Annotated in this window: 108 protein-coding genes and 1 pseudogene (2 of these 109 cut by a window edge); 34 read left to right on the forward strand and 75 right to left on the reverse strand. The window is 73.1% G+C overall.

Features of this window, described 5'->3' with window-relative positions; translation table 11 throughout:
- On the reverse strand, positions 1–591 hold the 5' portion of the coding sequence (locus O7605_RS00855) for an ABC transporter ATP-binding protein (protein ID WP_269737449.1). The gene continues 1,278 nt to the left of window position 1, outside the view; 591 of the gene's 1,869 nt are visible here — the first part of the coding sequence; its start codon is at positions 589–591; its stop codon lies beyond the left edge, outside the window.
- Between the two features lie 158 nt (positions 592–749).
- Here O7605_RS00855 and O7605_RS00860 point away from each other — a divergent pair, with 158 nt between their 5' ends.
- The 3 genes from O7605_RS00860 to O7605_RS00870 all read left to right on the forward strand — a co-directional run bounded on the left by O7605_RS00860 (position 750) and on the right by O7605_RS00870 (position 4,402).
- Positions 750–1,379 (forward strand): TIGR03085 family metal-binding protein, encoded by a 630-nt coding sequence (locus tag O7605_RS00860; protein WP_269737450.1) that lies wholly within the window; start codon positions 750–752, stop codon positions 1,377–1,379.
- Between the two features lie 123 nt (positions 1,380–1,502).
- Positions 1,503–2,441, forward strand: a complete 939-nt coding sequence (locus O7605_RS00865; protein WP_269737451.1) for a terpene synthase family protein — start codon at positions 1,503–1,505, stop codon at positions 2,439–2,441.
- A 140-nt stretch (positions 2,442–2,581) separates the two neighbouring features.
- The gene (locus O7605_RS00870) at positions 2,582–4,402 is read left to right on the forward strand and encodes an AMP-dependent synthetase/ligase (RefSeq protein ID WP_269737452.1); all 1,821 of its coding nucleotides are present in this window, start codon (positions 2,582–2,584) and stop codon (positions 4,400–4,402) included.
- A gap of 83 nt (positions 4,403–4,485) precedes the next feature.
- Here O7605_RS00870 and yczR read toward each other — a convergent pair whose 3' ends face one another.
- The gene (gene yczR, locus O7605_RS00875) at positions 4,486–5,943 is read right to left on the reverse strand and encodes a MocR-like transcription factor YczR (protein WP_269737453.1); all 1,458 of its coding nucleotides are present in this window, start codon (positions 5,941–5,943) and stop codon (positions 4,486–4,488) included.
- A gap of 58 nt (positions 5,944–6,001) precedes the next feature.
- On the opposite strand from yczR, the gene yczE reads away from it, so the two are divergent.
- Both yczE and O7605_RS00885 read left to right on the forward strand, forming a co-directional pair.
- Positions 6,002–6,655 carry a membrane protein YczE gene (gene yczE, locus O7605_RS00880; protein ID WP_269737454.1) on the forward strand — a complete coding sequence of 218 codons (654 nt, stop codon included), beginning with the start codon at positions 6,002–6,004 and terminating at the stop codon, positions 6,653–6,655.
- Between the two features lie 143 nt (positions 6,656–6,798).
- Positions 6,799–7,260: a hypothetical protein gene (locus tag O7605_RS00885; RefSeq protein WP_269737455.1), complete on the forward strand. Its 462-nt coding sequence runs from the start codon at positions 6,799–6,801 to the stop codon at positions 7,258–7,260.
- 65 nt (positions 7,261–7,325) lie between these two features.
- Here O7605_RS00885 and hisF read toward each other — a convergent pair whose 3' ends face one another.
- Genes hisF through hisD form a run of 9 tightly spaced genes read right to left on the reverse strand, consistent with a single transcriptional unit; the run spans position 7,326 to position 14,223 of the window.
- Entirely contained in the window at positions 7,326–8,093 is a 768-nt protein-coding gene (gene hisF, locus O7605_RS00890; protein ID WP_269737456.1) for an imidazole glycerol phosphate synthase subunit HisF, read from the reverse strand.
- 56 nt (positions 8,094–8,149) lie between these two features.
- A complete protein-coding gene (locus O7605_RS00895; protein ID WP_269737457.1) occupies positions 8,150–9,148 on the reverse strand; it encodes an NADP-dependent oxidoreductase in 999 nt (332 codons plus the stop codon).
- A 54-nt stretch (positions 9,149–9,202) separates the two neighbouring features.
- The gene (priA, locus tag O7605_RS00900; protein WP_269737458.1) at positions 9,203–9,928 is read right to left on the reverse strand and encodes a bifunctional 1-(5-phosphoribosyl)-5-((5-phosphoribosylamino)methylideneamino)imidazole-4-carboxamide isomerase/phosphoribosylanthranilate isomerase PriA; all 726 of its coding nucleotides are present in this window, start codon (positions 9,926–9,928) and stop codon (positions 9,203–9,205) included.
- Positions 9,929–9,950: 22 nt separating this feature from the next.
- A complete protein-coding gene (locus tag O7605_RS00905) occupies positions 9,951–10,271 on the reverse strand; it encodes a hypothetical protein (RefSeq protein WP_164449172.1) in 321 nt (106 codons plus the stop codon).
- Positions 10,272–10,301: 30 nt separating this feature from the next.
- Positions 10,302–10,973: an imidazole glycerol phosphate synthase subunit HisH gene (gene hisH / locus O7605_RS00910; RefSeq protein WP_269737459.1), complete on the reverse strand. Its 672-nt coding sequence runs from the start codon at positions 10,971–10,973 to the stop codon at positions 10,302–10,304.
- A complete protein-coding gene (locus O7605_RS00915; protein WP_443083855.1) occupies positions 10,970–11,143 on the reverse strand; it encodes a hypothetical protein in 174 nt (57 codons plus the stop codon). The genes hisH and O7605_RS00915 overlap by 4 nt, the downstream gene beginning before the upstream one ends.
- A 34-nt stretch (positions 11,144–11,177) precedes the next feature.
- Positions 11,178–11,789, reverse strand: coding sequence for an imidazoleglycerol-phosphate dehydratase HisB (gene hisB, locus O7605_RS00920; protein ID WP_269737461.1), 612 nt, complete (start codon positions 11,787–11,789; stop codon positions 11,178–11,180).
- Positions 11,786–12,907, reverse strand: a complete 1,122-nt coding sequence (locus O7605_RS00925; RefSeq protein ID WP_269737462.1) for a histidinol-phosphate transaminase — start codon at positions 12,905–12,907, stop codon at positions 11,786–11,788. Before O7605_RS00925 ends, hisB begins: the two co-directional genes overlap by 4 nt.
- On the reverse strand, positions 12,904–14,223 hold the full coding sequence (gene hisD, locus O7605_RS00930) for a histidinol dehydrogenase (RefSeq protein WP_269737463.1): 1,320 nt from the start codon (positions 14,221–14,223) through the stop codon (positions 12,904–12,906). The genes O7605_RS00925 and hisD overlap by 4 nt, the downstream gene beginning before the upstream one ends.
- A gap of 107 nt (positions 14,224–14,330) precedes the next feature.
- Between hisD and O7605_RS00935 the strand changes: the two genes are divergently transcribed.
- Positions 14,331–15,026, forward strand: coding sequence for an LON peptidase substrate-binding domain-containing protein (locus O7605_RS00935; RefSeq protein WP_269737464.1), 696 nt, complete (start codon positions 14,331–14,333; stop codon positions 15,024–15,026).
- Here the strand turns inward: O7605_RS00935 and O7605_RS00940 are convergent.
- The 24 genes from O7605_RS00940 to mraZ all read right to left on the reverse strand — a co-directional run bounded on the left by O7605_RS00940 (position 14,938) and on the right by mraZ (position 40,104).
- Positions 14,938–15,933, reverse strand: coding sequence for a DUF2567 domain-containing protein (locus O7605_RS00940; protein ID WP_332317101.1), 996 nt, complete (start codon positions 15,931–15,933; stop codon positions 14,938–14,940). The two genes, O7605_RS00935 and O7605_RS00940, sit on opposite strands and share 89 nt — an antisense overlap.
- An 82-nt stretch (positions 15,934–16,015) precedes the next feature.
- The gene (locus tag O7605_RS00945) at positions 16,016–17,440 is read right to left on the reverse strand and encodes a MinD/ParA family ATP-binding protein (RefSeq protein WP_269737465.1); all 1,425 of its coding nucleotides are present in this window, start codon (positions 17,438–17,440) and stop codon (positions 16,016–16,018) included.
- A 96-nt stretch (positions 17,441–17,536) separates the two neighbouring features.
- Positions 17,537–18,595, reverse strand: coding sequence for a hypothetical protein (locus O7605_RS00950; protein ID WP_269737466.1), 1,059 nt, complete (start codon positions 18,593–18,595; stop codon positions 17,537–17,539).
- 41 nt (positions 18,596–18,636) lie between these two features.
- Entirely contained in the window at positions 18,637–19,581 is a 945-nt protein-coding gene (locus O7605_RS00955) for an RluA family pseudouridine synthase (RefSeq protein WP_269737467.1), read from the reverse strand.
- Positions 19,578–20,258 carry a signal peptidase II gene (gene lspA / locus O7605_RS00960; protein WP_269737468.1) on the reverse strand — a complete coding sequence of 227 codons (681 nt, stop codon included), beginning with the start codon at positions 20,256–20,258 and terminating at the stop codon, positions 19,578–19,580. Before lspA ends, O7605_RS00955 begins: the two co-directional genes overlap by 4 nt.
- Positions 20,259–20,325: 67 nt before the next feature.
- Positions 20,326–20,745 (reverse strand): TraR/DksA family transcriptional regulator, encoded by a 420-nt coding sequence (locus O7605_RS00965; RefSeq protein ID WP_164449180.1) that lies wholly within the window; start codon positions 20,743–20,745, stop codon positions 20,326–20,328.
- A 231-nt stretch (positions 20,746–20,976) separates the two neighbouring features.
- Positions 20,977–21,282, reverse strand: a complete 306-nt coding sequence (locus tag O7605_RS00970; RefSeq protein ID WP_269737469.1) for a DUF167 domain-containing protein — start codon at positions 21,280–21,282, stop codon at positions 20,977–20,979.
- 10 nt (positions 21,283–21,292) lie between these two features.
- Positions 21,293–21,865: a hypothetical protein gene (locus O7605_RS00975; protein ID WP_269737470.1), complete on the reverse strand. Its 573-nt coding sequence runs from the start codon at positions 21,863–21,865 to the stop codon at positions 21,293–21,295.
- 74 nt (positions 21,866–21,939) lie between these two features.
- Positions 21,940–22,743 carry a DivIVA domain-containing protein gene (locus O7605_RS00980; RefSeq protein WP_093401139.1) on the reverse strand — a complete coding sequence of 268 codons (804 nt, stop codon included), beginning with the start codon at positions 22,741–22,743 and terminating at the stop codon, positions 21,940–21,942.
- A 44-nt stretch (positions 22,744–22,787) separates the two neighbouring features.
- Positions 22,788–23,093 carry a YggT family protein gene (locus O7605_RS00985; protein WP_093401140.1) on the reverse strand — a complete coding sequence of 102 codons (306 nt, stop codon included), beginning with the start codon at positions 23,091–23,093 and terminating at the stop codon, positions 22,788–22,790.
- A 29-nt stretch (positions 23,094–23,122) separates the two neighbouring features.
- Entirely contained in the window at positions 23,123–23,809 is a 687-nt protein-coding gene (locus O7605_RS00990; protein ID WP_164449183.1) for a cell division protein SepF, read from the reverse strand.
- A 193-nt stretch (positions 23,810–24,002) separates the two neighbouring features.
- Positions 24,003–24,752, reverse strand: a complete 750-nt coding sequence (locus O7605_RS00995; protein ID WP_269737471.1) for a YggS family pyridoxal phosphate-dependent enzyme — start codon at positions 24,750–24,752, stop codon at positions 24,003–24,005.
- 9 nt (positions 24,753–24,761) lie between these two features.
- Positions 24,762–25,877, reverse strand: a complete 1,116-nt coding sequence (gene ftsZ, locus O7605_RS01000) for a cell division protein FtsZ (RefSeq protein ID WP_164449185.1) — start codon at positions 25,875–25,877, stop codon at positions 24,762–24,764.
- 240 nt (positions 25,878–26,117) lie between these two features.
- Positions 26,118–26,897 (reverse strand): cell division protein FtsQ/DivIB, encoded by a 780-nt coding sequence (locus O7605_RS01005; RefSeq protein WP_269738656.1) that lies wholly within the window; start codon positions 26,895–26,897, stop codon positions 26,118–26,120.
- A 32-nt stretch (positions 26,898–26,929) separates the two neighbouring features.
- Positions 26,930–28,462 (reverse strand): UDP-N-acetylmuramate--L-alanine ligase, encoded by a 1,533-nt coding sequence (gene murC, locus O7605_RS01010; RefSeq protein WP_269737472.1) that lies wholly within the window; start codon positions 28,460–28,462, stop codon positions 26,930–26,932.
- Entirely contained in the window at positions 28,459–29,565 is a 1,107-nt protein-coding gene (murG, locus tag O7605_RS01015; protein WP_269737473.1) for an undecaprenyldiphospho-muramoylpentapeptide beta-N-acetylglucosaminyltransferase, read from the reverse strand. The genes murC and murG overlap by 4 nt, the downstream gene beginning before the upstream one ends.
- Positions 29,565–30,974 (reverse strand): FtsW/RodA/SpoVE family cell cycle protein, encoded by a 1,410-nt coding sequence (locus tag O7605_RS01020; RefSeq protein ID WP_269738657.1) that lies wholly within the window; start codon positions 30,972–30,974, stop codon positions 29,565–29,567. The genes murG and O7605_RS01020 overlap by 1 nt, the downstream gene beginning before the upstream one ends.
- 384 nt (positions 30,975–31,358) lie before the next feature.
- Positions 31,359–32,492 (reverse strand): phospho-N-acetylmuramoyl-pentapeptide-transferase, encoded by a 1,134-nt coding sequence (gene mraY / locus O7605_RS01025; RefSeq protein WP_099844714.1) that lies wholly within the window; start codon positions 32,490–32,492, stop codon positions 31,359–31,361.
- Entirely contained in the window at positions 32,489–33,916 is a 1,428-nt protein-coding gene (locus O7605_RS01030; RefSeq protein WP_269737474.1) for a UDP-N-acetylmuramoyl-tripeptide--D-alanyl-D-alanine ligase, read from the reverse strand. Before O7605_RS01030 ends, mraY begins: the two co-directional genes overlap by 4 nt.
- Positions 33,913–35,403, reverse strand: coding sequence for a UDP-N-acetylmuramoyl-L-alanyl-D-glutamate--2,6-diaminopimelate ligase (locus O7605_RS01035; RefSeq protein ID WP_269738658.1), 1,491 nt, complete (start codon positions 35,401–35,403; stop codon positions 33,913–33,915). Before O7605_RS01035 ends, O7605_RS01030 begins: the two co-directional genes overlap by 4 nt.
- A 112-nt stretch (positions 35,404–35,515) precedes the next feature.
- Positions 35,516–37,750 (reverse strand): peptidoglycan D,D-transpeptidase FtsI family protein, encoded by a 2,235-nt coding sequence (locus O7605_RS01040; protein WP_269737475.1) that lies wholly within the window; start codon positions 37,748–37,750, stop codon positions 35,516–35,518.
- A gap of 3 nt (positions 37,751–37,753) precedes the next feature.
- Positions 37,754–38,359, reverse strand: a complete 606-nt coding sequence (locus O7605_RS01045; protein WP_269737476.1) for a septum formation initiator family protein — start codon at positions 38,357–38,359, stop codon at positions 37,754–37,756.
- Positions 38,356–39,462 (reverse strand): 16S rRNA (cytosine(1402)-N(4))-methyltransferase RsmH, encoded by a 1,107-nt coding sequence (gene rsmH, locus O7605_RS01050; RefSeq protein ID WP_269737477.1) that lies wholly within the window; start codon positions 39,460–39,462, stop codon positions 38,356–38,358. Before rsmH ends, O7605_RS01045 begins: the two co-directional genes overlap by 4 nt.
- Before the next feature lie 210 nt (positions 39,463–39,672).
- Positions 39,673–40,104, reverse strand: coding sequence for a division/cell wall cluster transcriptional repressor MraZ (gene mraZ, locus O7605_RS01055; RefSeq protein WP_210830718.1), 432 nt, complete (start codon positions 40,102–40,104; stop codon positions 39,673–39,675).
- Positions 40,105–40,459: 355 nt separating this feature from the next.
- Here mraZ and O7605_RS01060 point away from each other — a divergent pair, with 355 nt between their 5' ends.
- Genes O7605_RS01060 through O7605_RS01070 form a run of 3 tightly spaced genes read left to right on the forward strand, consistent with a single transcriptional unit; the run spans position 40,460 to position 43,189 of the window.
- Positions 40,460–41,707 carry a MurT ligase domain-containing protein gene (locus O7605_RS01060; RefSeq protein WP_269738659.1) on the forward strand — a complete coding sequence of 416 codons (1,248 nt, stop codon included), beginning with the start codon at positions 40,460–40,462 and terminating at the stop codon, positions 41,705–41,707.
- A complete protein-coding gene (locus tag O7605_RS01065; protein WP_164449191.1) occupies positions 41,697–42,416 on the forward strand; it encodes a type 1 glutamine amidotransferase in 720 nt (239 codons plus the stop codon). The genes O7605_RS01060 and O7605_RS01065 overlap by 11 nt, the downstream gene beginning before the upstream one ends.
- Entirely contained in the window at positions 42,413–43,189 is a 777-nt protein-coding gene (locus tag O7605_RS01070; protein WP_332317102.1) for a TVP38/TMEM64 family protein, read from the forward strand. The genes O7605_RS01065 and O7605_RS01070 overlap by 4 nt, the downstream gene beginning before the upstream one ends.
- A 171-nt stretch (positions 43,190–43,360) precedes the next feature.
- Here O7605_RS01070 and O7605_RS01075 read toward each other — a convergent pair whose 3' ends face one another.
- The 3 genes from O7605_RS01075 to O7605_RS01085 form a co-directional block, all read right to left on the reverse strand.
- Positions 43,361–44,242: a transposase family protein gene (locus O7605_RS01075; RefSeq protein ID WP_269737478.1), complete on the reverse strand. Its 882-nt coding sequence runs from the start codon at positions 44,240–44,242 to the stop codon at positions 43,361–43,363.
- A 278-nt stretch (positions 44,243–44,520) separates the two neighbouring features.
- Positions 44,521–45,174 carry a response regulator gene (locus O7605_RS01080; protein ID WP_269737479.1) on the reverse strand — a complete coding sequence of 218 codons (654 nt, stop codon included), beginning with the start codon at positions 45,172–45,174 and terminating at the stop codon, positions 44,521–44,523.
- Positions 45,171–46,484: a sensor histidine kinase gene (locus O7605_RS01085; RefSeq protein WP_269737480.1), complete on the reverse strand. Its 1,314-nt coding sequence runs from the start codon at positions 46,482–46,484 to the stop codon at positions 45,171–45,173. The genes O7605_RS01080 and O7605_RS01085 overlap by 4 nt, the downstream gene beginning before the upstream one ends.
- Before the next feature lie 132 nt (positions 46,485–46,616).
- Between O7605_RS01085 and O7605_RS01090 the strand changes: the two genes are divergently transcribed.
- Together O7605_RS01090 and O7605_RS01095 are read left to right on the forward strand one after the other, a co-directional pair.
- A complete protein-coding gene (locus O7605_RS01090) occupies positions 46,617–47,528 on the forward strand; it encodes an ABC transporter ATP-binding protein (protein ID WP_269737481.1) in 912 nt (303 codons plus the stop codon).
- Positions 47,525–48,367, forward strand: a complete 843-nt coding sequence (locus O7605_RS01095; RefSeq protein WP_269737482.1) for an ABC transporter permease — start codon at positions 47,525–47,527, stop codon at positions 48,365–48,367. The genes O7605_RS01090 and O7605_RS01095 overlap by 4 nt, the downstream gene beginning before the upstream one ends.
- Positions 48,368–48,470: 103 nt before the next feature.
- Here the strand turns inward: O7605_RS01095 and leuS are convergent, their stop codons facing one another.
- From leuS to mbhE, 7 genes are all read right to left on the reverse strand, one after another.
- Entirely contained in the window at positions 48,471–51,302 is a 2,832-nt protein-coding gene (leuS, locus tag O7605_RS01100) for a leucine--tRNA ligase (RefSeq protein ID WP_269737483.1), read from the reverse strand.
- A gap of 231 nt (positions 51,303–51,533) precedes the next feature.
- Positions 51,534–51,896 carry a monovalent cation/H(+) antiporter subunit G gene (gene mnhG / locus O7605_RS01105; RefSeq protein WP_269737484.1) on the reverse strand — a complete coding sequence of 121 codons (363 nt, stop codon included), beginning with the start codon at positions 51,894–51,896 and terminating at the stop codon, positions 51,534–51,536.
- Positions 51,893–52,150, reverse strand: coding sequence for a monovalent cation/H+ antiporter complex subunit F (locus O7605_RS01110; RefSeq protein WP_269738660.1), 258 nt, complete (start codon positions 52,148–52,150; stop codon positions 51,893–51,895). The genes mnhG and O7605_RS01110 overlap by 4 nt, the downstream gene beginning before the upstream one ends.
- A gap of 2 nt (positions 52,151–52,152) precedes the next feature.
- Positions 52,153–52,569: a Na+/H+ antiporter subunit E gene (locus tag O7605_RS01115; protein WP_269737485.1), complete on the reverse strand. Its 417-nt coding sequence runs from the start codon at positions 52,567–52,569 to the stop codon at positions 52,153–52,155.
- Complete coding sequence (locus tag O7605_RS01120; protein ID WP_269737486.1) at positions 52,566–54,029, reverse strand: proton-conducting transporter transmembrane domain-containing protein; 1,464 nt, start codon at positions 54,027–54,029, stop codon at positions 52,566–52,568. Before O7605_RS01120 ends, O7605_RS01115 begins: the two co-directional genes overlap by 4 nt.
- Entirely contained in the window at positions 54,026–54,415 is a 390-nt protein-coding gene (locus O7605_RS01125) for a sodium:proton antiporter (RefSeq protein ID WP_269737487.1), read from the reverse strand. The genes O7605_RS01120 and O7605_RS01125 overlap by 4 nt, the downstream gene beginning before the upstream one ends.
- On the reverse strand, positions 54,412–57,165 hold the full coding sequence (gene mbhE, locus O7605_RS01130) for a hydrogen gas-evolving membrane-bound hydrogenase subunit E (protein WP_269737488.1): 2,754 nt from the start codon (positions 57,163–57,165) through the stop codon (positions 54,412–54,414). Before mbhE ends, O7605_RS01125 begins: the two co-directional genes overlap by 4 nt.
- Before the next feature lie 255 nt (positions 57,166–57,420).
- On the opposite strand from mbhE, the gene O7605_RS01135 reads away from it, so the two are divergent.
- From O7605_RS01135 to O7605_RS01145, 3 genes are read left to right on the forward strand one after another with little or no spacing between them, the layout of a single operon-like run.
- Positions 57,421–58,473 (forward strand): AAA family ATPase, encoded by a 1,053-nt coding sequence (locus tag O7605_RS01135; protein WP_164449198.1) that lies wholly within the window; start codon positions 57,421–57,423, stop codon positions 58,471–58,473.
- Position 58,474: 1 nt separating this feature from the next.
- Positions 58,475–59,773, forward strand: coding sequence for a DUF58 domain-containing protein (locus tag O7605_RS01140; protein ID WP_269737489.1), 1,299 nt, complete (start codon positions 58,475–58,477; stop codon positions 59,771–59,773).
- A gap of 16 nt (positions 59,774–59,789) precedes the next feature.
- Complete coding sequence (locus O7605_RS01145) at positions 59,790–62,261, forward strand: transglutaminase TgpA family protein (protein WP_269737490.1); 2,472 nt, start codon at positions 59,790–59,792, stop codon at positions 62,259–62,261.
- 336 nt (positions 62,262–62,597) lie between these two features.
- Here O7605_RS01145 and O7605_RS01150 read toward each other — a convergent pair whose 3' ends face one another.
- The 8 genes from O7605_RS01150 to O7605_RS01185 form a co-directional block, all read right to left on the reverse strand.
- The gene (locus tag O7605_RS01150; RefSeq protein WP_099850992.1) at positions 62,598–62,993 is read right to left on the reverse strand and encodes a DUF3040 domain-containing protein; all 396 of its coding nucleotides are present in this window, start codon (positions 62,991–62,993) and stop codon (positions 62,598–62,600) included.
- 115 nt (positions 62,994–63,108) lie between these two features.
- The gene (locus tag O7605_RS01155; RefSeq protein WP_269737491.1) at positions 63,109–64,368 is read right to left on the reverse strand and encodes a DNA polymerase IV; all 1,260 of its coding nucleotides are present in this window, start codon (positions 64,366–64,368) and stop codon (positions 63,109–63,111) included.
- Positions 64,369–64,406: 38 nt separating this feature from the next.
- Positions 64,407–65,579 carry an alkaline phosphatase family protein gene (locus tag O7605_RS01160; RefSeq protein ID WP_269737492.1) on the reverse strand — a complete coding sequence of 391 codons (1,173 nt, stop codon included), beginning with the start codon at positions 65,577–65,579 and terminating at the stop codon, positions 64,407–64,409.
- A complete protein-coding gene (locus O7605_RS01165; protein WP_269738661.1) occupies positions 65,576–66,340 on the reverse strand; it encodes a methyltransferase domain-containing protein in 765 nt (254 codons plus the stop codon). Before O7605_RS01165 ends, O7605_RS01160 begins: the two co-directional genes overlap by 4 nt.
- Positions 66,341–66,376: 36 nt before the next feature.
- The gene (locus tag O7605_RS01170; RefSeq protein ID WP_269737493.1) at positions 66,377–69,775 is read right to left on the reverse strand and encodes an error-prone DNA polymerase; all 3,399 of its coding nucleotides are present in this window, start codon (positions 69,773–69,775) and stop codon (positions 66,377–66,379) included.
- 87 nt (positions 69,776–69,862) lie between these two features.
- Positions 69,863–71,578, reverse strand: a complete 1,716-nt coding sequence (locus tag O7605_RS01175; RefSeq protein ID WP_269737494.1) for a DNA polymerase Y family protein — start codon at positions 71,576–71,578, stop codon at positions 69,863–69,865.
- Complete coding sequence (locus O7605_RS01180) at positions 71,571–72,296, reverse strand: hypothetical protein (protein WP_269737495.1); 726 nt, start codon at positions 72,294–72,296, stop codon at positions 71,571–71,573. Before O7605_RS01180 ends, O7605_RS01175 begins: the two co-directional genes overlap by 8 nt.
- Positions 72,297–72,423: 127 nt before the next feature.
- On the reverse strand, positions 72,424–72,873 hold the full coding sequence (locus O7605_RS01185; RefSeq protein WP_164449204.1) for an SAV_6107 family HEPN domain-containing protein: 450 nt from the start codon (positions 72,871–72,873) through the stop codon (positions 72,424–72,426).
- A gap of 572 nt (positions 72,874–73,445) precedes the next feature.
- On the opposite strand from O7605_RS01185, the gene O7605_RS01190 reads away from it, so the two are divergent.
- Genes O7605_RS01190 through O7605_RS01215 form a run of 6 tightly spaced genes read left to right on the forward strand, consistent with a single transcriptional unit; the run spans position 73,446 to position 78,728 of the window.
- The gene (locus O7605_RS01190) at positions 73,446–73,934 is read left to right on the forward strand and encodes a YbaK/EbsC family protein (protein ID WP_269738662.1); all 489 of its coding nucleotides are present in this window, start codon (positions 73,446–73,448) and stop codon (positions 73,932–73,934) included.
- Positions 73,931–74,674, forward strand: coding sequence for a monooxygenase (locus O7605_RS01195; RefSeq protein WP_269737496.1), 744 nt, complete (start codon positions 73,931–73,933; stop codon positions 74,672–74,674). The genes O7605_RS01190 and O7605_RS01195 overlap by 4 nt, the downstream gene beginning before the upstream one ends.
- Complete coding sequence (locus O7605_RS01200) at positions 74,671–75,261, forward strand: GNAT family N-acetyltransferase (protein WP_269737497.1); 591 nt, start codon at positions 74,671–74,673, stop codon at positions 75,259–75,261. The genes O7605_RS01195 and O7605_RS01200 overlap by 4 nt, the downstream gene beginning before the upstream one ends.
- Positions 75,258–76,097, forward strand: coding sequence for a carotenoid biosynthesis protein (locus tag O7605_RS01205; RefSeq protein ID WP_269737498.1), 840 nt, complete (start codon positions 75,258–75,260; stop codon positions 76,095–76,097). The genes O7605_RS01200 and O7605_RS01205 overlap by 4 nt, the downstream gene beginning before the upstream one ends.
- Positions 76,094–77,221, forward strand: coding sequence for a glycosyltransferase (locus O7605_RS01210; protein ID WP_269737499.1), 1,128 nt, complete (start codon positions 76,094–76,096; stop codon positions 77,219–77,221). Before O7605_RS01205 ends, O7605_RS01210 begins: the two co-directional genes overlap by 4 nt.
- A gap of 19 nt (positions 77,222–77,240) precedes the next feature.
- On the forward strand, positions 77,241–78,728 hold the full coding sequence (locus O7605_RS01215) for a phytoene desaturase family protein (protein ID WP_269737500.1): 1,488 nt from the start codon (positions 77,241–77,243) through the stop codon (positions 78,726–78,728).
- Between the two features lies 1 nt (position 78,729).
- Here the strand turns inward: O7605_RS01215 and O7605_RS01220 are convergent, their stop codons facing one another.
- Together O7605_RS01220 and metF are read right to left on the reverse strand one after the other, a co-directional pair.
- Entirely contained in the window at positions 78,730–79,419 is a 690-nt protein-coding gene (locus O7605_RS01220; protein WP_269737501.1) for a CDP-alcohol phosphatidyltransferase family protein, read from the reverse strand.
- A 43-nt stretch (positions 79,420–79,462) separates the two neighbouring features.
- Entirely contained in the window at positions 79,463–80,380 is a 918-nt protein-coding gene (metF, locus tag O7605_RS01225; RefSeq protein ID WP_269737502.1) for a methylenetetrahydrofolate reductase [NAD(P)H], read from the reverse strand.
- A gap of 329 nt (positions 80,381–80,709) precedes the next feature.
- On the opposite strand from metF, the gene O7605_RS01230 reads away from it, so the two are divergent.
- Both O7605_RS01230 and O7605_RS01235 read left to right on the forward strand, forming a co-directional pair.
- On the forward strand, positions 80,710–81,066 hold the full coding sequence (locus tag O7605_RS01230) for a helix-turn-helix domain-containing protein (RefSeq protein ID WP_269737503.1): 357 nt from the start codon (positions 80,710–80,712) through the stop codon (positions 81,064–81,066).
- Between the two features lie 9 nt (positions 81,067–81,075).
- On the forward strand, positions 81,076–82,158 hold the full coding sequence (locus tag O7605_RS01235) for a polyprenyl synthetase family protein (RefSeq protein WP_269737504.1): 1,083 nt from the start codon (positions 81,076–81,078) through the stop codon (positions 82,156–82,158).
- 63 nt (positions 82,159–82,221) lie between these two features.
- Here O7605_RS01235 and O7605_RS01240 read toward each other — a convergent pair whose 3' ends face one another.
- The gene (locus O7605_RS01240) at positions 82,222–82,605 is read right to left on the reverse strand and encodes an Rv2175c family DNA-binding protein (protein ID WP_269737505.1); all 384 of its coding nucleotides are present in this window, start codon (positions 82,603–82,605) and stop codon (positions 82,222–82,224) included.
- Between the two features lie 165 nt (positions 82,606–82,770).
- On the opposite strand from O7605_RS01240, the gene pknB reads away from it, so the two are divergent.
- Both pknB and O7605_RS01250 read left to right on the forward strand, forming a co-directional pair.
- On the forward strand, positions 82,771–84,759 hold the full coding sequence (gene pknB / locus O7605_RS01245; protein WP_269737506.1) for a Stk1 family PASTA domain-containing Ser/Thr kinase: 1,989 nt from the start codon (positions 82,771–82,773) through the stop codon (positions 84,757–84,759).
- Positions 84,759–85,622: pseudogene (locus O7605_RS01250) on the forward strand (deoxyribonuclease IV); the annotation flags it as partial. The gene pknB and the pseudogene O7605_RS01250, both read left to right, overlap by 1 nt.
- Positions 85,623–85,723: 101 nt before the next feature.
- On the opposite strand, the gene O7605_RS01255 reads toward O7605_RS01250, so the two are convergent.
- The 4 genes from O7605_RS01255 to O7605_RS01270 all read right to left on the reverse strand — a co-directional run bounded on the left by O7605_RS01255 (position 85,724) and on the right by O7605_RS01270 (position 90,548).
- Entirely contained in the window at positions 85,724–86,752 is a 1,029-nt protein-coding gene (locus O7605_RS01255) for a threonine aldolase family protein (RefSeq protein ID WP_269737507.1), read from the reverse strand.
- Positions 86,753–86,790: 38 nt separating this feature from the next.
- The gene (locus O7605_RS01260) at positions 86,791–88,197 is read right to left on the reverse strand and encodes a class II 3-deoxy-7-phosphoheptulonate synthase (protein WP_269737508.1); all 1,407 of its coding nucleotides are present in this window, start codon (positions 88,195–88,197) and stop codon (positions 86,791–86,793) included.
- An 87-nt stretch (positions 88,198–88,284) separates the two neighbouring features.
- Complete coding sequence (locus O7605_RS01265; protein ID WP_269737509.1) at positions 88,285–88,767, reverse strand: hypothetical protein; 483 nt, start codon at positions 88,765–88,767, stop codon at positions 88,285–88,287.
- A gap of 155 nt (positions 88,768–88,922) precedes the next feature.
- Positions 88,923–90,548 (reverse strand): glycosyl hydrolase family 18 protein, encoded by a 1,626-nt coding sequence (locus O7605_RS01270; protein ID WP_269737510.1) that lies wholly within the window; start codon positions 90,546–90,548, stop codon positions 88,923–88,925.
- A gap of 203 nt (positions 90,549–90,751) precedes the next feature.
- Between O7605_RS01270 and O7605_RS01275 the strand changes: the two genes are divergently transcribed.
- Both O7605_RS01275 and O7605_RS01280 read left to right on the forward strand, forming a co-directional pair.
- Entirely contained in the window at positions 90,752–91,240 is a 489-nt protein-coding gene (locus tag O7605_RS01275) for a glutathione peroxidase (RefSeq protein WP_269737511.1), read from the forward strand.
- Positions 91,241–91,396: 156 nt separating this feature from the next.
- Complete coding sequence (locus O7605_RS01280) at positions 91,397–92,068, forward strand: NADPH-dependent F420 reductase (protein ID WP_269738663.1); 672 nt, start codon at positions 91,397–91,399, stop codon at positions 92,066–92,068.
- A 17-nt stretch (positions 92,069–92,085) separates the two neighbouring features.
- On the opposite strand, the gene O7605_RS01285 is transcribed toward O7605_RS01280, so the two are convergent.
- The 7 genes from O7605_RS01285 to O7605_RS01315 all read right to left on the reverse strand — a co-directional run bounded on the left by O7605_RS01285 (position 92,086) and on the right by O7605_RS01315 (position 96,946).
- The gene (locus O7605_RS01285) at positions 92,086–92,652 is read right to left on the reverse strand and encodes a GNAT family N-acetyltransferase (RefSeq protein WP_269737512.1); all 567 of its coding nucleotides are present in this window, start codon (positions 92,650–92,652) and stop codon (positions 92,086–92,088) included.
- Positions 92,652–93,128 (reverse strand): GNAT family N-acetyltransferase, encoded by a 477-nt coding sequence (locus O7605_RS01290; protein ID WP_269737513.1) that lies wholly within the window; start codon positions 93,126–93,128, stop codon positions 92,652–92,654. Before O7605_RS01290 ends, O7605_RS01285 begins: the two co-directional genes overlap by 1 nt.
- Before the next feature lie 153 nt (positions 93,129–93,281).
- Positions 93,282–93,632: a DUF2203 domain-containing protein gene (locus O7605_RS01295; RefSeq protein ID WP_164449354.1), complete on the reverse strand. Its 351-nt coding sequence runs from the start codon at positions 93,630–93,632 to the stop codon at positions 93,282–93,284.
- 154 nt (positions 93,633–93,786) lie between these two features.
- Positions 93,787–94,605 carry a pyrroline-5-carboxylate reductase gene (gene proC, locus O7605_RS01300; protein WP_269737514.1) on the reverse strand — a complete coding sequence of 273 codons (819 nt, stop codon included), beginning with the start codon at positions 94,603–94,605 and terminating at the stop codon, positions 93,787–93,789.
- Positions 94,606–94,674: 69 nt separating this feature from the next.
- A complete protein-coding gene (locus O7605_RS01305) occupies positions 94,675–95,703 on the reverse strand; it encodes a 6-phosphofructokinase (RefSeq protein ID WP_093401195.1) in 1,029 nt (342 codons plus the stop codon).
- Positions 95,704–95,859: 156 nt separating this feature from the next.
- On the reverse strand, positions 95,860–96,342 hold the full coding sequence (locus O7605_RS01310) for a pyridoxamine 5'-phosphate oxidase family protein (RefSeq protein WP_269737515.1): 483 nt from the start codon (positions 96,340–96,342) through the stop codon (positions 95,860–95,862).
- A gap of 106 nt (positions 96,343–96,448) precedes the next feature.
- Positions 96,449–96,946 (reverse strand): polyadenylate-specific 3'-exoribonuclease AS, encoded by a 498-nt coding sequence (locus O7605_RS01315; RefSeq protein WP_269737516.1) that lies wholly within the window; start codon positions 96,944–96,946, stop codon positions 96,449–96,451.
- 263 nt (positions 96,947–97,209) lie between these two features.
- On the opposite strand from O7605_RS01315, the gene O7605_RS01320 reads away from it, so the two are divergent.
- Positions 97,210–97,902 (forward strand): Crp/Fnr family transcriptional regulator, encoded by a 693-nt coding sequence (locus O7605_RS01320; protein ID WP_164449224.1) that lies wholly within the window; start codon positions 97,210–97,212, stop codon positions 97,900–97,902.
- A gap of 80 nt (positions 97,903–97,982) precedes the next feature.
- On the opposite strand, the gene O7605_RS01325 is transcribed toward O7605_RS01320, so the two are convergent.
- A complete protein-coding gene (locus tag O7605_RS01325) occupies positions 97,983–98,180 on the reverse strand; it encodes a hypothetical protein (RefSeq protein WP_269737517.1) in 198 nt (65 codons plus the stop codon).
- 125 nt (positions 98,181–98,305) lie between these two features.
- Here O7605_RS01325 and O7605_RS01330 point away from each other — a divergent pair, with 125 nt between their 5' ends.
- Positions 98,306–101,923 carry an ATP-binding protein gene (locus O7605_RS01330; RefSeq protein WP_269737518.1) on the forward strand — a complete coding sequence of 1,206 codons (3,618 nt, stop codon included), beginning with the start codon at positions 98,306–98,308 and terminating at the stop codon, positions 101,921–101,923.
- Positions 101,924–101,966: 43 nt separating this feature from the next.
- Here O7605_RS01330 and O7605_RS01335 read toward each other — a convergent pair whose 3' ends face one another.
- Positions 101,967–102,677, reverse strand: coding sequence for a lysophospholipid acyltransferase family protein (locus O7605_RS01335; protein WP_269737519.1), 711 nt, complete (start codon positions 102,675–102,677; stop codon positions 101,967–101,969).
- A 284-nt stretch (positions 102,678–102,961) separates the two neighbouring features.
- Between O7605_RS01335 and O7605_RS01340 the strand changes: the two genes are divergently transcribed.
- Positions 102,962–103,807, forward strand: a complete 846-nt coding sequence (locus O7605_RS01340) for a DUF308 domain-containing protein (RefSeq protein WP_269737520.1) — start codon at positions 102,962–102,964, stop codon at positions 103,805–103,807.
- A gap of 175 nt (positions 103,808–103,982) precedes the next feature.
- Positions 103,983–105,398, forward strand: coding sequence for an alpha,alpha-trehalose-phosphate synthase (UDP-forming) (locus O7605_RS01345; RefSeq protein ID WP_269737521.1), 1,416 nt, complete (start codon positions 103,983–103,985; stop codon positions 105,396–105,398).
- Between the two features lie 31 nt (positions 105,399–105,429).
- On the opposite strand, the gene O7605_RS01350 is transcribed toward O7605_RS01345, so the two are convergent.
- From O7605_RS01350 to O7605_RS01375, 6 genes are all read right to left on the reverse strand, one after another.
- Complete coding sequence (locus O7605_RS01350; RefSeq protein ID WP_443083890.1) at positions 105,430–106,233, reverse strand: alpha/beta hydrolase; 804 nt, start codon at positions 106,231–106,233, stop codon at positions 105,430–105,432.
- An 11-nt stretch (positions 106,234–106,244) separates the two neighbouring features.
- Complete coding sequence (locus tag O7605_RS01355; protein ID WP_269737523.1) at positions 106,245–107,651, reverse strand: flavin-containing monooxygenase; 1,407 nt, start codon at positions 107,649–107,651, stop codon at positions 106,245–106,247.
- Between the two features lie 92 nt (positions 107,652–107,743).
- Complete coding sequence (locus tag O7605_RS01360) at positions 107,744–108,469, reverse strand: endonuclease/exonuclease/phosphatase family protein (RefSeq protein WP_443083856.1); 726 nt, start codon at positions 108,467–108,469, stop codon at positions 107,744–107,746.
- Between the two features lie 2 nt (positions 108,470–108,471).
- Positions 108,472–109,419: an ROK family glucokinase gene (locus O7605_RS01365; RefSeq protein ID WP_269738665.1), complete on the reverse strand. Its 948-nt coding sequence runs from the start codon at positions 109,417–109,419 to the stop codon at positions 108,472–108,474.
- A 69-nt stretch (positions 109,420–109,488) separates the two neighbouring features.
- The gene (locus O7605_RS01370) at positions 109,489–110,193 is read right to left on the reverse strand and encodes a hypothetical protein (protein WP_269737524.1); all 705 of its coding nucleotides are present in this window, start codon (positions 110,191–110,193) and stop codon (positions 109,489–109,491) included.
- A 40-nt stretch (positions 110,194–110,233) separates the two neighbouring features.
- Positions 110,234–110,689 (reverse strand): SRPBCC family protein, encoded by a 456-nt coding sequence (locus O7605_RS01375; RefSeq protein ID WP_269737525.1) that lies wholly within the window; start codon positions 110,687–110,689, stop codon positions 110,234–110,236.
- A 145-nt stretch (positions 110,690–110,834) separates the two neighbouring features.
- On the opposite strand from O7605_RS01375, the gene O7605_RS01380 reads away from it, so the two are divergent.
- The 4 genes from O7605_RS01380 to O7605_RS01395 all read left to right on the forward strand — a co-directional run.
- Positions 110,835–112,634: an AMP-dependent synthetase/ligase gene (locus O7605_RS01380; protein WP_269737526.1), complete on the forward strand. Its 1,800-nt coding sequence runs from the start codon at positions 110,835–110,837 to the stop codon at positions 112,632–112,634.
- A gap of 14 nt (positions 112,635–112,648) precedes the next feature.
- Positions 112,649–114,343: a GAF domain-containing sensor histidine kinase gene (locus O7605_RS01385; protein WP_269737527.1), complete on the forward strand. Its 1,695-nt coding sequence runs from the start codon at positions 112,649–112,651 to the stop codon at positions 114,341–114,343.
- A gap of 7 nt (positions 114,344–114,350) precedes the next feature.
- A complete protein-coding gene (locus tag O7605_RS01390; RefSeq protein WP_007072219.1) occupies positions 114,351–115,019 on the forward strand; it encodes a response regulator transcription factor in 669 nt (222 codons plus the stop codon).
- A 162-nt stretch (positions 115,020–115,181) separates the two neighbouring features.
- Positions 115,182–115,343 carry the 5' end (the start) of an SAM-dependent methyltransferase gene (locus O7605_RS01395; protein WP_269738666.1) on the forward strand. The gene runs 648 nt beyond the window's last position, so 162 of the gene's 810 nt are visible here — the first part of the coding sequence; the start codon lies at positions 115,182–115,184; its stop codon lies beyond the right edge, outside the window.

Here is a 115,343-nt window from a genome sequence, read left to right on the forward strand (position 1 = left end):
CGGGGCCATCCGACGGGAGTACGCCACGTTGAGCGCGAACAGGGCCGGAAAGACGGCCAGCCCGACCAGCGCCAGTGCCCAGTCGACGGCGAACAGCGACGTCACCGCACCGACCAGCATCACGAGCGTGCCCACCGCGAAGGGCAGCGGCGCGATCGGTTGCCAGGCGGCCTCGACATCGGAGTTGGCGTTGGACAGCAACGTGCCGGTCGCGTTGCGGTGGTGCCAGGACAGCGGCAGTTCCAGGTAGCGGCGGGTGACCCGGCGACGGTAGGCGGCCTGCAGGCGGAACTGCATGTAGCCGGCGCCCAGTCGGCGACCGAAGATGCCGACCACCCGCAGCACGCTCAGCCCGAGCAGCGCCGCGGCGGCCAGCGCCAGCGCGCCCACCGCCACCGAACCGGTCTGCACGGCCGGCACCACCACGTCACCGACGACCGCGCCGACCACGAACGCGCTGGCGACCACCATCAGGCCGAACAGCACGCTGCCGGACACGGCGACCGCGAAGATCCTCGGTTGTTCCCGGATGGCCCGCCCGAGGACGCTCAGCCCGCGACCGAGCACGTCCCGACTAGTCCCGCTCGCCACATTCTCCCCCGCCGTAAGCCGCCACAATCATCTCTCATCCTTACCGCTGCGCGTCGGGTACGCCGACCCGAGGAGATATGTCCGACGTCACCCCACGGCCGGATCGACAGCGCCCGCTCGACACGCGACCCCCGCCGCCTCGGCCTACGATCACTGTCATGTCGCGGTACGCCCGATCGGAGCGCGAGGCGCTCGCCGAGCTGATGTCCACCCTGGGCCCGGACGCCCCGACCCTCAACGAGGGCTGGACGACCCGTGACCTCGCCGCGCATCTGGTGGTGCGGGAACGTCGGCCGGACGCCGCGGCGGGAATCGTCGTCCCGCCACTCGGCGGCCACGCCGAACGGGTGCGACGCCGGGTCGCCGCGCTCGACTGGACCGAGCTGCTCGGCCAGGTGCGGCACCCGCCGGTGTGGAGCCCGGTGAGCAACCCGCTCACCGACGAGCTGACGAACACGTTGGAGTTCTTCATCCACCACGAGGACGTCCGTCGGGCCCGGGCGGGCTGGCAGCCGCGCGACCTGCCGGTGGGGTTGGAGCGGGCGTTGTGGCGACGGCTGTCGGCGCTCGGCCGGCTGGCCCTGCGCCGCTTCCCCGCCCAGGTGCTGGTGCAGGCCCCCGGCCACGGCGAGGTGGCCACCGGCCGGGGCGGCGAACCGCTGCGGCTGGTCGGCACGCCCGGTGAGCTGGCCCTGTTCCTGTCCGGCCGGCAGCGTGCGGCGCGGGTGCAGCTCGACGGGCCCCCGGCCCTGGCCGATCGGCTCCGCACCGCCAGCCTGGGCTTCTAACGCTCTGTGCGGAACCGGTCACGACAATTTCCGAAACGTTACTTGACGCATCGACCGACCACCATCGGTGCTCCCGTACGCTGGCCCGCGCCGCCTCGTGGGGGGGTGGCGACAGGGAGCGCGATGCGAAGCTTTGTGGTCTCGGCCCTGCGAGAGCCTCCGTTCACCGGCGTCCGGCACGGCGAAACCGAGCGCGTGGCCCGGGAGAGCGCGGACTGGGCGCAGCAGCTGGGCCTGATCAGTAACGGCCAGCGGCTGCACCGGGCGGATGCCGCCGGGCTCGCCGGACGGGCCTGCCCGCAGGCCCCGCCGGAGCGCCTGCGGCTGCTGACCGACCTGATCTCCTGGCTGTTCGTGATGGACGACGCCTGCGACGAGGACGGGCTCGGCGCCGAGCCCACCCGACTCGCGCCGACCGTGGCCGCGCTGCTGGACGTGCTGGACCGCCAGGGCGCGCCGGGTCCGACGCCGCCCGGAGCAGCCGGGACGCTGGCGCTCGGGCTGACCGATTTGTGCCAACGGGTACGCGGCCACCGGCGCCCGGCCGTGCTGCTGCGGTTCGTCGCCGGGATGCGCGAGTACCTGCTCGCGCTGCTGTGGGAGGCGGCGAACCGGGAGCACGAGCGGGTTCCGCCGGTCGACGAGTACGTCCAGATGCGCCGACACACCGGCGCCGTGTACCCCAGCCTCACCCTGACCGACCTGGCCCTGGACGGCTTTCCACCGGCCGCCCGCCGGGCCGACCCCGGCTGGGCCACCCTGGAGATGCTCGCCGCCGACCTGATCTGCTGGTGCAACGACGTCTTCTCCTACGCCAAGGAGCACCACGGCGGGCCGGACGCGCACAACCTGATCACGGTGCTGACCAGGGAGACCGGTGACGAGTCGACGGCGCTGCGAGCCGCCGCCGACCGGTTCAACGACCGGCTCGGCGCGTACCTGGCGGCCGAGACCGACCTGTTGGCCCACCACGGCGACGCGGTGCGCCCGGCGCTGGACAGCCGGCGGAACTGGATCCGGGCCACCTACGACTGGTCACGCGCGGCGGCGCGCTACGCGTGAGACGAGGGTTCCATCTGCCGGGAACGGACTGGTGGATGATCGTCAGGGCTAGCCGACGCCCGGTGCCAGGCAATACCCTTCGGTAACGAACACCGACCGTGACGACCGTCACGCCTCCACCCCCGAAGGCGGCTACAGCGATGGCTCTCGATGTACCGTACACCTCAATTCCTGACATGTTCCTCAAGCGCGTGGCGGCGTCCCCCGACCGCCACGCCTTTGCCCACCCCGGCCCGGACGGACCGGTCTGGCTGACCTGGGCACAGGTCTCGCAGCGGGCCAAGGCGGTCGCCGCCGGCCTGCACGGCCTGGGCGTCGGTCAGGAGGACCGGGTCGCGATCCTGGCGAACACCCGGATCGAGTGGGTGATCGCCGACTTCGGCATCATGTGCGCCAGCGGTGCCACGACCACGGTCTACCCGACCACCGAGCCCGAGGACGCGACCTACATCGTCTCCGACTCCGGCTCCAGCGTGCTGTTCGCGGAGAACCCGGACCAGGCGGCCAAGATCGCCGGAGCGCAGCTGCCCGCGCTGACCCACGTGGTCCTCTTCGACGGCGCCCCCGACCCGTCCGCGGCCGTGCCCCAGCTGACCCTGGCGCAACTGGAGGAGCAGGGGGCCCAGCGGCTCGCCGAGGACCCGGAGCTGATCGAGCGCCTGGTCGCCGGCATCGGCCCGGATCACCTGGCCACCCTGATCTACACCTCCGGCACCACCGGCCGACCCAAGGGTGTCGAGCTGCTGCACGGCGGCTGGTGCTGGGAGGGCGTGGCGCAGGAGGCGGTCGGGCTGCTCCGCGAGGACGACCTGCAGTACCTCTGGCTGCCGCTGTCCCACTCGTTCGGCAAGACGCTGCTCTGCGGCGCCACGCACGTCGGCCTGCCCACGTACGTGGACGGTCGGGTCGACAAGCTCGTCGAACTGCTCTCGGTGGTCCGCCCGACGCTGATGTGTGGCGCGCCCCGGGTCTTCGAGAAGGTCTACAACAAGTCGGTCACGACCGCGCAGGACGCCGGTGGGGCGAAGGCCAAGATCTTCGCGTGGGCGGTCGGCGTCGGCAAGGAGAAGGTCGCCCTGGAGCAGGCCGGCAAGCCGGTGCCGGGTGGGCTGAAGCTCAAGTACACGCTGGCGGAGAAGCTGGTCTTCAGCAAGCTCCAGGCCCGTCTCGGTGGTCGGATCCGGGTGCTGGTCTCCGGTGCCGCCCCGCTGAGCCCGGAGATCGCCACCTTCTTCGCCGCGGCGAACCTGCCCATCTCGGAGGGCTACGGTCTGACCGAGACCAGCGCCGGCAACTTCGTCAACCCGCCCGACGGGTTGCGGATCGGCACCGTCGGCAAGGCGATGGGCGACCTCGAGTGCCGCATCGACACCGACGGCGAGATCCTGATCAAGGGCCGACCGGTGATGCGGGGCTACCACAACCTGCCCGAGGAGACCGCCGCCGCCTTCACCGAGGACGGCTTCTTCCGTACCGGCGACATCGGCAGCCTCGACGACGACGGTTACCTGCGCATCACCGACCGCAAGAAGGACCTGGTCAAGACCTCCGGCGGCAAGTACGTCGCGCCGTCGCACATCGAGGGCATGTTCAAGGCCACCTGCCCGTACACCTCGCAGGCCGTGGTGATCGGTCAGGCCCGCAACTACTGCACCATGCTGGTGACGCTGGACCCGGACGCCATCACCGGCTGGGCGGCCGGCACCCCGCTGGAAGGTCGCCCGTACGCCGAGATCGTGGCCTCCCCCGAGGCCCAGGCCATGGTGGAGGAGTACGTCGCCCAGCTCAACCAGAAGCTGAACCGCTGGGAGACCATCAAGAAGGTCACCATCCTGCCGCGCGATCTGACCATCGAGGACGGCGAGATCACCCCGTCGCTGAAGATCAAGCGTCGGGGCGTGGAGAGCAACTTCTCCGACGAGATCGACAAGATGTACGCCGGCACCGTCGCCGAGATCTGACGACCCCACCGCGTCGGCCCCGCACTCGTCCCTCCCCGGGGTGCGGGGCCGATCCGTGTCGCGCCACGACCGGCGGCGAGGGTTCAGGCGATGACGCTCGGCTCCGACCAGCGGGTCTGCCCCGCCCGGTCCAGGTCGTAACGGACCGCCGCGATCCGCCCGACCGCCTCGACCAGGTCGGTGGCCGGCAGGGTGAACGGCAGCCGCAGGAAGCGCTCCAGCGTCCCGTCGAGGCCGAAGCGCGGGCCGGGCGCGAGGCGTACGCCAACCTCCTCGGCGGCCCGCGCCAGCGCGCTGGAGATCGGCCCGTCCAACTCGGCCCAGAGCGTCACCCCGCCGCGCGGCACGGTGACCCGCCACTCCGGCAGCCGGCTGGCCAGCGCGCCGAGCAACGCGTCACGCTGCACGGCCAGCTGCGCCCGCCGGGCGGCCACGATGTCCGGCGCGACCTTCAGCAGGTGCACCGCGACCAACTGGTCCAGCACGGGGCTGGACATGTCGACACCCACCCGCGCCGCGGCCAGCCGCTGCACCTGCGGCGCCGAGGTCCGGATCCAGCCGATCCGCAGCCCGCCCCAGAACGGCTTGCTCATGCCACCGACGCTCACCACCCGGGAGTGCCGGTCGAAGCTCGCGGTCGGCGGTGGCAGGTCGGTCCCGTCCAGCGGCAGGTCCACGAACGACTCGTCGATCACCAGGTCGGTGCCGACCTGGTGCGCGGTGGCCACCAGCCGTTCCCGTAGCTCGGCCGGCATCAGGTGCCCGGTCGGGTTCTGGAAGTCGGGGATCAGGTAACCGACGCGGGGTCGCACCTGCCGCAACGTGCCCAGCAGCAGGTCCGCGTCCCAGCCGTCGGCGTCGGTGGCCAGGCCGTACGTGGTGATCCGGGCCCGCCGGGCGGCCAGGGCCGCCAGCGCGTTCGGGTAGCTCGGCGACTCCACCAGGACCCCGCCGCCCGGCGCGAGCACCAACCGCAGCACCAGGTCCAGGGCGTGCTGCGTGCCGTTGGTGACCATGATCTGGTCGGGTGAGGTGGGCAGCCCCCGTTCGGTGTACCGCTGGGCGACCGCCTCCCGCAGCTCGATGATCCCGATCGGGTGGTACCCGGCGCCGTTGAGGTAGTGGGGCAGATCCTCGGCCGCCGCCCGGGCCGCCGGCAGCAGCTCGGGCGGGGCGGACAACGCCGCCACACCGAGGTCGAGCATGTCCCGGTCGTCCAGTGGGATCCACAGTCCGTTCGGTGCCACCCGGTGCGTACCGGGCAGCATCGTCCAGCTTCCGGCCCCCCGCCGGCTGGCCAGGTGTCCGCTGTCGCGCAGCTCGCGGTACGCGGCCGTGACGGTGGTACGGCTGACCCGCAGCGCCTCGGCCAGGTCCCGTTCGGCGGGCAGCCGCACGCCGAGGGGGAGCCGACCGTCGGCGAGCAGGCCGCGCACCGCGCCGGCCAACGCGGCATAGTCGGGGCTGCGTCGTCGACCCGGCAGGGCGTGCCACTGCCCGAGCAGGCGAGCCAATTGGACCCCACGCACCTGACTCACCATGGCCACTCCCCCGATATTGGCTCTATCGCAACGCCAATTGGCACCTAGAGTGGCATGCGTGGCAATGATTGGCAACCTCCGGCACCGGCCGGCACGACGGCTGACGCACCTGTTCGTCGGGCTCGTCATCTACGGCTTCAGCATGGCGCTGATGATCCGCTCCGGGCTCGGCCTGAACCCGTGGGACGTCTTCCACCAGGGGCTGTCCCGACTGACCGGCCTGAGCATGGGCACGGTGGTCATCGCGGTGGGCGCGCTGGTGCTGCTGGCCTGGATCCCGCTGCGCCAGCGCCCCGGCCTCGGCACCTTCGCCAACGTGGTGGTGATCGGCCTGGCGGTCGACGCGACCCTGGCCCTGCTACCCCCGGGGGGACCACTCGCGCTGCGGATCGTCCTGCTGATCGCCGGGATCGTGGGCAACGGCGCGGCCACCGCGCTCTACCTCGGCGCCCGACTCGGACCCGGCCCCCGGGACGGGTTGATGACCGGCCTGGTCGCCCGCCGTCCCGGCCGTTCGCTACGCCTGGTCCGCACCATCATCGAGGTCGGCGTGCTGGCCGTGGGCGCCGTGCTCGGCGGTACGGTCGGCATCGGCACCGTCGCCTACGCGCTGACCATCGGACCACTGGCCCAGCTGTTCCTGCCCCTGTTCGACGTCGCCGAACCGGAACCACCGAGGGTGGAACGGATCGAGCCGGCCCCGGCCACCTGACGAACACCCAGCGCCACGGACCCATACCGGATCGAGTCGATTCCGTCCACCCGCATCGACTGTCGGCAATCATGATGCCACTCACGGTCGCAGTGCGGCGGTCGGTGTTTTCCTGAAGCCGGGTCGCCCGGCAGAATCTCCGCATGGGGGACAACGCCTGGCGTCGTACCGACGCATGGATCTTCGTCTCGCTGGTGATCGCCAGCGGCGCCGGACGCCACCGACGGTCCACGACCACCCGCCGCCCCGAGGGAGTACGCCTGGCCGACGTGCTCTCCACGGCCGACCACCTCGACCGGAGCATCCCCGAACGGCACGACATCGAGGAGGCGATCCGCCGGTTGCTCGGTGCCGGGCTGGTCGACGTCTCCGACGGCTGGTTCCGGATCACCCCCGACGGCGAACACCTGTGGCGCTCCCGGCCCAGCGCCGGGCTGGCCACCACCGTCGACACGGTGCAGGGGGTGCTCAGCCGCCGGCACGCGCCGGGCACCGCGGACTGGCACCTCGACGAGCGGGAGCACGCCGCCGCCGTACAGGAATATCTGGTGCGCTCGATCCCGGCGCCCCGGCGCTCCCCCGAGGGACACTCCGGCCGCGGCTGACCGCCACGCCGTCGTCCGCCGCACGGCCGGGACGCGACCTGCCGGCAGCAGCGTCCCCGACGGTGTCAGCGCACCGGGTGGCCGGCGCCGCGCAGCACGTCCTTGACCTCCGCCACGGTCAGCTCCCCGAAGTGGAACACGCTGGCGGCCAGCACCGCGTCGGCGCCGGCGCCGATGGCCGGCGGGAAGTGCGCCGCCGCACCGGCGCCCCCGCTGGCCACCACCGGAACGTCGACGACCCGGCGTACCGCGCCGATGAGTTCCAGGTCGAAACCGGCCTTGGTGCCGTCGGCGTCCATCGAGTTGAGCAGGATCTCGCCCGCGCCCAACTCGGCGCCACGACGCGCCCACTGCACGGCGTCCAGCCCGGTGCCGCGCCGCCCGCCGTGGGTGGTCACCTCGAAGCCGCTTGCGGTGGTGCCCACCGCTGCCCGCCGCACGTCGAGCGAGAGCACCAGCACCTGCCGACCGAACCGCTCCGCGATCTCCGCGAGCAGTTCCGGACGCGCGATCGCCGCCGTGTTCACGCCGATCTTGTCGGCCCCCGCGCGCAGCAGGGTGTCCACGTCCGCCACCGTCCGCACCCCACCGCCGACGGTCAGCGGAATGAAGACCGACTCAGCGGTACGGCGGACCACGTCGAGCATGGTGCCCCGGTCACTGGACGAGGCGGTGACGTCGAGGAAGGTCAACTCGTCGGCACCCGCACGGTCGTACGCGGCGGCCAGCTCGACGGGGTCACCCGCGTCCCGCAGGTCGACGAAGTTGACGCCCTTGACCACCCGTCCCGCGTCCACGTCGAGACAGGGGATCACCCGTACCGCCACCGTCATGCGACGAGCCTATCGCCGCCCGGTACCCCACTCGATTCGACCGTGCACGCCGCCGGTCACAGCCGCACCAGCATCTTGCCGAGGTTCTCCCCCCGCAGCAGGCCGAGGAAGGCCGCCGGGGCGTTCTCCAGGCCGTCGACGATCGTCTCGTCGTAGGCGAGCGCGCCCTCGCGCAGCCACCCGGCGACCTCTCGCACGAACTGCTCCCGCAGGTGGCCGTGATCACTGACCAGGAAACCGCGCAGGGTCAGCCGCTTGCCGATCACCTGGGCCAGGTTGCGCGGAGCGGCCGGCGCCTCGGTGTCGTTGTACTGCGCGATCATGCCGCAGATCGCCGCCCGACCGTGCAGGTTCATCGACGAGATGGCCGCCTCCAGGTGCTCGCCACCGACGTTGTCGAAGTAGACGTCGACACCGTCGGGAGCGGCGGCCCGCAGCAGGTCGCGTACCGGGCCGTCGTGGTAGTCGAACGCGGCGTCGAAGCCGAGCGCCCGCAGCCGCTCGACCTTCGCCGCCGACCCGGCGCTGCCGACCACCCGACCCGCGCCGCGGAGCCGGGCGATCTGGCCGACCACGCTGCCCACCGCACCGGCCGCCCCGGAGACGAAGACCGTCTCACCCGGACGCATCGCGGCCACCTCCAGCAGCCCGGCGTACGCGGTCAGCCCGGTCATCCCGAGCACACCGAGGTAGGCGGTCACCGGCGCCAGATCCGGGTCGACCTTCCGGGCGGTCTTCGCCTCGACCAGCGCGTAGTCCCGCCAGCCGAGGCCGTGCAGCACCGTGTCGCCCGGGGCGAACCCGTCGGCGGAACCGCTCACCACCTCGCCGACCGCCCCGCCGTCGAGCGGCGCGTCCAGGGCGAACGGCGGCACGTAGGACCGCACGTCGTTCATCCGCCCGCGCATGTACGGGTCCACCGACATGTACCGGTTGCGCACCAGCAACTGCCCCGGACCGGGGGTGGGGATCTCGGCGGCGACGAGCCGGAAATTGTCCTCGGTGGGCCAGCCTTGCGGGCGGGCGGCCAACTGGATCTCACGGTTGGTGGGCACGGGAGCGTCCTTCCTCTGCGGGTCGGGCGGCGGCGCGGCCGGGCCGGATCCGGATCACGGGTTCGCGAGGACCGCCAGGGCCTCCGCCACGGTGAACGCCTCCGCGTAGAGCGCCTTGCCGGCGATGACCCCCTCCACGCCGACCGGTTCCAGGGTGGCCAGGGCCCGCAGGTCGTCCAGGGTGGAGACGCCGCCGGAGGCGATCACCGGGGCGTCGGTACGGGCGCACACCTCGCGCAGCAGGTCCAGGTTCGGTCCGCGCATGGTGCCGTCCTTGGTGATGTCGGTGACCACGTAGCGGGAGGCACCGGCCTTGTCGAGCCGCTCCAGCACCTCGTACAGGTCGCCGCCGTCGCGGGTCCAGCCCCGGGCCGCCAGGGTCCGGCCGCGCACGTCCAGCCCGATCGCCACCCGGTCGCCGTACTCCGCGCAGACCCGGTCGCACCACTGCGGGTCCTCCAGCGCGGCGGTGCCGATGTTCACCCGCTCGGCACCGGTGGCCAGCGCGGCGCGCAACGAGGCGTCGTCCCGGATGCCACCGGACAGTTCCACCCGTACGTCGAGACGGCGCACCACCTCGGCGAGCAGGTCGGCGTTGCTGCCCCGGCCGAACGCGGCGTCGAGATCGACCAGGTGGATCCACTCGGCACCGTCACGCTGCCACGCCAACGCGGCCTCCAGCGGGTCGCCGTAGGTGGTCTCGCTGCCCGCGGCGCCCTGCACGAGCCGGACGGCCTGGCCGTCGGCGACGTCCACGGCGGGCAACAGGGTGAGGCTCATGTGTCGGGTCCCTCTCGCATGGTCAACGGCGGTCCAGGGCGATCACCACGATCACCGGCAGGACGAGCAACAGCAGCAGGATCAGCCCGACCCGCAGCGCCAGGTCGGGCACGAACACCCAGATCAGGGTGATCGCGGCCAGGGTGAGCGCCACGATGGCGGCCCGCTCACCCTGGGAGTATCGGGGCAGCCGACCGGTGCGGCCACGACGCACCGTCGGCACCACCCGGCGGACCAGCGCCCGACGGCGTGCCCGGCGGGCGGCGGCGCGCTCCCGCAGCACCCGCTGCCGGGCCGCCTCCGCCTCCCGGGCCGCCCGGCGCTGGGCCCGTTCCCGGCTCACCGTGGCCCCCGGCGGGCGGCACCGGCCAACTCAGTCACCGGCGGGCACGGTGGCCAGCCAGTTGCGCAGCAACGCGGCACCGGTGTCGGCGGACTTCTCGGGGTGGAACTGGGCGGCCGACAGCGCACCGCGTTCCACCGCCGCGACGAAGTCACAGTCGTGGTGCGCCGTGGTCACCCGCGCGCCCGACGCGGTCAGCGCGGCCGGGTCGGCGACGGCGTACGAGTGGACGAAGTAGAACCGGCTGTCGGCGGGCAGGCCAGCGAAGAGCACCGAGCCGACCGGCGCCTGCACGGTGTTCCAGCCCATGTGCGGCAGCCGGGCGGCGGCGAGCCGGGTGACCGTGCCCGGCAGCAGGCCCAGTCCCTTGGTCACCACCCCGTGTTCGTCGCCGGACTCGAAGAGGATCTGCATGCCCACGCAGATGCCCAGTACCGGGCGGCCGGCGGCGACCCGCCCGGCGATCACCGGCCCGGCGCCGATCGCCTCGATGCCGGCCACGCACGCGGCGAAGGCGCCGACCCCGGGCACCACCAGGCCGTCGGCGTCGGCGGCGGCGGCGAGATCACCGGTGACCAGCACGTCGGCCCCGGCCGCGGCCAGGGCGCGCTCGGCGGAGCGCAGGTTGCCCGAGCCGTAGTCGAGAACCACGATCCGACGCCGTCCGCGTGGGGCCGTACCGCCCTCGGGCCGGCCGGTCATGACCCGTCCCCCGGCAGCAGCCAGAGCACACCCGCGGCGGTGGCCAGCACCGCCAGCAGCGCGGTGACGATCACCGCGCCGCGCGGCGCCCCCTGCCGGTGCAGGGACAGCGCCCCACCGACCAGCACCCCGGCCAGGATCAGCAGCAACGTGGGCAGGATGCCGCTCACCGGCGACACCCCCGCCGCACCGAACCCGCGCCGGTCACAACGCCCCCTTGGTGCTGGGAATCGCCCCGCCCGCCGTCGGGTCCACCGCGGTGGCCTCACGCAGCGCCCGGGACACCGCCTTGAACTGCGCCTCTACCACGTGGTGGGCGTCCGGGTGCCCGCCGGGGCGGGCCGCCCGCAACACGTCCACGTGCAGCGTGATCCGGGCCGCCTGACCGAAGGACTCCCAGATGTGCCGGGTCATGCTGGTCGGGTACACCGGGCCGATGTAGGGCGCCAGCGGCGGCTCGTCGTGCACCACGTACGGGCGTCCGGAGAGGTCGACGGCCGCCCGGACCAGCACCTCGTCCATCGGCACGGTGGCCGAGCCGTAGCGCCGGATGCCCGCCTTGTCGCCGAGCGCCTGGTCGAACGCGGCGCCGAGGGCCAGCGCGGTGTCCTCCATCGTGTGGTGCGCGTCGATCTCCAGGTCACCCACGGTGCGCACGGTCAGGTCGAAGCCACCGTGCCGGGCGATCTGGTGCAACATGTGGTCGTAGAAACCGACCCCGGTGCTGATCTCGGCCACTCCGGTGCCGTCGAGATCGATCTCGACCAGGACCTTGGTCTCCTTGGTGATCCGCTCCACCCGGGCGGTCCGGCTCATGATGTGCCTTTCGTCGGTAGCGGCTGCGGGGCGATCAACCCCTCGCGCTGGATATCGTGCACGGCGGCGAGGAAGGCGTCGGTCTCGGCCCGGGTGCCGGCGGTGACCCGCAGCCAGCCGGGCAGGCCCACGTCACGCACCAGCACGCCGCGCGCCAGCAGCGCCCGCCAGGCCACCGACTGGTCGCCGCCGACCTCGTACAACACGAAGTTGGCGTCGCTGTCGGCCACCCGCAGGCCACGACGGCGCAGCTCGGCGACGATGCGGTCCCGCTGCTCGGAGATCTCGGCGACCGTGCCGAGCAGGGCTTCACGGTGGGCCAACGCGGCCCGCGCGGCGGCCTGGGTGAGCGCGGAGAGGTGGTACGGCAGCCGGACCAGCTGCACCGCGGCCACCACCGCCGGATCGGCGGCCAGGTAGCCCAGCCGGCCACCGGCGAAGCCGAACGCCTTGCTCATCGTCCGGGTGACCACCAGCCGGGGATGACCGGGCAACACCGCGAGGGCGCTGACCGTGCCCGGCCGGGCGAACTCCGCGTACGCCTCATCGACCACCACCATCCCCGGGGCGACGTCGAGCACCGCACGGATCACCGTCGGGTCGAGCGCGGTGCCGGTGGGGTTGTTCGGCGAGCAGAGGAAGACCACGTCCGGGCGGTGCTCGCGGACCTGCGCGACCGCCTCGTCGGCGGTCAACCCGAAGTCGACCCCCCGGCGGGCCGGCACCCACCGGGTGCCCGTGCCGAGCGCCAGCAGCGGATGCATCGAGTACGCCGGGGTGAACCCGAGCGCACTGCGCCCCGGTCCGCCGAACGCCTGGAGCAGCTGCTGCTGGACCTCGTTGGAGCCGTTGGCCGCCCACACCCCGTCGGCGGTGAGCCCGTGGCCGAGATATTCGGCCAGGTCGGCACGCAACGCCAGCGCGTCCCGGTCGGGGTAACGGTTGAGATCGCGCAGCTCCGCGGTGAGGGCCTTGCCGATCGCCTCGGCCACCGCCTCCGGCACCGGGTGGGAGTTCTCGTTGGTGTTCAGCCGCACCGGCACGTCGAGCTGCGGCGCACCGTACGGCGACCGTCCCCGCAGGTCGTCACGGATCGGCAGGTCGTCCAGCCCGGTCATCCGGCGGCCCCGAACCGGGCGGTGACCGCCTGGCCGTGCGCCGGCAGGTCCTCGACGTTCGCCAGCGTCACCACGTGCCCGGCGACCTCCCGCAGCGCCTGCTCAGTGTACTCCACCACGTGCACGCCGCGCAGGAACGACTGCACCGACAGCCCGGACGAGTGCCGGGCGCAACCCCCGGTGGGCAGCACGTGGTTGGAGCCGGCGCAGTAGTCGCCCAGCGACACCGGCGAGTACGCGCCCACGAAGATCGCCCCGGCATTGCGTACCCGCATCGCCCACTGGCGGGCGTCGGCGGTCTGGATCTCCAGGTGCTCCGCCGCGTACGCGTCGACCACCCGCAACCCCGCCGCCAGGTCGTCGACGAGCACCACGCCGCTCTGCTCGCCGCCCAACGCGGTGCCGACCCGCTCGGCGTGCTTGGTCGCCGGCACCAGCCGGGCCAACTCCCGGTCCACCGCGTCGGCCAGCGCGAGCGACGGGGTGACCAGCACACTCGCCGCGAGGGGGTCGTGCTCGGCCTGGCTGATCAGGTCAGCGGCGACGTGCACCGGGTCGGCGGTGTCGTCGGCCAGGATCGCGATCTCGGTCGGCCCGGCCTCCGCGTCGATGCCGACCACCCCGCGCAGCAGCCGCTTCGCGGCGGTGACCCAGATGTTTCCCGGTCCGGTGATCATGTCCACCGGAGCGCAGTGCGCGCTGCCGGCGGCGTCGACGGCGCAGCCGTACGCCAGCATCGCCACGGCCTGGGCCCCACCGACCGCGTACACCTCGTCGACGCCGAGCAGCGCGCAGGCGGCGAGCACCCGTGGGTCGGGCAGGCCACCGTTGTCCTGCTGCGGCGGGCTGGCCACCACCAGCGACCGGACGCCGGCCGCCTGGGCGGGCACCACGTTCATCACCACGGTCGACGGGTACATCGCCAGCCCACCGGGAACGTAGAGGCCGACCCGGTCGACCGGGAGCCACCGCTCGGTGACCGTGCCGCCGGGCACGACCTGGGTGGTGTGGTCGACCCGTCGCTGATCCGCGTGCACCCGCCGGGCCCGGGCGATCGACTCCAGCAGCGCCGCCCGGACCTGGTCGTCAAGCGTGCCCTCCGCCGCCGCGATGGCCTCCGCCGGCACCCGCAGCACCTCCGGAGCCACCCCGTCGAACCGCTCGCTGGCCTCGCGGACCGCCGAGTAGCCATGCTCGCGCACCGCCGCGACGATCGGACGGATGCGCTCGACCGCCACGGAGACGTCGAGCTGGGCGCGAGGCAGCAGGTGGCGCGGGTCACGCGCACCACCGCGCAGGTCGATCCGGTTCAACACGCCTGCGAGTCTAGGCGGCCGTCCGCCGGGCCGACCGGCGCCGCCCGCTGTCCGGGACGGTGAGCCGGGACACGCCACCGCCCGCCGATCGGGCTAGGCTTGATCACGTGACCGAACGGCTACCGGTGTTCCCGCTCGCCACGGTGCTCTTTCCAGGGCTGGTACTGCCGCTGCACATCTTCGAGGAGCGTTACCGCGCGCTGGTCCGGCACCTGGTCGCGCTGCCCGACGGGGCACCACGCGAGTTCGGGGTGGTCGCCATCCGCAGCGGCTGGGAGGTCGCCTCCGCTGCCGGTCAGGAGATGTCCGGCGACGTCACCCTGCACGAGGTGGGCTGCACGGCCGAGCTGCGGCAGGTCACCGAGTTGGCGGACGGGGGCTTCGACATCGTCACCGTCGGGCGGCGACGGTTCCGGGTGGGCGAGGTCGACCGGAACTCCGCGCCCTACCTGACCGCCGAGGTGCAGTGGTTGCCCGAGCCGGACGGTCCGGACGAGGCCGCCGACCTGCTGGCGGCCCGGGTGATCGCCGTCTTCCGGCAGTACCTGGGCCTGATCCGGGCCGAGGCCGGGCAGCTGACCGAGCAGCTGCCCGAGGACCCGACGGTGCTGTCCCACCTGGTCGCCGCCACCGCGGCGTTGACGGTGACGGACCGCCAGCGGCTGCTCGCCATCGACGACACGGCGGCCCGGCTGCGTGCCGAGCTGCACCTGCTCAACCGCGAGGCGGCCCTGCTTCGCCAGGTGCGGGCGGTTCCGGTGCCGCTGGCGGAACTGGCCTCGCCGCCGCCGGCCCCGAACTGACCCCGTCCTCGCGCCCCGCCGGCCCGGAACCGGCGTCTTCTCCCGGTCCCGCCGGCGCGGAACCGGCGTCTCCCGCCGGCCCTGCGGGCACCGGCGCGGGCGCGGTGAGCCAGGTCACGTCCGGCTCCGGCTCCGGCCGCAGTGACGGCCACCGCGACCAGCCGGCGAGCAGGGTGTACGTCACCGCGGCGGCGAACGCCGGCAGCAGCACGTTGCCGTAGGGCAGCGGCAACACCCCGAGGAACAGCTCGATCCCGCCGGCCCGCAGGTCGGCCGGCTTGCTGAAGCGGGTGCCCTCCGGGGCGGTGTCCAGCAGCCGCTGGTAGCCGGCCAGACCGACCCGACGCCCCACCTGCCAGGCGACCAACGCGGCGGCGAGCGCACCGACCGCCGCGACGACCAGCCCGACCGGTCCCCGGTTCCGGCGCAGCAGGAACCACACGGCGAGCGCGGTGAGCACCCCGAAGGCCAACCCGAGCAGACTGAACCACCCGTCGGCGGCGATCGGCTGCTCCGGCTGCGCCAGGCCGTAGACTGCGCCGTCGCCGCTCCGGACGACCGGGGTGGCCGGCGCGACCGCCGCCCAGATCCACCCCAGCGGGGCCCCCAGCAGACCCAGCACCAACACCGTCGCCGCACCGACCGCCATCGTGCGGCCGAACCCGGCCGACCGTCCGGCGGTCGACCCGGTGGCCTCGGCGGACGACACGGCGGCCCCCGCCGCCGCGTCGATTGGCGACGCGACGCCCTCGGCGGCCGGCCCGGTGGCCGTCGGCCCGGTGTCCGACCCGGTGGGTGGCCCGACGGCGTCCGTCGCCGGCCGGCTGGTCGTCGGCTCGGTCGGCGACGGCGGGACGGCAGCCGGCGGCCGTGCGGGCGGTTCGGCGGCGGGGGTGCTCGGGCTCACCCGATGATCCTCGCAGCTACCGTCGTCGGTCGTACACCGTGTCGCGGCAGCAGCTCGCCGTGAGCCGCCCGGCACGCACCGGTCACCGGCCGAACGGCTCCAGCATCGCCGAGGCCGCCCGCAGCCAGGCCTGCCGGGTCTCGCCTTGGAGCTGGTGGTACTCGATCGACGAGCCGGTCTCCAGCGCCGGGTCGTACGGCACCACGGTCACCGCCCTGGTCCGGGTGGCGAAGTGCTTCTCCAGGTCGCTCTGCAACGGCAACCGGCCCGGGGTGGGGCAGGAGATCAGCGTGACGGCGTTGTCGGCCAGCTCGCCCATCCCCTCCTCGTGCAGCAGGTCGAGCATCCAGTCGGCGCTGAACGCCGCGTCCTCGCGGGGCACCGTGGTGACCACCAGCTGATCGGCCGCCTGCATGACGGTGCGCCAGTTCGGGCTCTCCACGTTGTTGCCGGTGTCCACACAGATCACGTCGTGGGTGCGACGCAGCAGCTCCAGCACCCGCTTGACGGTGAACTGGTCCAGTCGTTGGGCGAACCGGGGGCTCTCCTCACCGGCGAGCACGTCGTACGACCCGTCGGAGGCGTGCCGCAGGTAGTCGTCGAGGATCTCCAGCAGCTCGGCGCCCTCCCGGATCTCGATCTGGACGAGATCGGCGACCAGGTGTCGGATGGTGCGGGCATGCCGGGCGCTGCCGGCGCGCAGGCCGAGGGTGCCGCGTAGCTCGTTGTCGTCCCAGGCCAGCACACCACGGCCGCGTACGCTGCCGACGGTGGCCGCGGCCAGCACGGTGGCCGTGGTCTTGTGCACCCCGCCCTTCGGGTTGGCGAAGGCGATCACCCGGGGCGTGCCCAGGTCGCGACGGAGCACGGCGGCGGCCCGTTCGAGGTCGCTGCCGGCGCTCTGCGCCCGCCATTCGATCCGCCCGGGACGGCCGGCCACCGTCGCCGGTGGCGCCACGGCCGGCGGCGGGGCCACTGGTGCCACCGCCGGCAACTGTGCCGCCCGCGGCGGCGGGCTCGGCGGCGCCACGGCCGGCGGCGCCACCGCCGCCGAGTGCGGCTGGTAGCCACCGTTGTCCAGCAGGGCGTAGCGGGACTCCACCGGTGGCCCCGCGTGCCGGTAGCCGTTGTCCAACAGGGTGTACCGCGACTCGACCGGCTCCGGCCGGCGCGGCTCCGGCACCGCCGGGTACGGCGGCGGCCCCGGCTGCCCCCGGTACGGCTGGGCGGGAAGCGCCGGGTCGACCCGATAGGCCGGTTCGGCGCGGTACGCCGGCTCCTCGCCGTAGGACCGGTCCGCCGGCTGCCCGACGGCCGGTGCCCGGCCCGCGTAGCCGCTGCCCGGCCCCCGCCGCGGCAACGGCTCAGGCGACGGTGCCGGCTCCTCACCCCGCCGCTCGGCCGGCGGCTCCGCGCCGCGACCGCCGAGGCGGGCTCGGTCGAGCAGCGCCCGCCACCGCGGTGCCGGTTCGGCGGGCCGTCCCCAACCGGTCTCGCTGCCCTCCACGGATCGCCTCCCCAGCGCTTCGGTCTCCGTCTGACAGGCTACGAACGAAAGCCTACTGAGGCCACACCGGGCGGCACCCGGATCTGTCGACAACCGTCACGGTGTCGGCTCCGGATCACCCGTGTCGGCGGTGTCTGCCGAGGTGGACGGCGTCCCTGCCGACGCCCTGGGTGCCGGCGGGGGTGGCGACGGCGACGGTGACGAATCCGTCACCCGCGGCGGTGCCGGCGAGCGGTCCGCCACCGTCGGCTCGGCCACGGTCGGCACCGGCACGGACGGACCGCCGGTGGTGGTGGTGACCCCGGTGGGGGTGGCGACCGGGGTGGCGCTCGGGATCGGTTCCGGTGTGGCCGTCCGGTCGACCGGCGGCCGCACGACGTCCCGCTGCTCGGGCAGCGGTGGAGTGAACACCGTCCGTTCCAACCGCCGGACCTCGGGCGCGGGATCCACCACCCGCACCCCGGACCGGGCCGCCACACCCCGCAGCTTCGCCGGCTCGGCGCGTACCACCAGGGCGTAGAGGCAGGCGCACTCGGCCCGGAACGCGGCCGCCTCCGCCGCCGCGACCTGGGCACCGCTGAGGTACAGGCCGCGCAGTTCGCGTTCGGTCGGTCCACCACCGCCCAGCGCGGTGGCCCGGGCGCGGTAGTCGGCCGCCTCCCGCTCCTTGCGCTCGGCAAGCTTGATCATCCCGGCGGTCACGTCCTCCGGCACCCGCTGTGCCGGGATGCGGACGATCTCGGTCTGCCGCTGCGGCAGCGGCACGCGTCCGAACACCACCGCGACCCCCACGTCACCGACCACCGCGGCGAGCCGGTCCGGGGTGAGGTACTCGGTGAGCGAGACCAGGGCGTACGTGCCGTCACCGAGCGAGCCGGCCAACGCGGCCAGGTCGGCCGCCGCAGTCGCCTCGTAACGGGGGATCGAGTCACCCTCGACCACGCCCACCCGGGTCACCTCGCCGACCGTGCGGTCCGGCACCGGCGGACCACCGGTGGCCAGCACGGCCGTGGCCAGCACCGCGGTGCACGACAACATCGCCACCCACCCGAGCAGCGGCGTGTGGCCCGGGCCGTTACCCAGCCGGGTCACCGTGGCGGCGAGGCGGGGCAGCAGTCGCTGGTCCAACTTCCGCAGCAGATCGCCGGCGCGCACGGGCGGTCCCCTCGTCAGTCGGTCGGAACGGGCGGGACGCGTCAGTCGCGGAGGAGTTCCAACGCGCGTCCCAGATCGTCAGGGTAGTCGCTGACGAAGCGGACCTCGTCCCCCGTACGGGGGTGCTCGAAGCTCAACTCTCTGGCGTGCAACCACTGCCGGTCCAGTCCGAGCCGGGCGGCGAGTGTCGGATCGGCTCCGTACGTGAGGTCACCCACGCACGGATGCCGCAGCGTCGAGAAGTGCACCCGGATCTGGTGGGTCCGGCCGGTCTCCAGCCGCACGTCGACCAGGCTCGCGGACGGAAAAGCCTCGATCGTGTCGTAGTGGGTGACACTCGGTTTGCCACCGGAGACCACCGCCCAGCGGTAGTCGTGGTGCGGATGCCGGTCGATCGGCGCGTCGACGGTGCCGCGCAGCGGGTCCAGGTGCCCCTGCACCACCGCGTGGTAGCGCTTCTCCACCTCGCGGTACTTGAAGGCGCGTTTCAGCACGCTGTACGCCTGCTCGCTCTTGGCCACCACCATGACGCCGGTGGTGCCGACGTCGAGGCGGTGCACGACGCCCTGACGCTCGGCGGCACCGCTGGTGGCGATCGTGTGCCCGATGGCGGCGAGCCCGCCGATCACGGTCGGGCCGGTCCAGCCGGGGCTGGGGTGCGCGGCCACGCCGACCGGCTTGTCCACCACCACGATGTCGTCGTCGGCGTACACCACCCGCAGGCCGGGCACCGCCCGGGGCACCACCACCGGTGCGGTGGCCGGTGCGGGCAGCGTCACCTCCAGCCAGGAACCCGCCCGCACCTTGTGCGAGTTGGGACGTACCGCGCCGTCCACGAGTGCCTCTCCGGCGTCGACGAGCGCGGCGGCGGCGGTGCGGGACAGCCCGAACAACCGGGCGACGGCCTGGTCCAGTCGCATCCCGTCAAGTCCGTCGGGTACCGGCAGGCTGCGCTGGTCGCCACCGGCGGCGTAGGTGGCCGTCACGCCCGCTCCCGCCGTCCGCCGTCGGTGTCGCCCTGGTCCCCGGCCGCGGCGGGCTGCCGGGCGGTGGTGTCCTCGCCCGTCGGTGTGTCGGCCCGGTCGGTGCCACCCGCTCTGTCGTCGGCCTGCGCCCGGGTGCCGTCACGCTGGCGGCCGGTGAACTCCAGCCCGACGGCGAGCAGCACGCCGCAGACCAGGGCGCTGTCGGCGACGTTGAAGATCGGGAACACCCGGCCGTACGGGTCGAAGACGCTGAACATGTCGACCACGTGTCCGACGAACCAGCCCGGGGCCCGGAAGATCCGGTCGATCAGATTGCCGACGACCCCGCCGACCACCAGACCCAGCGCGACCGCCCAGGGAACCGAGCGCAGCGTCCGCGCCATCCAGGCGATCCAGGCCAGCACCCCGATCGCGATGATCGGGAAGATGAAGGTGTAGTCCTTGCCGAGACTCCACGCGGCCCCGCTGTTGCGGGTCAGCGACAGGTAGAGAGCCCCGCCGAGCAGCCGCACCGGCTCGCGGTCGCCGAGTTCCTGGAGCGACAGGTGCTTGGTCAGCAGGTCGACGGCCACCGCGAACACCGCGAGCGAGAGCAGGATCGTGACGGACCGGCGCCGCGATCTCGTGGCTCTGCCCGACCCGTCGATGCCGGATCCCGCTTGCGGTGCTGCGCTCATCTGCTCCCCATCGGCTGTCGCGGCGGTGCGGTCGCACCGCCGCGGGCGGACGCCGGGGAGCGTGCCGTCAGCGCCGCTCCTCCAGCTGCTTGCAGGTCACGCAGAGGGTGGCGGACGGGAACGCGGCCAGCCGCTCCACCGGGATGGGGTTGCCGCATCGCTCGCACCAGCCGTAGCCACCCTCGTCGAGGCGCTCGAGAGCGCGCTCGACCTGCGTGATCCGTTCCAGGATGCTGTTGGCGAGGGAGATCTCCTGCTCCCGCTCGAACGTCTTGGTCCCGGTGTCGGCCTGGTCGTCCCCGGCCGAGTCGGTGAGGCGGTCGCGCTGCAGCTCGGTGATCTCGCTCAGCGTCTGATCGTACTCGGCACGCAGTTCCTCGTGCCGGGCCGCCAACGCGGCTCGGATCTTCTCGGTCTCCGCGGCGCTGCGGGTGGACTTCGCCGCCGGCTTGCGGCCTGCGGTCCTGGTGTCGGCTGGCTTGGCCATCGTCGCTCCCTCGGCCACGGAGCCGCGGTGAGTCCGCGACGCCTCGACAGGGGCCGCCAGCATCGGCCGCCCCAGGTACAAAACGGGCGCGCGGCGACGGGGCCGCGCACTCCGGAGGTTGGCAAGGATACGGAACGTAAAGGCGTCCGACAACGTGCCGCACCGCAACGCCCGATCCGCCCCGGCAACTGCCAATTCGGGGCAAAGGGAACGCTAGCAGATGACCGCCACTCACCCGGCCGGTTCCGGGCCGTCGCGCAGCTGGCTCAGCCGCTCGATCAGATCCGGCCCGGTCGGCGTGACCAGGAAGAGCTTGTCTCTGCTCGCCGCGCCGGCGCGCAGCGACACGGTGGCCGGCCGGATGCCGAGCGCGGCGGCCAACGCGCGCCGGGCCGCCTCGGTGGCCCGGCCGTCAGCCGCCGGGGGATGCACCGCGATCACCAGAGCGGGCCCGTGCGGACCGTCGAATCGGCCGCCCACCCGGGCCCGGGAGACGCCCGGCTTCACCCGCACGGCAATGGTGAGCGCGTCGTCCATCAGACCCGGCTCAGCGGCGTTCGGAATCCGCCAGCAACACCGCGTCCGGCGTGCAGTGGGCGCAGGGGGTGAAGCCGAGTTCGACGGCCTCCGCGACGGGCAGCGGCTCGTGCTCCCGGCCGACCAGGTGCGGGCACTCGACGAGGTGGTACCGCGGCCGACCGTCGACGACCCGCACCTCGTCCACCAGACGGGCGATGCGAGCCGCCTGCGCAGCGCTGGTCTCCTCGGCCGCTGGTTCGTCGTCGTACCCGTCGGCGACGCGCGACCGCTCGCGTGGCTCGGTCACCGGCGAGCCGGGTGGTTGCCGCCACCCGGCATCGCCGGTGTCCACGTCTGCCGAGGTCTGCTGGGTCGGAATGCTCGGCTCCCGGCCGTCACCGTCGAGACGCGCCGAGCCAGCCGGCGTGCCGCTGGGAACCGTGGCCCGGCCGGCCGCCTGGCGGGCGCCGGCGACGAGTGCCACGGCGGCCAGCAGGCTGGCCCCGATCGACACGACGAGCAGCAGGCTGGAGCCACCGGCCAGGCCGAAGACCAGCAGCACCACCGCGACGAGGATGAGCGCGAGACTGATGACTATCATGGCTCACCCTCGCCGTGTCGTACCGATGAGGCGGGCCAGGTGATCGCCGCGCCGGCGGCAGTCACCGACCCGGTTCAGCGACCGGCCTCGAGCGCGCCGGAGCGACCCCCGCCGTACGACCCGGCGAGACCGGCCGCAGCCAGCCCGTTGCCGGCGGCCCGGGCACCCTCGCCGCGGGTCATCTCGGCCTCCAGGCCCTGACCACGACCGTCGAGGTCACGCAGCTGGCTCTCCAGGTACGCCTTGAGCCGGGTGCGGTACTCCCGCTCGAACTGCTTGAGCTCCTCGATGTGCTTCTGCAACGCGGTGCGCTTGGCGTCCAGGCCGCCCATGGCCTCCTGGTGCCGCTGCCGGGCGTCGCGCTCCAGCGCGTCGGCCTTGGCGCGGGCCTCGCGGGTGACCTCCTCGGCCTTGGAGCGGGCCTCGGAGAGCAGCTGGTCGGCCTCGCGGCGCGCGTCGGAGACGTGGTCGTCGGCGGTGCGCTGGGCCATCATGAGCACCCGCAGCGCCTGCTGCTCGCCGTCCGGGCCGGCCACGGCGCCGCCGACACCGACGGAGCGGACCTGCTCCAGCTCGGCCTGCATGGCGCGGGCGGCCTGCTCGGCTGCGGCCTTGTCGCGCTGCACCCGGTCGAGCTGGGCCTTGACGTCGTTCAGCTCGGCCGCCAGGCGGGCGTCGCCGCCGGGGCCGGCCGGGGCACCGCCCCGTCCCCCGCGCTCCACCTGGGCGCGCAGTTCGTTGTTCTCCTCGATCAGACGGGCGAGTTCGCGCTCGACCTCATCCAGGAAGGCGTCGACCTCCTCCTCGTCGTAGCCCCGCTTGCCGATCGGCGGCTTCTTGAAGGCGACGTTGTGGACGTCGGCCGGGGTCAGCGGCATCGAAACTCCTCGGGTCAGTTGCGGCCGCGATAGCGCGTCGGTCATCAGGCGGTCCTGATGATCGCCGGCTCTAACACAAACCTCATCAGCACGAACAGGATAACCAGGAGCACAAGGGAGGCCAGGTCGATGCTCACGGTACCAATTCGCAGCGGAGGGATCACACGCCTCAACGCCCGGAGTGGGGGATCAGTGACGCTCCACACGGATTCCAGTCCGGCTGACGCTCCCCGACCGGGCTGCCAGCGGCGGCCGTACTGCAACACCGCGCTCAGTACGAAACGGGCCAGAAGAACGATCAGGAAGACATACGTGGTCAGGTAGAGGACCTGTAGCAAGATCGACAACACGGCAGGCGGCGTCCCTCGGGTCGGGCGGGTCAACTCAGGCTGAAGAACCCGCCCTCAGCGATCTTGGCCTTGTCCTCCGCGGTGACCTGGACATTGGCCGGTGAGAGCAGGAACACCCGGTTGGTCACGCGCTCGATCGTACCGCGCAGCCCGAACGCCAACCCGGCGGCGAAGTCCACCAGACGGCGGGCATCCGCCTCATCCATCTCGGTGAGGTTGATGATCACAGGCACCCCGTCGCGGAAGTGTTCGCCGATCGTGCGCGCCTCGCGGTACGTGGTGGGGTGCAGCGTGGTGATCTGGTAACGCTGCTCCTCCTCCGGCACCAGCGCACGCTCACGCGGCTGCACCTGCGGCGCGAGGGCGAGGTTGTCCCGGGTGTGGTAGGTCAGCGCGCCGGACGGCTCGCCAGTGGACCGGGTGATCGACCGGACGCTGGACCGCTCGGTGCGCTCCGGACGCTCGGACTCCAGCCGCTCGGCCTCACCCAGTCGGGCCGACCGCTCGCTCAGCCGACCACGCTCACCCAGCCGTGGCCGAGGCGCCGGCGGCTCCTCCGGCTCGTCCTCCTCGTCGGCGAACTCCTCGGTGTACCGGCTCTGCCGGTAGCGCGACTCCCGGTAGCCACCCTTGTCGTAGCCACCGTCGTCGTAGGCCCGCTCGTCGTCCTCTTCGACCAGTCCGAGCCAGACCCCCGCCTTGCGCAGTGCACCCATCCCCGCGCCCTTCCCGTCCGCCGTGCGGCACACGCCCCCGACGTGTCGCCTGTCGCGAGTGGACCATCCCTGCCCACCGGACCGGAACGGCAATCCCCCGACGCGCAATTCGCGTTGCACGTCACGCCCCCCGTCGCCGGGAAGGCCGTTCCCACAAACAACACTGATGTAATTTGCTTCCCTCGCGGCCAGGCTACCGCAGCGTGGGACGCATTCCGAGCAACGCGCTGCCGACGCGGACAAGTGTCGCGCCGTGTCCGATCGCCGCTTCCAGGTCGCCACTCATGCCGGCGGACAGCTCCGTCGCCTGCGGATGGTCCGCCCGCACCAGCGCCGCCACCGTCGCCAGCCGGGCGAAGGCCCGCTCCGGCTCCCAGCCCAGCGGTGCCACCGCCATCAGGCCGGCCAGCCGCAACCCGCCGGCCGCGGCGACCGCCTCGGTGACCGCGCCGAGGCCGACATCGGGATCGGCCGAGTCCGGCACGGCACCGCCCCGCGCCGCGTCACCGTCGATGCTCACCTGCACCAACACGTCCAGCGGCCGGTCCCGGCCGAGGGCGCTGACGCCGGTGTCCAACGCTGACGCCAACCGGACGCTGTCGACGGACTGGACCACGTCCGCGTACCGCAGCACCGACTTGACCTTGTTGCGCTGCAACCGGCCGACGAAGTGCCAGCGCGGGGTGAGCCCGGCGGCGGCGACCTGTGCCGCCTTGCCCGCCGCCTCCTGGTCGCGATTCTCCCCCACGTCGGTCACACCGAGGCCGACCAACGTCACCACATCGTCGGCGGGGTAGGTCTTGGTCACCGCGATCATGGTCACCTCGGCCCGGTCGCGGCCCGCGGCCGCGCAGGCGTCGGCGATGCGGGAGCGTACGCGGGCGAGCCCGGCGGCGAGCTCCGCGCGCCGGTCGGCTCTCGCCGGGGCTTGGCTGTCGGTCATCGGCGGTGTTCAGGACCCGTTCTTCAGGAAGTCGGGCACGTCCACGTCGTCGAAGAGCACCCGACGCGGCGACTGCGGCGTGGCCGGAGGCGTCGGCGACGGCACGATCGGCGTGCTCGGCGGGGCGGACTGGTTCTGGTTCGACTTACGGGGTGCCTCGGCCGCCTTGTACGCCGGAGTACCCCCGTCGAAGCCCGCCGCGATCACGGTGACCCGCACCTCGTCGCCGAGCGCGTCGTCGATGACCGCACCGAAGATGATGTTCGCGTCCGGGTGCGCCGCGTCGGTGACCAGCTGGGCCGCGTCGTTGATCTCGAACAGACCGAGATCGGAGCCACCGGCGATGGAGAGCAGCACGCCACGCGCGCCGTCCATGCTCTGCTCCAGCAACGGGCTGGAGATGGCGGCCTCGGCGGCCTCGACCGCGCGGTTCTCGCCCCGGGCGCTACCGATGCCCATCAGTGCGCTACCCGCGCCGCTCATCACGCTCTTGACGTCGGCGAAGTCCAGGTTGATCAGACCCGGCGTGGTGATCAGGTCGGTGATGCCCTGGACACCGGAGAGCAGCACCTGGTCCGCCGTGCGGAAGGCGTCCATCATGCTGATGTTGCGGTCACCCAGCGCCAGCAGCCGGTCGTTGGGAATGACGATCAAGGTGTCGCACTGGTTCCGCAGCTCGTCGATGCCGGCCTCGGCCTGCACCTGACGGCGCTTGCCCTCGAAGGAGAAGGGGCGGGTGACCACACCGATGGTCAGCGCACCGAGCTTGCGGGCGATGTTCGCCACCACGGGCGCGCCACCGGTCCCGGTACCGCCGCCCTCACCGCAGGTGACGAAGACCATGTCGGCTCCCTTGAGGACCTCCTCGATCTCGTCGCGATGGTCCTCGGCGGCGTTCTTGCCGACGTCCGGGTTGGCGCCGGCGCCCAGACCCCGGGTCAGTTCGCGACCGACGTCGAGCTTGACGTCGGCGTCGCTCATCAGCAGCGCCTGGGCGTCCGTGTTGATCGCGATGAACTCGACGCCCTTGAGCCCAACCTCGATCATCCGGTTGACGGCGTTGACGCCGCCACCCCCGATGCCGACGACCTTGATGACCGCCAGGTAGTTGTGCGGAGGTGTCATCTCCGGTCCTTTCCCTTCGAGATTGGCTACTCCCCGACCGGCTACGGCCTGGCCGGACCGACGGTCGACGCAGCTACCACCACCGAGGTCGAGAGGTAAACCCTCACCCTCTACTAGAGGGTTAGAGTTATGTCAACCACTGATCCCCTTCGGGGCAACGTAAGCGCAGCCGAGCGATGAGCCAAGGACCTTTCCGGCGTGTCGCCGGGGTAGCGAGACGGCTCACCACTGACCGGTGGCTCACCGGAAGGTGACCACATCCGGCGCGCTCACGTCGATCCGGGCCGCGTCCTGGTCGAGCAGCGCGGTGGCCACCCGCGCCTTGTCCGCGCCACGGGTCGCGTCACCCCAGAACACCGTGCGATCGTCGTGCAGCCGCAGGCTGATCCGGGCCAACCCCTCGACCCTGATCTCGACCAGCTGGTCGAGCAGCTCCGGAGTGAGCACACCGAGCACGTCGAGCCCGGCCCGGGTGTCCGGGTCGTCCGGACCGGGCGCGGCCACCCGTACCAGTGGCAGGCCGTCCGGGCGCTGCGGAACCGTCCGGAACACCACCCCGGCGGCGTCGATGACCGCGAACCGCTCCCCGAGCGGCACCACCGCCGCCCCCGTGCGCTCGGTCAGCCGTACCACCAACGCGTCCGGCCAGTCCCGGGTGACGGTGACCCGTTCCACCGGCGGCAGCGCACCGATCCGGCCGGCCAACGCGGCCAGGTCCACCCGCGCCAGCGGGGCACCGTCCGGCACCCCCGCCGCGTCCCGCACCTGCACCGCCGTCACCAGTTCGGCGCCCTCCACCCGCACCTCGCGTACCCCGAACAAACCGGTGCCCAGCAGCGTCCACGCCACCAGCCCGGCCACCGCGACCACGCCACCGGCCACCGCCCAGGGCAGCGCCGCGCGCATCCGGCGCTGCCGGGCCCGGGCCATGAACCGCCGGGTGGAGGCGGGTACCGCATCGCTGCCCGCGCGTACCAGCTGCCACCGGCGCACCGGGCGACGCCCCGCGGCACCGTCCACACCGGTGCCGCGACCGCGGGCCGGACCGGGACTCATTCCGCGACGGGCGCCGCGCCGTCCACACCGACGGCTCCGGGCACGCTTCCCCCGATGCTCGTCGACCCGCCGGCCACCCCACCGGCGACGGTGCCGGTGAGCGCCGACGCACCGGTGGTACGCGTCGTCAACGCGGCGAGCAGCTCGTCACCCATCAGTGAGATCGGTGGCGCACCCATCGTCACCACCACGTCGCCGGGTCGGGCCCGCCGGGCCACCTCGGCCGGCGCCGACTCCCAGGTGTCGACGAAGACCTTCCGCTCCGCCGGTAGCGACACCGCCTCGACAAGCGCCGCCGAGCCCTCGCCGGGGCCACGCTCCTCGCCCGGCCCGAAGACCTCCAGCAGCACCAGTTCGTCGGCGATCGCCAGCGCCTCGGCGATCTCCGCCTGCAGCTGCCGGGTGCGGTAGAGCCGGTAGGGCTGGAAGACGACGATCAGCCGGCCGTCCCCGGCCACCTCGCGCAACGTCCGCAGCGCCAGCGTCATCGAGGTCGGGTGGTAGGCGTACTCGTCGTAGACCAGCACCCCGTCGACGTCACCCTTACGCTCGAAGCGGCGGCGCACGCCCGGGAAGGCCGCCAGCGCGGCCTCCGCCGCCGCCAACGGCAACTCCAGCAGGTACGCGGCCAGCACCGCCGAGGCGCTGTTCAGCCCCATGTGCCGGCCCGGCACCGGCAACCGGAACTCGCCGAGCGGACGACCGTCGATGTGGGCGAGGTAGCGCACCCCCCGCGCCGAGGAGGCCATCTCGGTCAGTCGCAGGTCGGCGTCCTCGGCCTCCCCGTAGGTGTACACCCGACGCCCCTCGGCGCGCAGCGTCGCGGCCAGCCGCCGACCACCCGCGTCGTCGGCGCAGGTGATGACGAAGCCGTCCGGGTCGGTGAGCCGGGCGAACTCGGCGAAGGTGGCCTCCAGGTTGGCCAGATCGCCGTAGGTGTTCAGGTGGTCCGCCTCGACGTTCGTCACGATCGAGACGAACGGACGGTAGATGAGAAAGGAGCGGTCGCTCTCGTCGGCCTCCACCACGAAGTACTCGCCGGTGCCGTGGTGCGCCCCCGACCCCACCTCGGAGATCTCCCCACCGATCACGAAGGAGGGATCGACCCCGGCCTGCTGGAGCACCATGGTGACCATCGAGGTGGTGGTGGTCTTGCCGTGGGTACCGGCGACGGCCACGGTGCGGCGACCGGTCATCGCGGCCGCGAGGGCCTCCGAGCGGTGCAGCACCCGCAGCCCACGGCGGCGCGCCTCGACCATCTCCAGGTGGTCCGCGGGGATCGCCGAGGAGTACACGACCGTGTCCACGCCGTCGAGATTGGCTGTCTCGTGGGTCATGTGGATCGTCCCGCCGAGCGCCCGCAGGCCGGCCAACGACGGCCACTCCCGCAGTTCGCTGCCGGAGACCGGCAGGCCCCGGGTCAGGAAGAGCCGGGCCAGCCCGCTCATCCCCACGCCACCCACGCCGATCAGGTGGATGTGCCCGAGATCCTCGGCGGTCAGCGTGCCCGCCGGGCTGAACGTGGTCATCGGGATACCGCCTCGTAGACGAAGTTGAGCAGGGCCTCGTCGCCGTCGCGTCGCCCGTAGGCCGCGGCGGCGGTACCCATCGCGTGCAGCCGCTGCGGGTCGCGGATCAGCGGGATCACCGTTCGTTCGAGCCAGTCCGGCGTGACCTCGGCGTCGTCGACGAGCAGGCCGCCACCGGCCTCGACCACCGGCAACGCGTTGCGCTTCTGCTCCTGGTTGCTGTGCGGATAGGGCACGTAGATGGTGGGCAGCCCGATCGCGGCGACCTCGGCGCAGGTCATCGCCCCGCCCCGGCCGAGCATGAGGTCCGCCGCCGCGTACCCGGCGTCCATGTCGGACAGGTACGGCAGCGTCACGTACGGCACCGGCAGGTCGGTCGGGACCGACACCGGCTCGTTGCGGGCGCCGATCACGTGCAGCACCTGCACGCCGTTGCGGGCAAGTTCCTTCGCCGCCCCGGAGACCGCGAGGTTGATCGACCGGGCGCCCTGCGAGCCGCCGGCGACGAAGAGCACCGGCAGGTCGGGGCGGAGCCCGAAGTGGGCGCGCGCGGCGTTGCGCATCGCCGCCCGGTCCAGCCCGGCGATGCTGCGGCGCAGCGGCACCCCGACCACCCGGGCGTCGCGCAGCGACTCCGCCTGGGCCGGCTGGTGCGGGAAGCCGACCGCGACGTGCTTGGTGAACTTCATCCCCAACCGGTTGGCCACCCCCGGGGGCACGTTCACCTCGTGGATCACGATGGGCAGTTCGCGCCGCCAGGCGGCCAGGTAGGCCGGCACCGAGACGTACCCACCGAAGCCGACCACCACGTCGGCGCGTACCTCGTCGATGACCTTGCCCGCCGCGCGGGCCGCGGTCCACATCCGGCCCGGGGTACGGACCAGGTTCATGTTGATCGAGCGGGGCAGCTGGTAGGCGGGGATGTTCCGCAGGTCGTACCCGGCCGGCGGAATCAGCTCGTTCTCCAGGCCCTTCGGTGTGCCGAGGCAGGTTATCCGGACGCCGGGGTCGTGCCGCCGCAGGCAGTCGGCGAAGGCGAGCAACGGGTAGATGTGCCCCCCGGTGCCACCTCCTGCGAGCACCACCGAACGCAGCGGACCCATCAACGTCTCCTCTCGCTCGCCGACCCGCCGCGACCCCGGGCAGCCCGGGTGCCACGCGGTGTGGCCTGGTCGTCCGTGCGCCGCTTGCGCGCCTGGGGCACGGAGCCCCGGGCGGTCGACGGCGGCGCCGCGCGGCGCCGCCGGCCGGGAAGCGGCGGCAACGGTGCCCACACTAGTCGGACCCACCGGGCCGGCGGACGGGCATGCAGGGCCCGGGCCGCATCCGGTTCCGCCCGGGCGAACGAGGCCAGCATGCCGACCGCCGCGAGGGTCACCACCAGGGCGCTGCCGCCGTCCGAGATGAAGGGCAGCGGTACGCCGGTCAGCGGCAGCAGCCCGATCACGCCGCCGATGTTGATGAACGCCTGCCCGACGAGCCAGGCGGTGGCGCCGGCCGCGGCCAGTCGGCGGAACGGGTCGTCGACCCGGCGGGCGATGCGCAGACCGGTGTAGCCGAGCACGGCGAACAGGGTGACGATCACGGCGCAGCCGACCACGCCCAGCTCCTCGGCGATCACCGCGAAGATGAAGTCGTTCTCGGCGGCCGGCAGCCAGGCCCACTTGGTCCGCCCCTGGCCCAGGCCGGTGCCGAACCAGCCCCCGTTGGCGATGGCGTACCGGGCCTGGACCATCTGGTAGCAGAGTTCCTCCTTGCAGCCGTCCAGCGGTGGCGGGTTGAAGAAGACGGTGAGCCGGGCCAGCCGGTAGTTCTCCTCGCCCCGTACGCCGGAACCGGCGCCGAGGGAGGCCACCGCCACCAGCAGGCCGATGCCGAGCAGCCCGATCGCGCTGAGCGCGGCGAAGACCCGCAGCCGCACCCCGGCCGCCCAGAGCAGCCCCACCACCAGGGCCAGCAGGCAGAGCATGCTGCCCAGGTCGTTGTAGCCGACCAGCACGAACAGCAACCCCACCACCGGGAACAGCGGCGTGGCCAACTCCCGCCACCAGCCCAGCGCCGCGCCCTTGCGGGCGAGCACGTGCGCGCCCCACAGCACCAGCGCGAACTTCGCCAGCTCCGACGGTTGCAGGCTGATCCCGCCGATGTACAGCCAGAGCAGCTCGGCCTCCAGCGGGCCGATCTTCGCGTCGCCGTCGGTCAGCCGTCCGTACGCCACCAACAGGTTCAGCAGGATCAGCAGCCCCACCGCGACCGCCAGGGTCGGCCGGCCCAGGGCCCGGTAGGTGCGCGCCGGCAGGCGCTGGCAGGCCCAGAACGCCACGATGCCGATCACCGCGAAGATCGCCTGCTTGGTCAGCGACGCCGAGGCGTTGCCGTCCTGGGCGTAGTCCCGCACGCTGGTGGCCGAGAAGACCATCGTGAGGCCGATCAGCAGCAGCAGGCCGGCGCTGGCCAGCAGCAGGTGGTAGGAGGCCAACGGCCTCGACAGCAGGCCCCGCAGCGCGGCCAACGATCCCAGCGCGTCGAGCCCACGCCACGGCCCCTCGGCGTCGCCGCCCGTCACGGTGCCACCGGCCCGCGCCGCACCGGTCCCGCTGGAGCCTGCGGCCCGTCCGGCCGCCGCGGTCACCGACACCTCCGGACGCGCCGGGCTGCCGGCCGGGCTCCGACCCACCGTCACGTCGTCTCCTCGCGCCTCCCCCACAGCGTCATCATCGCCGCAACCGGCACCCGTCCGGGGCGGTACGCCCCGGTCGGCGTGTCGCACTTGCGCCGACCACCCTCCGCTGTCCCGCCAACACGCCAACCCAAGGCGTTGATCAAGAAGTTTGGGTCGGAATCCGGCGGATCCGCGACGGAAACTTCTTGATCAACACGTCTGGGGTGGGGTGGGTCAGCCCATGTTGGCCAGGAAGTCGCTGTAGAAGAGGCCGAGGGCGATGGCCACGCCGATGCCGGCGATGATCCAGAAACGGACCACGATGTTGACCTCGCTCCAGCCGGCCAACTCGAAGTGGTGCTGCAACGGCGACATCCGGAACACCCGCTTGCCGGTGGTCTTGAAGGAGATGATCTGGATCACCACCGACATCGTGATGATCACGAACAGGCCGCCGATGATCAGCAGGAGCAGGATGGTCCGGGTCGACATCGCCATGCCGGCGATCAGACCACCGAGACCGAGCGCTCCGGTGTCGCCCATGAAGATCCGGGCCGGCGAGGTGTTCCACCACAGGAAGCCGACGCAGGCCCCGGCCGCCGCCCCGGCGATCAGCGCGATCTCCAGCGGGTCCCGGACCGTGTAGCAGTAGTTGTCCGGATTCGCGGTGTACGCCGGGTCGGCGCACCAGTGCCGGTACTGCCAGAAGGCGATCACCGCGTACGCGCCGAGCACCATCACCGAGGCCCCGGTGGCCAGCCCGTCGAGACCGTCGGTCAGGTTCACGCCGTTCGTCGCGGCCATCACCACGAAGATGAAGATGATCACCGCACCGATCTTGGTGACGTCCAGCGCCGGGATGTCCCGGATGAAGCTGAGCGTGGTGCTGCCGACCGTCTCGGTGTTTGTCACCGCGCCGGAGGCGTCGGTCATGGTGGACGGGAACCAGAGCGCGACCACCCCGAACACCGCGCCGACCAGGATCTGCCCGAGCAGCTTGCCCCGCGCGCTCAGGCCGCCGCTGTGCCGCTTGCGCACCTTCAGGAAGTCGTCGATGAAGCCGACCGCGCCGCAGAAGACCATCAGCCCCAGCAGCACCAGCGCCGTGATGGTCGGCTCGACCTGGGCGATCTGCGCGTCGGGCAGCGTGGTCAGGGCGAGGTGCCCGGCCACGTACGCGATGACGGTGGCCAGGATGAACACCACGCCGCCCATCGTCGGCGTGCCCTTCTTGCCCTGGTGCATCTGCGGGCCCTCGGCCCGGATGGGTTGTCCGGCCTTGAGCCGGGTGAAGACCCGGATCGCGATCGGGGTGCAGAACAGCGAGACGAGGAAGGCCACCCCGATGGCCACGATTACCGCTCTCACGCGGCGCCACCCCCGGCCGACGCCGAGGTACCGTCGCCGTCCCCGGCAGCGTCGACACGCAGCGCGTCGGCCACCTCCCAGGTCCGGTACCGGGAGCCCTTGACCAGGACGACGTCGCCCGGTCGTAGCTCGCTGCGCAGCACCTCGACGGCCGCCGCCTGATCGGTGAGCAGCACCGACTCTCCTCCCCAGTCACCTACCGATGTCGCCCCGTGGTGGATCGGCGCCGCCGCCTCGCCGACCACGAGCAACCGGTCCACGCCCAACTCGGCCGCGAGTCGGCCCACCTCGGCGTGTCCCTGCGCCTCGAATTCGCCCAACTCGGCCATGTAGCCGAGCACCGCGACGGTACGCCGTCCCGCGCCGATGCCGCCCAGCGCCCGCAACGCCACCGCCGTCGACGCCGGATTGGCGTTGTACGAGTCGTCGATCACGGTGACCCCGTCGGTGCGCTCGAAGACGTCCATCCGGCGGGTGGAGACCAGCCCGAGCGCGCCCAGCGCGATGGCCAGCTCGGCCAGCGGCATGCCCAGCTCCCGCGCCACGGCCGCGGCGGCCAGACTGTTCCAGACCTGGTGCCGGCCGGTGAGCCCGAGTCGCACCGGCGCCGTGCCCTCCGGCGTGACCAGGGTGTACGCGGCCCGTCCCCGCTCGTCGAGCGTCACGTCCACGGCCCGCACGTCGGCGTGCGCCGACTCGCCGTAACGGACCACCCGGGCCGCAGTCCGGGCGGCCATCGCGTCGACAAGCGGATCGTCGGCGTTGAGCACCGCCAGGCCGTCGGCCGGCAACGCCTCGACCAGCTCGCCCTTGGCCAGCGCGATGTTCTCCTGCGAACCGAACTCGCCGATGTGTGACACCCCGACGTTGAGCACCACGGAGATGCGCGGGGGCGCGACCTCGCAGAGGTAGCGCACGTGGCCGATGCCCCGGGCGCCCTTCTCCATCACCAGGTACCGGGTGGTCGGGCCGGCCTGCAACGCCGTGTACGGGTGTCCCAGCTCGTTGTTGAACGACCCGGGCGGCGCCACCGTCTCCCCGAGCCGGGCGGTCAACTGGGCGATCAGGTCCTTGGTGGTGGTCTTGCCGGAGGACCCGGTCAACCCGATCACGGTCAGCCCGGGCAGCCGATCGACCACCGCGCGGGCCAGCCGGCCCATCGCCGCCAACGGGTCGGCCACGACGATCATCGGCACGCCGGGCACCGCCCGGGTACCCATGACCGCCACCGCACCGGCGGCCACCGCCGCGGCGGCGAAGTCGTGGCCGTCCACCTTCTCCCCGTCGAAGGCGACGAAGAGCCCACCGGAGGTGACCTTGCGGGAGTCGAACTCCACGCTGCCGGTGACCTGCGCGGCGGGATCGGCGGCGACCAGCCGTCCGTCGACCGCCGAGGCCACCTCGGCCAGGCTGAGCGTGATCACTGCCCCTCCAGATCCCCGAAGCGGCTCCGCAGCGCGTCGGCGAGTTCGGTCCGGTCGTCGAACGGGTACACCTCACCGGCGATCTCCTGGCCCCGCTCGTGCCCCTTGCCGAGCAGGGCCACCACGTCACCCGGTGCCGCCAGCCGCACCGCCTCGTCGATCGCCGCGCGGCGACCGCCGACCTCGACGACCCGGGCGGGCGCACCGGCCCGGTGGGCACCGGCGAGCACCTCGGCACGGATCGCCGCCGGATCCTCGGTGCGAGGGTTGTCGTCGGTCACCACCACCAGGTCGGCACCGGCCGCGGCGGCGGCACCCATCGCCGGCCGCTTTCCCCGGTCCCGGTCGCCGCCGGCACCGATGACGCAGATCAGCCGGCCGGTGCTGAGTTCCCGCAGCGCGGCCAGCGCGGCCACCACGGCGTCGGTCTTGTGCGCGTAGTCGACCACCCCGCGCACCCCACCGGCCACGCCCACCGACTCCAGCCGGCCCGGCACGCCGCCGCAGGCGGCCACGCCCTCGGCGGCGGTCACCGGGTCGACCCCGGCGGCCACCAGGCTGGCGATGGCCAGCAGGGCGTTGGACACGTTGTGCCGGCCGGGCAGCGCCACCCGGGCGGGCAGTACCAGCCCGTCCGGACCGTGCGCGGTGAACCGCTGCGCGTACCCCTCGCCGGTCAGCTCGTCGGCCCACCAGCTGGCGGCCCGGTCGCCGAGCGCGGAGAAGCTGACCGTGGCCGGCTTGAACAGCGCCTTGAGCGCCGGGTCGTCGTGGTTGAGCACCTCGACGGCACACCGGCCGTCGAACAGCCGGGCCTTGGCGGCGAAGTAGTCCTCGGCGTCGGCGTGGAAGTCCAGGTGGTCGGAGCCGAAGTTGGTCCAGCCGCCGACGGTGAACCGCACCCCGCCGACCCGGCCCATCGCCAGGGCGTGGCTGGAGACCTCCATGACCACGGCGGTGACCCCACGCTCGGCGGCGGCGGCCAGCATGGCGTGCAGGTCGGTGGCCTCGGGCGTGGTCCGCACGCTGTCGATCACCAGGTCGCCGAGCCGGGTCTCCACGGTGCCGATCAGGCCGGTGACGTGGCCGGCGGCGCGCAGCCCCGACTCGATCAGGTACGCGGTGGAGGTCTTGCCGGCGGTGCCGGTCACGCCGATCACGGTCAACCCCGCCGTCGGATCGCCGTAGACCGCCGAGGCGAGCGGGCCGAGCACCGCGCGGGGCTCGGCCACCACCAGGGTCGGCAACCCGATGTCGGCGGCCCGCTCGGCGCCGGCCGGGTCGGTGAGCATCGCGACCGCGCCGGCGGCCGCCGCGTCGGCGGCGAACTCCGCGCCGTGCCGCCGGGCCCCGGGCAGGGCCGCGTACAGGTCGCCGGGGCGGACCTCGCCGCTGGCGTGGGTCACCCCGGTCACCATCGGGTCGGCGCTGGTGCCGGACGCCACGGCGAGCCGGGCGGCCAGGGCACCGAGCCGGATCCCGGTCACGGAACGGGGACGAGGATTGCCGCGCACGGCGTCAGACCCTACCCGGTCGCCCGCTCCCGGCCGCACGGCGCGCCTGAATCTCCGTCGCATGGAGTCGAACCGCAGGTCGTGGCTACGGGAAGACGGTGAACGTCGGCGCCGGTTCGGTCGACGGCGGTACCCGGTGGTGGCGCAGGGTGAAGGTCATCATGTCGCGGAAGGCCGGTGCCGAGATCTGACCGCCACCACCGCTGGGGCTGTGCACGAAGACCGCGATGACGTAGCGCGGGTTCTCCGCCGGAGCCATCCCGATGAACGAGGCGACCTCGCCGGGCTGCTTCTTGCCGTCCACCAGCCGCCAGCCGGTGCCGGTCTTGCCGGCGACCCGGTAACCGGGGACCGCGGCGGCCAGGCCGGTGGCGTCGTCGACCGTGGTGACCGCCTCCATGATCGTACGCAGCGCGGCGGCATTGTCCGGGCTGAGCACCTGCCGGGTCTCCGGCTCCGGCCCGGGGGTCCGTTTCCCGTTCGGGGCGATCGTCTCCTTCACCAGGTGTGGCTGGATGTAGGTGCCGTCGTTGGCGATGGCGGCGTATGCGGCGGCCATCTGCAACGGGGTGGCGTCCACGCTGTGCCCGATCGGCACCGACCCGTGCGACGACCCGCTCCACTCCTGCACCGGCAGCAGCCGCCCGCTCGCCTCGCCGGGCATCCCGACCCCGGTCGGCTTGCCCAGGCCGAAGCGCCGCTGGTAGTCCAGCAGCCGGTCCGGACCGAGCTTGTCGGCGATCTGGATGGTGCCGACGTTCGAGGAGTACGCCATCATGCCGGCGACGCTCATCCGCCGCCCGTTCGCCTGGTGGGTGTCGCGGAACCAGGTGTCGCCCTTGCGGATGGCGTTGGCCACCGGGAACGAGGTGTCCCGGGTGATGACGCCCTCCTGCAGGGCCGCCCCGAACGTGATCGGTTTGTGCACCGAGCCCGGGTCGACGATGAAGCTGGTGGCCGCGTCCTCCCGGTCGGTCGGCTCGCTGGGGAAGGGCTTCGCCGCGTTGTAGGTGGGATGGCTGGCCTGGGCCAGCACCTCACCGGTACGCGCGTCCAGCACCACGGCGGCGCCGGTGCTGCCCTGCACCTGCTGCGTCTGCTCACTGAGGATGCGCTGCACCATGTACTGCAGGTCGCGGTCGATGGTGAGCACCAGCGAACTGCCCGGCTTGGCCTTCGTGGTGCGGCTGATGCCGCCGGGAATCGGGGCGGCCAGGTCGCCGAGGCCGATCTCGAAGACCCGCTGGCCGTCCTCGCCGTGCAGCAGGTCGTCGAAGCGCGCCTCCAGGCCCTCCAGCCCGACCATGTCCGGGCTGGTGAAGCCGATCAGGTTGGCGGCGAGGTCCCCGCCGGGCACCTCGCGCCGCTCGTCGCGGTGCGTGCCGATGCCGGGCAGCTTGAGCGCCGTGATCTCCTTGGCGCGGTCGATGTCAACCCCCCGGGCCAGGTACTCGAACTGCGAGTCGACGCCGTTGATCCGCTTGCGGGGTTTCATCTTCTCGGCCAGTTCGGAGGCCGGGATACCGAGCAGCGGGGAGAGCGACGCCGCGGTCGCCGCGATGTCTTTCACCCGGGTCGGGTCGGCGTAGACGTACCGGGCCTCGACGCTGTGCGCCAGCGCGGCCTCGCCGGAGCGGTCGTAGATGGCGCCCCGCGGCGCGGGCAGCGGCACGGTGGTGATGCGGTCGGCGATCCCGCCGTCGGCGTACGCCGGGGTGTCGACGGTCTGGAGCACGACCAGCCGCACGCCGACGGCGACGAAGAGGGCCAGGGTCAACGCGGTGCCCAGGCGCAGCCGGCGGCCCGGGTCGGCCAGCCGGGGCGGTCGGGGTCGCTGGCGCGACGGTCGGCGCGGCGGCGTACGGTCCCCGCGACGCGGTTCCCGGTTGGTCACCCGTCGTCGGGGGGCGGTGGCCGGGGCCTCGTCGCGCGGGGTGCGGTCGGTGACGGTACGCGTCACGGTGGCACGGGCGGCGCCACCGTCCCGGCGGGCCGCGCCACCCGGTCGGCCGGCGGCCCGGCCGGCGGTGACCCGACCACCGTCGAGGACCTGTAGCGCCGGCCGGAACGGATCCTGCGACCGGCTGCTGCGCGGGGTGCGCCGCTGCTCGGCGCGTCCGGTGCCGGCGGCCGCGCCGCTCTCGCGGACGGAGCGGCCCCGGGGCGTGTAGGCGCGGGCGTCGGAGATGCCGCCCAGACCCGGCGTCACGTCCCGCTCACCGGCCGGGCGGGGCGGCGAACTCCGCTGCCCGCCGCCACGCGACGAACCGCGCCGGGAGCCTTCGGCGTCCCGGCGCGGTTCCTCGGACCTCGGTGGCACGGCCTACCCCTGCCCGCCCTGCTGGCTGGCGATGGAGAGCTTGCCACCGGCCGGCTGCGGCACCCCGATCACCTTGCCGTCCGGCAGCCGGATGTACGCCGGCTCACCCGACTCGACAAGCCCCAGCTTGCGGGCCTGGGCGGTGAGGTTGCCGGGCGACTCGGACTCGGCGATCTGCTTCTTCAGCTGCTGCTGCTCCACGTCGAGCTTGGCCTGCTGCTGCTGCAGCTCGTCGAGCCGGAAGGCGTTCTCGTTGATCTTCGTGTTGACCGCCAGGATGCCCAGCACCCCGCCGACGACCAGCACCACCACCAGCGCGGCGAACGGTGCCCGCGGCACCCGCACCGGCGGCGGCGGGGCGACCCGCAGCCGCGGCGACTCCGACCGCTCGGCCGCGACGGCGGCCCGCTCCACCGGACGCAGCGCCGCGCTGCCCTGGGTCGGGAACTCGCGCGCCCCCCGGGCGCGAGTCTCCGCCGACCGGTTCACCCGGTCCGTCCGCCGAGCACCGTCGCCCGTTCCCCGGGTCCGCTCCGCCGCGATCCGGCCCCCCGACCGCGGTGCGCGCTGCCCGGCGCCGGCGATGTCCCGACGCTTGTCTACGTTCATGTCCCCTCCCCCTCTTCGTCCGTGGTGTCCCCCGGCGCCCGCCGCGGATCCGGACCGGATTCCGTGGTCGACGCCGTCCCCGGTTGGTGCATCGCCTTGACCCGGCGGCGGTACCGTTCGCGGTCGGTACGCCCCCGTTGCCGTGCCTGCGGGTCGATCCGCTCCGCGGCCCGCAGGCGCACCGAAGCGGCCCGCGGATTCGCGGTGACCTCCACCTCCCCAGGCAGTTCCGCGCCCCGGCTGAGCAGCCGGAACGTCGGCTCTGACCCGGGCAGTTCGACCGGGAGGTCGATCGGGCCCGTGCTGCGGACCCGATCGGCGAGCGCCTGTTTGGTGAGCCTGTCCTCCAGCGAGTGGTAGGACAGGACCACCAGGCGACCGCCGACGGCGAGTCGGTCCAGAGCGGCCGGCAGCGCCGTCTCCAGCGCTGCCAGTTCTCTGTTTACCTCGATCCGTAAAGCCTGAAACGTTCTCTTTGCCGGGTGTCCCCCGGTTCGCCGGGCTGGTGCCGGAATCGACTCCCGGACCAGCTCGGCCAGCCGCGCCGAGGAGGTGATCCGGCCGCGTTCCCGCTCCCGGATGATCGCCGAGGCGATCCGCCCGGCGAACTTCTCCTCGCCGTAGACCCGCAGCACCCGGGCCAGGTCCGGGTGCGGGTAGGTGTTGACCACCTCCTCGGCGGTCACCCCCCGGGTCTGGTCCATCCGCATGTCCAACGGCGCGTCCTGCGCGTACGCGAACCCGCGGTCGGGCGCGTCGAGCTGCAACGAGGAGACACCGAGATCGAACAGGACCCCGTCCACGGACGGATATCCCAGCCGGTCGAGCACCTCGGGCAGCTCGTCGTAGACGGCGTGCTCCAGGTGGACGCGGTCGGCGAACCGGGCCAGCCGGACCCTGGCGTGGGCCAGCGCCTCGGTGTCCCGGTCCAGGCCCACCAGCACCGTCTCCGGATGGGCTCGCAGCACCGCCTCGGCATGGCCGGCGAGGCCCAACGTCGCGTCGACGTGCACGGTGCGCCCACCCCGGCCCAGTGCGGGGGCCAGCAGCTCGAGACACCGCTCGAGCAGCACCGGCACGTGCGTGCCACGTAGCTCCCCCATGTCGACCCCCACTGGTTGAACCGGTTGTGTATCCGCGCCCTGTTCGTCGGACGACGCCGTGCCGTCGTACCGCCAGATCCCCATCCGCTCTCCGCCCGCCCGTCGGGCCGGTGGCCCGGAAGGTCGGATCGTGCGCCTGGCACCGGGGAAGGGATGCCAGGAACTCGAAAGCGGCTGGAGATCTCGCAGTACGTCGGGCGTCGCCACGCCCTACAGACCGCCGGGCAGCACCCCTTCCTCGATGTCGGCGAAGTCGTCTTCGCTCTCGGCGAGGTAGGTCTCCCAGGCGACCCTGTCCCAGATCTCCACCCGGGTGCTCGCGCCGATGACCACCAGGTCCCGGTCGAGCCCCGCGTAGCTGCGCAGGTGCGCCGGGATGGTCACCCGGCCCTGCTTGTCCGGCACCTCGTCGTGCGCGCTGGCGAAGAACACCCGGCTGTAGGCCCGGGCCGCCTTGTGCGTCATCGGCTGCGCGCGCAACTGCTCCGCGATCCGCTGGAACTCCGGCGTCGGGAAGACGTAGAGGCAGCGCTCCTGCCCTTTGGTGATCACGACACCCCCCGCCAGCTCATCCCGGAACTTCGCCGGAAGGATCAACCGGCCTTTGTCGTCCAGGCGCGGAGTGTGGGTGCCGAGAAACATCGGCCCAACCCCCTCGCCCTTGAGCGGCGTTCGCGCGCCGCTGACCCCCCGGGCCGGTGGGCCCCTCCCGGCCCCACCAATGCGCCCCACTCTACTCCACTTCCCTCCACTCGCAACCAGATTCGACCGCGTGGCGTGGCGCGCGTCGCCACAAAACCGCACGTCAGCCGGGGTGGAGCGGAGTGGAGGGCCGCGCGGCGCCCCCGGGCGGGTCCGCTTTCCGACATAGATCGACTCCGTCCGGCCGAGGGTCATCCGACCGGGCGCCGGCCGCGCCGAGCCGAACGGATCGCCGTCGGTGCCGATCTCGCGGGTCCGCTGGTCCGGTAACCTCGCTCGCGTGACGGACGCGAAGATGCCCCTGCGGGCGAAGGTGGCCAGCTCCGTGTCACGGACCGCCGCGGCGTTGTCCCGGGCGGCGGGCCGGGGCGACGGCTCGGTGATCGGTGGTTGGCTCGGCCTGAAGATCGACCCCGAACTGCTCGCCCACCTCTCCGCCGGACGGGCCATCGCGCTGATCTCCGGCACCAACGGCAAGACCACCACCACCCGGCTCGCCGCCGCGGCCGTCGGGGTACTCGGCCGGGTCGCCACCAACTCGTTCGGCGCCAACATGCCCACCGGGCACACCTCCGCGCTGGCCAAGGCCGGCAGCACGCCGTACGCCGTGCTGGAGGTCGACGAGCACTACCTCGCCCAGGTGATCGAGGCGACCGACCCGCACGTGGTGGCGCTGCTCAACCTCTCCCGCGACCAGCTGGACCGGGCCAAGGAGGTCGCCATGATGGCGCAGCTCTGGCGCGCGGCGCTGGCCCGGCATCCGGACATCCGCGTGGTCGCCAACGCCGACGACCCGATGGTGGTCTGGGCCGCCACCCCGCCGGCCAGCCACGACCAACGGATCACCCCGCCGCACGTCACCTGGTTCTCCGCCGGGCAGCGCTGGCACGACGACTCCTGGGTCTGTCCCGAGTGCGGCTCCACCATCCAGCGCTCCGGCGAGCAGTGGTGGTGCACCGGCTGCCCGCTCCGCCGGCCGGAGCCGCAGTGGACCGTGGACGAGGAGGGCGTCGTCGACCCGACCGGCGCCTGGTACAAGGTCAAGCTCCAGCTGCCCGGCAAAGTCAACATCGGCAACGCGGCGACCGCGCTGGCGGTCGCCGCCGAGTTCGGCGTACGTCCCTTCGACGCGGTTCCCCGCCTCGGCGACGTGACCTCGGTGGCCGGGCGCTACGCCCAGGTCGTCCGGGACGGTCGCACCGTGCGACTGCTGCTGGCCAAGAACCCGGCCAGTTGGCTGGAGGCGTTCGACATGGCCGACGAGGCGCCGACGCTGCTGTCCATAAACGCCCGGGACCCCGACGGGCTGGACACCTCCTGGCTCTTCGACGTCGACTTCGCCCCGCTGCGCGGCCGGCTGGTGCTCATCACCGGCGACCGGGCGTACGACCTGGCCGTACGGCTCGAGGTCAACGACGTGCCCTTCCAGTACGTACGCACCTTCGACGAGGCCGTCCGGGCGGTACCGCCGGGTCGGCTGGAGGTCATCGCGAACTACACCGCCTTCCAGGACATCCGAGCGGAGTTGGATCGTGTCAACTGAGACCCTGCGCATCGTCTGGATCTACCCGGACCTGTTGTCGACGTACGGCGACCGGGGCAACGCCCTGATCCTGGCCCGCCGGGCCCAGCAGCGCGGATTCCCGGTCGAGGTGCTGGAGGTCCGCTCCGACGAGCGGCTGCCCACCACGGCCGACATCTACCTCATCGGGGGCGGGGAGGACGGCCCGCAGGCACTCGGCGCACAACGGCTGCTCGCCGACGGTGGCCTGCACCGGGCGGTGGCCCAGGGTTCGGTGGTCTTCGGCGTCTGCGCCGGCTACCAGTTGCTCGGCACCTCGTTCTTCGCCAAGGGCACCCAGTACCAGGGCCTGGAACTGCTCGATCTCTCCTCGGACCGGGGCCCCAGCCGGGCCGTCGGCGAACTGGCCGGCGACATCGACGCCCGTCTCGGCCTACCGCCGCTGACCGGGTTCGAGAACCACGGCGGCCGCACCCACCTGGGCCCCGGCGTCTCACCGCTGGCCCGGGTCACCGCCGGGGTCGGCAACGACGGCGCCACCGAGGGAGCCTGGCGGGGCAAGCTGCTCGGCACGTACTCCCATGGCCCGGCGCTGGCCCGCAACCCGGCCCTGGCCGACCTGCTGCTGCGCTGGGCGACCGGCGCGCAGCACCTGCCTCCGCTCGACGACACCTGGGCCGACCGGCTGCGGGCCGAACGCCGGACCGCGGTGGCCACCGCCCGGGCATGATCCGCAAGCTGCGGACGCGACTCCTGCGGGCGAGCCGGTCGGGCGACCTCGCAGCCGGCCCGCCGCAGCCGGACACCCCACCGGTCGGCCCCCCGCCCGCCGGGTGGCGCCGCCTACTGGTCGCCGCGACGCCGTCGGCCACCCGGTTCGCGCTGCTGCTGCTCCTGCTCACCGCCTTCGCGGTGACGCTGCTGCTGGTGCCGCACCCCGAACCGACCGCGCTGCCGGACCTGGCCGACCGGATGGGGCCGCTCGCTCCGGTGGCCGGTGTGCTCGGCGGGGCACTGCTGCTGGTGGCGCTGGTCCCCCGCACCTTCATCACGCTCGCCTCAGGCGCGATCTTCGGTGCCCTGGAAGGTGCCGCGTACGCGCTCGGCGCCGCACTGCTGGCGGCGGCGATCGGCTTCGCCGTGGGTCGGGTGCTGGGTCGGGAGTTCGTCGCCGAACGCGTCCGGGGCCGGCTGGCCCGCCTCGACCGCTGGTTCACCCGGCAGAGCGTGCTCGGCGTGGTCACCGTACGGCTGCTGCCGATCTCCGGTTTCGGCCTGGTCAGCTACGGCTACGGCACCACCGGCGCGCGGGTGCTGCCGTTCCTCGTCGGCAGCGTGATCGCCTCCGCGCCGACCGCGTTCGGCTATGCGGCGGTCGGTGCCGCCGTCACCAGCCCCAGCGGGATCAACTGGTTCGCCGCCGCCCCAGCCTCCCTGGGCTTCATCGCCAGCGCCGTGCTGCTCGCCCGCTGGTGGCGCGCCGAACGCCGCCTCCGCCGCTGACCAACTTCCCCACCCCGAACCCAGCGGGACCGCGCAACTTCGGGGAAGTAGTTCCATCCTGTTTGGGCTGGTAGGGGGGTCTTGACTGTAGGGTTGGTGGTGGTGGGTGGGCTGGTTACGGGGTGGGTGATCTTTTGGTTGATCGTTTGGCGCGTCTCGTTTGGTGGGTTGTTAGCGGGTGGTGTGGCTTTGGGTGAGGACGGTGAGGGCGCGGAGCAGGGTGGTGGCGTGGCGGTGGTTGCCGCGTAGTTGGTGGAGGATGCGCCAGTTCTTCAGGTCGGCGAAGCCGTGTTCGTTGGTGGCGCGTTCGCCTGCGATGAGGTTGTTGACGGCGTGTTGGTAGCGGGTCAGTGGGTGGGCGCGGGCGGGTCGGCGGCCGGTGATGATGGTGGGGTGGTCGTCGGGTCGGCCGGGGGGTTGGCGGCGTGGTCGTAGGCCGGGGTAGGGGCCGGGTTGGTCGTCGAGGTTGGTGAAGCCGAGGTCGCAGATGGCGGCCAGGTCGTGGTGGCGTAGGTGGGCGGGGATGCGGTGTCGGCGGGCTGCGGTGATCTCGGCGGTGCGGCCGGGGTAGGCGGCGGAGATCCACAGCAGGTTTCCGGTCAGGTCGGTGATGGCGAGCACTGTCAGGCCGAAGGTTTTGTGTTTGCCGTTGTAGTGGGCGTGGCGGCGGCGTCGGTCGCGGGGGCGTTGGACGGGGATCAGGGTGCCGTCGAGCAGGACCACCTGTGTGTGGTGGCGGGCGCGGCGCAGGATCCGGGACAGTCGGGGCATCTGGGCGGCGAGGGTGGTGATCACCTGGTTGACCCAGCGGCGGACGGTGTTGGCGGAGATGCCATTGGCGGCGGCCAGGTCGACCGGGCGTTGGTCGTGACGCAGCACGGCCAGGACGATCGCTGCTGCGCTGTGGTCGGGTAGCTTGCGCCATCGTGAGCGCACCTGGGCTCGGTGACGGCGGATGGCGGTGGTGACCGTGGTCAGTGTCTTCGTGGACAGCGGTAGACGGGACTGGTAGACAAGCGGCGAGTCCTCGGCCGGCGGGTTTTTGTGTGTCACGACCGAACACCCTGGCCGAGGGCTCACCTGTATGTCATGCAGGCCACGCTGGTGCCGGGCAAACGATCAACCCGGAGATCATCTCTTCGTGGACCTGCTCAATCACCCACCACCGCCCAAGGGTCAAGACCTACTGACCAGCGGATTCAGGATGGAACTACTTCGGGGAAAGTGCTGGTTCCGAGGCGCTCGAGGCAGCACTTACCCCGAAGTTGCGCATGCGGGCATGCAAGCACGCGGCGAGTGGGGGCGGCGGGGTGATGAGGTGGTGGGGCGGGTCAGCGGGATGCGGTGACCAGGCCGGCTTCGTAGGCGGCGATGACCAGGTGCACCCGGTCGCGGGCGCCGAGCTTGCTGAACAGCCGGGCCACGTGTGCCTTGGCGGTGGCGGCGCTGATCACCAACTCGGCGGCGATCTCGGCGTTGGACAGGCCCCGTCCCACGAGGGTGAGCACCTCGCGCTCCCGATCGGTCACCCCGGCCAGCGACCGTGGCGTCGCAGCCGTCGGCCGGCGACTGAACTCCGCGATCAGTCGCCGGGTCACACCTGGTGCGATGAGCGCGTCCCCCGCCGCCACCACCCGGATCGCACCGAGGATGTCCTCCAACGCCATGTCCTTGACGAGAAAGCCGCTCGCGCCGGCCCGCAGCGCGGCGTGCACGTGTTCGTCGTCGTCGAACGTGGTGAGCACCAGCACCCGGGCAGGACCGCCGGAGTCGGTGATCGTCCGCGTCGCCTGGATGCCGTCGGTCCCCGGCATCCGCAGGTCCATCAGCACCACGTCGGGCAACACCTCACGAGTCAGGCGTATGGCTTCGGCACCGGTGCCCGCCTCGCCGACCACCGCCATGTCCGGCACGTCGGCGATCAGCACGCGCAGCCCGGCCCGCACCAGCGGCTGGTCGTCAACGAGCAGCACCCGGATGGTCACCGCTCCGCCGCCTCCTGAGGACGACCGTCGGCCCCGCCACCACCATCCGGACGACGACCGTCGGAACTGGCACCATCCGGACCGTCGCCGACCCGGCCGCCACCACCCGGACGACCACCGGCCGGGACTGCGCTCTGCGGCGACACCGGCAGCCAGGCTGTCACCCGGAAGCCTCCCTCGGACCGTGGTCCGGCCCGGAACCGGCCGCCGACGGCCATGACCCGCTCGCGCATGCCGATCAAGCCGTGCCCCTCGACGCCGATCGGACCGCCCCGGCCGTCGTCGACGATCTCCACCATGACCGCGTGGTCGCCGCGCTCGACGACGACCCGGCACGCGTCCACCCCGGCGTGGCGGACCACGTTGGTGAGCGCCTCCTGCACGATGCGGAACGCGGCAAGGTCGATCTCGGCCGGGACCGGCCCGTCGCCGGCCGTGCACAGCTCGACCCGGACTCCGGCATCACCCGTCGCGGCGATCAGCCGCTCCAGGTCCATCAGTCCGGGCACCGGCTCCAGCGACGCCGGATCTCCGTCGCCACGACGCAGCGCGCCGAGGGTACGCCGAAGCCCGGCCAGGGTGTCGCGGCTGGCCGCCTCGATGGTGGCGAGCGCGGCGCGGGCCTGCGCCGGCTGGGTGTCGATCACCCGCGCGCCGGCCCCGGCCTGGATGGCGATGACGCCGATGCTGTGCGCCACCATGTCGTGCAGTTCCCGGGCGATGCGCAGCCGCTCGGCGGTGATCGCCTCGGCGGTGGCGTGCCGGCGCAGCGCGGCCGCGTAGTCCCGCCGCGCCCGTACCGAGTTTCCGGCGGTCCAGCCCACCGCGACCGCCAGCACGGTCAACGCGGCCTGGTTCACCGGCTCGACCCCGAGGTTCACGAAGCCGGCGAGCACCTGGGTCACCAGCACCACCCCGGCGGCCGGCACCGACACCCGACGGGAGCGGTTCGCGGCGACGACGGCGAGCGCCGCGTCGACGGCGAGGAACTGGAGGTTGAAGAGGTCGCCGAGGTACCCGGGATCCCGGCCGTGCACGGTCGCGGCGCACAGCGTCGCTCCGGCGAGCATCAGGCCGAGCGCGGTCAGCGGGCGGCGACTCAGCAGACCCGCCGGCAGCACCACGATCAGCACCGGCACCAGGTAGCGCACCGGCAGCCACCAGCCCACCACGCCGACCCCGTCGCCGCTGTTCGCCACGGCCGGCGCCAGCGCCCAGAGCACCGGCAGCAGGGCGACCCCGGCCCACACCAGGACCGCCCGCACCACCGGCACGGTGGCACGCGGCCGGATCAGGGCGGTGAGGTCCACCGGCACACGGTATCCAGCGCCGCGCCGCGCCGGCATCGGCCCGGGGGCGTACGCCCGCAGGCCACCACCCAGGCACCCGGTACGGCCGGCGGGTCGACGCGGCAGCGCCCGGCGACCGGCAGCGTGCACGGCATGATCGAATTTGATGGCCTGACCCGGCGGTACGGCCGCACCACCGCCGTCGACGGACTGACCCTGACCGTCCGACCCGGCCGGGTGACCGGCTTCCTCGGCCCGAACGGCGCCGGCAAGTCCACCACCCTGCGCATGGTGCTCGGGCTGACCACGCCGACCAGCGGCACCGTCACGGTGGCTGGCATCCGGTTCCGGGACCTTGCCCGGGGGCTACGGCACGCCGGCGCGCTGCTCGACGCCGGGGACGTGCACGCCGGGCGCAGCGCACGGGCGCACCTGACGGCCCTCGCCCGCGGCAACGGCATCGGCACCCGGCGGGCCGACGAGGTCCTGGGCCTGGTCGGCCTCGACGATGCCGCGAACCGTCGGGTCGGCCGGTTCTCGCTCGGCATGCGGCAACGCCTCGGTATCGCCGCCGCGTTGCTGGGCGACCCACCCGTGCTGATGTTCGACGAGCCGTTCAACGGCCTCGACCCGGAAGGGGTGCGCTGGGTGCGCGAACTGTTCCGACGACTCGCCGCCGAGGGTCGCACCGTCTTCGTCTCCAGTCACCTGATGGGCGAGGTCGAGCACTGCGCCGACCACCTCGTCGTCATCGGCCGGGGCCGGCTGGTCGCCGACGAGTCCCTGAACGACTTCGCCGCCCGCGCCGGCCGGGCCGAGGTCGTCCTGCGTACCCCCGAACCGGCCGCCCTGACCTCGGCTCTGGTGGACGTCGGCGCGGACGTGCGGCCGGATGCCGATGGCGCGCTCGCCGTCAGCGGGGTGGACGCGGAACGGATCGGCGACCTGGCCCTCGGCCTGCGGATCCCGCTGCACCAGTTGACCACCCGCACCGCCTCACTGGAGGAGGCCTTCATGGCACTCACCGCCGCCGACGTCGAGTACGCCGCCGGGGAGACCCGATGACCACCGCGACCCGACCCGCCACGCGCACCAGCCCGACCCACCCGGCCCGCTACCGCGACCTGCTCGCCGCCGAATGGATCAAACTCTGGTCGCTCCGCTCCACCTGGGCGGCGTTCGCCCTGATCCTGCTCGCCATGGTCGGCCTCGCCGGCCACGCCGCGCTGGCCACCCACGCGGGCTGGCCGGACTGGTCGGCCGAGCAGCGGGCGCTGCGTTCCCCGCTCTGGGACGCCTTTCCCACCGAGGCTCAGATGTTCGTCGTCCTCGCGGCCAGTGGTGTCGGCGCGGTCGCGATTGGCGGTGAGTACGCCTCCGGGCTGATGCGCACCACGTTCGCGGCCGTCCCCCGGCGCTACGCGGTGGCCGCCGCCAAGTTGACCGTGCTGACCGGCGTGCTGACCGTGCTGGGGGTGCTGGGCGCGGCGGCGGCCTTCGTGGTGTCGCAGGCGATCCTCGCCGACGTCGACGCGAACATGTCCATCGGCGATCCCGGCGCGCTGCGCGGCATCGCCGCCTCCGCCCTGCTGGTGCCGCTCTGCGCGCTGGTCGGCATGGCTCTCGCGGCGGTGATCCGGCACACCGCACCCGCGATCGTCACCGCCGCGACGCTGCTGCTCCTGCTGCCCACCGCCGTCGACGAGGACGAACGCTGGAGCGCACTGCTCCGGCACGCCATGCTGGTGCCCGCGTGGCAGCGGCTCAGGGACCCGAACGGCCCCCCGCCGTGGCTGACCGACATCCACCCCGCCACCGTCTCCGGCGCCTGGACCACCTACACCGCCTGGGCCGCCCTGACCGCCCTGATCACCACGCTGGCCCTGACCCGTCGCACCCCCTGACCCACCGCACCCCACCTTCCACCCAGCGTTGATCATGAGGTTGACGGCAACAGTTGATCTTCAAACTGCCGCCAACCTCATGATCAACGAGAAAGGGCGTGGGTTAGAGGACGATGGAGACCATGCGGGTGGGGATGACGATGACCTTGCGGGGTTGGGTGCCGGCCAGGGTGGTGGCGACGGCTTCCAGGGCCGCCTGCCGTACGTCGTCCTCGCTGGCGTCGGCGGGGACCTCGACGCGGGCCCGGACCTTGCCGTTGATCTGCACCGGGTAGGTGACCGTCTCGGCGACCAGCAGCGCCGGGTCGGCGACCGGGAAGTCCGCGTACGTCAGCGAGGTGGCGTGGCCCAGCCGCTGCCACAGCTCCTCGGCGACGTGCGGAGCGAACGGCGCGACCATCAGCACCAACGGCTCGGCCACCTCGCGCGGAGTACCCGCCAGCCGGGTCACCCCGTTGGTCAGCTCGATCAGCTTGGCGATCGCGGTGTTGAACCGGATCTGTTCCATGTCGCCCCGGACACCGTCGATCACCTTGTGCAGCAGCCGCCGGGTCTGCTCGTCGGCCGGGTCGTCGGTGACCCGGGACTCGCCGGTCCGCTCGTCGACGATCGCCCGCCAGACCCGTTGCAGGAACCGGTAGGAGCCGACCACCGCCCGGGTCTCCCAGGGACGGGACACCTCCAGCGGACCCATCGACATCTCGTACACCCGGAACGTGTCGGCGCCGTAGGCGGCACACATCTCGTCCGGGGTGACCACGTTCTTCAGGGACTTGCCCATCTTGCCGTACTCGCGGTTGACCTGGACGTCACCCAGGAAGAAGCCGCCGTCGCGCTCGGCGACCTCCTCCGCCGGCACGTACGCGCCCCGGGCGTCGGTGTACGCGTACGCCTGGATGTAGCCCTGGTTGAACAGCTTGCGGAACGGCTCGAACGACGACACGTGGCCCAGGTCGTACAGCACCTTGTGCCAGAACCGGGCGTACAGCAGGTGCAGCACGGCGTGTTCGGCACCGCCGACGTACAGGTCCACACCGCCGCAGTCGCCCTCGCCACGCGGGCCCATCCAGTACCGCTCGTTGTCCGCGTCGACGAACCGGTCACCGTTGGTCGGGTCCAGGTAGCGCAGCTCGTACCAGCAGGAGCCGGCCCACTGCGGCATCACGTTCGTCTCCCGGGTGTAGCGCTTCGGGCCGTCACCCAGGTCCAGCTCGACCTCGACCCAGTCCCGGCGGCGCGACAGCGGCGTCTCCGGGTTGCTGTTCGCGTCCTCCGGGTCGAAGGTGCGCGGGGAGAAGTCGTCCACCTCGGGCAGCTCGACCGGCAGCATCTCCTCCGGCAGCGCCACGGCCGCGCCGTCGGCGTCGTAGACGATCGGGAACGGTTCACCCCAGTAGCGCTGCCGGCTGAACAGCCAGTCCCGCAGCCGGTAGGTCACCGCGCCCTGGCCGTTGCCGGTCTCCTCCAGCCAGGCGATGATCCGGGCCTTGGCGTCGGCCACCCCCAGGCCGTTCAGGTCCAGGCCGCGCTCGGGCGCGGCGCTGTTGATCGCCGGCCCGTCCCCGGTGTACGCCTTGCCGTCGAAGCCCTCCGACGGCTGCACGGTACGCACGATCGGCAGCTCGAAGACCTCGGCGAACTCCCAGTCCCGCTCGTCCTGGGCGGGCACCGCCATGATCGCGCCGGTGCCGTAGCCAGCCAGCACGTAGTCGGCGATGAAGATCGGGATCTGCCCACCGGTGACCGGGTTGGTGGCGTACGCGCCGGTGAAGACGCCGGTCTTCTCCTTCGTCTCGGCCTGCCGCTCCACGTCGGTCTTGGCCGCCGCCGCCTTGCGGTACGCCTCGACGGCCTCCCGCGGGCCGCCGTGCCCGCCGGTCCACGCGTCCCGGGTGCCCGCCGGCCAGGCCGCCGGCACCAGCGTGTCGACCAGCTCGTGCTCCGGGGCCAGCACCATGTAGGTGGCGCCGAAGACGGTGTCGGGCCGGGTCGTGAACACCCGGATCGCCGCCGCCGGGGTCGGGGTCGGGAAGTCGATGTGCGCGCCCTGCGACCGGCCGATCCAGTTGCGCTGCATCAGCTTGATCGGCTCGGGCCAGTCCAGCTTGTCCAGGTCGTCCAACAGCCGGTCACCGTACGCGGTGATCCGCATCATCCACTGCTTCAGGTTGCGCTTGAAGACCGGGAAGTTGCCCCGCTCGGAGCGACCGTCGGCGGTGACCTCCTCGTTGGCCAGCACCGTGCCCAGCCCCGGACACCAGTTGACCGGCGCCTGCGACACGTACGCCAGGCGGTGGTCGTCGACGACGGCGCGTCGCTCGGCGGCCGACAGCTCGGCCCACGGCCGGCCGTCCGGGGTGCGCCGCACGCCCCCGGCGAACTCGGCGATCAGCTCGCTGATCGGCCGGGCCCGGCCGGCCTCGCGGTCGTACCAGGAGTTGAAGATCTGCAGGAAGATCCACTGGGTCCAGCGGTAGAAGTCGGTGTCGATGGTCGCCACCGAGCGCCGCTGGTCGTGGGCCAGTCCCAGCCGGCGCAGCTGCGCCCGGTACCGGTCGATGTTGGCCTCGGTGGTGGTCCGCGGGTGGGTGCCGGTCTGCACGGCGTACTGCTCGGCGGGCAGCCCGAACGCGTCGAAGCCCATCGCGTGCAGCACGTTGCGGCCGGCCATCCGCTGGTACCGGGCGAAGCAGTCGGTGCCGATGTAGCCCAGCGGGTGCCCGACGTGCAGTCCGGCCCCGGACGGGTACGGGAACATGTCCAGCACGTACAGCTTCTCCGCACCGGAGCGCGGGTGGCCCGGGTCGGCCAGCGGGCCGGACGGGTTCGGCGCGTGGAAGGCACCCTCCCGTTCCCAACGGTCCTGCCAACGGCGTTCGATCTCGTCGGCCAGTGCCGCGGTGTACCGGAACGGTGGGACGTCTGCCTCGGTCATGGCCTTCTCCTCGCGTCGCTCGGCGGAGTCTGTCGGAGTGCTGGCTGGTCTCGGGTCTGCCTCGACGGCCCGTTGCGGGCCGGCGGCGGGCACGAAAAAGCCCCTCACGCAGGAGGGGCCGCCGTGCTGTCGCGCGTTCAGCGCATCAGCACGGCCCGGTAAGAAGCAGGAAGACTCCGGCCATGTCCGGCAGTGTACCGCGCGTGGCGGGTGGCCGCCGTCGACCACCCCTCAGACCGGGTCGCGGGGCTGCTCGTCGCCACCCCCGCCGGCCCGGCCGCCGAGCTCGTCGTAGCGGGTGACCGGGGCCAGCGGGGCCCCGGACCGGTAGGCGGCCCGCGCCAGCGCGTAACCGCCGATCGGTGCCGTGAACAGTTGCAGCCCGACGGCGGCCAGGACCACCACCGCGGTACGCCAACCCGGTATCAGCAGCAGCACGCCGAGCAGCACGCAGCTCACCCCGAGGCTGGCCGCCTTGGCCACGGAGTTCATCCGGTGGTAGACGTCCGGCAGGCGGATCAGGCCGACCGCGCTGATCGCGATCAGCGCGGTGCCGAGCAGCAGCAGCGCCGACGCCAGCGAGATCCGGATCATCGCTGCCTCCGGTGCACCAGCCGGGCCATCGCCACCGTCGCGAGGAAACTCACCAGGGTGCCGGTCAGCACCAGGTCGAGCAGGTCGGGGGCGTGCAGCCGGGCGGCGAGCACCGCCAGGGCCGCCAGGAAGACGAAGAAGCCGAGATCCAGTGCGGCCGCCCGGTCGGCGTCGGTCGGACCGACCACCAGCCGGACGATCACCACCGTCATCGAGCCGGCGAGGACCACGAGCACCACGTCGAGCAGGATCATCGTCACCGCCGGACCACCTCCGTACGACCGGCGTCGGGACCGTCCGGGTGGGCGGCCGGGCGCAGCGCGGCCAGCAGCCGCCACTCCAGGTCGGTCACCGCCCGCCGGAACGCCACCGGGTCGGCGGCGTACATGCCGTGCACCCACAGCGCGGCGGTGGGTGCCCGGTGCACGCTCAGGGTCAGCGTGCCCGGGGTCAGGCTCACCGCCAGCGCCACCGCCGCCACCTCCGTGTCGGTGGCCGCCCGCAGCGGCACCCGCACCACCGCGGGCGCCAGCCGGGAACCCGGGGTGAGGATCTCCCAGGCCACGGCGAGGTTCGCCTGGACCAGCCGGACGGCGAAGTAGCCGGCGAACCGCAGGACGCGTCGGACCCGGACCGCCGTGCGGCGGGGAATCGTCATCGTGTCGCTGCTCATCGCCCGGTCACCGCCCGCACGTAGCCCGCCGGGTCGCGCAGCCCGGCCGCCGCCGTGTCGGCGAGGACCAGCAGCGGTGCGGCGGCCAACCCGGCCGCCAGGGAGAGACCGGCCAGCGCCAGCGGCGGGCCGACAAGTGTCGGTCCGATCCGCCGCGCCACGGTCGACGAGGCCGGCGGGTCGCCGGTGAACAGCGCGCTCCAGATCTTCACCATGGACAGCAGGGTGACCAGGCTGACCAGCACCGCGACGGTCATCGCCAGCCAGGCACCGGTCTCCGCGGTGGCCCGCAGCAGCAGGAATTTCGCCAGGAACCCGGAGAACGGCGGCAGGCCGGCCAGCGACAGCGCCGCCCCGGCGAAGGCCAGGGCGAGCGCGGGACGTTGCCCGGCCAGACCACCGGAGCCGTCGAGCCGGTCGGTACCCCGGCCGGCCCGTACCGCTGCCGCGCACAGGAACAACGCCGCCTTCACCAGGATGTACTGGGCCAGGTAGTAGACCGCCGCGGCCAGCGCGGCGGCGGTGAACAGGGCTACGCCGAGCAGCACGTAGCCGAGCTGGCTGACCATGTGGAAGGTCAGGATCCGCCGCATCGAGTTCTCGCCGACAGCGCCGAGCACGCCGACCACCATCGACAGCAGCGCCGCCGCGCCGAGCAGCCAGCGGTATCCGGGATCACCGCCGTACACCACCGCGTAGATCCGGATCACCGCGTAGAGGCCGACCTTGGTCAGCAGCCCGGAGAAGAGCGCCACCACCACCGGCGAGGCCACCGGATAGGTGCGCGGCAGCCAGTCGTGCAGCGGCACCAGCGCGCTCTTGACGCCGAGGGCGAGCAGCACCACCCCGCAGGCGACCGCGACCGTCGGTTCGTCCCGTGCCGCGCCGGCCAGGTCACCCAGCCCGACCACTCCGGTGGTGCCGTAGACCAATGCCACCCCGGCCAGCAGCAGGGTGGAGCCGAGCAGGTTGGTGGCGACGTACACCCGTCCCGCGCCGCCGCGCCCGACCCCGCCGGCCAGGCTCAACAGCACGTACGACGGCACCAGCATGACCTCGATCAGCACGAAGAGGTTGAACAGGTCGGTGGTGAGGAACGCGCCGCCGGCCCCGGCGGTGAGCACCAGCACCAACGGCAGGAAGTACGGACGACGGTCGTCTCCGGAGCCGACGGCGGCGACGAGGCAGCCGAGCACCACCAGCGCCGTCACCGTGACCAGCAGGGCGCTGAGCGCGTCCGCCGCCAGGCTGATGGCGATCGGTCCGGGCCAGCCACCGACGCGCAGCACGACCAGCGCGCCCCCACTGGTCCGCGCCAGCAGGACCAGGCCGGCCACCAGCACCACCGTCATGGTGGCGAACGCGCCGACCCGATGCGGGCCGGGGCGGTTCGGCAGGGCGAGCAGCACCCCGGCGACCAGCAGCGGCCCGACCACCGGGATCAGGAGAAGACCACTCACCGCCGCCGCCCCGTGGTGCCGCGCCCGCCCGCCGCACCGGTGCCGTCGCCGCCGGACTCGGTGTCGCCGCCGTCGTCGTCCGCGGGATCCGCACCGCTGGCCGGCCCGCCGGCGCCGCGCCGCAGCAGGCCAAGCAGGTGGATGGTGACCCCGAAGGTGATCACGATGGCGGTCAGCACGAACGCCTGCGGCAACGGGTCGGCGGTGTCCGGGCCCACCTCCTGCAGCGCCGGGGTCCGCCGGCCGAGCCCACCGGCGGCCAGCAGCACCACGTTGACGGCGTGGCCGAGCAGCACGAAGCCCAGCACCACGCGCAGCAGCCCCGGCCGCAGCAGCAGGAACACCCCGGCGGCCACCAGGACGCCGACCACGAACGCGGCGCTCACCGGGCACCTCCGGCGTCGACCTCGACGGCCGGCTGGGCCGGCGCTACGCCGAGGCGGCGCACCGCGGCCACCACCAGCGCCAGGACCATCAGGTAGATCCCGAGGTCGAACAGCAGTGACGTGGACAGCGACGGCAGCGGATCCGGTGTGGTGAGGGTGAGCGGCGTGAGCGGCGACCGACGTGCGGCCAGCGGCACCAGAGCGGCGACCGTGGCGGTCAGCAGCCCCGCCGCCGCCAGCGGCGCCGACCTGAGGCGGCCCAGCAGCGGCGCCCCGCCGGGGTGCGCCAACTGGCCGAGCCCGACGGCGGTGCCCGCCAGCAGCGCCCCGATGAAGCCGCCGCCGGTCTCCTCGTGTCCACGCAGGAACAGCACCGCCGAGGCGAGCAGCATCACCGGCGCGAGCACCCGGTAGGCGAGGCCCAGCACCAGGTCGTCGCCAGCGGGCCCGGTCCTGGCCGGCTCGACCGGCCGACCGGCGGCGAGCCGGACCAGTCCGAGCGCCACCACCGCGAGCACCACCGCCTCACCGAGGGTGTCCAGGGCCCGGAAATCCACCAGGATGGTGTTCACGACGTTGGCGCCGCCGGTCAGTTCCTCCGCCCGGTCGAGGTACCACCGACCGGGTTCGGACAGCCGGTCGGGTCCGGTCAGCACGGCCGTACCCGCGGCCGCCGCGCCACCCGTGGCGACCGCGAGCAGGGCCGCGCCGGTGACCGACGAGCGTCGCCCGACGGGGGCGAGCCGGCGCGGCTGCTGCCGCAGCGCCAGCATGACGACCACCGCGGTCAGCACCTCCACCAGCATCAGGGTCAACGCCACGTCGGGTGCGCCGAGGGTCAGGAACCACGCCGACAACAGCAGTCCCACCACTCCGGTGAGCCCGATCGCGGCCAGCGCGGAGCGCACCACCAGCAACCCGGCCAGGGCCGCCACGAGCAGCCCCAGCAGCAGCCAGTCACCGGGCCGGGCCGGGTCACCGCCGAGGCCGGCCGGGACGTCGGGCAGCGCCACCGCGGCGACCGCGGCCAGCGCCACCGCCGCCAGCAACGGACGGGCCAGGTAGGGCGCCGGGTCCGGCGCGTGCGCGCTCCGGGCGACGATCGAGCCCGCGTGCAGCAGCGCCTGTCGGGCCCGCTCGAACAGCGCGGCGAACGGCGGGGCGGTGGGTACGGCCCGAAGCCACCGGTCCACCCGGACCCGGCCGAGGAACATCAGCACCCCCAGCAGCACGGTGAGCAGGCTCAGCCCCAGTGCCGGGGTGAAGCCGTGCCAGAACGCCAGGTAGGGCGGCGTACCCTCCGGACGGGCGTCGTCCGCGGCCCGTTGCACGAGCGGGCTCAGCACGGCCACCGTGGGGCCGAGCGTGGTCGCCACCACCGCGGCCACCGCGGCCGGGGCGAGAAACGCCCAGGACGGCTCGCGCAGTTGGCGTTGCCGGGTCGGTCCCTCCACCATCCCGTGCACCAGACGGGCCGCGTACGCGAAGGTGAGCACCGAGGCGAGCACCCCGAGCCCGGCGGCGGACCAGCCCAGCCACCCTCCGCCGGAGGCCGCACCGAGGGACTCGAAGATCGCCTCCTTGCCGACGAAGCCGACGGTCGGCGGCAGGCCGGCCATCGACATCGCCGCCAGCACGGTGAGCCAGACCGTCGCCGGCATCACCCGGTGCAGCCCGGCCAACTCCCGCACGTCACGGCTGCCCGCCTGATGGTCGATGATGCCGACCAGCATGAACAGGGTCGCCTTGAACAGCGCGTGGGCGATGGTGTAGAGAATCGCCGCCGCGTCGGCGGCCGGGGTGCCGACGCCGATCACGCCGACCAGCAGGCCGAGCTGGCTGACCGTCGAGTACGCCAGCAGCGCCTTGAGGTCGTACTGACGCAGCGCGAGCAGCGCGCCGAGGATCGCGGTGAGCAGCCCGACGACGATCAGCGTCCCGTCCCAGGCCCAGGAGCCGCCGAACACCGCCGAGAAGCGCATCAGCAGGTAGATACCGGCCTTCACCATCGTCGCCGCGTGCAGGTACGCGCTCACCGGCGTGATCGCCACCATCGCGCCCGGCAGCCAGAAATGGAACGGCAGCTGCGCGGACTTGGTGAACGCCGCGACGATCACCAGCGTGCCCACCGCCCAGGCCGGTCCGCCGTTCAGCCGCTCCGGCTCGGCCACGATGGTGTCCAGGCTGGTGGTGCCGAGCTGCACCGCCAGCAGCACGATCGCGGTCAGCAGCGCCAGACCGCCGGTGACGGTGACCAGCAACGCCCGCACGGCCGGTCCGGTGGCCGCCGGCCGGCCGCCCTGCCCGATCAGGACGAAGGAGAGAATCGAGGTGAGTTCCCAGAAGACGAAGAGCACCAGCAGGTCGTCGGCGAGGACCAGGCCCAGCATCGCGGCGGCGAAGAGGGTCATCGTGACGTACACCCGCTCCTGCTCCACCTCGGTGCCGTCGAGGTAGCGGGGGCAGTAGGCCATGATGAGCGCGCCCACCCCCAGGGCCAGCAACGCGAAGACCAACCCCAGCGCGTCCATCCGCAGCGCGGCGTGGACCTCCGGTCCGGGCAGCCACCGCCACGCCACGGCGACCTCCCGGTCGTCGAGGATCACCGGCAACCGGCTGAGCAGCAGTGCCGCCCCGGCGAGGTAGCCGGCGGCCAGCGGATACCCGGCGTCGCGGCCGAAACGCCGCACCAGCAGCGGTACGCAGGCCGCCAGGCCGACCTGCCAGGCGAGCGCGGCGGCGAGGATCACCTCGTCATGTCCTCCCGTCCGGGCAGGCGGATTCGGGCCCGCTTACCCGGCAGAACCGACGACATGCGCTGCGTAAATGACAAATCACTGCGTAAGCGCTCAAACACCTGCGGCGGTCGGCGTTGACGACAAACATGGTTAGCCTGAGAGGCCAGTGAGATTGCCGCGGCACATGAGGCTCGCACGTCGCGAACGAAACGGCGGGGCCAGGTGCTCTCTAGGAGAGCTGCCGTGACGGCGACGAGGAGGAGGCCCGTGACACAACAGACCTGGGACGACGTTGGCGGTCTGCTGCCGTACGACGAGTTCCGCGCCGCCAGTGACGCGATCGTTACCAACATCGAACAGGTCATCGAGGGCAAGACCGCGACAGTGCGGCTGGCGCTGGCCGTCCTGCTCGCCGAGGGTCACCTGCTCATCGAGGACGTGCCCGGCGTCGGCAAGACCAAGCTGGCCAAGGCCCTGGCCCGGTCGATCGACTGCTCGGTGCGCCGCATCCAGTTCACGCCGGACCTGCTGCCCAGCGACGTCACCGGGGTCAGCGTCTACAACCAGGAGACCCACGACTTCGAGTTCCGCCCGGGTGCCGTCTTCGCCAACCTGGTCGTCGGCGACGAGATCAACCGGGCCTCGCCGAAGACCCAGTCCGCGCTGCTGGAGTGCATGGAGGAACGGCAGGTCACCGTCGACGGCGTGACCTACCAGTTGCAGACGCCGTTCATGGTGATCGCCACCCAGAACCCGATCGAGATGGAGGGCACCTACCCGCTGCCGGAGGCGCAGCGCGACCGGTTCACCGCCCGCATCGCCATGGGATACCCGGACCCGACCGCCGAGCTGGCCATGCTCGACGGGCACGGGGCGCTCGACCCGCTGTCCGGGCTGCGGCCGGTCTCCGACGCCGACACCGTACGCCGGCTGATCGGTCACGTCCGGCAGGTGCATGTCGCCGACGCGGTCAAGCAGTACGCGGTAGACCTGGTCACCGCCACCCGCGAGTCCCCCGACCTGCGGCTGGGCGCCTCTCCCCGGTGCACTCTGCAACTGCTGCGCACCGCCCGCGCGGTGGCCGCCCTCGACGGGCGGGACTACGTCCTGCCCGACGATCTCCAGGTGCTCGCCGTGCCGGTGCTGGCGCACCGGATCATTCCCACGGCCGACGCCCAGCTCGCCCGGCGTACCACCGACGCGATCGTCGCCGACCTGGTGCACCGGTTGCCGCTGCCGCACGACCGCAAGCGCTCGCCCTACGACACCCGGCCACCGAGCGGTAACGGCCGGGCCCCCTTCGAGCCGCGGAGGCCGTGACGTGCGAGTCGGGCTGCGCGGGCTGACCACCCGCGGCCGCTCCTTCCTGGCCGCGGGGGTGGCGGCGGCCGTCTCCGCCGGCATCCTCGGCGAGAAGGACCTGCTGCGGGTGGCCGTGCTGCTGGCCGTCCTGCCGCTGCTCGCCGCGCTCTACGTCGGCCGCAGCCGCTACAAGCTCGCCTGTCACCGGTCGCTGGAGCCACACCGGGTGCCGGTCGGCGCGACCGCCCGGGTGGTGCTGCGCCTGCAGAACATGTCCCGGCTGCCCACCGGCACCCTGCTGCTGGAGGACCGGCTCCCGTACGCCCTGGGCAGCCGGCCCCGGGTGGTGCTGGAACGTCTCGGCGCACACCAGGCCAGTTCCGTGGCGTACACGGTGCGTGCCGACGTGCGGGGCCGGTACGAGGTGGGGCCGCTCGTGGTCCGGATGACCGACCCGTTCGGCCTCTGCGAACTCACCCGCGCCTTCCCCGGTACCGACCGGCTCACGGTCGTCCCGCAGGTGGTTCCGTTGCCGTCGGTGCGGCTGCCGGGTGAGTACGCCGGCAGCGGTGAGAGCCGGGCCCGCTCGGTTGCGGTGCACGGCGAGGACGACGCGGCCACCCGGGAGTACCGGCGCGGTGACGACCTGCGCCGGGTGCACTGGAAGTCGACCGCGCGCACCGGCGAGCTGATGGTGCGACGGGAGGAGCAGCCCTGGGAGAGCCGGGCGACGGTGTTGCTGGACACCCGCGCGTACGGCCACCGGGGCGACGGGCCGACGGCCAGCTTCGAGTGGGCGGTCTCCGCCGCCGCCAGCATCGCGGTACATCTGCGCCAGGCCGGCTACAAGCTTCGCCTGGTGACCGGCTCGGGCGCGGACGTCGACGCCACCGAGGGCGCCGGCGACGGCCTGCTGCTCGACCAGCTCGCCGAGGTCAGGCTCGACCAGCGGGTCGAGATCACCACCCTGGTGCAGCACGTCCGGCAGCGCGCCGACGGCGGGCTGATCATCGGCCTGTTCGGGTCGCTGAGCACCGCCGAGGCGGAAGTGCTGGCCGGGCTGCGGGCCAACGGCGCCACCTGTGTCTGCTTCCTGCTGGACAGCTCCGCCTGGCTGAACCTGCCGACGCCCGCGCGGGCGGAGGCCGATCAGGCGCACGACACCGCGGCACTGGCGCTGCTGCATTCCGGCTGGCGGGTGATCGGCGTCGACCACGGCGGCCGGCTACCGGCGCTCTGGCCGCAGGCCGGGCGGGGCTCGCAGGGGTTCGCGCTACGGGCGGCGATGGCCGAGACCGTGGCCGGTGGCGTGCGATGAACGGAAGGTCCCCCTCATGATCGCCCATCGGAACCTGGGCCTGGTGGCCGCCGGCGCGACGCTGCTCGCGGCGGCGCCGCTGTCGGCCATCTTCGAACGCTGGACGTGGCTGGTCCAGGCGGTCATCGCGGTGGCCGCGGTGGCGGCCGCGGCGGCGCTGGCCCGCCTCGGCCGGACCCCGCTGTGGGTCCAGATCCTGGCCATGGTCGGCGGCCTCACCCTCGCCCTGACCTGGCTGTTCCCCAGCGGCAGCGAACTGCTGGCGGTGCTGCCCACCCCGGCCACCTTCGGGCACTTCGCCGAGCTGCTCGGCAACTCGGTCGAGGACATGCGCTCCCACGGCGTGAAGGTCCCGGACACCGACCCGCTGCTGTTCGTCACGGTGCTCGGCATCGGCGGGGTGGCGGTGCTGGTGGACGTGCTCTGCGTCGGGCTGCGCCGCCCCGCCCTGGCCGGTCTGCCCATGCTTGCCATCTACTCGGTGCCGGTGGCGGTCTACGTGGACAGCGTTCCGCCGGTGCCGTTCGCGATCGGCGCCGCCGGTTTCCTCTGGTTGCTGGTCACCGACAACGTGGACCGGGTCCGCCGGTTCGGCCGCCGGTTCACCGGAGACGGCCGCGACGTCGACGTCTGGGAGTCGTCGCCGCTGGCCGCCGCCGGCCGCCGCCTGGCGGTGGTGGGCCTCGCGCTGGCCGTGCTGGTGCCGTTGGCCGTGCCCGGGATGACCGCCGGGCTGATGACCACCCTCAACTCCGGCACCGGCTCCGGCATCGGTCCCGGGTTCGGCGGCTCACCCGGTCGGGTCGACCTCTTCGCCGCGCTCAGCGGGCAGCTCAACCAGTCCCAGGTGACCGACCTGGTGACCGTCACCACCACCGAGGAGGAGCCCTTCTACCTGCGCTTCGGGGTCGCCGACGACCTGCGTGCCGACGGCTTCCGGGTGCGCGGCCCCAACGGCAGGCGGGTCAACGGCGACCTGCCCGATCCCTCGGGTCGCTCGGTGCCGGGCGTCCAACGCACCCGGCAACGGGCCACCGTGCAGGTCAGCCGGGAGCTGAACATGCCGCTGCTGCCGGTCTACGCCGAGCCGGTCAGCTTCGCCGAGTTGGGCAACAGCTGGTTCTACGACCCGAACCTGCAGGTCGTCTTCTCCAACCGGGAGAACTCCCGGGGCAAGGAGTACTCCTTCGACTACGTGCGCTCGTCGTACAGCCCGCAGGCGCTGCGGCGGGCCCGACCGCTGCCGGCGGACCTGCCGCTGCGCCGGCAGCAGACCGTGACGCCGGACGTGCCGGAGGTCCGCACCCTGGTGGAGGACCTGATCCGGGGGGCACGCACCGAGTACGACAAGGTGCGGGCCATCTACGACTACTTCTCCGAGGACAACGGCTTCAGCTACCGGCTCAGCACCGAGCAGGGCACCAGTGGCCAGGCGATTCTCGACTTCCTGCAGAACAAGGTCGGCTACTGCCAGCAGTACGCCGCGGCGTTGGCCTGGATGGTCCGCGACGCGGGGATCCCGGCCCGGGTCGCCTTCGGGTTCACCAACGGGAGCCGGCGCAGCGACGACACTCTCACCTTGACCAACCGCAACCTGCACGCCTGGACCGAGGTCTACTTCGACCAGATCGGCTGGGTGCCCTTCGACGCCACCCCGGCCTACGGCGTGCCGGGTTCGACCCGCTCGGCCTGGGCGCCGGACGTGGACGCCCCGGAGGAGAGCACGCCGCAGGGCGGCACGTCGGACACCCCCGACGAGACGGATCCGTCGGCCGACGCGGAGCAGGGACCGAACCAGTTCGAGGAGGGCGAGGACCCGGGCGCGGCGGCCGGCTCCGACACTCCCGCCGAGCAGCGGCCCCGCTGGCCGTGGCTGGTCGCCGCCAGCGTCCTGACGCTGCTGGTGTTGCTCGCCGTGCCCGCACTGCGCCGGCTCGCCCTGCGTCGCCGTCGGGGCCGGCCGGCACCGGTGGTACGGACGGTCGACGCGTCGGACGCGACCCCGTCCGCGACCGGTCAACCGGTCATGGTGGTCGCCACCGATCCGGACCGGGCGCGGGCCGACGCGCACGCCGCCTGGGACGAACTGATCGACACGCTCGTCGACTACCGGATCGGGGTGGACCGGACCGAGACCCCACGCGCCACGGCGGAGCGGCTGGCCCGGGAGCGGCTGGCCACGCAGGACGACGCCGGGTCGGCGGTACGCCTGCTCGGTCGGGCGGAGGAGCGGGCCCGTTACGCCCGGGACCCGTTGACCGGCGAACCGCTGCCGGCGGCCCTGCGGACGGTGCGCGGCGCACTCGCCGGGCAGGCGGATCGGCGGACCCGCCTGGTGGCGACCGTGCTGCCGCCGTCGGTGTTGTCCCGGTGGCGCACGGCCATCGCGGACAACTCGTCCCGACTGGTCAACTCGGCCGGGCAGGTGCGCCGCAGGCTGCTGCGATTCAGTCCGCGCCGGCTGATCGCCAGCCGCGCGAGTCGATGATCTGGGTTGCCGGCGAGACGTGTGGGGCCGAGCAGTGTTGTGAAGGAGTGTGACGGGTAAACCCGGTTCGGTTTTCGCGACACGTGTCAGGGTGACCGGAAATGTCACCCTGACATGTTCGTTGAATGCGCCGTCCGCCCATTGGACGCGTCGTTCGGTGACCGTCCGGGACCTGGGCCAGGTCTGGACGGCGATCCGACAGGGCGGCCGACGACGACAACCACGACGGCAGCAGGCAACCCGACGCGTCGCTACGGCAGCTGGGCCGTTCGCGCGCCACTTACCCGGGCACGTCGGCCCGGGGTGACCTGTTTCCTCGTCAGCGGCGGAACGCGGTCAGCGGTGCCCCTCCGGGCGCTGCCGCCACCGGTCCTCCATCCGGTCGAGGAAACCCGACCTCCGGCCGGCACGGCCGCGGGACCGGCGACGACTCGCCGTGCCCCCGACGACGTGCAGGTCGGGTGACTGCGCCCGACGATGCGACTGCACCGCGAACGCGGCCGAGGCCAGCATGACTACGAATCCCGCCACTGCCAGCGGCGGAGTCTTGATCACCGCGCCATAGACCAGCAACGCCAGGCCAGCGATGATCACGCCGGCAGCGACGAGCAGGCGACGCCGCGCGTGGAAGCGCGGATCGCTGGCGCGCACGGCCGAGGCGAACTTGGGGTCCTCGGCAAGCGACCGCTCGATCTGCTCGAACAGCCGCTGCTCGTGCTCCGAGAGCGGCACGGCACTCCTCCCCGGTCACGTTGGTCGGTCCGGTCGGACCGACAGACCGTGGCAGCCAACCGGCTGCTTACCCGCAAGTCTACGAGGGCCCTCGCGCGTCGGAAAGCGGGACGACCTACGGTCGGGTCGGATTTTCATTTCGTCGGGGTTCGCGCCCGCTGAGAAGACTGGCCGGTCCTATGACGGACCGCCCGAAACGGGCAGCCGCCGCGTCGGCGGCGACCTCCGCCTCCCGCCAACCCCGCTCCGGCTGCCCGAGGGCGAGCTGCTGCGGCGTCTGGTCGGCCGCCGTCAGTCCCTCCGCCCGGACACCGAGCAGGCGGATCCGCTCACCCGGGTTCAACGCGGTGTAGAGCGCCCACGACGTGTCGAACATCTCCCGGGCAACGTCGGTCGGCACGTCCAGGGTGCGGGCCCGGCTCACGGTGCGGAAGTCGGCGGTGCGGACCTTGAGCGACACCGTCCGTCCCACCTGCCCGCCGGCCCGCAACCGGGCACCGACCTTCTCCGCCAGGGCCAGCAGAGTCCGGCGGATCTCGGCCGGGTCGTCGACGTCCACGTCGAAGGTGACCTCCGCGCCGATCGACTTCTCCGCCTGCTCCGGGCTGACCCGGCGTGGGTCACGACCCCAGGACAGCTCGTGCAGGTGCGCGGCGGCCGCCTCGCCGAGCGCGGTCCGCAGCATGCCCGGCGACGCCTGCGCGAGATCGCCGATGGTACGCAGCCCGAGCCGCAGCAGTGCCTGCTCGGAACGCTCCCCCACCCCCCACAACGCGCCGACCGGTAGCGGGTGGAGAAACTCGAGCACCCGGTCGGCCGGCACCACGAGCAGACCGTCGGGCTTCGCCCGGGTCGAGCCGAGCTTGGCCACGAACTTGCTCGGCGCGACCCCGACCGAGCAGGTCAGCCCCTGCTCGGTCGCGACCCGCTCGCGGATGCGGCGGGCGATCTCCGCGGGCCGGCCGAACAGTCGCCGGGCACCGGCGACGTCGAGGAACGCCTCGTCCAGCGAGAGCGGCTCGACCAGCGGCGTGACGTCCCGGAAGATCTGCATGACCGCCCGCGAGGCCGCCGAGTAGCGGGCGAAGTCGGGGGGAAGGAAGACCGCGTGCGGGCAGAGGGCACGGGCCCGCATCGTGGGCATCGCGCTGCGGACGCCGTACCGCCGGGCCTCGTAGCTGGCCGAACTGACCACGCCGCGCGGACCGACCCCACCGACCACGACGGCCCGGCCGCGCAGCTCGGGTCGGTGCCGGACCTCCACCGAGGCGTAGAAGGCGTCCATGTCGACGTGCAGGATCGGGCACCCGGTGTCGTCGGCACCGGGCCCGAACCGGGGATCGCCGCCCCGGGGTAGCGACTGGCTGCGGCCCACCCGCGCAGGTTAGCCCGCCGGGCTGACATTCCGGCCGGTCAGCCCCGCACCACCAGCAGCGGAACGGTCATCTCGGCCGCGGTGTCCGCACCGTGGAAGGCCACCAACCGGGACACCATCGGCGGCTCCGACCGGCTGGCCAGCACGGCGTACGTGTCGTTGCAGACCACTACGACGTCGCCGATCCGGTCCAGGTGGCCGGTGGCCACCGGCCCGAACCGGCCGCTGGCCACCACCTCCGCACGGGTGAGCACCCGGGCGGCGGTGCCGAGCACGGCCGACCAGGCGGCCACCACGTCGTCGGTGGCCCCGGGGGCGACATGCAGGTAGCGCACCCGGGGCTCGCCCGCCACCACCCGCACCCCGGCGGTCAACCGGGGGTCGGTGTCCAGGTCGAACCGGTCTCCGTGCGGGATGTCGAGCTGCCCGTGGTCGGCGGTGACCAGCAGCGCGGCATCGGGCGGCAACCCGTCCACCAGCCGGGCGAGCAATCCGTCCAACTCGGTCACCGCCACCCGCCACGGCAACGAGTCGACGCCGCTGAGATGACCGTGCCGGTCGACGTCCGGGTGGTAGGCGGAGACGAGGGTCGGACCGGGTCCCGCGGTCAGCGCCGCCAGCGTGGTGGCGGCCACCGCGTCGACCCCGACCGCGCCCCGGTAGTCACCGCCCCGGTTGGCGGCCAGGGTCAGACCGGTGCCACCGAACTCCGGCCGGCTCACCACGGTCACCGCCACACCCGCCGCCCGGGCCCGCTCCAGCTGGGTGGGGACCGGCTGCCAGCGCAACGGGTCGGGATCGCCGGCACGCCACTCGATGTGGTTGAGCACCCGCTCGGTGCCCGGACGGCACACGGTGAAGCCGAGCACCCCGTGCGCGCCGGGCGCCACGCCGGTGCCCAGGGTGACCAGGCTGGTCGGGGTGGTGGAGGGGAAACCGGAGGTGAGCGGTCGACCGGACGCGGCGGTCAGCCCGGTCAGCGTCGGCGCGTACGGCGCGGCGGTCGGGATCTGGTACCAGCCCAGGCCGTCGACCAGCAGCACCGCGATCCGGCGCACCCCGGACAGTTCGGTGGCGAGGCCGAGCGGATCCGCGACCCCGGGGACACCGAGCACGGCCAGCGCGCTGGGCAGTACGTCGGCGAGACTGCCGCCGCCGTAGGCCGGCGCGACGACCTCCAGCGGCCGGGCCCGGCCGAGCACGCCGGTCATGCCGGGCGGCGGGCGAACAGGTGCAGCTGGGCCGCGACGTCCCGCCAGGGTGGTTGGGCGGCGAGCGTCCGCTCCAACTCGACCAGGGCCGCCGCCTGGCCGTCCGCCACGGCCGCGGGCAGCAGATCGGCCAGGACGCGTACGCCGTGGATCTCCTCGACGGTGAGCCCCGCGGTGGCCAGCAGCGCGGCGGCGTCCTCGACGTCGAAGCGGCGGCGCAGGGTGTCCCGCTCGCCGGCGGTGCCGACCGGATCGGCGGCCAGGGTCGCGGCCACGTCGAGGTGCCCGTTCATCGCCCGGCCGAGCACCGCGGCGGCCCGCCCGGCGACCAGCACGCTCGCCGCACCGCCCGGTCGCAGCACGCCGGCCAGCGCGGACACCACAGGTGCCGGTTCGTCGACGACCTCCAGCACGGCATGGCAGAGCACCAGGTCGACGCTGGCCGGCTCGATCAGCCCGGCCAGCGCGTCGGCGTCACCCTGCACCGCGCGTACCCGCCCGGCCACCCCCGCCTCGGCGGCCCGGCGACTGAGCGCGGCGAGCGCGTCGGGACTGGCGTCGACCACGGTCACCCGGTGCCCGGCCCGGGCCAGCGGCACCGCGAAGCCGCCGGTGCCACCCCCCACGTCCAGCACGGTCAGCTCGGCGGCCGGCCGGCGGTCCAGCTCGGCGCGCAGCACCGACCAGACCACGGCGGTACGGGGGGTGAGCGGCGGCCCGGCCGGGCCTGGGGTCTGTTCCACCCGGTCGAGCCTAGTCAGCCGGGCGCAGATCGCCAGGGGGGCACCTGCCCACCGTCAGCGGAAGTCGCGGGAGGCGGGGCGGACCGGTGCCTCGATCGGGTCCAGCCGGTCGGCGACCAGGTTGACCACCCCCTCGTGCCGCTGCAGCCGGCCCCGCACCACCAACGCGGTGCTGGTGCGGGCCACCCGTCGATGCCGCTGCCACAGCCCCGGCGAGCAGGTGACGTTGAGCATGCCGGTCTCGTCCTCCAGGTTGAGGAAGGTGACTCCACCGGCGGTCGCGGGCCGCTGCCGATGGGTGACGATGCCACCGACCCGGATCCGCCGGCCCGGCTCCACCCGACCCAACCGGTCGATCGGGACCGCGCCCACGGCGTCCAACTGCGGCCGGATGAACCGGGCCGGGTGGTTCTCCGGCGACAGACCGGTGGCCCAGACGTCGGCGACCAGCCGGTCCACCTCCTCCATTCCGGGCAGCACGGGTGCCGCCGTACCGGTGACCGTGCCGGGCAGCCGGCCGGGCCGCTCCTGGGCCGCCGCGCCGGCCGCCCAGAGCGCCTGCCGCCGGGTCAGCCCGAAACAGGCGAAGGCGTCCGCGGTGGCCAGCGCCTCCAACTGGGCGGCGGTCAGCCCCACCCGCCGGGCCAGATCCGACATGTCGCGGTACGGGCCGTTCGCCGCCCGCTCGGCCTCGATCCGCTCGGCCACACCGTCGCCGAGGGTACGCACGCTGGACAGCCCGAGCCGGACCGCCGGGCCGCCCAGCCCCCAGGCGTGCGGCGGTTCACCCGCCCGGCTGCCCCAGCGGGTGTCCGGGGTGGACTCCAGCACCGGCTTCGCGTCGCTGGCGTTGACGTCCGGTCGGCGTACCTGCACGCCGTGCCGGCGGGCGTCGTCGACCAGGGTCTGCGGCGAGTAGAAGCCCATCGGCTGGGCGCTGAGCAGCGCGGCCAGGAACGGGCCCGGGTGGTAGCGCTTCAGCCAGGAACTGGCGTAGACCAGGTAGGCGAAGCTCATCGCGTGGCTCTCCGGGAAGCCGTAGCTGGCGAACGCGGTGAGCTTGCGGTAGACGTCGTCGGCCAGTTCGCCGGTGATGCCGCGCTCGGCCATGCCCCGGTAGAGCCGGTCGGCGATCTGCTCCATCCGCCGCACCGACCGTTTGGCACCCATCGCCCGGCGTAGCTGGTCGGCCTCGGCCGCGTCGAAGCCGGCCAGGTCGATGGCGAGCTGCATCAACTGCTCCTGGAACAGCGGCACGCCGAGGGTCTTCTCCAGCGCGTTGCGCATCAGCGGATGCGCGTAGGTCACCGGCTCCTGGCCGTTCTTGCGCCGGATGTACGGGTGCACCGAGCCGCCCTGGATCGGGCCGGGCCGGATCAGCGCCACCTCGACCACCAGGTCGTAGAACGTCCGGGGCTTGAGCCGGGGCAGGGTGGCCATCTGGGCCCGGCTCTCCACCTGGAACACCCCGACCGAGTCGGCCCGGCAGAGCATGTCGTAGACCTCGGGGTCGTCGAGCGTCATGTCGCCGAGATCCAGGCTCATCCCGATCATGTCGTAGCCGTAGTGCAGGGCCGACAGCATGCCGAGGCCGAGCAGGTCGAACTTGACCAGGCCGACGGCGGCGCAGTCGTCCTTGTCCCACTGGAGCACGCTGCGGCCGGGCATCCGCCCCCACTCCACCGGGCAGACCTCGATCACCGGCCGGTCGCAGATCACCATGCCGCCGGAGTGGATGCCCAGGTGCCGGGGGAACGTCTGGAGTTCGTTGGCGTACGCGACCACCTGCTCGGGGATCTCCGGCACGTCCACCGTGGCCACGTCGCCCCAGCGGTCGATCTGTTTGCTCCACGCGTCCTGCTGTCCGGGTGGGAAGCCGAACGCCTTGGCCACGTCCCGCACCGCCGAGCGGGGGCGGTAGGAGATCACGTTGGCCACCTGGGCGGTGTGTTCCCGGCCGTAGCGGGCGTAGACGTGCTGGATGACCTCCTCCCGGCGGTCGGACTCGATGTCCACGTCGATGTCGGGCGGCCCGTCGCGCTCGGGAGCCAGGAAGCGCTCGAACAGCAGCCGGTGCCGGACCGCGTCCACGTTGGTGATCCGCAGCGCGTAGCAGACCGCCGAGTTCGCCGCCGAACCCCGGCCCTGGCAGTAGATGTCCGCCCGCCGGCAGAAGTCGACGATGTCGTACACCACCAGGAAGTAGCCGGGGAAACCCAACTCCTCGATCATGTTCAGCTCGTGGTCGAGTTGCGCGTACGCCTGCGGGTGCGCCTCGCGCGGGCCGTAGCGTTCCCGGGCGCCCTGCTCGGTGAGGTGGCGCAGCCAGCTCATCTCGGTGTGCCCCGGCGGCACCGGGTACGCCGGCAGCTGCGGCGCCACGAGCTGGAGGTCGAAGGCCAGCTCGGCACCGAACTCGGCGGCCCGGGCCACCGCGCCCGGGTAGGCGGCGAACCGGGCCGTCATCTCGGCGCCGTCACGCAGGTGGGCGGTGCCCGCCGCGGGCAGCCAACCGTCGATCTCGTCCAGGCTGCGTCGGGCCCGCACGGCCGCCAGGGTGGTGGCCAGTCGACGCCGCCCCGGTGTCGCGTAGTGCACGTTGTTCGTGGCCACCGTGGGCAGGCCGGCGGCGGTCGCCAGCTCGGCCAGGGCGTCGTTGCGGTCGCCGTCGACCGGATGCCCGTGGTCGGTCAGCTCCACCGCCACCGTCTCCGCGCCGAACAGCGCGGTGAGCCGGTCCAGCTCGCGGGCCGCCGCGTCGACCCCCTCGGTGAGCAGGGCGGCCGGCACGTGCCCCTTGCGGCAGCCGGTGAGCACCAGCACGTGGTCGCGCAGGTCGGCGGCGATCTCCTCCAGCTCACCGTAGACCGGGCGGCCCTTCTCACCGCCCCGCAGCTGGGCGCGGGCGATGGTCGTGGCCAGCCGGGCGTACCCCTCGTGGCCGTGGGCCAGCAGCAGCAGGTGGTTGCCGTGCGGGTCGGGTACGCCGTTCTGCGGACCGGGCAGGCCGAGGGACAGTTCCGCTCCGAAGATCGTCGGCAGGCCCAGCGCGCGGGCCGCCTCGGCGAACCGCACCACACCGTAGAACCCGTCGTGGTCGGTGACGGCGAGTGCGGTGAGCCCCAACCGGACGGCCTCCTCGGCCAGTTCCTCGGGGTGGCTGGCACCGTCGAGGAAGCTGAAGTTGGTGTGCGCGTGCAGCTCGGCGTACGGCGGCACGCCGTCGGGCCGGGCCAGCTCCGGCGGCCGGTAGTGCTCCCGCCGCCGGCTCCACGCCGGCGAGTCACCCCCGTCGGCGTCGACCGCGAGCGGATCCACCACGTGCAGGTGCCGCCCCGCACCGCCGCCTTTCCCACCCCCGCCCGGCCCGTCGCCGCTCCTTCCGTCGCTCGACCGCCCGGAGAGCACCCGCTCCAACTCCGACCACGGCAGCCGGGGATTGTGGAAACTCACCACCCCCACCTCGCCGTCGCACCCCGTCCCCTCAGGATCTTGGTACGAAAAGACCCTCTGGAGGGCTGTTTCGTACCAAGATTCACATCAGTCATAGATCGCCTCCACCAGCCACTGGCCGGACTCGACGGCGAGCAGCAGGGCGCTGCCGTCGGCGAGGCGGACCTGGAACCGGGCTCGGCGGCGGGCCTCGGCCGGTGCCCACCACCGCTCGTCGACCGGCCACGGACCGGCCCAGCCGACGATCTCGACCGACGAGACCGGCCCACCGCGAAGGACGGTGGCCGAAGCGGCGGAGGTGGAAGCGGCGGCACCCGGGGTGGGATCGGGGCTGGTGGCCTGCGGTGACACCGGGCCGATGCTCAGCCGGGCCGGTGGCGCGCTGACCGCCAGCCGCGCGCTCACCACCACCGGCGCGCCGGTGGCGTCGAGCACGCTCGCGGCGAGCGGGACGGGCAGCACCACGGCCGGCGAGGGCGGCGGCAGCCGCCCCGGCCAGGACGGTACGGCCGGCCCGGTGTTCACCCGCCGCCCACCGGCACGGGCCGGTCCACCGCCGGAGGCCACCGGCCCGCCACCGGGGCGGGCGGGCCGGCGCTCGTCGCCCCAGGGCACCAGCCGGGTCTGGTCGGCCGGGGATCGCCCGCCGCCGAGCACCGCGGTGACCACCGCCTCGGGACCGAGCAGGCCCTGCACCCGACTCAGCGCGCGGTGCGCCCGCTCGCGTTCCGCGCCGGTCTCTCCCCACAGCCCGGGTTGCAGACCGGCCTGGGCCAGCACCCCGTCCGGCAGCAGCCGCAGCCGGATGATTCCGGCGGTGGGACGGGCCGGCCGGTCACCGCCGCGCCGGGCACCGGAGAGCCAGCCGTCCAGTTGCCAGCGGACCCGGTCGGCGATCGCCGCCGCGGTGAGCAGCCCGTCGTGCCGCCAGACCCGGTGCAGTTCCTGGCCGTGTGCGGTGACCGCCTCGATGCCCAGGCGGGTGCAGGCCAGTCCGTGCCCGGCGAGCCGTTCGTGCAGTTGCTCGGCCAGCGTCCGGGCCGCGAACGCCGCCACGTCGATCCGGTCGATCGGCTCGTCCAGGTCGGCGGTGACCGTCAGATCGGCCGGCGGGCGCCGGACCGCGAGCGGCCGGTCGTCCCGTCCGGCGGCCAGCCGGTGGGCCAGCGCCCCGTCGAACCCGAACCGGGCCAGTACGTCGCCGGCCGGCAGCGCGGCGAAGTCGCCCAGCGTGCGTACCCCCAGCCGGCGCAGCAGGTCGGCCAGCGCGGGGCGGCCGAGCGCCTCGACGGGCTGACCGGCCAGGAACTCCGATGTCCCGCCGGGCGGGACGATCCGCCCCTCGCGGGCGGCCAGTCCGGCGGCGAAGACCCCGGCGGCGACACCGATCTGACTCTCCACCGCACAACTGAGGGCGACGTGCTCGACGATCCGCTCAGCGGCCGCCTCCTCACCACCCAGATAGCGGCTCGGCCCCCGGGCGGCCAGCGCGCAGGCCCCCGGACGGATCACCTCGACTCCGACCGCCACCTCCTCGACCGCGGCCACCACCGGCTCGAACGCCCGCGCGTCCCGCCCCGGATCGTGGTCGACGACGGTGAGCCCGGAACAGCGTCCCTGCGCCTCCCGCCGACGCAGCCCTCGGCGTACCCCCTCGGCGCGGGCCCGTTCGGAGCAGGCGATCACCCGGTTGGCGTGCAGCACCGCGACCGGCCCGGTGGCGGGCACCCCGTCGACGATCTCGGCGGCGAGTACCGGCCAGTCCGGGCACCACAGCAGCAGTGTCCGGACCGGTTCACCCACGACCCGCCACCACCCGCAGGCGCGTGGCACCCGGCCGAGCGACGGTGGCCGGGCCGGGGATGACCCGGGTCAGCTCGTCACCGGGCAGCCAGACCTTGACCTCCCGGGGCCGGGCGGCGGCGCCCCGCCCGCGAGCCGAGATGGTCACCTCCCGGCGGCGCAACCGTCCCCGCCCCGGCCCGAGCCCCTGCCAGATCCCCCGGACCACCTGGAGCGTCACGTCCGCGCCGTCCCACCGGCCGTACGGCACCAGCACGCTGCCGCGTTGCCGGGCCCGCGCGGCCAACCGGTCGGCGACGGAGGCGGGGACGGTGGACGGGACCGCGGTGACCACCACGTCGACCCCGTCGATGAGCGCGGCGACGACGGTGGGCCACTCCGGACCGGGCTGCGGCACCAGGGCCAGCCGGTCCAGGACGATGCCGGCCTCGGCCGCCGCCCCGGCCCCGAGGGTCGGCATCCCGACCACGGCACACCAGGATCCGGCACGGGACGCCTCGGCGAGCAGCGCGAGCAACAGCGAGGTGGTGCCGCCGGGTCGGGCCGGTCCACCGCCGACCGCGACGGTGCTGCCGCGCCGCAGCCCCCGGTTGGGCAGCAACCCGGTCAGCTCGGGCCGCACGGGCAGCACCCGGTGCCCACCCGCCGGGTCGGGTGCGCTGGCCGGGCGGACCAGCCCGGCCAGCGCGGCGGAACCGACCACCATGCGGCCCGCCATCGGACCTCCCCCGTCGTCGCCACGGACATCCGGCCCGTGGATGGTGCTGTCGTGGATCAGAAGAACGCGTGTGGTGGGGCGGCGTCCGGCCACCCTGGGTCCCGCCGAGGCGGCCGGACGCCGCGGCTCAGGCGACGAGACCGTCGATCGCCGGCTGGTGTGCCAGGCCGAGTGCCGCCTCCACCACCGTCACGAACTCCTCGGCGGCGCGGAGCAGGTCGTCGGCCTCCCGGGCGGTCACCACCCGGGGTATGCCGGCCTCGGCGGCGGCCCGTTTGCCGGCACCGAGGGCGAAGTAGCCGGCCCACTCGTCGAGCTCGGGGGCGACGTTGGCGAGCAGGACCCAGACGCTGGTGATCCGGTGGCGCCGGGTGGGTGCGGGACGGGCGCGGGCGGCGAGCACCGCCGCGGCGGCGCGCAGGGCCGCGAGATGGGCGGCGGCGTACCGGAGTCCGTCGGGGCCGGTCCGGGCGGCCTCGGCGAGCCCCTGCCGGGCCACCGCGAGCAACTGGACGGGAGTACGGTGCGGCAGCACGTTCGCGGGCACCGTCGGTGCCTGAGCCGGACTGGTCGGCATGGTCTCCTCCAGATGAGCCGGGGCGGGCAGGTGCACGACGGGTCGGATCCGTCGACGCGGTGGCCCGCGGCGGTCGGTGCGGAGGAAGACGCACCAGGTGGGTGGCCGGCCGGGTGCGGAGCTTCCCCACACCACACCCGGCCGGCGTACCGGCGGGTCCGTCGTCCGCCGCCCGGGGGTCGTTGGGCGGCGGACGACGGTCCTGCCTGACGGGCCCGGACTCGCGACTGCCCGGGGCCCTGGTGCGGTCCGCGGCACCGCACCGGTCGGAGGCCGGTGCCGCGAAACACCCGCCCCCGAGAGGGGTTGGAACGAACGTTCGAGGCAATCGAACACTCGTTCTAACTACTGCTGACAGTACACCCTCCCCCCGACGAAAACGCAACGTGTGACGCGCCGACAACGTCGATCGGATCAGCAGCGTCCCGCGAGATGCCGCAACTCGCGGCTTCAACCGGCCCGGATACCGCGACATGCGGCAACCCGTGCCGCTGCGCCGGTCGCTGCGCGCCGACTCCCCGGGCGACGTGGCCGATGGCGCGGGCGGTCGGCGTACCGGGAAGAATGGCGGCATGCAGTCACACCCGAACGTCCGGGCGGTGCAGGGCGCTCTCGACGCCGCGAACGCCCGGAACGGCTCCGACGCGCCCGCCACGGTCCGCCTGCTGCCCGACGCCGTGCACACCGCCGCGGCCGCCGCCGAGGCGCTCGGTGTCGACGTCGGCGCCATCGCCAACTCGCTCGTCTTCGACGCCGACGGCACCCCGCTGCTGGTGCTCACCTCCGGCGCGCACCGGGTGGACACCGCCGGTCTGGCCGCCCGGCTCGCCGTCACCCGGCTGCGCCGGGCCACCCCGCAGTTCGTCAAGGAGCACACCGGACAGGTGATCGGCGGGGTCGCCCCGGTGGGTCACCCGCAGCCGCTGCGCACGCTCGTCGACACCGCCCTGGACAAGTACGACGAGATCTGGGCCGCCGGCGGCGTACCCCAGGCGGTCTTCCCCACCACGTACGCCGAACTGCTCCGGGTCACCGGCGGGACCCCGACCGACGTGGCGTGAACGGGTCGGAGAAGGTCCCCGAGCTGGTCACCCTGCACGTGTGGCGGATCGCGCCGACCGCCGTGGGCCGGGCGCTGACCCGGATGGCGGTCGATCCGCGCCGGCTGCGGGCCCTGCCCGGCGTCCGGTTCGGCAAGCTGCTCGGCACCGGGACCGGCACCGGCTTCGGGCCCGGCGACGCGGATCTGACCCGGTGGGCGGCGCTGACGGTCTGGGACTCCCCCGGCGCGGCCGCCCGGTTCGCCGACTCGCCGGTGGCGCGGGCCTGGTCCGGTCTCGCCCGCGCGGGCGTCCGGCTCGACCTGCGGCCACTGACCAGCCGGGGTGAGTGGTCCGGCCGGCGGCCGTTCGGGGCGCCCGCCGGTGGCCGGGTAACCGGCCCGGTGCTGGCGCTGACCCGGGCCCGGCTGCGCCCGACCCGGGCAGTCACCTTCTGGCGGGCGGTCCCGCCGGTGGCCGCCGCCCTGCACGCCGCGCCGGGGCTGCTGGCCCGCTTCGGCGTCGGCGAGGCGCCCCTGGGCTGGCAGGGCACGGTGAGCGTGTGGCGTGACGCGGCGGATCTCGTGGCGTTCGCGTACCGTCACCCGCAGCACCGGGCCGCGATCACCCGGACGGAGACCCAGCGGTGGTACGCGGAGGAACTCTTCGCCCGATTCGAGGTGCGGGACGTGGTCGGCGACCGGACGGTACTGGGGTGGGTCACCGACGACGGTGACCCGGCGAAGGGTGAACGGGCATGAGGTTGGTGCGGTGGACGCCGGACGATCTCCTCCGGCGGCTGGACGACGTGGTGGCCGTCTACGGCGAGGCGATGGGTTACCGCGCCGACCTGCTGGAGGCCCGCCGCGGCTACATCGCCACCCACGTACGTCGACCCGGCTTCCGCGCCGTGGCCAGCCTCACCAGCTCCGGTCAGCTGGCCGGATTCGGGTACGGCTACGTCGGCGCCGCCGGTCAGTGGTGGCACGACCAGGTCTGGCGGGCACTGGACCAACCCACCCGGCGGCGCTGGCTGGCCGACTGCTTCGAGGTGGTCGAGCTGCACGTGCGACCACCGGCCCAGGGGCACGGGCTGGGCGCCGGGCAACTGCGCGCCCTGCTCACCATGGCCGAGAACGCCACCACCCTGTTGTCCACTCCGGAGGCCGACGAACAGACCTCGCGCGCCTGGCGGCTGTACCGCCGCTTCGGTTTCGTCGACGTGCTGCGCGACTTCCGCTTCCCCGGCGACGAGCGCCCGTTCGGGGTGCTCGGCCGGGACCTGCCGCTGCCCGTGCCGGGACCGACACCGCCGTCGGCGCCGACCCCACCACCGGCCCGCTCATGACCGCACGCTCGCCGGGCCGTGGCTACGCCTGGACGCTGTTGGCCCTGCTGGTCCTGGCGCAGATCTGCTACCCGCTGACCGGCGGGGTCACCCGGGCCCGGCTGACCGTGGCCACGGTCGTGCTCGGCTACCTGCTCTCGGTGGGGCACGCCCTGGCCACCCGGGGGCCACGGACCGCGGCGGCGCTGGTCACGGTGGCCACCGGCGGCGGCTTCGCCATCGAGGCGCTCGGCGTGGCCACCGGCTTCCCGTTCGGCAGCTACGACTACTCCGGCCAGCTCGGCCCGATGCTGGCCGGCGTACCGCTGATCATCCCGCTGGCCTGGACCTGGATGGCCTGGCCGGCCTGGTTGGCGGCCACCCGGCTCACCGGCGGGGCACCCGGTCGGTGGCGCTGGCCGGGCCGGATCGCGTTGGCCACCGTCGGGTTGGCCACCTGGGACCTCTTCCTCGATCCGCAGATGGTGGCCGAGGGGCACTGGGTGTGGCGGGACGCCACGCCGGCCCTGCCCGGGCTGCCCGGCATCCCGATCAGCAACTACCTGGGCTGGCTGCTGTTCGCGGTGCTGATGATGACCGCGCTGCGTCCGCTCGCCGGGCCCACCGTGGCCACCACCGGCGCCGGCGACCAGCCGATGTACGCGCTCTACCTGTGGACGTACGGCTCCAGTGTGCTCGCCCACGCCGTCTTCCTCGACCTGCCCGCCTCGGCGGTGTGGGGTGCGGTCGGCATGGCGGTGGTCGCCGTACCGCTGGCCGTCACCCTGCTGCGGGCCCGACGGATCCGAGACCGGGACACCGGTTCGCCACGCTCCCCGGTCGACGTGGCGGCATGACCGCCGCGCTGGTCCTGTTGCTCGGCGTCACCGTGCTGACCGCGCACACCGTGGTCAACGCCGGCCGCTGGCTGCGCCGGCCGACCGACCGGCCGGTGCAGGTCACCGAGCCGGTGGCGGTGCTGCTGCCGCTGCGCGACGAGGCCGACCGGGTGACCCCGTGCCTGCGTGCCCTGCTCGCCCAGCGGGGAGTGCCCGGGCTGCGTGTCGTGGTGCTCGACGACGGCTCGGGCGACGGCACCGCCGAGGTGGTCCGCGCGGTGGTCGCCGACGACCCCCGGGTCACCCTGCTGACCGGGGTGGACCCCCCACCGGGCTGGCTGGGCAAGCCGCACGCCTGCTGGCAGCTGGCCACCCGCGTCGAGGAGCCGGCCACCGCCCTGGTCTTCGTGGACGCCGACGTGGTGCTCGAACCGTACGCCGTGGCGGCGGCGGTCACCGAGCTGCGCGCCGCCGGGGCGACGCTGCTGTCGCCGTACCCACGGATCGTGGTGCGGACGACGGCCGACCGGCTGGTGCAGCCGCTGCTGCAGTGGCTGTGGTTGACCTTCCTGCCGCTGCGGGCGATGGAGCGTTCGCCACGGCCGTCGCTGGCCGCGGCCGGCGGGCAGTTCCTGGTCGTGGACCGGGCCGGTTACCTGCGGGCCGGTGGGCACGCGGCCGTCGCCGACCAGGTGCTGGAGGACATCGAGCTGGCCCGGGCGGTGAAGCGGGCCGGCGGCCGGATCGCCCTCGCTGACGGCTCCCGGCTGGCCAGCTGCCGGATGTACGAGGACTGGCCGCAGCTGCGCGACGGCTACACCAAGTCGCTGTGGGCCTCGTTCGGGCACCCGGGCGCCGCGGCCGTGGTGCTGACCGTGCTGCTGGCGCTCTACGCCGCACCACCGCTGGTGGCCGGCGCGGCGCTGCTCGCCGGCGCGCCGACGGTGGCCGGGGTCGCCGTCGGCGCGTACCTGGCGGGGGTGGCCGGGCGGGTGGTCAGCGCCCGGGCCACCGGCGGCCGGGCCTGGCCCGACGCGCTGGGCCACCCCGTGTCGGTCGCGGTCCTCGGTTGGCTGACCCTGCGGTCGTACCATCTGCGCAAGCGGCGCCGCCTGTCCTGGCGTGGCCGTCCGGTCGGATAGGGCCCGGGAGGGACGCGGCATGGCGCGGATCGTGGTGATCGGTGCCGGGGTGGGTGGGTTGGCCACCGCGGCTCGGCTGGCCGTCACCGGGCACCAGGTGACCGTTCTCGAACGCGCCGAGGAGGTGGGCGGCAAACTCGGCCGGCACCGCCGGGACACCCCCGAGGGCGCGTTCCACTTCGACACCGGCCCCAGCCTGTTGACCCTGCCCGAGGTCTTCCAGGAGCTGTTCGAGGCGACCGGGGCGAAACTCGACGAGTACCTCGACCTGGTGCCGCTGGACCCGATCGTGCGGCACGTCTTTCCCGGTGGCGGCCCGGTGCTCGACTCCTGCGCCGACCCGGACGAGTTCACCGCCCGGATCGGCGCGGCCCTCGGCGACCGGGCCGCCGCCGACTGGCAACGGTTGTGGCGGCGCGCCGCCCGGGTGTGGCGGGCCTCCGAACGCGACATCCTGCGCCGCCGCGTCGACTCCCCCCGCGACCTGGCCCGGCTGGCCTGGCGGCTGGGCGACCTGGCCGCGATCCGGCCCGGCCAGAGCCTGCGCGGGCTGGGTCGCAGCCTGATCTCCGACCCGCGACTGCGGATGCTGCTGGACCGGTACGCCACCTACACCGGCGCCGACCCGCGCCGGGCACCCGCGGCACTGGTCGCGGTCCCCTACGCCGAGTTGGCCTTCGGCGGCTGGTATCTGCGCGGCGGCCTGGGCACCCTCGCCGACGCGCTGCTGTCCCGCTGCCTGGACCTGGGGGTGGCGGTGCGCACCGGCACCCCGGTCACCCGGATCGACGCGGTGGGCGGCCGGGTGCACGGGGTACGCGTCGCCGGTTCGGCAGTTCCGATCCCGGCCGACGTGGTGGTGGCCAACGTCGATGCGCTCAGCGTCTACCGCGACCTGTTGCCCGACGCGCGTCGGCTGGCCGGGCTCACCGACCGCAGCCTGGCCGGGTTCGTGCTGCTGCTCGGCGTACGTGGCGACTCCGGGCTGGCCCACCACAACGTCTTCTTCCCCACCGACTACGACGCCGAGTTCGACGCGGTCTTCGGTGCCCCCGGCCGGGGGGTACGGGCCCGCCCGGCCGTCGACCCGACGGTCTTCGTCACCGTGGCGAACGATCCGGCCGTCCGTCCGGCCGGGCACGAGGCATGGTTCGTGCTGGTCAACGCCGCCCGTCAGGGCACCGCACCGGGCGCGGTCGACTGGCGCCGGCCGGGGCTGGCCGAGGCGTACGCCGATCGGATCCTGGACGCGCTCGCCGAACGCGGCGTGGACGTACGCGACCGGCTGGTGTTCCGCGACGTGCGTACCCCCGCCGATCTGGCCGCCGCCACCGGCGCACCGGGCGGCACCATCTACGGCACCGCCGGTGGCCTGCTCCGGCCGGCCAACCGGGGACCGGCCCGGGGCCTGTGGCTGGTCGGCGGCTCCAGCCATCCCGGCGGTGGCCTGCCGATGGTGACCCTGTCCGCGCAGGTCGTCGCCGACGCGATCGGCCCCGCCTGGTAGCTCAGCCGGCGTCGATAAGTGCCCGGCGCACCGCGGCGAGCAGCTGTCCCAGCCCGAAGGCGGCGAGCAGCACCCAGACCGCGGTCGCCATCGTGATGGTGCCGGCGGCCAGGTCCACCTCGACCAGCCCGCTCAGGCCGGCCAGCAGCAGCCCCGCCACGGCCACGCAGACCCGGGTGGGCCGCTCCCCCACGGTCACCGCGCCGATCTCCCGCATGCCGGCGGCGACCGCGCGGGCCCGGACGTACTCGTGCAGCCAGGACAGCGCACCGCCCGCGGCGACCAGCGCTCCCGGCGCGCCGACCAGCCAGAACGCCACCAGCCACGCGGCCTCGCCGATCCGGTCGGCCAGCGAGTCGTAGACGTAGCCGAGCCGGGTGGTGCGGCCGGTGGCCACGGCGACCGCACCATCGACGCTGTCGGCGACCGAGGCGAGCAGCACGAACAGCGCCCCCAGGAACGGCCCGTCACCGGGCCGGACCGCGAGCAGCGGTACGCAGAGGCAGAGCAGCACCCCGACCACCGTGACCGCGGTCGGGCCGACCCGTAGCCGGCCCAGCAGGAACCCCACGTGGTAGGAGAAGCGCAGCCAGCCACGCACCACCGGAGTGGCGGCCCGGGGATCGAAGCCGCCGTGCAGCCGGGCCCACGCCGTGGCGTACTCGTTCCAGTTCAGCTGTCTGCCCACCACGGTTCAACCGTCGCGACAGCGCCGAGGTGTCGCGCGCCGGGTGTCACGTCGCGGCGCCCACCCGCAGGTTCTGCCATATCTCCCGGGTCGCGGTGGACCGGTTGAAGGTGATGAAGTGGATCCCCGGGACTCCCTCGTCGAGCAGCCGGCGACACATCTCGCTGGTCTGCTCGATGCCGAGCCGGCGGACCGCTTCCGGATCGTCGGCGACCCGCTCGAACCGCGCGGCGAGCGCAGGCGGGAAGGGCGCCCCGGACAGTTGCACGGAACGCTCGATGGTGCCGATCCGGGTCACCGGCATCACCCCGGCCAGGATCGGGGTGTCACACCCGGCGGCGGCCACCCGGTCACGCAGCCGAAGGTATTCGTCGGCGTCGAAGAACATCTGGGTGATCGCGAAGTCCGCGCCGGCCCGGCACTTACGGATGAAGTACTCGGTGTCGGTGTCGACGTCCGGCGAGCGCGGATGCCGGTAGGGGAAGGCGGCGACGCCGACGCTGAAGTCGCCGGAGTGCCGGACCAGGCGGACGAGATCCTCGGCGTAGTGCACACCGTCGGGGTGCGGGATCCATTCGCCGGTGGGGTCGCCCGGCGGGTCGCCGCGTACCACCAGCACGTTGCGCACCCCGACGCCGGCCAGCCGGCCGATCACGTGCCGCAACTCGGCGACGGAGTGGTTGACCGCGGTCAGGTGGGCCATCGGCAGCAGCGTGGTCTCGGTGGCGATTCGTTCGGTGACCGCGACCGTGGTGTCCCGGGTCGAGCCGCCGGCACCGTAGGTGATCGAGACGAACGAGGGGCGCAACGGCTCCAGCTCGCGGATGGCCTGCCACAACTGTCGCTCGCCCTGCTCCGTCTTCGGGGGCATGAACTCGAAGGAGAAGGTCGGCTGGCAGTCGCGGACCAGCTCGCCGATCGCCGGTTGCGAATTCGGGAGGACGGAGGGAAGACCGAGCGCCACGCACCGACTGTAGCGGGCCGGGCCGGACATACCTACCGGCTTCCCAGCGTCGGAGATGGCGGCGTCGCGTAAGCGTGGGCGAGGCCGACATGCCGCAGTCGGCCGGCGTTGCCCCCGGCGTCGGGGACGCTCGGCCGAGGCGGGTGCGGGCATGCCCCGGGCGGCCGGCCCGCGGAAACTGTCGCACCGCCGGACTAGCCTTCCGACCTGCGCGGGTGTGGTGGATCCCACCGGGGGCCGCGCGGGGGTCAGCAGCAGACGACGCGTACCGGCACCGCCCCGATCGGGTGGTGGTCGGGCCGTCGCCCCGCCGACCCGCCGGAGGATCAATGTCCCCGCCCACCCCCGCCCGGCCCGCCCCGACCGCCCTCGGCCCGCTGGTGGCCCGGTTACGGCTCGACCGAGGATGGAGCCAGTCCCGGCTCGCCGCCGAACTCTGCGCCGCCGCCGGAGTGTGCACGCTCAGCCGGCACGAGATCTCCCGCTGGGAGCGAGGGGTACGCGTGCCGGGACGCTTCTGGCGCGGCTGGCTGGTCCGGATCCTCGGGGTGCCGGGCGGCGCGCCCGGGCCCGGCGGGTCGGCACGCCCGGCACGGCGCGGCCGCGGACCGGCCGGGCCGCGACCAGCGACGAACACGACGCGCCGGAGGACGGGTGGGTCGTCGCGGCGTACCTCGACCCACTAGCGTCGGGACGTGACCCATGCTGCTCCCGTCTCTCCCGTTGACCGTGCCAGCCTGCGCCAGCGGGTCGACAAGGCGTTGTCGGACTTCCTCGCCGGGCGTCGCGCCTGGATGACCGATGTCGACGACGCCCTGGTGCCGGTCGCCGAGGCGATCGAGGCGTTCGTGCTGGGTGGCGGCAAGCGGCTGAGACCGGCCTTCGCCTACTGGGGTTACCGGGGTGCCGGCGGAGTGGACACCGACGCGGTGGTGACCGCCCTCGCCGCGCTCGAGTTCGTGCAGGCCAGCGCCCTGATCCACGACGACCTGATGGACCGCTCGGACACCCGACGCGGTGAGCCCGCCGTGCACCGGCGGTTCGCCACCCGGCACCGCCACGCCGGCTGGGGTGGCGACCCGGACGGCTTCGGCGACGCCGCGGCGATCCTGCTCGGCGACCTGTGCCTGGTCTGGTCCGACGAACTGCTGCACTCCGCCGGACTCGACCCCCGGACGGTGGCCCGGGCCCGACCGGACTTCGACGAGATGCGCACCGAGGTCACCATCGGGCAGTACCTCGACGTGCTGACCCAGGCCACCGGCGACACCTCGCTGGCGCGGGCCGGCAAGGTGGCCAGGTACAAGTCGGCCAAGTACACCGTGGAACGGCCACTGCTGATCGGCGCGGCGCTGGCCGACGCCCCCGCCGACGTACGCATCGCCTACTCGGCCTACGGCATGCCGTTGGGTGAGGCTTTTCAACTGCGCGACGACGTGCTGGGTGTCTTCGGTGACCCGGCGCAGACCGGCAAGCCGGCCGGCGACGACCTGCGCGAGGGCAAGCGGACCTACCTGGTGGCGGCGGCCCTGGAGGTGGCCGACGACGCCGGCCGCACGCTGCTGCTCGGTGGCCTCGGCGACGAGGAGTTGGACGCCACCGGGGTGGCCCGGCTGCGGGAACTGATCGTCGACACCGGCGCGCTGGCCCGTACCGAGCAGCGCATCGTCACGCTCACCGACGCGGCGCTCGCCGCGCTCACCGCCGTCGACCTGGACACCGAGGCCCGGCAGGCCCTGGTGGACCTGGCCATCGCCGCCACCCGCCGCGCCGACTGACCCGCTCGGGCGGCTCAGCGCTCCCGGGCCCGCGGTCCGCGCACCGGCCTGGCGTCCGGTCCGTCAGAAGCCCAGGGCCTGAGCCCGGCGCTTGACCTCACGGGCCTGGTCACCGCCGAGTGCGGTCGCGGGGGTGCCACCGGCCAACGTGCCGTCGGGCTGGTAGAGCCAGCGCAGCGCGGCCTCGTCGTCGTAGCCGGCGTCGGCCAGCAGGGTGAGCACACCGGGCAGGTGTTTGAGCACGGTACGGTTCGCCACCAGGTCGGCCGGGATCCGGCGGACACCGTCACGGCGCACCGCGATCAGTTCCCGGTCCCGGATCATCTGGTGAACCTTGCTGATCGACAGGTCGAGCCGCTCGGCGACGTCCGGCAGGGTCAGCCAGCCCGCCGGGTCGGCGGGACCGGCCAGGGGCACGCCGCCCTCGGTGGGTACGGATTCGGTCACGCGCAACACCCTGCCACGCCACCCCCGTACCCGGTCAAGGACCTCCCGGCGACCACCCTGAGCTGGGGCAACCATCACCCTGCGCGCGCGTCGGACCCGCCCGGGGGTGGCTGCCGGTAGCATCCGGTTCAACCTTCGTCCCTCCGACACATAGACTGCCTGCCGATGGACACACAGGTCGCCGACACGTTGCTGGGCTCGCTGATCGACGGGCGCTACCGCATTCGCGGTCGCGTGGCCCGCGGCGGCATGGCGACCGTGTACACCGCCACCGACGAGCGCCTCGAGCGCACCGTCGCAGTCAAGATCATTCATGCCACCCAGGGATCCCCGGGGCAGTCGGGTCGGCCCAGCTTCGTCGACCGGTTCACCGACGAGGCGAAGACGATCGCCCGGCTCACCCACCCGAACGTGGTGGCGGTCTACGACCAGGGCACCCACGCCGGGCGACCGTACCTGGTCATGGAGTACGTCCGCGGCCGTACCCTGCGCGAGGTGCTGGCCGAGCGGCGCCGGTTGAACCCGGACGAGGCGCTGGCCATCACCGAGCAGATGCTCGCGGCGATCGGCGCCGCCCACCGGGCCGGCCTGGTGCACCGCGACGTGAAACCGGAGAACGTGCTGGTCGCCGAGGCGCCCAGCGGCGGCCCGGCCAACCTCGTCGACAGTGTGGTCAAGGTGACCGACTTCGGGCTGGCCCGGGCCGTCGAGGCGAGCACCGACCACGACAGCGGAAACCAGCTGATGGCCACCGTGGCGTACGTCGCTCCGGAACTGGTCACCGACGGCCGGGCCGACGCCCGCACCGACGTCTATTCGACGGGCATCGTGTTGTTCGAGATGCTCACCGGTCGGGTGCCGTACGACGGCGACCGGCCGATCGACATCGCCTGGCAGCATGTCGACCGCGACGTTCCCGCACCGTCGACGCTGGTGCCCAGCCTGCCGAGGGTGCTCGACGATCTGGTCGCCCGCGCCACCCGTCGCGATCCGGCGGCCCGCCCGGGTGACGCCGGCACGCTGCTGGCCGAGGTGCAGGTGGCCCGGGACGGGCTCGGCAGCCCGAACAGCCACACCGCCCGGATCGCCCCGGTGACCGAGGGCCCGGCGATGTCGCAACCGACGATGATGGTCGCGCCGGTACGTCCGCCCGAGCGACCGACCTGGGCCCGCCTGCCGGAAGGCGGCCCACCCGCGCGCGGTCGACGCCGGGCGACGCCGGGCGGCGACGACGATCTGTGGGCCCGACTGGCCGGGGTCGGCGCCCGGCTGACCGGTCAGGGCGGCGGACGTCTCGGCGTGGCGGCCGTGGTCGTGGTGCTCGGGTTGGTGGCCGCGCTCGGCGGCTGGTGGTTCGGCGTCGGCCGGTACACCACCGCGCCGCAGCTGGTCAGCATGAGCAAGGCGGAGGCGGAGGCACAGGCCTCCCAGGCCGGCTTCGAGGTGGTCTACGCCGACCCGCGCTACGACGACCAGATCCCCCGCGACGGGGTGCTGGGACAGGATCCCGCCTCGTCCGCCCGGATCCTCAAGGGCGGCACCATCACCCTCACCCTGTCGCTCGGTCCGGAACGCTTCGAGTTGCCGGACGTGGTCGGCAAGGAGTTCGACCTGGCCGAGGCCGACCTGGTCAGCGCCCAGCTCGAGGTGGTCAAGGGCACCGCCCGGTACGACGACAGCCTGCCCGAGGGCATCGTGGTGGCCACCGACCCGAAGGCGGGCGAGGAGGTCAAGCCGGGCGACGAGATCACCCTGATCCTCAGTAAGGGCCGGGCCCCGATCACCGTGCCGAACCTGGTGGGCAAGAACCTCAACGACGCCCGTAACCAGATCGCGCAGCTCGGCCTGGTGCTGGTGGAGCCGACGCGCAAGGAGTCCGACAAGCCGCGTGACGAGGTGATCGGCCAGAGCCCGGCCGCCGGCGGTGGCGTGGAGAAGGGTGCCCAGATCCGGCTGGAGGTCAGCGAGGGGCCCCCGCTGGTGACCGTGCCGCGCGTCGTCGACCTGCCCTGCCAGCAGGCCAAGCAGGTGCTGGAGAGCCAGGGCTTCCCGGTGGCGGTGCAGTTCAACCCGAACGCCGTCACCCGGTTCCAGAACCCGAACGAGAACGCCCAGGTCGCCCCGGGCACCCAGATCACCATCGGGTGCTTCTGATGCCGGCGCCGGACCCCGGGCACCGGCCGATCGGTTCGCACACGCCCACCTCGGGTGGGCTGGCCAGGGCGGCACTGCCGTACGTCGACGCGGCCGGCTCCGAGGTGGCGCAGGTCTATGTCGGCAACTCCCGGGGCTGGGCGATGCCGGCCGGCGATCCGACGCAGGACGCGCTGTTCCGCGACGGCTGCGCCGAGCGCGGCGTCGCCGTCTACATCCACGCCTCGTTGCTGGTCAATCTCGGCTCACCGACCGCGGCAACGGTCGAGCGGTCGACCCGGAGCCTGGCGCACGCGCTACGCCGAGGTGCCGCCATCGGCGCACGGGGGGTGGTCTTCCACGCCGGCAGCGCGGTGGACGCCGGGCACGCCGACGCGGCCATGCGGCAGGTACGCGAGTCGCTGCTGCCGCTGCTCGACTCGATCGCCGACGCGGGCGGCCCGATGCTGCTGGTGGAGCCGAGCGCCGGCGGCGGCCGGTCACTGGCCTGCCGGGTGGAGCAGCTCGGGCCGTACCTCGACGCGGTGGATCGGCATCCGCAGCTCGGGGTCTGCTTCGACACCTGCCACGCCTGGGCCGCCGGGCACGACCTGGCCGCCGAGGGCGGCATGACCGCGACGCTGGATGCCCTGGTGACCGCCGTCGGGGCGGACCGGCTCCGGCTGGTGCACGCGAACGACTCCAAGGACCTGTGCGGTTCCACCCGGGACCGACACGAGAACATCGGCAAGGGCATGATCGGCGAACCCGCCTTCGCCGAGCTGATGCGTCACCCCGCCACCGCCGGCGTCCCGATCCTCGTCGAGACCCCCACCGAACGCCACGAGGGCCACGCCACCGACATCACCACCCTCCGCCGCCTCCTCCCCACCCATCGTCCTGTTGATCATGAGGTTAGCGGCACTCGCGGAGATCGAGATCGCCGTTAACCTCATGATCAACAGGGCAGGGTGGGGGGTGCCGGTTAGTGGCGGAGGATTTGGGTGAGGGTGGTGGCGGCCTGGTCGATCTGGGTGTCGGTGACGTCGAGGTGGGTGACCAGGCGGGCCGTGTGGGGGCCGAGCACCGAGATCAGTACGCCTTCGGCGCGGGCGGCGGCGGCCAGCGTGGGTGCGTCCAGCGGAGCCTTGGTCAGGTCCAGCGGGACGATGTTGGTGCGTACCGTGGCGGCCAGCACCCCGAACGGGGCGATCGCCTCCGCCAGCCGGGCCGCCTTCGCGTGGTCGTCCGCCAGCCGGTCGATGTGGTGGGCCAGCGCATACCGGCCGGCGGCGGCCAGGATGCCGGCCTGGCGCATCCCACCGCCCATCCGCTTGCGGATCAACCGGCCCCGCTCGATCCGGTCGGCGGAGCCGACGACAAGTGAACCCACCGGTGCGCCGAGCCCCTTGGACAGGCAGACCGACAGGGTGTCGAACAACGCGCCGTAGGTGGTCAGCGGCACGCCGTCGGCGACGTGGGCGTGCCAGATCCGGGCACCGTCGCAGTGCAGCGCCACCTGCCCGGCGTCGGCGATTCGGCGCAGCTCACGCAGCGTGTCGAGCGGAATCACCCCGCCGCCGCCACGGTTGTGGGTCTGCTCCACCGCGATCGCGCGGGTGGGCACCGCCCAGTAGCCGTCCGGACGCACCATGGCGGCCACCACGTCCGCGTCGAGCCCGGCGCCCACCGGGGGCCAGGTCCGCGAGGTGACGCCACCGTACGCGGCGGCCGCCCCCATCTCGTACGTGACCACGTGCGCGTCGGCGTCGCAGAGCAGCTCCGCGCCGGGCGGCACCAGCAGTTGCAGCGCGATCTGGTTGGCCATCGACCCGGTCGGGCAGAACAACGCCGCCTCGTGCCCGAACGACGCGGCGACCTCGGCCTCCAGGGCGTTGACCGTCCGGTCCTCGCCGTAGACGTCGTCACCCACCTCGGCACCGGCCATCGCCTGCCGCATCGCGGCGGTGGGCCGGGTCACCGTGTCCGAACGCAGGTCGATCGGATCAGGCACTGTAGTCCTTTCGGCCGCCGACTGCGGGGCTCGCAACCTCAGCCACGGAGCATCTCCGCGACGAGGAAGGCCAGTTCCAGTGACTGTTGGGTGTTCAGGCGGGGGTCGCAGGCGGTCTCGTAGCGATCGGGCAGGTCGAGGTCGGCGATGCCCTGGGCACCGCCGAGGCACTCGGTGACGTCCTCGCCGGTCAGCTCGACGTGCAGGCCGCCCGGGTGGGTGTCCAGGCCACGGTGCACCTCGAAGTAGCCCAGCACCTCGTCGACGATCCGGTCGAAGTGACGCGTCTTGTAGCCGTTGGACGACTCGTGGGTGTTGCCGTGCATCGGGTCGCACTGCCACACCACCTTGGCGCCGGCGGCGGTCACTTTGGCCACGATCGGCGGCAGCGCGTCCCGGACCTTGTGGTTGCCCATCCGGCTGATCAGGGTGAGCCGGCCGGGGACGTTGTCCGGGTTCAGCTTCTCGCAGAGCTCGATCGCCTCGTCCGGAGTGGTGGTCGGGCCGAGCTTGACCCCGATCGGGTTGGCGATGCGGGAGATGAAGTCGATGTGCGCGCCGTCGATCTGCCGGGTGCGCTCACCGATCCACAGGAAGTGCCCGGACAGCCCGTACGGCCGGCCGCCGGAGACCCGGGTCAACGCCCGGTCGTACTCCAGCGCGAGAGCCTCGTGCGAGCAGTACAGGGTGACCGTACGCAACGCCTCGTCGTCGGTCATCCCGCAGGCGCGGATGAACGCCAGGGCCCGGTCGATCTCCCGGGCGATCGCCTCGTACCGCTCCCCGGCCGGCGAGTTGCGCACGAAGCCCTTGTTCCAGTCGTGCACCGCGTGCAGGTCGGCCAGCCCGCCGGCCAGGTAGGCCCGCAACATGTTCATGGCGGCGGCCGAGTTCGCGTACGCCCTGATCATGCGCTGCGGGTCGGCGACCCGCGCCTCCGGCGTGGTCTCCAGTGAGTTGATCATGTCGCCGCGGTAGGCCGGCAGGCCCCGGGCGTCGGTCGGCAGCGACCGGGGCTTGGTGTACTGCCCGGCCACCCGGGCCACCTTCACCACCGGCAACGACGCGCCGTAGGTCAGCACGATCGCCATCTGCAACAGGGTGCGGGCGTTGGCCAGCAGGTGACTCTCGGTGTTGTCGGCGAACGTCTCCGCGCAGTCACCGCCCTGGAGCAGGAACGCCTTGCCCTCGCAGACCAGCGCCAGGCGCTGGCGCAACTGATCGACCTCGTACGGGGCGACCACCGACGGCACGGTGTCGAGCACCTTGCAGACCTCGGCGACCTGGGCCGCGTCGGGCCAGGGTGGGGTCTGGGCGCGCGGCAGCTCCCGCCAGCGGTCCAGGCCGAAAGCCTCGTCCTCGGCGGAGTCGACGGTCGGGCGGCTGGTCTGCAGCACCGGGCTGCCCACGGCGGGATGACTCAACTGATGCCACTCATGGCGCATGGTATTCAGCGTACGGCGACCAGCCGGGTGGGCGACCGGCGAGGGGCCGGGTTCCGGCAGATGGACGACCCTCGACGGTGGCGCAGGTCAGGGCGTGGGCGCCGGGGCGGGGCTGTGCCCGCCGGGCCGCTCGTCGGAGATGCACCAGTCGAGCCCGTCGCGGGTGACGGTGAACAGCAGCGGACGGGTCGCCTTCTTCTTGCCGACGGTCACCGTGACCGCGGTGCTGACCTCCTGCCCGGACGGGCCGGGCCGGATGTCGGTGATCTCGGACTTCGACACCTCGAAGTGGTCGGCGAAGTCGCCGTTCGGCTCGGTGGCGGCGGCGTCGAACGCCTCGTGCAGCACCGCGCAGAGCTGGCTGCGACCGGCCGCCACGTCCTTGGCAGCCATCGCGTCCAGGTACGCCTGGACCCGCTCGCGGGACTTCAGCACGGCCTCCTCGGCCGGTGCCCGTCCGGGTTGCTCCGCCTCGGGCTCACCGCCGACGAAACCACAGCCGACCAGTGCGAACGGCAGGCTGGCGAGCAGCGCGGCGGTACCCGCCGGACGCCGGTTCGTGACCCGCATCGTCACCTCCCTCGATGGCGGACATCGAGACACGGTCGAGCGGCGAGTCTGTCACACCGCCGTCCGGGCATCGAGATCGACCCCGGGCACGCCGGACGGGGAGGGGCCGGTGCGGGGCCCCTCCCCGTCGTGTGGGTGGTGCGTCGACCGTCGGCTCAGCCGAGGCCGCCCTTGATGGCGCTGATCAGCTCACCGTTGCCGGTGTCACCGGAGAGCTCCCAGAAGAAGGCGCCACCGAGGCCCTGGTTCCTGGCGTACGTCATCTTGCCGCCGATGGTCGACGGGGTGTCGTAGCTCCACCAGTTGCTGCCGCACTTGGCGTAGGCCGTGCCGCCGACGGTGCCGGTGGCCGGGCAGGTGTTCTTGAGCACCTTGTAGTCCTCGATGCCCTGCTCGTAGGTGCCCGGCGCGGGCCCGGTCGCGGTGCCGCCCGGCGTGGACTGGGTGACCCCGGTCCAGCCCCGGCCGTAGAAGCCGATGCCGAGCAGCAGCTTGTTGGCCGGGATGCCCTTGCTCTTGAGCTTCTGGATCGCCGCGTCGGACCAGAAGCCCTGCTGCGGAATGCCGGAGTACGAGTACAGCGGCGAGTGCGGAGCGGTGGGGCCCTGCGGGGCGAAGGCGCCGAAGTAGTCGTACGTCATCGGCATGATCCAGTTGAGGTGCGTGGCGGCACCGGCGTAGTCGGTCGCGTCGATCTTGCCGCCGTTGCTGCCGTCGGCGGTGATCGCGGCGGTGACCAGGTTGTTCGAGCCGAACCGGGCACGCAGCGCGCTGGCCACGTTCTTGAACGCGTTCGGGCCGCTGGCGTCACAGGTCAGACCGCAGGCGTTGGGGTACTCCCAGTCGATGTCGATGCCGTCGAAGACGTCCGCCCAGCGCGGGTCCTCGACCAGGTTGTAGCAGCTCTCGGCGAAGGCGGTCGGGTTCTGTGCGGCCTGGGTGAAGCCGCCGGACCAGGTCCAGCCACCGAACGACCAGATCACCTTGAGGTGCGGGTACATCTTCTTGAGCTTGCGCAGCTGGTTGAAGCTGCCGCGCAGCGGCTGGTCCCAGGTGTCGGCGACGCCGTCCACGCTGTCCGCGGCGGTGTACGCCTTCTCGTAGTCGGCGTAGCTGTCGCCGATGGTGCACCGGCCGCCGGTGGTGTTACCGAAGGCGTACAGGATATGGGTCAGCTTCGACGCCGAGCCGCTGGTGTGGATGTTCCGCACGTGGTAGTTGCGAGCGTAGACGCCCCACTGGGCGAAGTAGCCGACCACCTTCTGCGCACCCGGGTTCGGGGGCGTGGTGGTCGGGGGCGTGGTGGTCGGCGGGGTGGTCGTCGGTGGCGTGGTCGTGGGTGGGGTGGTGGTGGGCGGTGCGGTGGTGGGCGGCGGCGTGCCACCGCCGCACGAGGCGCCGTTGATCGTGCAGTTCAGCGGCGCCCGGTACCCGCCGGTGCCGTTGTAGCCCCAGCTGAAGGAGGCGCCCGGGGCCAGCGCACCGGCCCAGCTCTTCTTGACCGCCACATAGCGGTTGCCGTTGCGGGTGACGTCGGCGTCCCAGGAGCTGCCGATGCTGGTGCCCGAGGGCAGCTCGAACTCGATGCGCCAGGTGCTGACGCTGGCGTCCGACCCGTTGGTGATGGTGACCCGCGTTTCGTGCCCCGTTCCCCAGTCCGACACCCGGGTGAACGAGGCGGTCACGCTTCCGGCGCCGAACGCCGAGGCCATCGGGACCGTGGCGACGGTCACCGCGACCACGGCGCCGACCCAGAGGGCCCGGCGAAGCGATCTCTTCATGTGGCGTCTCCAAACAGTTAGGAAACTTTCCAAAAGGATGAGGAGACGCTACTCACACGCCACCACTTCGTCAAGATGTCCATGTATCGATTGCCCCGGACAGCCAGATCGACATCACCGCCGGCCGAGGGCTGGATACCACTCGGTAACCACACCCCACCCGCCGCGCCCGCGAGCACCGGTACGGCGGTAGCCTCCGGGGCATGACCGTCTTCGACATTCCGATCGGTGCGCTCGCCGGCGGCCCGGCCGACCTGGCCCAGTACGGTGGACGCGCCCTGCTGATCGTCAACGTCGCCTCCCGCTGCGGCCTCACCCCGCAGTACGCGGGCCTGCAGGCCCTGCAGGACGAGTACGCCGACCGCGGGCTGACCGTGCTCGGCGTGCCGTGCAACCAGTTCGCCGGTCAGGAGCCGGGCAGCGCGGCGGAGATCAGCGAGTTCTGCCAGGTCAACTACGGGGTCACGTTCCCGATCACGGAGAAGGTCGACGTCAACGGCCCCGACCGCCACCCGCTGTACGCGGCCCTGGTGGACACCGCCGACGCCGACGGGCACACCGGTGACGTCCGCTGGAACTTCGAGAAGTTCCTCGTCGCTCCCGACGGCACCGTCGCCGCCCGCTTCGCCCCCACCGTCACCCCCGACGACCCCACCCTCCGCACCACCATCGACAAAACCGTCCCCGCCTAACAGCCAGCACCCCCACCCACCCCCTCACACCCGACCGGAGAGCCTTGTGGTCGCCCTTTTTGGGCTTTCGCACACTTTTGGACCGACAAAAACTGCATGATCGACGAGCCGGTGGGTGGAACGGCGGAGCGAGGTGGGTCGGTGGAGGGGGTCAGTATGGCGACGGTGGGGTTGATCGGCAGCGGGCATATCGGCGGGACGGTGGCGCGGTTGGCCGTGAACGCCGGGTACGACGTGGTGTTGAGCAACTCACGCGGGCCGGAAACCCTGACCGACCTGGTCGACGAATTGGGGCCGCAGGCGAGCGCCGGCACCGCGGACGCCGCGGCCCGCGCCGGTGACCTGGTGGTGGTCACCATTCCGCTCAAGTCGTACCGCTCGGTGCCGGTCGAGCCGCTGGCCGGCAAGGTCGTCATCGATACCAACAACTACTACTCGCAGCGGGACGGTCAGATCCCCGAGTTGGACGAGGGCACCATCACCAGCGGCGAGCTGCTGCAACGTCACCTGCCGCAGTCCCGCGTGGTGAAGGCGTTCAACAACATCTTCTTCGCCCACCTGCTCACCCTGGCCCGGCCCGGCGAGACCGCCGACCGCAGCGCGCTGCCGATCGCCGGTGACGACCCCGAGGCCAAGGCCACCGTGACCGAGTTTCTGGACCGGATCGGCTACGACACGGTGGACGCGGGCACGCTCGCCGACAGTCGGCGCTTCCAGCCGGACACCCCCGCCTACGGCGTCATCTACTCCGCCGACCCCGCCAACGTGGAACAGGAAGCCCCGGCCGGCGCGGGCGTGCTGCGCGCCGCCCTCGCGGAAGCCGGCTGACCCGGCTGCCGTTGCACTCAGTGCCTCCCGGTGGCGGCACGCCGGGCCCGCCACTCGGGCGCCAGCACCGACCAGATCTCCAGGTCGACGCGGCCCTGCGGCCCCGGCAACGTCTCCCGCAGGACACCGTCGCGGCGCATGCCCAGCCGGCGGGCCACCGCGATGCTGCGCACGTTGCCGGCGTTGGTGCGCCACTCGACGCGGTGCAGCCCGCGCTCGACGAGCACCCAGTCGATGAGCCGTTCGACCGCCCGGGTCACCAGCCCCCGCCCCTCGGCGGCCGGTTCCAGCCAGCAGCCCGCCTCGCACACCCCGGACGCCGCGTTGAGCGACACCAGCAGCACCCCGCCGACCAGGGTGCCGCCCGACCAGATACCCCAGATGCCGCCGTCGTCGCGGGCCCACCGGTCGGCGTAACGCTGGAGCACGTGCCGCGCCCCAGCGAGGTCGGTGGCCACGAAGGACGGCGACACCCACGGCGCGATGTGCTCCCGGGCCCGGTCCAGATTGCCCAGGAACTCCTCGGCGTGCCACGGGTTCAGCGGCCGCAGCTCGGCATCCGCACCCAACGCAAGGGCGAACATCAGCGCCCACCTCGCCGCATCCCGGCCATCGACGTGGGACGGAAGCCCAGCTCCCGGTAGAGCGGCTCGCCCTCCGGACTGGCCTTCAGGTCCACCGTGCGCACGCCGCGCTCGGCGAACCAGCCGAGCAGCGCGCCCAGGCAGGCCCGCGAGAAGCCCCGACGACGGTACGCGGGATCGGTCGCCACGTTGAAGACGTACCCGGACCGGCCACTCGGATCCGCCGGCCCGCCGAGCCGCAGGTCGACCACCCCGACCGCACAGGCGGCAAGCGTCCCCGGTCGGCCCGGCGCATCCACCACGTAGGCGGCGAGATCGGCCTCCGGATCCGGCAGCTGCCGCCGGAGCGTACGCAGGGCGGTGTGCTGCCATTCGCCGGGCTCCGGTGGCGCGCCATCCATCGCACCCAACATGACCGCCCGCAACCGGACCAGTTCCCGGGCGTCGTCCACACTCGCCCGCCGCACTCCACTCACCGGCAGAGACTAGCCGCCCTCGCCTCTCGGCACCGACCGGCGGTTCCCCGGCCGCCCACTACCGGCCGAGGCTACGCCCGCAGGATCGTCGCGGAACCGGCAGCGATCGGGTCGGCACGACGACGAGCGCCGCGGATCTCGGCCGGGGCAGGGTCAGATCGGGCGGCGGCCGGCGAAGCCGCAGTCGGCGCGGTGGTACCAGCGCACGTCGGTGTCCCCCTCCAGCCAGCACCAGAGCACCTGTCGCCCCTCGCGCTCACCCGGGAAGTCGAGCAGCACCGGTGCCACGCTCTTGACCTCGATGCCGTGCTGCTGGATCTCGTCGAGGACCGCGTACAGCCGGGCTTCCAGGCCCTTGACCTCTGCCCGACCACCGAGTGCGCTGAGCCCGTGGCCGGCCAGGTCGGCCTGCAACTCGGCCAGGTCGGCCCGGACCCGGATCAGTTCCTCGATCCGGGGATGCAGGGTGGCTACCAGGTGCCGGGCCTGGGCGAGAGTGAACACCGCGCCAGTATGCGCCACCCCCGATCACCGGAACGACCCCGCACCGCAATTCGCCGTCCACCCCGTTGATCATGAGGTTAGCGGCAGCTTGAAGATCGACTACTGCCGCTAACCTCATGATCAACGCCGAAGGGAATGGGGTGGGGTGGGTGGGTTATTCGGCTTGGGTGGCTAGTTCGCGGGCGCGGTCGCGGGCGGCTTCGAGGGCGGCCAGCAGGGCGGCGCGGACGCCGTGGTTCTCCAACTCGCGGATGGCGGAGATGGTGGTGCCGGCGGGCGAGGTGACCGCCTCGCGCAGCTTGACCGGGTGCTCACCGGAGTCGCGCAGCATCACCGCCGAGCCGATCGCGGTCTGCACGATCAGGTCGTGCGCCACCTGGCGGGGCAGGCCGAGCAGGATGCCGGCGTCGGTCATCGCCTCGACCAGCAGGTAGAAGTAGGCCGGGCCGGAACCGGACAGGGCGGTCACCGCGTCCTGCTGGGTCTCGGGTACCCGGATCGTGGCGCCCAGTGGTTTGAACATCTCCTCGGCCAGCGCCAGGTGCTCACCGGTGGCGTGCGCGCCGGCCGAGATCGCGGTCATCGCCTGGTCCACCAAGGCCGGGGTGTTGGTCATCACCCGCACCACCGGGGTGCCCTCGGGCAGCCGGCGGCTGTAGAAGCTGCTCGGCAGGCCGGCGCAGAGCGAGACCAGCAGCTTGCCGGCTGGCACCTTGGGACCGATCTCGTCCAGCAGCGCGGCGGCGTCCTGCGGCTTCACCGCGACGGCCAGCACCTCGGCCTCGTCCACCGCGGTGAGGTTGTCCACCACCCGTACGCCGTAGCGGGCGGCCAGTTCCTCGGCGCGGGCCGGGCGGCGGGCGGTGGCCAGCAGCCGGTCCGCCGGCCAGCCGGACCGCAGCAGCCCGGAGAGCACCAGCTCACCGATCTTGCCGGCACCGATCACCGCGACGGTGTGCACCTCGGCTGACACCTGGCGTACCCCCTTCGTGGGCCGGCGTCGCGGCGGGCCCGAGGCCCGACCGCGACGCCGGAGCGACGATCAGCTACCGAAGAAGACCTCGGCCTCGGCGTACCGCTCCAGCGGCACGGTCTTCAACTCGGCGGTGGCGTCGGCGAGCGGGACGCGGACGATGTTCGTGCTCTGCATCGCGACCATCTTGCCCCAGTCGCCCTCGTGGGCGGCGTCGATGGCCTGCAGGCCCAGCCGGGTGGCGAGCACCCGGTCGAACGCGGTGGGGGTGCCGCCGCGCTGGATGTGGCCGAGCACGACGGTGCGGGCCTCCTTGCCGGTCTTGGCCTCCAGCTGCTCGGCCAGCCACTGGCCGATGCCACCGAGCCGGACGTGCCCGAACGCGTCAAGCTCCTGGTTCTGCAGGACCATCTGGCCCTCCAGCGGCTGGGCGCCCTCGGCGACCACGACGATCGGGGCGTACTGGTGCTGGAAGCGCTTCTCGACGTAGCCGGCGACCTGCTCGACGTCGAAGTTCCGCTCGGGAAGCAGGATCACGTTGGCACCGCCGGCCAGACCGGCGTGCAGGGCGATCCAACCGGCGTGCCGACCCATCACCTCGACCACCAGGGTGCGGTGGTGGCTCTCGGCGGTGGTGTGCAGTCGGTCGATCGCCTCCATGGCGATGTTGACGGCCGTGTCGAACCCGAACGTGTAGTCGGTCGCGCCGAGGTCGTTGTCGATGGTCTTCGGCACGCCGATGACGTTGACGCCCAGCTCGTGCAGCTTGGTGGCGACGCCGAGGGTGTCCTCACCGCCGATGGCGATGAGCGCGTCGACGCCCTGCGCGGCCAGGTTGTCCTTGATCCGCTCGACGCCGTTCTCGATCTTGAAAGGGTTGGTCCGGGAGGAGCCGAGGATCGTGCCGCCACGGGGCAGGATGCCGCGGACCTCCGCGATGCCGAGCGGACGGGACAAGCCCTCCAGCGGGCCCTTCCAACCGTCCTGGAAACCCACGAACTCGTGGCCGTAGCTGGCGACGCCCTTACGGACCACCGCCCGGATGACCGCGTTGAGACCCGGGCAGTCGCCGCCGCCGGTGAGCACGCCGATACGCATGATCTGCTCATCCTCCTGGGGAGCATCTGGTCAAGCCCGATCAAGCCCCAGGATATGTGTCAGCGCGGACCTCGGCACCGTTGCCGGCCCGGGGCGGGCCGTCCCTACGAACTGTAGTCGCCGCCCGGTACGACGCACACCGCGCCCCACTACCGGTCAGTAGCCGTCCTCCCGGCGATCGGCCGGCGACCCACCGGTGGGCGCGGCGCACACCGGGCCGATCAGCTCGACCTGCTCACCGCTGGCGTCCCAGCACCGTGCGGCCGTCGGGTGCACGCCGACCAGCGTGAGACCGGCGGTGGCCGGACCGTCCGGAAACCAGGCGGCCAGCCCCGGATGCCACAGTCGTTCGGCGCGGGCCTGGTCGTGGTCGTCCCGGGCACTGCCGGTGATCGAAGCCCAGACCTGCGCCCGCGGGTCGTACAGGCCCAGCTCGACCTCCGGGTTCACCCGCAGCTGGCGGACGGTCACCGAGCCGGTGTACGCGAAGAACCACAACTGCCCGTCGAACTCCGCCCGTTGCAGCACCATCGGCCGGCCCACCAGCCGACCGTCGAGGGAGATCGTGGTCATGACGCAGATCCGCGCGGCCCGGATCAGCTCGGTGATCCGGGCCCGGGCCCGCCGGCCGCCGATCACGTCGGTACTCCCCTGCGCCTGCCCACGCCGGCAACTCCCTCGCCTCGGCCCCTTCGGCGAACCGGTGCCCGCGACGGCCCCGGTCAAACCACCGAATCACCGGATCTCACGAACCGGTCATCGCCCGCCACCGGGCCAGGTTGTGCCGGGCGTCGACAAGCGCGTCGTGTCGGGCCGCCGCGGCGTTGGGCAGCGGAGGCCGCCCCCGGTCGTCCCACAACTGCCGCAACTCCTTGGTGTACCGGGGGATCTCCCGGGGCAGCGCCGGCATCGCGCCCCACAACTGCGCCAACACCACGTGGTCGTACGCCGCGTACCAGGCCCACAGCTCCACCTCCTCGCCGGGCCGGTCCCGGATCGGCTCGACCAGGAACTCGTACAGGTCGTCGCGGATGCGTTCGCGGGACCGCCACGCCCGGTCGGCCGGGGAGGGCAGCTTGTCCAGGACGTTGCGACGCACCCAGGGCACCGCGCGGGACGCGTCGAACTCGGTGGAGACCGCGTAGAACTCGCGGCCGTGCTCGTCGACGACGCCGATCGAGACCAGTTCGACGGTCCGGCCGTCCTCGATGAACTCGCAGTCGTAGAAGTAGCGGTAGGCCATCGCCACCATCCTCGCCGACGGTCACCGGGGGCCGTCGATCGGGTCGGCGACACCGGGAGCGCTTCCATGGCCCCGCACCGAGGTCACGCCCAGCTCGAACCGGTCACGGAAGTGATTTGAGGGGTGTACAGCACGCGACCGGACCGTCATGATCTGATGTGTTACCGCTGCCGGACGCCGAACGGGTGTCGGATCACCTCGTCAGGGCCTTCAGGCTCACCCGGTGAGCGAGTTGGGGTCCTTGACCGGGGAGGGGTGGGGCCGTGGAGATGCGCCTGCCGGAGCCGGGCGACGCGCTCACCGGCGTTGACATGTTCGCCGGGCTCGAGCCGGAGGTACGCCAGCGGGTGGTCGCCGCGGCGGTGCCCCGCACCTACCGCAAGGGTCAGCTGCTGTTCGTGGAGAACGACCCGGGCGAGTCGCTGATCATCCTGCGGCGCGGCGCGGTGGCCGTGTTCCGGACCGCGCCCACCGGCGAGCGGGCGATCCTGACCGTGATGCGACCGCCGGACGTGCTGGGCGAGGTCTCCCTGCTGGACGCCTCGACCCGCTCGACCTCGGCCGAGGCGATCGAGGACACCGCCGCGCTGGCGCTGTCCCGGCCGGCCTTCATGGAGCTGGTGCACTCGAACGCGCGCATCCTCGACGCGGTGATGCGCTCCCTCGGCGCGTTGATCCGCCGGTTGACCGAGCAGAACGCCGACCACGTCTTCCTCGATCTGCCCGGCCGGGTGGCCAAGACGCTGGTCCGGCTCGCCGGCGAGAGCCAGGCCCCGATGATCACCATCGAGCTGAACCAGAGCCAGCTCGCCGAGATGGCCGGCGGGTCCCGGCAGAGCGTCAACCAGGCGATCGGGTCGTTCGCCAGCCGGGGTTGGCTGCGCACCGAGGGCCGGCGGATCGTGGTCACCGACGTGCCCGCGCTACGCCGCCGCGCCGGCATGAACGAGCGCTGAGCGGCCCCGCACCGAACGCGGCGGCGAAGACCGAGGCGGGGCCGGGACGATACGTCCCGGCCCCGCCCACGCGCGTTCGGTCAGGGCTTGGTGCTGCCCGGTCCGACCCAGTCCGTCCCACCCGGTCCGACCCAGTCCGTACCGTCCTTGCCACCGCCGGGCACCTCGCCGACGATCCCCTGGGCCTGGAGCTGCGCGAGGGTGGCGGCGTCCACGTCCACCGAGTCTCCGGCGGAGTGGGCGACCCCGTTTCCGTCGGTCCAGTCACTCTTCAGCATCACGTACACCATGGAGCTGTCCCCCTGATCAGCGGTCAACGAATCGGCTGCCTGAATCTAGCCGTTCCGAAGCGTGGTGAACTGCCCGGCTGAGTGTCCACAAGCCAACAGCCCGGTACCCGACAGTGCGTCCGACAGCGATACTCGATGCTGCGCCCCGGGGGGTCGGGGGCCTGCCACTGGAGGGTGTCATCGCCGCGCAGTGTGACCGCTGTGGACGTACCGCCGCCGAGGGCGACCGCTTCTGCGGTGGCTGCGGCGCGGAACTCGGTGCCGTCTGCCCGCACTGCCTGCGCCCGCTCGCGCCGGACGTGGCCTTCTGCACCTCCTGCGGCGCGCCCCGGGCCGGCACCGACCGACCCGGCGCCCTGAACCAGGAGGATCGCCGCCGGGTCAGCGTGCTCTTCGTCGATCTGATCGACTTCACCCCGTACGTCGAGCGGGCCGACCCGGAGCTGGTCCGGGGCATGCAGACCGGCTTCTTCTCCGCCGCCCGCCGGGTGGTCGGCCAGTACGGCGGGGTGGTGGAGAAGTACATCGGCGACGCGGTGATGGCGCTGTTCGGGGCGCCGGTGGCCACCGAGACCGACGCGTTGCGGTGTGTGCGGGCCGGGTTGGAGTTGCAGCGGGTGCTGACCCGGTTCACCCCGACCGGCACCGACGGGTTGCGCTTCCGGGTCGGGGTGGCGACCGGTGAGGCGCTCGTCGACGTGGCCGCCGCCCGCGACGGTGGGCAGGCGATCGTCGCCGGCGACGTGGTCAACACCGCCTCGCGGTTGCAGTCGGCGGCGCCGTCGGGCGGGGTGCTCGTCGACGGCGCCACGCACGCGCTGACCCGGGACACCATCCGGTACGACGAGCAACCCCCGGTCACCCTGCGCGGTCGGTCGGCACCGACCGAGGTGTGGCTGGCCCGGTCCGCGGTACGTCAGCAGCCCACCGATCGGGAACCGGACACCACTCCCCTGATCGACCGGGAACACGAGCTGGGCATGCTGGTCAACGCCCTGCACCGCAGCCTGCGCGACCGCCGACCCCAGGTGGTGACCGTCTTCGGCCGGGCCGGCATCGGCAAGAGCCGGCTGGTCCGCGAGTTGCACCGGCACACCGGCCGGCTGGTGGACGAGCCGCTGACCTGGCGGATCGGCAGGTGTCCACCGTTCGGCGAGAACGTCACGTTCGCCGCGCTCGCCGACATCGTCAAGGCCGAGGCGGGCATCCTCGACACCGATCCGGCGGCCAGCGCCGCGCAACGGCTGACCGCCGCCGTCGGCGAGCTGGTCGGTGTCGCCGAGCGGGGCCGGGTGGCCGACGCGCTGCGTCCGCTGGTCGGGCTGGCCGGTAACCCGCTGCCGGCGGAGGAGGCGGAGTCGGCGTGGCGGCGGTTCCTGCTGGCCCTGGCGGCCCGTCGCCCCACCGTGCTGGTCTTCGAGGATCTGCACTGGGCCGACGATCCGATGCTGCGCTTCGTGGAGCTGCTGGGCGCGGCGGCCCGGGACGTACCGCTGCTGCTGCTGTGCACCGCCCGCCCGGAACTCGTCGACCGGGATCCGAGCTGGGCGGGGACCATCACCGGTTCGGTCACCATCGCCCTGCCACCGTTGCGGGACACCGGCATCGCCGCGTTGTACGCGCACATGTTCGGCCAGGCCGCGTTCTCCGCCGACCTGCTCACCCCGCTGGTGGAGGTGGCCGGCGGCAATCCGCTCTACGCCCACGAGTACGTCCGGATGCTGATCGAGCAGGGGGCGCTGCGACAGTCCGGCCGTGGCTGGTCGCTGGAGAAGCACCTGGACCTGCCGATGCCGGAGAGCGTGCACGCGGTCATCGCCAACCGGGTCGACCTGCTCGACGCCAAGGACCGGGCGGTGCTGCTGGCCGCCGCCGTGGTCGGGGTGCAGTTCTGGCCGGGCGCGGTGGCCGCCGCCGTCGGCCAGCCGGTCGAGTCCGTCGAGCGTGCCCTGCGTCGGCTGGAACAGCGGGACTTCGTCCACGAGCAGACCACCTCCACGATGGCCGGCCAGCCGGAGTACCGCTTCCGACACGTCCTGGTCCGGGACGTGTGCTACCAGCGGCTGCCCCGGACCGAGCGGGTGGCCCGGCACGATCGCACCGCCGACTGGTTGGACACCCTGTCACAGAGTCGGGACACCGACCTGGCCGAGGTGCTGGCGCACCACCGCTGGGCGGCGCACGAGATCGCCCGCTCGCTGGGCATGGAGACCAACCGCTACGCCGCGCCGGCCCGGGCCGCGCTGCACCGGGCGGCCCGCCGGGCGTACGCGCTGCACGGGCTGGACGCCGCCGCCGGCCACGCGGCCCGGGCGCTCGGTCTGGCCGACGACTCCGATCCGGTGGGCCGGCTCCAGTTGGAGCTGTTGAGCACTGAGATCTCGTTCCACCGCGACGGCAACGCGTTCCTCTCCGGCGGTGGGCCGGAGCAGGTGCAGGCGCTCGCCGAGCGGCTGCTCGCGTACGGCGACGAGGCGTGCGCGGCGCGGGCCTGGACGCTGCTCGGCCAGGCGGCGTGGCTGCGCGCCGACCGACCGGCGGCACTGGCCTGTCTGGACCGGGCGGTACGGCTGTTCGACCCGCTGCCGGACAGCGCGCAGAAGGCCGACGCCTTCGCCGAGCTGGGGCGGCTGCACATGCTCAACTACGAACGTGATCCGGCCGTCGCGGCGGCCGACACGGCCGCGGCGATCGGCGAACGGCTCGGGCTGACCGAGATCCGCACCAACGCCCGGATCACCGCGGCCACCGCGCGGTACCAGGCCGGCGACCGGGCCGGACTCGACGAGTTGTACGCGATCGTGGAGTCCAGCCGGACCGGTCAGCTGCTCGCGTTGCCCCGGGCCACCCAGAATCTCGCCTACGCCGTCTGCGAGGAGGGCGACTGGGTACGCTCCGACGCGCTGCTGGCCGCCGCCCCGGCCCGCACCGCCAGCGGGCAGACCCTGACCACCAGCTACTCGAGCGAGGCGACGCGGGCCTGGTTCGAGGGGGACTTCGACCGGCTGCTCACCGCCGCCGACGCCTGCATGAACACCCCGACCGGCAGCTGGGACATGCAGGTACGCGGCCTGCGGTCGTGCCTGCTGGTGCTGCGCGGCCAGCCGGTGCCGCCGGGCCCGCCCGCCGACGGGGCGCCGGACGGGGCCCCGCCGCGCGACGACGTGGCCGCCGCGCTGGACACCGCGCGGCGCAGTGGCTTCCACCGGCTGCACTGGACGATGCTCGCGATGGGCGCGTTGTGCCGGGCGGTGCAGGGTCGCCTCGACGAGGCCGCCGCGCTCGTCGACGAGCTGGCCGAGTCGTGGACGGCGGTGCCGGCGCTGGCCAGTGGGGAGTGGATCGCGGCGGCCGGCTGGGCGGCCAGCCTCGCCGGGCGCAAGCCCGCGGCCCGGGTACGCGCGATGCTCGACCGGGTCGGCCACCGTACGCCCTGGTCGGAGGCGGCACTGCGGACCGTGACCGGCGCGCTGGCCGGGTTCGACGACAACCACCGGCACGCCGCCGACCTGCACCTCGCCGCCGCCGAGATCTACGCCGGCATTCCCGACGTCACCGACCGGATGCTGGCGCTGACCTTCGCGGTACGCGAACTGGCGGCCACCGACGACCACGCGACGGCCGGCGCGCCCCTGACCGAGTTGCGCGCCTTCGCGCGTCGCAACGCCGCGCCGGGCCTGCTCGCCCTGGCTTATCCACCCACCGGCACCGCCCGGACGCTCGCCTCCTGACCGACGTGCGGGCCGCGCCGCACACCCGCGCGGGGCGGGCGGCTCAGGCCGCGACCGGAGTGGCCGGCGCGGTCGTCGGGGTGAGCTGGGTCTTGAGCTGCTGGGCGTAGACGTCGACGTACTCCCGGCCGGAGAGCTCCATCAACTCGTACATGATCTCGTCGGTGACCGCCCGCTCGACGAACCGGTCACCGGCCAGCCCGGCGTAACGGGAGAAGTCCAGCGGCGGTCCGAAGCGGATCCGTACCCGGGCCAGGTTCGGGATGAGCTGGCCCGGCGGCTGGATCTCGTCCAGGTTGAGCATCGCCACCGGCACCACCGGCGCACCGCTCTCCAGCGCCAGCCGGGCCACCCCGGTCTTGCCCCGGTAGAGCCGACCGTCGGGCGAACGGGTGCCCTCCGGGTAGATGCCGGCGATGCCACCGGAGCGCAGCACCGTCAGCTGGGTGTCCAGCGCGGCACGGGCGGCCCGGCCACCGGAGCGGTCCACCGGGATGGTGCCGGTGCCGGTGAAGAACATCTTGGTCAACCAGCCCTTGACCCCCTTGCCGGTGAAGTACTCCGCCTTGGCCACGAAGGTGACCTTCCGGGGCACGATCAGCGGCGTGAAGATCGAGTCGGAGAAGGAGAGATGGTTGCTGGCCAGGATGACCGGACCGGTCGCCGGTACGTGGTGCAGACCCTCCACCCGCGGCCGGAAGATGAGCCGCAGCAGCGGGCCGAGCAGCACGTACTTCAGCAGCCAGTAGAGCACCGGCGTCCTTTCGGCAGGTGTTGGTCACCGCGGACCGCGCCGGACCGGGTGATCGTGGCACGAGCCTACGAACCGCCGGCCGGCCGCGGCAACGGACGCTCGGCCCGAAACCACCCGTCACGTTCGGTGTCGGACCGACCTCCTGGCCGGCGTTCGGCCGTACGCCGCGCCACAAGGCACTCCCGGAACCCACCCTCGACGTGTCACGATTCAGGGCACGGGGCGTGCGGGGGCGCGCCGAGGGGCCGCGGGGCGCGCCGGTGGCGCGATGAGGAGGATGGTCGGTGTCAGCGGGTGGGGCCCGCCGGGGACGGCGGGACAACGGTCTCGACGCGAGCGAGTACGCCATCGCCGGTGATGTCGATCCGCGCGTCGGCGAGCACCTGCTCGACGTGCTGGCCGCCGGCGGGATCGCCGCCTACCTGCAACCGTCGGCCGACCTGAACCCGGTCACCCGCACCACCACCGTGCCGTCCCGGCCGGTGGACCGGCTCTACGTGGACCGCTCGCACCTGAGCACCGCCCGGGACTACCTCAGCCAGCTCGCCGACGAGACCGGCGACGCCCGGGTCGGCGCCGAGCCGGACATCGACGCCGAGTGGGAACGGATCGTCGCCGGATTCCACACCTCGCCGGACACCGGCGACCATCCGTGGCCCGCCGCCGAGAACGTGGACGACCCGGCCGGGCGGGGCGGCACGGCCACCGCCACCCGGCCGGGCACCGACGAGCCCGGCCCGACCGCCACCGACGTACGCCGGCTGCCGTGGGCCGCCGACATCTCCGGCGTGTCGGTCGGGCGTGGGCCCCGCGACGGTGAGGGCCCGTCGCTGCTGGACGGCCTGGACACCTTCGGCTCGGAGCTGCCCGACGACCCGGACGACGACGAGCGTTACGTACCGCCGCCGCCACCGCCGCTTCCCCGCGTGTCGAAGTTCGCGCTGGCCGGCATCCTCGCCGTGCTGCTCGGCTTCGTGCTGTTCCTCTTCCCCGATCTGCTCCCCGCCGACCAGGGCGTCGTCACGCTGCTCGGCTTCACCGGCATCCTCGCCGGCTTCGTCACGCTGGTGTGGCGGCTGCGGCCCGGCGACGCCGACGACCGCGACCCGGACGACGGCGCCGTGGTCTGAGCCGGCGCGCAGGGTAGCCGTCCGGATACCGGGACGGCGGCCGCCCGTGCCGAGGCGCGTAACAGTGGTGTAACTTACTGTCAGTAGGAATACCGCAGTACGTCACGTCACCCGCCGACTGCCCGGTTGTTCCTCCCTCGTGGCGGTCACTCCCCTGCTGATCGGAATGCCCGAGATGCGACAGAGTTCCCTCGTGGTGGTGGCCAACCGCCTACCCATCGACGACAGCGTGGCACCCGACGGTGCCTGCGAGTGGCGACGCAGCCCCGGTGGGCTGGTCAGCGCGCTGCACCCGCTGCTCCGCCACACCCCCGCGACCTGGGTCGGCTGGGCCGGTGGGACCGGTCCCGCGCCCGAACTGCCCGATATCGACGGGGTGCGGATGCACTCCGTGCCGCTCAGCGGCGACGACCTGCGCGACCACTACGAGGGCTTCGCCAACGCGACCCTCTGGCCGATCTACCACGACGCGGTCGAGCAGCCGCAGCACCACCGGCGCTGGTGGGACGCCTACCTCCGGGTCAACCAGCGGTTCGCCGAGGCCACCGCGCAGGTCGCCGAGCCCGGCGCGGTGGTCTGGGTGCAGGACTACCACCTGCAACTGGTACCGGGGCTGCTCCGCACGCTGCGACCCGACCTGCGCATCGGCTTCTTCCTGCACGTGCCCTTCCCGCCGCCGGAGCTGTTCATGCAGCTGCCCCGCCGGGCCGAGCTGCTGCGCGGGATGCTCGGCGCCGACCTGGTCGGCTTCCAGCGCGCCCAGGCGGCGCACAACTTCGCCCAGCTGGTGACGAAGGTGCTGGGGTTGCCGGCCACCGACCGACGGATCGGGATCGACGACCGGGTGGTGCGCATCGGCGCGTTCCCGGTGTCGATCGACACCGTCGAGATGGCCGCGCTGGCGGACCGCCCGGACGTGGCCGACCGGGCTCGCCGACTGCGCCACGACCTGGGCAGCCCCGAGCAGGTGATCCTCAGCGTCGACCGGATGGACTACACCAAGGGCATCGAGCAGCGGCTCAAGGCGTACAGCGAGCTGCTGGCCGGCGGGCACGTCAAGGTCCGCGACACCGTGCTGGTGCAGGTGGCGGTGCCCAGCCGGGAGCGGGTCAGCCAGTACCAGATCTTGCGGGACCGGGTGGAGCGGGAGGTCGGGCGGATCAACGGGGAGTTCGGCCGGGTCGGTGAGCCCGCCATCCACTACCTCACCCAGCCGTTCGACCGTGCCGAGCTGGCCGCGCTCTACCGGGTCGCCGATGTGATGGCGGTGACCCCGCTGCGCGACGGCATGAACCTGGTCGCCAAGGAGTACGTCGCCGCCCGGGTCGACGACACCGGCGCGCTGCTGCTCAGCGAGTTCGCCGGGGCCGCCGCCGAGCTGCCGCAGGCGTACCTGGTCAATCCGCACGACCTGGAGGGGCTCAAGCAGGGACTGCTCGCGGCGGTGCGGGCCGACCCCGCCGACGTCCGGGAACGGATGCGGTCCATGCGCGCGTACCTGCACGAACACGACATCCGGGCCTGGGCCCGCTCCTACCTGTCCACTCTGGATCAGAGCGGTTCGATGCTCGCCCATCTCGGCGGCGGCTGAGACCGGCTGTCGGGCCACGCCCGCGACGACCTCAGCCGAGGTCGTCGCGGCCCGGTTCCTTGATCAGCCAGTCGAGGATCGCGTCGACGGGCTCCCGCCACCGTGCGTCGAGCATCAGGTCGTGCCCCATGCCGGGAAAGAGCAGCGGAGCCGAACCGTACCGCCGCGCGGCCCGGGTCAGCGCCGCCGCCGGCACCACCCGGTCGTCCGGGCTACCCAGCACCAGCACCGGCGGATCGCCCACCGCCGGCTCCGGATCGGCGCCGGTCAACAGCTGCCACTGGGCCCGCCGGGCCGCCCGCCCCAGCCGCGCGGCGTGCCGCCGAGCGTCGGTCTCGGGCAGTTCTGCGCTGAACAGCTGCCGGCGGTTGAGCCGCAACCCGGCGCCGAACACCGCCGGCAGGGTGCCGAGCGGGTTGCGGCGCAGCGCGGTGCCGAACGTCGCCCAGCCGCCGAACACCGGCGCCACCAGCACCGCCGCCCGAGCCGGGTAGCGGGCCAGGGCGTGCGCGACCACCAGGGCCCCGGCGCCGTGCCCCACCAGCACCGCCCGCCGCGGCAGGCCGGCCGCCACCTGGACCACGTCGTGGGCGTACGCCCGCAGGGTCGCCTCCGGCGCCGGGGCGCTGCCGCCGTGCCCGCGCAGGCTCATCGCGTAGGCGCTGAAGCCACGGGCGGCGACATGTCCGAGCCAGTTCTCCGCGTACGCCCAGGCACCATGGCCGAAGCCCGGCACGAACAGCAGCGGCGGTCGCCCTTCCTCCAACTCCGGGACGGCGCTGAGCACCTCACGCCGGACCGGGCGCACCGGCCGCGCCCACTCCCAGCCGCGCATCACCCGCTCGGTCACTTGCTCTCCAGCTCGCGTAGGGCGCGCTCCAGCGCGCGCAGGTAGTCGGCGTGCCCGACCTCGAACCAGTGCCGGGTGGAGTCCTTCACCTGTCCCGAGTAGCGTTCGCCCGCCCCGGCGCGTACCCGGGCGGCGAAGGCGGCGGCCCGCTCCGGACGGCTGACGCGCGCCCGCAGCAACCGGGCGAAGAGCACGGCCTGCCAGTGGGCCAGCGGGAAGATGCCGGAGTCCGGTTGGACCAACCCGGTCACCGCGAGCGTGGGATGGTCCGGTACGAGGGCGTTGAGCCACAGTCGGGGCCGACCCACCCCCTCGTCGTCACCGAGCAGCTTGCCGTCGAGGAACTCGAAGCGGGGCAGGTAGCCGGTGGCGAAGACGACAAGTTCCGGATCGAGCTGCCGGCCGTCGGTGAGCTCCACCGAGTGCGGGTGGAAGCGCGCGACGTCCGGTACCGGGGTGATCGCGCCGTGGCCCACGTGGTACACGAGCAGGCTGTTGGCGATCGGGTGTGTCTCGTACACCCGGTGGTCCGGCTTCGGCAGGCCGAAGCGGGTCAGGTCACCGACGGTCAGTCGCAGCGTCCGGTGGTAGAGCCACTGCCGGACCCGCAGCGGTACCCGCAGCGCCAGCAGCAGGTCGTTGACCTGGTCGGCAGGGCGACCGAAGACGTACTTCGGCGCGTACCAGTAGCCGCGACGGGTGGAGTGCCAACACCGTGACGCCTGCTGGGCGGCCTCCACGGCGATGTCGCAGCCGGTGTTGCCGGCACCCACCACCAGCACCCGCTTGCCCCGCAGCTGCGCCGAGTCCTTGTACGACGAGGCGTGCATGACCTCGCCACGGAACTGCTCGAGCCCCTCGTAGCGGGGCAGCTTCGGTGACCAGTTGTGCCCGTTGGCGATCACCACGGCGCCGTACCGGGAGGTGCGCTCGGGGCCGTAACCGCCGGTGCTGCGGGTGGTGACGTCCCACCGCTCGTCGCCGACCGGCTCGACCCGCACCACCTCGGTGCCGAACCAGATGTGCCGGCGCAGGTCGAAGTGGTCGGCGTAGCGCTCGAAGTAGGACAGCAACTGACCGTGGTGCGGGTAGTCCGGCCAGTCGTCGGGCATCGGGAAGTCGGGAAACTGGGTGAACGGCCGCGACGAGATCAGGTGGGTGCTGGCGTACACCGGGCTGCGGTCGTGCCGCCAGTTCCAGGCGCCGCCGACGCCGGTCTCCCGTTCGTAGCAGTCGACCCCGAAGCCGTGCTCGGCGAGGTTCTTCACGGCGGTCAGGCCGCTGGCACCGGCACCGATGACGCAGACGGTGTCGCCCCGGTCGGAGACCGGACGGCCGTCGGGGCCGCGGGCGAGCGTGGTCGTCTCCGGATCTGGCCGGCCGGGCTCGGTGGAGGTGGGCACCGGGGGATCTCCTTCGTCTCGGCACGAGTGCCGGGTCGCGCGAAATCCTCTCCACAACGGAGCGGGATGTCCAGCCCGGCGAACGGCCGATGTCAGGCGGTGGTGGGCAGCAGCAGGTCGACCAGGACCGGGAAGTGGTCACTGGCCCGCCGGGCCAGCGGGGTGTCCACCACGTCGTAGTCGACCACGGTGATCCGCGCGTCGACGAACAGCGCGTCGATGCGCCGGCGCGGGTCCGCGCACGAGTAGGTGAGCCGGTCGGCCCGGTCGGCCGCCACCGCCGCGTCGGTCAGCCCGTCGGCGACGGTGCGCCACGCCGGCCCGCCCGGCTCCTCGTTGAGGTCGGCGGCGGCGATCACCGGATGCGGTGCGGTGGCCAGGTCCCGCTTGAACAGCCCGGCCTGACCGGGACGCTCCGCCGGGTCGGTGGACAGGTGTGACCCGGCCACCGTGAACCGGGCGGAGGTGCCCACCCGACAGTCGGCGTACGCGGCGCCGCGCAGGTGCCGGCCGGGGGTGAGCGGGAAGCGCCGGCACCGGGTGCCGGTCACGCGTACCCGGAGGCTGGTCAACAGCAGGTTGCCCAGCGACGGTAGGCCGCCGGCGGCGACCACCAGACCGAACGACTCGGCCAGCGCGGCCGACTTCTCCCGCCACCGGAACCGGCGCGGTCCCTCCTGGACGATGACCACGTCCGGCGCCGCCGCGCGCACCACCGCGGCCAGCGCGGCGGTGTCGTCGCGCTGGCCGTGGACGTTGTACGACAGCACCCGCAGCGGCACCCCGTGCTCGGTCACGGGGTGTGGTGTCGAGGTCACCGTCAGATCCGCCGGGCCAGGTCGGCGGCGCCGATGACGCCGGCGGAGTTGCCGAGCTCGGCCGGCCGGATCTCGGCCACCGGCAGTCGGCTGCGTTGCGCCAGCGCTTCGGTGAACGAGCGACGGGTGGGGCCCATCAACAGGTCGCCGGCGTCGATGACGCCACCGCCGACGACCAGGATCTGCGGGTCGAGGATCTGTGCCATGTCCGCCAGGCTGGTGCCGAGCCAGCGGCCGACCTGCGCGAACGCCTCGGCCGAGACGGGGTCGCCGCCCTTGGCGGCGGCGGTGACCATCGGGCCGGTGATCGCCTCGGCCTCCCCGTCGGCCAACTCCAGCAGGGCGGCGGCCCGGTGCGGCTCCTGCCGGGCGGCGGCCCGGGCGAACCGGACCAGGGCGCTGCCGCTGGCGTACTGCTCGATGCAGCCGAGCCGGCCGCACCCGCACTGGTGGCCGTCGGGGACGGTGAGCATGTGGCCGAGTTCGGCGGCGATGCCGTGGGCGCCGCGGACCAGCCCGCCGCCGAGCACGATGCCACCGCCGACGCCGGTGCCGATGGTGAACATGACCATCGAGTCGTCGGCGTGGCGGGCGGCGCCGTAGCGGAACTCCGCCCAGGCCGCCACGTTGCCGTCGTTCTCGACGATGACCGGCAGCCCGACCGCCGCGCTCACGTACGCCCGCAGCGGCTCGTCACGCCAGGCCAGGTTGGGGGCGAAGAGCACGGTGGAACGGCTGGCGTCGATCCAACCGGCCGCGCCGATGCCGACCGCCTGGATGTCGTGGCCGGCGGCCAGTTCGGCGACCAGTTCGATGATGACGTCGCGGGTCTTGCCGACGTCGTCGGCGGGGGTGTCCCGTCGGGTCTGCACGAGGACCGTGCCGGTGTCGTCGACGACACCGCCGGCCACCTTGGTGCCACCGACGTCGACTCCGATGGTCAGCGTCACCGCCGCCACTCCCCTCTGCTGTGCCACCCGCGCACACCTGCCCTCGCCGGTGGTGCGGGTCGTCCGTGGTCAGGCCCCGTCGCCTGGTGCGTCCTGCCGCCCGCCGGGCACGGTACGGCCGTCCGGTGCGGGCTCGTCACCCGGCGCGGGCTCGCCGTCGGGTACCCGGGAGGCGGGCACCACGCGACGCTCGGTCGACGCCCGGCGTCCGGCCGGCGCGACCGGCCCGGCGGCGTCGACGGGCACGGCGGTCGGGACGGCGACGTCCTCCACCCGGGTCGCGGCGGACCAGACGTCCCGCTCCGGTGCCGGCTGAGAATCATGCCCGGTCCGGGTGGCCTCGCGCCACACGTGGTCGCCGTACGGGTCGGCGGACGCGGTGGCGGTGGACTCGGCGGCGGGGCCGGGCGCCGGTTCGGCGGTCGAACCGGCCGAGCCGAAGGCGCGCAGGAAACTGGCCAGGCCAGCGGCCAGATCCCCGGCACCGGTGGCCAGTCGTTCGGCGAATTCGGGGCTCGGGTCGCGCAACGCGGCGATGCCCCGACATACCGGGCAGACGCAGCATTCGGCCGCGCCGGTGGCGAAACCGCCCCCGGTGCCACCGGACGCGGTCCCCGGGGCGTCGTTGTGACCGAGGACACCGGTCACGATCCCGCCGGGCGGGCCCAGCGGCACCGCCGCCGGGTTGGCGGCGGCCATCCGCACGGTGGCCAGCAGAGTGGCGACCAGCCGCTCCGCCTCTTCCCGGGCCGTGCCCGGATCTGTCGCACCCATGCTGGGCTCCTCTACCGCGGCGGCCGGGTCGCCGGACGCGTCACTGCGCCGCACCGGATGCTTCTACCCGGCGCTTGAGCTGCTTCAACGCCGCATCCATGATCATTTTCTCGGCCTTGCGACGGAACATGCCGAGCATCCCGACCGCGAGCTCCACCTCCAGGGTGTAGGTCACGGTGGTACTCCCGTCGGCGTTGCCCACCAGGTCGTACGCGCCCCGCTGCGCCTTCTGCATCTTCGACGGGGCCACCAGGTGCCACTCGACGCGGGACAGGTCCTCGGCGTAGGCGTACGCCAGCACGTACTCGTCGGCCATCACCGTCGCATCGAGGACGAAACGGACCTGGCTGGCGTAACCGTCCTCGTACTCCTCGATCACCTCCGCCTCGCGGACCGCGTCGGTCCACTCCGGGTAGCTCGGGAAGTCACAGATGACCGCGGCCACCCGGTCCGGTGACGCGCCGATGATGATCGACTGGGTGGAGGAGTCCGCCATGGTGGGAGGCTACCGTCCGGTGACCGCCCGCGTGCCGCGCCGCCCACCTGCGATGTGCTCCCGGCCGACCGGGCGGGTAGGTTTCGACGAGGCCACCCGCGCAGGTGGCGGCCCGACCCGGTCCCGTGAGCACGAGGGAGTGCAGGTGCGCGAGTTCACCGTCCCGCCGATCGTCACCGTCGGCGATTCGGCCAACCTCACCGATCCGGTCTGGGACAACGCCGAGGCCGCGCCCGACGCGGTGCAGTTCGTCCGCCGCGACACCACGGGCGCCTGGACCGACGTGACCTGCCGGCAGTTCCGCGACGAGGTGGCCGCGGTCGCCCGCGGGCTGGTCGCCGCCGGGGTGCGGCCGGGCGACCGGGTGGCGCTGATGAGCCGCACCCGGTACGAGTGGACGCTCGTCGACTACGCCATCTGGGCGGCCGGTGCGGTCACCGTGCCGATCTACGAAACCTCCAGCGCCGAGCAGGCGGCCTGGATTCTCGGCGACTCCGGCGCGGTGGCCGTGGTGGTGGAGACCACCGCACACGCCACGCTGGTGGCCGGCGTCCGGGACCAGCTGCCCGCCCTGTCCCACGTCTGGCAGATCGACCTGGGTGGGGTGGACGACCTGATGGCCGTCGGCGCGGAGGTGGAGCCGACCGAGATCGAGCGCCGCCGCGCGGGCCTGCGCTCCTCGGACGTGGCGACGATCATCTACACCAGCGGCACCACCGGCCGACCCAAGGGCTGCGTGCTGACCCACCGCAACATGTACGCCGACATCGCCAACGCCGTCCCGGTGCTGCCGAACCTGTTCGGGCCGAACGCGTCGACCCTGCTGTTCCTGCCGCTCGCGCACGCCTTCGCCCGGCTGATCCAGATCGGCGTGGTGCAGGCCCGGGCCACGATGGCGCACTGCTCGGACACCAAGAACCTGGTCGCCGAGTTGCAGGAGGTCAAGCCGACCTTCGTGCTCTCGGTGCCCCGCGTCTTCGAGAAGGTCTACAACGGCGCCAAGCAGAAGGCCGAGGCCGGCGGCAAGGGCGGGATCTTCGCCCGGGCCGAGGCGGTCGCCATCGCGTACAGCGAGGCGCTCGAGACGTCGGGCGGGCCGGGCCTGGCGCTGCGTGCCCAGCACGCGCTCTTCGACCGGCTGGTCTACGGCAAACTACGGGCCGCGCTCGGCGGGCGCTGCCGCGACGCGATCTCCGGCGGCGCACCACTCGGCGCCCGGCTCGGGCACTTCTTCCGGGGCATCGGCGTGACCGTCTGCGAGGGGTACGGCCTGACCGAGACCTCTCCCGCCGCCTCGGCCAACCTGCCCGGATTCACCCGGATCGGCACGGTCGGTCGGCCGTTGCCCGGGGTGACCATCCGCATCGACGACGACGGCGAGGTGCTCGTCGCCGGAGATCTCGTCTTCCAGGGGTACTGGCACAACGACGCGGCCACCGCCGAGGCGCTCACCCCGGACGGCTGGTTCCGCACCGGCGACCTGGGTTCACTCGACGCGGACGGTTACCTGACCATCACCGGCCGGAAGAAGGAGATCATCGTGACGGCCGGCGGCAAGAACGTCGCCCCGGCCGTGCTGGAGGACCAGGTCCGGTCGCACCGCCTGGTCAGCCAGTGCGTCGTGGTGGGTGACCGGCAGCCGTTCATCGCCGCGCTGGTCACCCTCGACGAGGAGGCCCTGCCGGGCTGGCTGGAGTCGGCGGGGCTGCCGGCGGACACCGGGACCGAGGAACTGCGCGAGCACGAGGGGCTGCGCGCGGAGATCCAGGCCGCCGTGGACCGGGCCAACCAGTCGGTCTCCAAGGCCGAAGCGATCAAGGTCTTCCGGGTGCTGCCGCGCGACTTCACCGAGGCGACCGGGGAGTTGACCCCGTCGCTGAAGGTCAAGCGCCAGGTCGTGCACAAGACGTACGCGGCGGAGATCGCCGACATCTACCGCGGCTGACTACGATCCGTCACGTGCCCGCCTCCACATCCGCCCTGGCCCGCTCGCACCCGCTCGCCGCGGCGGCCCGCGTCGTCGTACTCACGCTGGTCGCCGTCCTGACCCTGTTCGCCACCCGCGACGTGGCCCAGCTGTGGTGGATCGTCCTGCTGGCGCTGGCCGGGCTGCCGGCGATGCTGGCACCCCAGCACCGGCTCGTCGGTCCACTCAGCCGGGTGGCGGAGGTGGTGGTGCTCGGTCTGGCGGCCAGTCAGGTCGCCGCGGTGGCCACCGTCGGCGGGCACATCGGTGGTCTCGGCGCCTCCGCCGTGCTGCCCTACCTCGCGGTGCCGGTGACCGTCACCGCGCTGCGTCGCCGCTTCCGGGAGGGCGCGGCGCTGATCGCCGTGACCGCCGGCAGTCTGCTGCTCGCCGGCGCGGTCACCGAGGTGGGTGGGGTCCGCCAGCTCAGCCAGCCCGGCTATCTCGCCGTCTGCGCCCAGTGGCTGATCCTCGCCGCCCTCGGTCTCTACGCCGCCGGCACCCTGCACCGGGTGATGCAGGCCCGCCACGACAGCAAACCCCAGCCGTACGCCGAGGCGACCCGGCTGCTGACCCAGCTGCGTACGGTGGCCCGTCAACTGCCCGGGGCCACGCTGGACCCGGGCGGGATCTCCGAGCACCTGTTGGAGGAGCTACGCACGGTGGCCCGTACCGACCGGGGCGCGGTGCTCTCCGCCAGCGGTGGTGGCCGGTTGGTGGTGCTCGCCCAGCTCGGCGCGGACCGGGTCGACTGGGAGACGACCATCGACGCCGACTCGGCCATCGCCGACGCCTGGGCCAGCCAGCAGTGGCAGACCTCGGCCCGCTCGCAGTCCCGCTCACACCGTGGTGGCGAGGTCTCGGCGCTCATCGTGCCGCTGGTGGCCGGGTTGCGCACGGTGGGTCTGGTGGTGCTGGAGACCGACACTGCACACGCGTACCCGCCACCGGTGGTGGCCCAGGTGACCGCGCTGACCGGCCCGGCCGCGCTGCGTCTGGAGGCTGCCCTGCTCTTCGACGAGGTGCGCTCGCTGGCCACCAACGAGGAGCGGCAGCGGCTGGCCCGGGAGATCCACGACGGGGTGGCCCAGGAGCTGGTGATGGTGGGCTACGGCATCGACAACGCGTTGGCCACCGTGCACGACGACGCCGAGGAGACCGCCGAGTCGCTGCGGCTGCTGCGCCAGGAGGTGACCCGGGTGATCACCGAGCTGCGGCTGAGCCTGTTCGAGCTGCGCAGCGAGGTGGATCGGCACGGTGGCCTGGCCGCCGCGATCGCCGAGTACGCGCGCACCGTCGGCGCCTCCGGCGGACTGCGGGTCCACCTGTCCCTGGACGAGTCCACCGCCCGGCTGCCCGCCGCGACCGAGGCCGAGTTGCTGCGCATCGCCCAGGAGGCGGTCACCAACGCCCGCAAGCACGCCGGCGCGGCCAACCTCTGGGTCACCTGCGAGGTGGATCCGCCGTACGCGCAGATCGAAGTGTCGGATGACGGTCACGGCATAGGTGACCAGCGCTCGGACGGGCACTATGGTCTTGCGATCATGGCCGAGAGAGCGGAACGTATCCGGGGCCGGTTGGAGATCAGGCCGCGACAGCCGAGCGGGACGACCGTCGCGGTGGTGGTCGGTTCACCGCCCCGGCGCGATAACGTTCGCGGTAGCGCCGCCGCAGCAGAAGGGGAGTAAGCCGAGGATGACCACAAGCCCGACACCGGCAACCCGTACCAAGGTCCTCCTTGTCGACGATCACGACTTGATCCGCAAGGGCCTGCGGCACGCCTTCGAGCGCGACCGGCAGTTCGAGGTCGTCGGCGAGGCGGCCACGGCGGCGGAGGGCGTCCGGCAGGCCGGTGCCCTGCAACCGGACGTGGTGATCATGGATCTGCGGTTGCCCGACGGCAGCGGCCTGGAGGCCACCCGGGCGCTGCGCAAGTCCAGCGCGTCGATGGGCATCGTGGTGCTCACCATGTACGCCGGCGACGACCAGCTCTTCGGCGCCCTGGAGGCGGGGGCCAGCGCGTTCGTGCCGAAGACCGCGCCGGCCGACGAGGTGGTCGCCGCCGCCCGGCACGCCGCCTCCTCCCCCAGCGCCTTCACCGCCGCCGACCTGGCCGAGGCGATGAAGCGTCGACTCGCCCCGTCCGGCCCGCAGCTGTCCCCCCGCGAGGGTCAGGTGCTGCGGCTGCTCGCCGACGGCATGAGCGTCGCCGGCATCGCCAAGCAGCTGTTCGTCAGCGAATCGACCGCCAAGACCCACATCTCGAAGCTCTACGAGAAGCTCGGCGCGGCCAACCGGGCGCAGGCGCTGATGACCGCGCTGCGGCTCGGTCTGCTCGAGGCACCGGACGCGCCGAAGTTCTGATCGGCGCGAGACCGACGAAGATCCGTGTCCCACCGCGGCGGGGCACGGATCTTCGCATCGACAGCCTCCGGCCCGTACCGGCTCTGGCCTCCCTTGCGAAAGCGGGGCAGAATACCCGCCGAGGCGGCGTCGCCGCCGATGGTGGGCGAAGGGGTGAGGCACTTGCAGCGGCCGGACTGGGCACCCGAGTCGATCGACGTCGAACGTCCCAGCGTCGCCCGCATGTACGACTACTATCTCGGCGGCTCACACAACTTCGCGGTGGACCGGGCGACCGCTCGAGCGATGGTGGCGGTGGTGCCGCAGGCACCGCTGATGGCCCAG

The organism is Verrucosispora sp. WMMA2121, from assembly GCF_027460185.1.
Lineage (GTDB): Bacteria > Actinomycetota > Actinomycetes > Mycobacteriales > Micromonosporaceae > Micromonospora > Micromonospora palythoicola.

Coding starts and splice junctions, on each gene's coding strand:
- O7605_RS00860 (WP_269737450.1), top strand. CDS start 750: ATGTCGCGGTACGCCCGATCGGAGCGCGAGGCGCTCGCCGAGCTGATG.
- O7605_RS00865 (WP_269737451.1), top strand. CDS start 1,503: ATGCGAAGCTTTGTGGTCTCGGCCCTGCGAGAGCCTCCGTTCACCGGC.
- O7605_RS00870 (WP_269737452.1), top strand. CDS start 2,582: ATGGCTCTCGATGTACCGTACACCTCAATTCCTGACATGTTCCTCAAG.
- yczR (WP_269737453.1), bottom strand. CDS start 5,943: ATGGTGAGTCAGGTGCGTGGGGTCCAATTGGCTCGCCTGCTCGGGCAG.
- O7605_RS00885 (WP_269737455.1), top strand. CDS start 6,799: ATGGGGGACAACGCCTGGCGTCGTACCGACGCATGGATCTTCGTCTCG.
- hisF (WP_269737456.1), bottom strand. CDS start 8,093: ATGACGGTGGCGGTACGGGTGATCCCCTGTCTCGACGTGGACGCGGGA.
- priA (WP_269737458.1), bottom strand. CDS start 9,928: ATGAGCCTCACCCTGTTGCCCGCCGTGGACGTCGCCGACGGCCAGGCC.
- hisH (WP_269737459.1), bottom strand. CDS start 10,973: ATGACCGGCCGGCCCGAGGGCGGTACGGCCCCACGCGGACGGCGTCGG.
- hisB (WP_269737461.1), bottom strand. CDS start 11,789: ATGAGCCGGACCGCCCGGGTGGAGCGGATCACCAAGGAGACCAAGGTC.
- O7605_RS00925 (WP_269737462.1), bottom strand. CDS start 12,907: ATGACCGGGCTGGACGACCTGCCGATCCGTGACGACCTGCGGGGACGG.
- lspA (WP_269737468.1), bottom strand. CDS start 20,258: ATGAGCGCAGCACCGCAAGCGGGATCCGGCATCGACGGGTCGGGCAGA.
- O7605_RS00965 (WP_164449180.1), bottom strand. CDS start 20,745: ATGGCCAAGCCAGCCGACACCAGGACCGCAGGCCGCAAGCCGGCGGCG.
- O7605_RS00970 (WP_269737469.1), bottom strand. CDS start 21,282: ATGGACGACGCGCTCACCATTGCCGTGCGGGTGAAGCCGGGCGTCTCC.
- O7605_RS00975 (WP_269737470.1), bottom strand. CDS start 21,865: ATGATAGTCATCAGTCTCGCGCTCATCCTCGTCGCGGTGGTGCTGCTG.
- O7605_RS00980 (WP_093401139.1), bottom strand. CDS start 22,743: ATGCCGCTGACCCCGGCCGACGTCCACAACGTCGCCTTCAAGAAGCCG.
- O7605_RS00990 (WP_164449183.1), bottom strand. CDS start 23,809: ATGGGTGCACTGCGCAAGGCGGGGGTCTGGCTCGGACTGGTCGAAGAG.
- O7605_RS00995 (WP_269737471.1), bottom strand. CDS start 24,752: ATGACCGACAGCCAAGCCCCGGCGAGAGCCGACCGGCGCGCGGAGCTC.
- ftsZ (WP_164449185.1), bottom strand. CDS start 25,877: ATGACACCTCCGCACAACTACCTGGCGGTCATCAAGGTCGTCGGCATC.
- murC (WP_269737472.1), bottom strand. CDS start 28,462: ATGACCACGTTCAGCCCGGCGGGCACGCTGACCGCCGAGGATCTCGGG.
- murG (WP_269737473.1), bottom strand. CDS start 29,565: ATGGGTCCGCTGCGTTCGGTGGTGCTCGCAGGAGGTGGCACCGGGGGG.
- O7605_RS01045 (WP_269737476.1), bottom strand. CDS start 38,359: ATGAACGTAGACAAGCGTCGGGACATCGCCGGCGCCGGGCAGCGCGCA.
- rsmH (WP_269737477.1), bottom strand. CDS start 39,462: ATGGGGGAGCTACGTGGCACGCACGTGCCGGTGCTGCTCGAGCGGTGT.
- mraZ (WP_210830718.1), bottom strand. CDS start 40,104: ATGTTTCTCGGCACCCACACTCCGCGCCTGGACGACAAAGGCCGGTTG.
- O7605_RS01060 (WP_269738659.1), top strand. CDS start 40,460: ATGCCCCTGCGGGCGAAGGTGGCCAGCTCCGTGTCACGGACCGCCGCG.
- O7605_RS01070 (WP_332317102.1), top strand. CDS start 42,413: ATGATCCGCAAGCTGCGGACGCGACTCCTGCGGGCGAGCCGGTCGGGC.
- O7605_RS01090 (WP_269737481.1), top strand. CDS start 46,617: ATGATCGAATTTGATGGCCTGACCCGGCGGTACGGCCGCACCACCGCC.
- O7605_RS01095 (WP_269737482.1), top strand. CDS start 47,525: ATGACCACCGCGACCCGACCCGCCACGCGCACCAGCCCGACCCACCCG.
- leuS (WP_269737483.1), bottom strand. CDS start 51,302: ATGACCGAGGCAGACGTCCCACCGTTCCGGTACACCGCGGCACTGGCC.
- mnhG (WP_269737484.1), bottom strand. CDS start 51,896: ATGATCCGGATCTCGCTGGCGTCGGCGCTGCTGCTGCTCGGCACCGCG.
- O7605_RS01110 (WP_269738660.1), bottom strand. CDS start 52,150: ATGATCCTGCTCGACGTGGTGCTCGTGGTCCTCGCCGGCTCGATGACG.
- O7605_RS01115 (WP_269737485.1), bottom strand. CDS start 52,569: ATGAGCAGCGACACGATGACGATTCCCCGCCGCACGGCGGTCCGGGTC.
- O7605_RS01145 (WP_269737490.1), top strand. CDS start 59,790: ATGATCGCCCATCGGAACCTGGGCCTGGTGGCCGCCGGCGCGACGCTG.
- O7605_RS01160 (WP_269737492.1), bottom strand. CDS start 65,579: ATGACCGGCGTGCTCGGCCGGGCCCGGCCGCTGGAGGTCGTCGCGCCG.
- O7605_RS01180 (WP_269737495.1), bottom strand. CDS start 72,296: ATGGCGGGCCGCATGGTGGTCGGTTCCGCCGCGCTGGCCGGGCTGGTC.
- O7605_RS01185 (WP_164449204.1), bottom strand. CDS start 72,873: ATGCCGACCAGTCCGGCTCAGGCACCGACGGTGCCCGCGAACGTGCTG.
- O7605_RS01190 (WP_269738662.1), top strand. CDS start 73,446: ATGCAGTCACACCCGAACGTCCGGGCGGTGCAGGGCGCTCTCGACGCC.
- O7605_RS01200 (WP_269737497.1), top strand. CDS start 74,671: ATGAGGTTGGTGCGGTGGACGCCGGACGATCTCCTCCGGCGGCTGGAC.
- O7605_RS01205 (WP_269737498.1), top strand. CDS start 75,258: ATGACCGCACGCTCGCCGGGCCGTGGCTACGCCTGGACGCTGTTGGCC.
- O7605_RS01210 (WP_269737499.1), top strand. CDS start 76,094: ATGACCGCCGCGCTGGTCCTGTTGCTCGGCGTCACCGTGCTGACCGCG.
- O7605_RS01215 (WP_269737500.1), top strand. CDS start 77,241: ATGGCGCGGATCGTGGTGATCGGTGCCGGGGTGGGTGGGTTGGCCACC.
- O7605_RS01230 (WP_269737503.1), top strand. CDS start 80,710: ATGTCCCCGCCCACCCCCGCCCGGCCCGCCCCGACCGCCCTCGGCCCG.
- pknB (WP_269737506.1), top strand. CDS start 82,771: ATGGACACACAGGTCGCCGACACGTTGCTGGGCTCGCTGATCGACGGG.
- O7605_RS01260 (WP_269737508.1), bottom strand. CDS start 88,197: ATGCGCCATGAGTGGCATCAGTTGAGTCATCCCGCCGTGGGCAGCCCG.
- O7605_RS01265 (WP_269737509.1), bottom strand. CDS start 88,767: ATGCGGGTCACGAACCGGCGTCCGGCGGGTACCGCCGCGCTGCTCGCC.
- O7605_RS01270 (WP_269737510.1), bottom strand. CDS start 90,548: ATGAAGAGATCGCTTCGCCGGGCCCTCTGGGTCGGCGCCGTGGTCGCG.
- O7605_RS01275 (WP_269737511.1), top strand. CDS start 90,752: ATGACCGTCTTCGACATTCCGATCGGTGCGCTCGCCGGCGGCCCGGCC.
- O7605_RS01280 (WP_269738663.1), top strand. CDS start 91,397: ATGGCGACGGTGGGGTTGATCGGCAGCGGGCATATCGGCGGGACGGTG.
- O7605_RS01285 (WP_269737512.1), bottom strand. CDS start 92,652: ATGTTCGCCCTTGCGTTGGGTGCGGATGCCGAGCTGCGGCCGCTGAAC.
- O7605_RS01305 (WP_093401195.1), bottom strand. CDS start 95,703: ATGCGTATCGGCGTGCTCACCGGCGGCGGCGACTGCCCGGGTCTCAAC.
- O7605_RS01315 (WP_269737516.1), bottom strand. CDS start 96,946: ATGGCCTACCGCTACTTCTACGACTGCGAGTTCATCGAGGACGGCCGG.
- O7605_RS01325 (WP_269737517.1), bottom strand. CDS start 98,180: ATGCTGAAGAGTGACTGGACCGACGGAAACGGGGTCGCCCACTCCGCC.
- O7605_RS01345 (WP_269737521.1), top strand. CDS start 103,983: ATGCGACAGAGTTCCCTCGTGGTGGTGGCCAACCGCCTACCCATCGAC.
- O7605_RS01350 (WP_443083890.1), bottom strand. CDS start 106,233: ATGCGCGGCTGGGAGTGGGCGCGGCCGGTGCGCCCGGTCCGGCGTGAG.
- O7605_RS01370 (WP_269737524.1), bottom strand. CDS start 110,193: ATGGGTGCGACAGATCCGGGCACGGCCCGGGAAGAGGCGGAGCGGCTG.
- O7605_RS01375 (WP_269737525.1), bottom strand. CDS start 110,689: ATGGCGGACTCCTCCACCCAGTCGATCATCATCGGCGCGTCACCGGAC.
- O7605_RS01390 (WP_007072219.1), top strand. CDS start 114,351: ATGACCACAAGCCCGACACCGGCAACCCGTACCAAGGTCCTCCTTGTC.